Source organism: Streptomyces sp. NPDC014656 (genome assembly GCF_043084305.1).
In the GTDB taxonomy this organism is placed as follows: domain Bacteria; phylum Actinomycetota; class Actinomycetes; order Streptomycetales; family Streptomycetaceae; genus Streptomyces.
The window spans coordinates 220816-333744 of sequence record NZ_JBIBZN010000001.1 but is presented as its reverse complement, the minus strand read 5'-3'; the positions used below and the strand labels follow the sequence as shown (position 1 = coordinate 333744).

Annotated in this window: 99 protein-coding genes, 2 pseudogenes and 1 riboswitch (2 of these 102 cut by a window edge); of the genes and pseudogenes, 39 read left to right on the top strand and 62 right to left on the bottom strand. The window is 74.4% G+C overall.

All coding sequences use genetic code 11. The annotated features are described in order from the left end of the window. On the top strand, positions 1–3332 hold the 3' portion of the coding sequence (locus ACF1ED_RS01595; protein WP_391756363.1) for a putative T7SS-secreted protein. 1465 nt of this gene lie to the left of the window's left edge; the window shows 3332 of its 4797 coding nt (coding positions 1466–4797); its start codon lies beyond the left edge, outside the window; the stop codon is at positions 3330–3332. Between the two features lies 1 nt (position 3333). Continuing rightward, positions 3334–3735, top strand: a complete 402-nt coding sequence (locus tag ACF1ED_RS01590) for a hypothetical protein (RefSeq protein WP_391756362.1) — start codon at positions 3334–3336, stop codon at positions 3733–3735. A 150-nt stretch (positions 3736–3885) separates the two neighbouring features. On the opposite strand, the gene ACF1ED_RS01585 is transcribed toward ACF1ED_RS01590, so the two are convergent. Genes ACF1ED_RS01585 through ACF1ED_RS01560 form a run of 6 tightly spaced genes read right to left on the bottom strand, consistent with a single transcriptional unit; the run spans position 3886 to position 18063 of the window. After that, positions 3886–4704 (bottom strand): pyrroline-5-carboxylate reductase family protein, encoded by an 819-nt coding sequence (locus ACF1ED_RS01585; RefSeq protein WP_391756361.1) that lies wholly within the window; start codon positions 4702–4704, stop codon positions 3886–3888. Beyond that, on the bottom strand, positions 4701–5873 hold the full coding sequence (locus ACF1ED_RS01580; protein ID WP_391756360.1) for a pyridoxal phosphate-dependent aminotransferase: 1173 nt from the start codon (positions 5871–5873) through the stop codon (positions 4701–4703). The genes ACF1ED_RS01585 and ACF1ED_RS01580 overlap by 4 nt, the downstream gene beginning before the upstream one ends. After that, a complete protein-coding gene (locus ACF1ED_RS01575) occupies positions 5863–7122 on the bottom strand; it encodes a glutamate-5-semialdehyde dehydrogenase (RefSeq protein ID WP_391756359.1) in 1260 nt (419 codons plus the stop codon). Before ACF1ED_RS01575 ends, ACF1ED_RS01580 begins: the two co-directional genes overlap by 11 nt. 1 nt (position 7123) lies before the next feature. Further along, positions 7124–8194, bottom strand: a complete 1071-nt coding sequence (gene proB, locus ACF1ED_RS01570) for a glutamate 5-kinase (RefSeq protein ID WP_391756358.1) — start codon at positions 8192–8194, stop codon at positions 7124–7126. A 60-nt stretch (positions 8195–8254) separates the two neighbouring features. Next, on the bottom strand, positions 8255–13297 hold the full coding sequence (locus tag ACF1ED_RS01565) for an amino acid adenylation domain-containing protein (protein WP_391756357.1): 5043 nt from the start codon (positions 13295–13297) through the stop codon (positions 8255–8257). After that, positions 13294–18063, bottom strand: a complete 4770-nt coding sequence (locus ACF1ED_RS01560; protein ID WP_391756356.1) for an amino acid adenylation domain-containing protein — start codon at positions 18061–18063, stop codon at positions 13294–13296. Before ACF1ED_RS01560 ends, ACF1ED_RS01565 begins: the two co-directional genes overlap by 4 nt. 301 nt (positions 18064–18364) lie before the next feature. Here ACF1ED_RS01560 and ACF1ED_RS01555 point away from each other — a divergent pair, with 301 nt between their 5' ends. After that, the gene (locus tag ACF1ED_RS01555) at positions 18365–19711 is read left to right on the top strand and encodes an MFS transporter (protein WP_391756355.1); all 1347 of its coding nucleotides are present in this window, start codon (positions 18365–18367) and stop codon (positions 19709–19711) included. A gap of 129 nt (positions 19712–19840) precedes the next feature. On the opposite strand, the gene ACF1ED_RS01550 is transcribed toward ACF1ED_RS01555, so the two are convergent. From ACF1ED_RS01550 to ACF1ED_RS01530, 5 genes are all read right to left on the bottom strand, one after another. Further along, positions 19841–23788, bottom strand: a complete 3948-nt coding sequence (locus tag ACF1ED_RS01550; RefSeq protein WP_391756354.1) for an amino acid adenylation domain-containing protein — start codon at positions 23786–23788, stop codon at positions 19841–19843. After that, positions 23785–25077, bottom strand: coding sequence for a methylaspartate mutase (locus tag ACF1ED_RS01545; RefSeq protein ID WP_391756353.1), 1293 nt, complete (start codon positions 25075–25077; stop codon positions 23785–23787). The genes ACF1ED_RS01550 and ACF1ED_RS01545 overlap by 4 nt, the downstream gene beginning before the upstream one ends. Further along, complete coding sequence (locus ACF1ED_RS01540; RefSeq protein WP_391756352.1) at positions 25074–25493, bottom strand: cobalamin B12-binding domain-containing protein; 420 nt, start codon at positions 25491–25493, stop codon at positions 25074–25076. Before ACF1ED_RS01540 ends, ACF1ED_RS01545 begins: the two co-directional genes overlap by 4 nt. 119 nt (positions 25494–25612) lie before the next feature. Continuing rightward, positions 25613–26239 carry an LmbU family transcriptional regulator gene (locus ACF1ED_RS01535; protein ID WP_391756351.1) on the bottom strand — a complete coding sequence of 209 codons (627 nt, stop codon included), beginning with the start codon at positions 26237–26239 and terminating at the stop codon, positions 25613–25615. A 39-nt stretch (positions 26240–26278) separates the two neighbouring features. Continuing rightward, positions 26279–26488 (bottom strand): MbtH family protein, encoded by a 210-nt coding sequence (locus ACF1ED_RS01530; RefSeq protein WP_391756350.1) that lies wholly within the window; start codon positions 26486–26488, stop codon positions 26279–26281. 1108 nt (positions 26489–27596) lie between these two features. Between ACF1ED_RS01530 and ACF1ED_RS01525 the strand changes: the two genes are divergently transcribed. The 5 genes from ACF1ED_RS01525 (at position 27597) to ACF1ED_RS01505 (ending at position 32785) form a co-directional block, all read left to right on the top strand. Then, positions 27597–28109, top strand: coding sequence for an SMI1/KNR4 family protein (locus ACF1ED_RS01525; protein ID WP_391756349.1), 513 nt, complete (start codon positions 27597–27599; stop codon positions 28107–28109). Positions 28110–28394: 285 nt separating this feature from the next. After that, positions 28395–29486, top strand: a complete 1092-nt coding sequence (locus ACF1ED_RS01520; protein ID WP_391756348.1) for a PIG-L family deacetylase — start codon at positions 28395–28397, stop codon at positions 29484–29486. Further along, a complete protein-coding gene (locus tag ACF1ED_RS01515; RefSeq protein WP_391756347.1) occupies positions 29461–30534 on the top strand; it encodes an ATP-grasp domain-containing protein in 1074 nt (357 codons plus the stop codon). The genes ACF1ED_RS01520 and ACF1ED_RS01515 overlap by 26 nt, the downstream gene beginning before the upstream one ends. After that, entirely contained in the window at positions 30531–31304 is a 774-nt protein-coding gene (locus tag ACF1ED_RS01510; RefSeq protein WP_391756346.1) for a PHP domain-containing protein, read from the top strand. Before ACF1ED_RS01515 ends, ACF1ED_RS01510 begins: the two co-directional genes overlap by 4 nt. After that, entirely contained in the window at positions 31292–32785 is a 1494-nt protein-coding gene (locus ACF1ED_RS01505; RefSeq protein WP_391756345.1) for a glycosyltransferase, read from the top strand. Before ACF1ED_RS01510 ends, ACF1ED_RS01505 begins: the two co-directional genes overlap by 13 nt. Positions 32786–32995: 210 nt before the next feature. Here ACF1ED_RS01505 and ACF1ED_RS01500 read toward each other — a convergent pair whose 3' ends face one another. The 4 genes from ACF1ED_RS01500 to ACF1ED_RS01485 form a co-directional block, all read right to left on the bottom strand. After that, a complete protein-coding gene (locus ACF1ED_RS01500; RefSeq protein ID WP_391756344.1) occupies positions 32996–34210 on the bottom strand; it encodes a Tat pathway signal sequence domain protein in 1215 nt (404 codons plus the stop codon). A 155-nt stretch (positions 34211–34365) separates the two neighbouring features. Beyond that, on the bottom strand, positions 34366–35619 hold the full coding sequence (locus tag ACF1ED_RS01495) for a mannosyltransferase family protein (RefSeq protein WP_391756343.1): 1254 nt from the start codon (positions 35617–35619) through the stop codon (positions 34366–34368). Positions 35620–35765: 146 nt separating this feature from the next. Next, on the bottom strand, positions 35766–36131 hold the full coding sequence (locus ACF1ED_RS01490; protein ID WP_391756342.1) for a hypothetical protein: 366 nt from the start codon (positions 36129–36131) through the stop codon (positions 35766–35768). Continuing rightward, entirely contained in the window at positions 36124–36651 is a 528-nt protein-coding gene (locus tag ACF1ED_RS01485; RefSeq protein WP_391756341.1) for a SigE family RNA polymerase sigma factor, read from the bottom strand. Before ACF1ED_RS01485 ends, ACF1ED_RS01490 begins: the two co-directional genes overlap by 8 nt. 227 nt (positions 36652–36878) lie before the next feature. Between ACF1ED_RS01485 and ACF1ED_RS01480 the strand changes: the two genes are divergently transcribed. Further along, a complete protein-coding gene (locus ACF1ED_RS01480) occupies positions 36879–37742 on the top strand; it encodes a hypothetical protein (protein ID WP_391756340.1) in 864 nt (287 codons plus the stop codon). 181 nt (positions 37743–37923) lie between these two features. Beyond that, positions 37924–39198 carry an MFS transporter gene (locus tag ACF1ED_RS01475; RefSeq protein WP_391756339.1) on the top strand — a complete coding sequence of 425 codons (1275 nt, stop codon included), beginning with the start codon at positions 37924–37926 and terminating at the stop codon, positions 39196–39198. A gap of 47 nt (positions 39199–39245) precedes the next feature. Here the strand turns inward: ACF1ED_RS01475 and ACF1ED_RS01470 are convergent, their stop codons facing one another. Continuing rightward, entirely contained in the window at positions 39246–40451 is a 1206-nt protein-coding gene (locus ACF1ED_RS01470; RefSeq protein ID WP_391756338.1) for an MBL fold metallo-hydrolase, read from the bottom strand. Between the two features lie 280 nt (positions 40452–40731). Here ACF1ED_RS01470 and ACF1ED_RS01465 point away from each other — a divergent pair, with 280 nt between their 5' ends. Continuing rightward, the gene (locus tag ACF1ED_RS01465) at positions 40732–41910 is read left to right on the top strand and encodes a Glu/Leu/Phe/Val dehydrogenase dimerization domain-containing protein (RefSeq protein WP_391756336.1); all 1179 of its coding nucleotides are present in this window, start codon (positions 40732–40734) and stop codon (positions 41908–41910) included. Between the two features lie 181 nt (positions 41911–42091). Next, the gene (locus ACF1ED_RS01460; RefSeq protein ID WP_391756334.1) at positions 42092–42697 is read left to right on the top strand and encodes a TetR/AcrR family transcriptional regulator; all 606 of its coding nucleotides are present in this window, start codon (positions 42092–42094) and stop codon (positions 42695–42697) included. 67 nt (positions 42698–42764) lie between these two features. Here ACF1ED_RS01460 and ACF1ED_RS01455 read toward each other — a convergent pair whose 3' ends face one another. The 3 genes from ACF1ED_RS01455 to ACF1ED_RS01445 all read right to left on the bottom strand — a co-directional run bounded on the left by ACF1ED_RS01455 (position 42765) and on the right by ACF1ED_RS01445 (position 45215). Then, entirely contained in the window at positions 42765–43550 is a 786-nt protein-coding gene (locus tag ACF1ED_RS01455; RefSeq protein WP_391756332.1) for an SIMPL domain-containing protein, read from the bottom strand. 168 nt (positions 43551–43718) lie between these two features. After that, on the bottom strand, positions 43719–44861 hold the full coding sequence (locus tag ACF1ED_RS01450) for a DUF6745 domain-containing protein (RefSeq protein ID WP_391756331.1): 1143 nt from the start codon (positions 44859–44861) through the stop codon (positions 43719–43721). A 27-nt stretch (positions 44862–44888) separates the two neighbouring features. Then, the gene (locus ACF1ED_RS01445) at positions 44889–45215 is read right to left on the bottom strand and encodes a hypothetical protein (RefSeq protein ID WP_391756329.1); all 327 of its coding nucleotides are present in this window, start codon (positions 45213–45215) and stop codon (positions 44889–44891) included. Positions 45216–45461: 246 nt separating this feature from the next. On the opposite strand from ACF1ED_RS01445, the gene ACF1ED_RS01440 reads away from it, so the two are divergent. The 5 genes from ACF1ED_RS01440 (at position 45462) to ACF1ED_RS01420 (ending at position 50707) form a co-directional block, all read left to right on the top strand. Beyond that, positions 45462–46421: an STM4015 family protein gene (locus tag ACF1ED_RS01440; RefSeq protein WP_391756328.1), complete on the top strand. Its 960-nt coding sequence runs from the start codon at positions 45462–45464 to the stop codon at positions 46419–46421. Next, the gene (locus ACF1ED_RS01435) at positions 46418–47605 is read left to right on the top strand and encodes an STM4014 family protein (protein WP_391756326.1); all 1188 of its coding nucleotides are present in this window, start codon (positions 46418–46420) and stop codon (positions 47603–47605) included. The genes ACF1ED_RS01440 and ACF1ED_RS01435 overlap by 4 nt, the downstream gene beginning before the upstream one ends. A 73-nt stretch (positions 47606–47678) precedes the next feature. Beyond that, complete coding sequence (locus ACF1ED_RS01430) at positions 47679–48500, top strand: STM4013/SEN3800 family hydrolase (RefSeq protein WP_391756793.1); 822 nt, start codon at positions 47679–47681, stop codon at positions 48498–48500. Then, complete coding sequence (locus ACF1ED_RS01425; RefSeq protein ID WP_391756325.1) at positions 48497–49834, top strand: STM4012 family radical SAM protein; 1338 nt, start codon at positions 48497–48499, stop codon at positions 49832–49834. The genes ACF1ED_RS01430 and ACF1ED_RS01425 overlap by 4 nt, the downstream gene beginning before the upstream one ends. Before the next feature lie 9 nt (positions 49835–49843). Next, positions 49844–50707 carry an STM4011 family radical SAM protein gene (locus tag ACF1ED_RS01420; RefSeq protein WP_391756324.1) on the top strand — a complete coding sequence of 288 codons (864 nt, stop codon included), beginning with the start codon at positions 49844–49846 and terminating at the stop codon, positions 50705–50707. On the opposite strand, the gene ACF1ED_RS01415 is transcribed toward ACF1ED_RS01420, so the two are convergent. Both ACF1ED_RS01415 and ACF1ED_RS01410 read right to left on the bottom strand, forming a co-directional pair. After that, entirely contained in the window at positions 50694–51506 is an 813-nt protein-coding gene (locus ACF1ED_RS01415; protein WP_391756323.1) for an SGNH/GDSL hydrolase family protein, read from the bottom strand. The two genes, ACF1ED_RS01420 and ACF1ED_RS01415, sit on opposite strands and share 14 nt — an antisense overlap. Before the next feature lie 159 nt (positions 51507–51665). Further along, on the bottom strand, positions 51666–52640 hold the full coding sequence (locus ACF1ED_RS01410; RefSeq protein WP_391756321.1) for a peptidoglycan DD-metalloendopeptidase family protein: 975 nt from the start codon (positions 52638–52640) through the stop codon (positions 51666–51668). A 4-nt stretch (positions 52641–52644) separates the two neighbouring features. Then, a riboswitch (cyclic di-AMP (ydaO/yuaA leader) is annotated at positions 52645–52802 on the bottom strand. Positions 52803–53193: 391 nt separating this feature from the next. Here ACF1ED_RS01410 and ACF1ED_RS01405 point away from each other — a divergent pair. Beyond that, positions 53194–54015 carry a tyrosine-protein phosphatase gene (locus ACF1ED_RS01405; RefSeq protein WP_391756320.1) on the top strand — a complete coding sequence of 274 codons (822 nt, stop codon included), beginning with the start codon at positions 53194–53196 and terminating at the stop codon, positions 54013–54015. Between the two features lie 40 nt (positions 54016–54055). Here the strand turns inward: ACF1ED_RS01405 and ACF1ED_RS01400 are convergent, their stop codons facing one another. From ACF1ED_RS01400 to ACF1ED_RS01320, 17 genes are all read right to left on the bottom strand, one after another. After that, positions 54056–54229, bottom strand: a complete 174-nt coding sequence (locus ACF1ED_RS01400) for a DUF6126 family protein (protein ID WP_190225428.1) — start codon at positions 54227–54229, stop codon at positions 54056–54058. 20 nt (positions 54230–54249) lie between these two features. Beyond that, positions 54250–54879 (bottom strand): helix-turn-helix domain-containing protein, encoded by a 630-nt coding sequence (locus ACF1ED_RS01395; RefSeq protein ID WP_391756319.1) that lies wholly within the window; start codon positions 54877–54879, stop codon positions 54250–54252. A gap of 75 nt (positions 54880–54954) precedes the next feature. Then, the gene (locus ACF1ED_RS01390) at positions 54955–56340 is read right to left on the bottom strand and encodes an aspartate aminotransferase family protein (RefSeq protein WP_391756318.1); all 1386 of its coding nucleotides are present in this window, start codon (positions 56338–56340) and stop codon (positions 54955–54957) included. Positions 56341–56350: 10 nt separating this feature from the next. Continuing rightward, positions 56351–57367, bottom strand: coding sequence for an adenosyl-hopene transferase HpnH (hpnH, locus tag ACF1ED_RS01385; protein WP_391756317.1), 1017 nt, complete (start codon positions 57365–57367; stop codon positions 56351–56353). 7 nt (positions 57368–57374) lie between these two features. Beyond that, positions 57375–58028, bottom strand: coding sequence for a 1-hydroxy-2-methyl-2-butenyl 4-diphosphate reductase (locus ACF1ED_RS01380; protein WP_391756316.1), 654 nt, complete (start codon positions 58026–58028; stop codon positions 57375–57377). After that, positions 58028–60025, bottom strand: coding sequence for a squalene--hopene cyclase (gene shc / locus ACF1ED_RS01375; RefSeq protein WP_391756315.1), 1998 nt, complete (start codon positions 60023–60025; stop codon positions 58028–58030). Before shc ends, ACF1ED_RS01380 begins: the two co-directional genes overlap by 1 nt. Positions 60026–60133: 108 nt before the next feature. Then, positions 60134–61234 (bottom strand): polyprenyl synthetase family protein, encoded by a 1101-nt coding sequence (locus ACF1ED_RS01370; protein ID WP_391756314.1) that lies wholly within the window; start codon positions 61232–61234, stop codon positions 60134–60136. Further along, complete coding sequence (gene hpnE, locus ACF1ED_RS01365; RefSeq protein ID WP_391756313.1) at positions 61231–62637, bottom strand: hydroxysqualene dehydroxylase HpnE; 1407 nt, start codon at positions 62635–62637, stop codon at positions 61231–61233. The genes ACF1ED_RS01370 and hpnE overlap by 4 nt, the downstream gene beginning before the upstream one ends. Beyond that, positions 62637–63581 carry a presqualene diphosphate synthase HpnD gene (hpnD, locus tag ACF1ED_RS01360; RefSeq protein ID WP_391756312.1) on the bottom strand — a complete coding sequence of 315 codons (945 nt, stop codon included), beginning with the start codon at positions 63579–63581 and terminating at the stop codon, positions 62637–62639. The genes hpnE and hpnD overlap by 1 nt, the downstream gene beginning before the upstream one ends. Beyond that, on the bottom strand, positions 63578–64465 hold the full coding sequence (hpnC, locus tag ACF1ED_RS01355) for a squalene synthase HpnC (protein ID WP_391756311.1): 888 nt from the start codon (positions 64463–64465) through the stop codon (positions 63578–63580). The genes hpnD and hpnC overlap by 4 nt, the downstream gene beginning before the upstream one ends. A 306-nt stretch (positions 64466–64771) precedes the next feature. Further along, the gene (locus ACF1ED_RS01350) at positions 64772–65407 is read right to left on the bottom strand and encodes a TetR/AcrR family transcriptional regulator (protein ID WP_391756310.1); all 636 of its coding nucleotides are present in this window, start codon (positions 65405–65407) and stop codon (positions 64772–64774) included. Between the two features lie 119 nt (positions 65408–65526). Next, on the bottom strand, positions 65527–66315 hold the full coding sequence (locus tag ACF1ED_RS01345; protein ID WP_200427364.1) for an ABC transporter ATP-binding protein: 789 nt from the start codon (positions 66313–66315) through the stop codon (positions 65527–65529). Then, positions 66308–67207 carry an ABC transporter permease gene (locus ACF1ED_RS01340; RefSeq protein ID WP_391756792.1) on the bottom strand — a complete coding sequence of 300 codons (900 nt, stop codon included), beginning with the start codon at positions 67205–67207 and terminating at the stop codon, positions 66308–66310. The genes ACF1ED_RS01345 and ACF1ED_RS01340 overlap by 8 nt, the downstream gene beginning before the upstream one ends. A gap of 174 nt (positions 67208–67381) precedes the next feature. After that, complete coding sequence (locus ACF1ED_RS01335; RefSeq protein WP_391756309.1) at positions 67382–68161, bottom strand: CDP-alcohol phosphatidyltransferase family protein; 780 nt, start codon at positions 68159–68161, stop codon at positions 67382–67384. Beyond that, complete coding sequence (locus ACF1ED_RS01330) at positions 68139–69200, bottom strand: iron-containing alcohol dehydrogenase family protein (protein ID WP_391756308.1); 1062 nt, start codon at positions 69198–69200, stop codon at positions 68139–68141. The genes ACF1ED_RS01335 and ACF1ED_RS01330 overlap by 23 nt, the downstream gene beginning before the upstream one ends. Next, on the bottom strand, positions 69188–69925 hold the full coding sequence (locus tag ACF1ED_RS01325) for a sugar phosphate nucleotidyltransferase (RefSeq protein ID WP_391756306.1): 738 nt from the start codon (positions 69923–69925) through the stop codon (positions 69188–69190). Before ACF1ED_RS01325 ends, ACF1ED_RS01330 begins: the two co-directional genes overlap by 13 nt. After that, positions 69922–71721, bottom strand: a complete 1800-nt coding sequence (locus ACF1ED_RS01320) for a DUF5941 domain-containing protein (protein WP_391756791.1) — start codon at positions 71719–71721, stop codon at positions 69922–69924. Before ACF1ED_RS01320 ends, ACF1ED_RS01325 begins: the two co-directional genes overlap by 4 nt. A 411-nt stretch (positions 71722–72132) precedes the next feature. On the opposite strand from ACF1ED_RS01320, the gene ACF1ED_RS01315 reads away from it, so the two are divergent. The 3 genes from ACF1ED_RS01315 to idi all read left to right on the top strand — a co-directional run bounded on the left by ACF1ED_RS01315 (position 72133) and on the right by idi (position 75349). Next, positions 72133–73074, top strand: a complete 942-nt coding sequence (locus ACF1ED_RS01315) for a cation diffusion facilitator family transporter (protein WP_391756305.1) — start codon at positions 72133–72135, stop codon at positions 73072–73074. A 220-nt stretch (positions 73075–73294) separates the two neighbouring features. Then, entirely contained in the window at positions 73295–74554 is a 1260-nt protein-coding gene (locus tag ACF1ED_RS01310) for a GNAT family N-acetyltransferase (RefSeq protein ID WP_391756303.1), read from the top strand. A gap of 162 nt (positions 74555–74716) precedes the next feature. After that, positions 74717–75349 carry an isopentenyl-diphosphate Delta-isomerase gene (idi, locus tag ACF1ED_RS01305; protein ID WP_391756302.1) on the top strand — a complete coding sequence of 211 codons (633 nt, stop codon included), beginning with the start codon at positions 74717–74719 and terminating at the stop codon, positions 75347–75349. Here the strand turns inward: idi and ACF1ED_RS01300 are convergent. Both ACF1ED_RS01300 and ACF1ED_RS01295 read right to left on the bottom strand, forming a co-directional pair. Beyond that, a complete protein-coding gene (locus ACF1ED_RS01300; RefSeq protein WP_351105471.1) occupies positions 75315–75830 on the bottom strand; it encodes an ATP-binding protein in 516 nt (171 codons plus the stop codon). The genes idi and ACF1ED_RS01300 overlap by 35 nt on opposite strands. Before the next feature lie 130 nt (positions 75831–75960). Continuing rightward, positions 75961–76638 carry an HdeD family acid-resistance protein gene (locus ACF1ED_RS01295; protein ID WP_391756301.1) on the bottom strand — a complete coding sequence of 226 codons (678 nt, stop codon included), beginning with the start codon at positions 76636–76638 and terminating at the stop codon, positions 75961–75963. Between the two features lie 72 nt (positions 76639–76710). On the opposite strand from ACF1ED_RS01295, the gene ACF1ED_RS01290 reads away from it, so the two are divergent. Beyond that, on the top strand, positions 76711–77463 hold the full coding sequence (locus ACF1ED_RS01290; protein ID WP_391756300.1) for an enoyl-CoA hydratase/isomerase family protein: 753 nt from the start codon (positions 76711–76713) through the stop codon (positions 77461–77463). Positions 77464–77466: 3 nt separating this feature from the next. Here ACF1ED_RS01290 and ACF1ED_RS01285 read toward each other — a convergent pair whose 3' ends face one another. Then, entirely contained in the window at positions 77467–78108 is a 642-nt protein-coding gene (locus tag ACF1ED_RS01285) for a DJ-1/PfpI family protein (protein WP_391756299.1), read from the bottom strand. A gap of 14 nt (positions 78109–78122) precedes the next feature. Then, positions 78123–79121 (bottom strand): GlxA family transcriptional regulator, encoded by a 999-nt coding sequence (locus ACF1ED_RS01280; RefSeq protein WP_391756298.1) that lies wholly within the window; start codon positions 79119–79121, stop codon positions 78123–78125. A 118-nt stretch (positions 79122–79239) separates the two neighbouring features. On the opposite strand from ACF1ED_RS01280, the gene ACF1ED_RS01275 reads away from it, so the two are divergent. Both ACF1ED_RS01275 and ACF1ED_RS01270 read left to right on the top strand, forming a co-directional pair. After that, complete coding sequence (locus ACF1ED_RS01275; RefSeq protein WP_391756296.1) at positions 79240–80106, top strand: hypothetical protein; 867 nt, start codon at positions 79240–79242, stop codon at positions 80104–80106. Between the two features lie 163 nt (positions 80107–80269). Continuing rightward, the gene (locus ACF1ED_RS01270) at positions 80270–82681 is read left to right on the top strand and encodes a Tex family protein (RefSeq protein ID WP_391756295.1); all 2412 of its coding nucleotides are present in this window, start codon (positions 80270–80272) and stop codon (positions 82679–82681) included. Positions 82682–82807: 126 nt separating this feature from the next. On the opposite strand, the gene ACF1ED_RS01265 is transcribed toward ACF1ED_RS01270, so the two are convergent. Genes ACF1ED_RS01265 through ACF1ED_RS01255 form a run of 3 tightly spaced genes read right to left on the bottom strand, consistent with a single transcriptional unit; the run spans position 82808 to position 85589 of the window. Further along, entirely contained in the window at positions 82808–83212 is a 405-nt protein-coding gene (locus ACF1ED_RS01265; protein ID WP_391756294.1) for a hypothetical protein, read from the bottom strand. Further along, positions 83209–83952, bottom strand: a complete 744-nt coding sequence (locus ACF1ED_RS01260) for a 2-phosphosulfolactate phosphatase (protein ID WP_391756293.1) — start codon at positions 83950–83952, stop codon at positions 83209–83211. The genes ACF1ED_RS01265 and ACF1ED_RS01260 overlap by 4 nt, the downstream gene beginning before the upstream one ends. Continuing rightward, positions 83952–85589, bottom strand: coding sequence for an ABC-F family ATP-binding cassette domain-containing protein (locus ACF1ED_RS01255; RefSeq protein WP_391756292.1), 1638 nt, complete (start codon positions 85587–85589; stop codon positions 83952–83954). Before ACF1ED_RS01255 ends, ACF1ED_RS01260 begins: the two co-directional genes overlap by 1 nt. Before the next feature lie 53 nt (positions 85590–85642). On the opposite strand from ACF1ED_RS01255, the gene ACF1ED_RS01250 reads away from it, so the two are divergent. After that, on the top strand, positions 85643–86599 hold the full coding sequence (locus ACF1ED_RS01250; protein WP_391756291.1) for an FAD-dependent oxidoreductase: 957 nt from the start codon (positions 85643–85645) through the stop codon (positions 86597–86599). Between the two features lie 120 nt (positions 86600–86719). On the opposite strand, the gene ACF1ED_RS01245 is transcribed toward ACF1ED_RS01250, so the two are convergent. Next, positions 86720–88021, bottom strand: coding sequence for a M14 family metallocarboxypeptidase (locus tag ACF1ED_RS01245; protein ID WP_391756790.1), 1302 nt, complete (start codon positions 88019–88021; stop codon positions 86720–86722). 219 nt (positions 88022–88240) lie between these two features. Between ACF1ED_RS01245 and ACF1ED_RS01240 the strand changes: the two genes are divergently transcribed. After that, positions 88241–89767 carry a M1 family metallopeptidase gene (locus ACF1ED_RS01240; protein ID WP_391756290.1) on the top strand — a complete coding sequence of 509 codons (1527 nt, stop codon included), beginning with the start codon at positions 88241–88243 and terminating at the stop codon, positions 89765–89767. Between the two features lie 24 nt (positions 89768–89791). On the opposite strand, the gene ACF1ED_RS01235 is transcribed toward ACF1ED_RS01240, so the two are convergent. Continuing rightward, positions 89792–90709 carry an oxygenase MpaB family protein gene (locus tag ACF1ED_RS01235; protein ID WP_391756289.1) on the bottom strand — a complete coding sequence of 306 codons (918 nt, stop codon included), beginning with the start codon at positions 90707–90709 and terminating at the stop codon, positions 89792–89794. Between the two features lie 142 nt (positions 90710–90851). After that, complete coding sequence (locus ACF1ED_RS01230; RefSeq protein ID WP_391756288.1) at positions 90852–91343, bottom strand: hypothetical protein; 492 nt, start codon at positions 91341–91343, stop codon at positions 90852–90854. 172 nt (positions 91344–91515) lie between these two features. On the opposite strand from ACF1ED_RS01230, the gene sph reads away from it, so the two are divergent. Continuing rightward, entirely contained in the window at positions 91516–92499 is a 984-nt protein-coding gene (sph, locus tag ACF1ED_RS01225; protein WP_391756287.1) for a sphingomyelin phosphodiesterase, read from the top strand. Positions 92500–92516: 17 nt separating this feature from the next. On the opposite strand, the gene ACF1ED_RS01220 is transcribed toward sph, so the two are convergent. Both ACF1ED_RS01220 and ACF1ED_RS01215 read right to left on the bottom strand, forming a co-directional pair. After that, a complete protein-coding gene (locus tag ACF1ED_RS01220) occupies positions 92517–93023 on the bottom strand; it encodes a hypothetical protein (RefSeq protein WP_391756286.1) in 507 nt (168 codons plus the stop codon). A gap of 93 nt (positions 93024–93116) precedes the next feature. Next, positions 93117–93272, bottom strand: a pseudogene (locus ACF1ED_RS01215) (Appr-1-p processing protein); the annotation flags it as partial. A 101-nt stretch (positions 93273–93373) separates the two neighbouring features. On the opposite strand from ACF1ED_RS01215, the gene ACF1ED_RS01210 reads away from it, so the two are divergent. From ACF1ED_RS01210 to ACF1ED_RS01200, 3 genes are read left to right on the top strand one after another with little or no spacing between them, the layout of a single operon-like run. Further along, a complete protein-coding gene (locus ACF1ED_RS01210) occupies positions 93374–93583 on the top strand; it encodes a helix-turn-helix domain-containing protein (RefSeq protein ID WP_391756285.1) in 210 nt (69 codons plus the stop codon). Beyond that, positions 93583–94107: a Clp protease N-terminal domain-containing protein gene (locus tag ACF1ED_RS01205; protein ID WP_391756284.1), complete on the top strand. Its 525-nt coding sequence runs from the start codon at positions 93583–93585 to the stop codon at positions 94105–94107. The genes ACF1ED_RS01210 and ACF1ED_RS01205 overlap by 1 nt, the downstream gene beginning before the upstream one ends. A 50-nt stretch (positions 94108–94157) precedes the next feature. Further along, positions 94158–94895, top strand: a complete 738-nt coding sequence (locus ACF1ED_RS01200; protein WP_391756283.1) for a MerR family transcriptional regulator — start codon at positions 94158–94160, stop codon at positions 94893–94895. Positions 94896–94898: 3 nt separating this feature from the next. Here ACF1ED_RS01200 and ACF1ED_RS01195 read toward each other — a convergent pair whose 3' ends face one another. Genes ACF1ED_RS01195 through ACF1ED_RS01180 form a run of 4 tightly spaced genes read right to left on the bottom strand, consistent with a single transcriptional unit; the run spans position 94899 to position 100702 of the window. Beyond that, complete coding sequence (locus tag ACF1ED_RS01195; RefSeq protein ID WP_391756282.1) at positions 94899–97070, bottom strand: 3-hydroxyacyl-CoA dehydrogenase NAD-binding domain-containing protein; 2172 nt, start codon at positions 97068–97070, stop codon at positions 94899–94901. Positions 97071–97120: 50 nt separating this feature from the next. Next, the gene (locus ACF1ED_RS01190; protein WP_391756281.1) at positions 97121–98335 is read right to left on the bottom strand and encodes an acetyl-CoA C-acetyltransferase; all 1215 of its coding nucleotides are present in this window, start codon (positions 98333–98335) and stop codon (positions 97121–97123) included. 49 nt (positions 98336–98384) lie between these two features. Continuing rightward, positions 98385–99536 carry an acyl-CoA dehydrogenase family protein gene (locus tag ACF1ED_RS01185; RefSeq protein WP_391756280.1) on the bottom strand — a complete coding sequence of 384 codons (1152 nt, stop codon included), beginning with the start codon at positions 99534–99536 and terminating at the stop codon, positions 98385–98387. Further along, positions 99533–100702, bottom strand: coding sequence for a CaiB/BaiF CoA transferase family protein (locus tag ACF1ED_RS01180; RefSeq protein ID WP_391756279.1), 1170 nt, complete (start codon positions 100700–100702; stop codon positions 99533–99535). Before ACF1ED_RS01180 ends, ACF1ED_RS01185 begins: the two co-directional genes overlap by 4 nt. A gap of 167 nt (positions 100703–100869) precedes the next feature. Here ACF1ED_RS01180 and ACF1ED_RS01175 point away from each other — a divergent pair, with 167 nt between their 5' ends. After that, positions 100870–102087, top strand: coding sequence for a saccharopine dehydrogenase family protein (locus ACF1ED_RS01175; protein WP_391756278.1), 1218 nt, complete (start codon positions 100870–100872; stop codon positions 102085–102087). Positions 102088–102182: 95 nt separating this feature from the next. Here ACF1ED_RS01175 and ACF1ED_RS01170 read toward each other — a convergent pair whose 3' ends face one another. The 4 genes from ACF1ED_RS01170 to ACF1ED_RS01155 are packed head-to-tail and all read right to left on the bottom strand — an operon-like array spanning position 102183 to position 103938. After that, complete coding sequence (locus tag ACF1ED_RS01170; RefSeq protein ID WP_391756277.1) at positions 102183–102617, bottom strand: RidA family protein; 435 nt, start codon at positions 102615–102617, stop codon at positions 102183–102185. Positions 102618–102670: 53 nt separating this feature from the next. Further along, a complete protein-coding gene (locus ACF1ED_RS01165; RefSeq protein WP_391756276.1) occupies positions 102671–103051 on the bottom strand; it encodes a VOC family protein in 381 nt (126 codons plus the stop codon). Beyond that, entirely contained in the window at positions 103048–103188 is a 141-nt protein-coding gene (gene mmpA, locus ACF1ED_RS01160) for a morphogenic membrane protein MmpA (RefSeq protein ID WP_391756275.1), read from the bottom strand. The genes ACF1ED_RS01165 and mmpA overlap by 4 nt, the downstream gene beginning before the upstream one ends. Positions 103189–103248: 60 nt before the next feature. Continuing rightward, positions 103249–103938, bottom strand: a complete 690-nt coding sequence (locus tag ACF1ED_RS01155) for an endonuclease V (protein WP_391756274.1) — start codon at positions 103936–103938, stop codon at positions 103249–103251. 42 nt (positions 103939–103980) lie between these two features. Here ACF1ED_RS01155 and ACF1ED_RS01150 point away from each other — a divergent pair, with 42 nt between their 5' ends. Next, positions 103981–104541: an SMI1/KNR4 family protein gene (locus tag ACF1ED_RS01150; protein WP_391756273.1), complete on the top strand. Its 561-nt coding sequence runs from the start codon at positions 103981–103983 to the stop codon at positions 104539–104541. A gap of 35 nt (positions 104542–104576) precedes the next feature. Continuing rightward, positions 104577–104876, top strand: a complete 300-nt coding sequence (locus ACF1ED_RS01145; protein ID WP_391756272.1) for a YciI family protein — start codon at positions 104577–104579, stop codon at positions 104874–104876. Between the two features lie 12 nt (positions 104877–104888). Here ACF1ED_RS01145 and ACF1ED_RS01140 read toward each other — a convergent pair whose 3' ends face one another. Next, complete coding sequence (locus tag ACF1ED_RS01140) at positions 104889–106073, bottom strand: WD40/YVTN/BNR-like repeat-containing protein (RefSeq protein WP_391756271.1); 1185 nt, start codon at positions 106071–106073, stop codon at positions 104889–104891. 139 nt (positions 106074–106212) lie between these two features. Between ACF1ED_RS01140 and ACF1ED_RS01135 the strand changes: the two are divergent. From ACF1ED_RS01135 to ACF1ED_RS01125, 3 genes and pseudogenes are all read left to right on the top strand, one after another. Beyond that, a pseudogene (locus ACF1ED_RS01135) lies at positions 106213–106703 on the top strand ((4Fe-4S)-binding protein). Between the two features lie 161 nt (positions 106704–106864). Then, positions 106865–107281 carry an SsgA family sporulation/cell division regulator gene (locus ACF1ED_RS01130; protein WP_391756270.1) on the top strand — a complete coding sequence of 139 codons (417 nt, stop codon included), beginning with the start codon at positions 106865–106867 and terminating at the stop codon, positions 107279–107281. Between the two features lie 276 nt (positions 107282–107557). Next, on the top strand, positions 107558–109204 hold the full coding sequence (locus ACF1ED_RS01125) for an ABC-F family ATP-binding cassette domain-containing protein (RefSeq protein ID WP_391756269.1): 1647 nt from the start codon (positions 107558–107560) through the stop codon (positions 109202–109204). On the opposite strand, the gene ACF1ED_RS01120 is transcribed toward ACF1ED_RS01125, so the two are convergent. Further along, complete coding sequence (locus ACF1ED_RS01120; RefSeq protein WP_391756268.1) at positions 109190–109666, bottom strand: ATP-binding protein; 477 nt, start codon at positions 109664–109666, stop codon at positions 109190–109192. The genes ACF1ED_RS01125 and ACF1ED_RS01120 overlap by 15 nt on opposite strands. A 191-nt stretch (positions 109667–109857) precedes the next feature. Here ACF1ED_RS01120 and ACF1ED_RS01115 point away from each other — a divergent pair, with 191 nt between their 5' ends. From ACF1ED_RS01115 to ACF1ED_RS01105, 3 genes are all read left to right on the top strand, one after another. Continuing rightward, on the top strand, positions 109858–110703 hold the full coding sequence (locus tag ACF1ED_RS01115; protein WP_391756267.1) for a helix-turn-helix domain-containing protein: 846 nt from the start codon (positions 109858–109860) through the stop codon (positions 110701–110703). Positions 110704–110715: 12 nt separating this feature from the next. Beyond that, positions 110716–110946 carry a hypothetical protein gene (locus ACF1ED_RS01110; protein ID WP_391756266.1) on the top strand — a complete coding sequence of 77 codons (231 nt, stop codon included), beginning with the start codon at positions 110716–110718 and terminating at the stop codon, positions 110944–110946. 206 nt (positions 110947–111152) lie between these two features. Further along, positions 111153–112127, top strand: coding sequence for an acyl-ACP desaturase (locus ACF1ED_RS01105; RefSeq protein ID WP_391756265.1), 975 nt, complete (start codon positions 111153–111155; stop codon positions 112125–112127). A 44-nt stretch (positions 112128–112171) separates the two neighbouring features. Here ACF1ED_RS01105 and ACF1ED_RS01100 read toward each other — a convergent pair whose 3' ends face one another. Beyond that, the gene (locus ACF1ED_RS01100; RefSeq protein WP_391756264.1) at positions 112172–112444 is read right to left on the bottom strand and encodes a WhiB family transcriptional regulator; all 273 of its coding nucleotides are present in this window, start codon (positions 112442–112444) and stop codon (positions 112172–112174) included. Between the two features lie 45 nt (positions 112445–112489). Next, positions 112490–112929, bottom strand: partial view of a non-homologous end-joining DNA ligase gene (gene ligD / locus ACF1ED_RS01095; RefSeq protein ID WP_391756263.1) — the final stretch only. It continues 613 nt past the right edge of the window; only the last 440 of its 1053 coding nucleotides appear in the window; its start codon lies off the right edge, out of view; the stop codon is at positions 112490–112492.

Here is a 112929-nt window from a genome sequence, read left to right as displayed (position 1 = left end):
CCGTCCCCGGCGCCCCCACCCGCGCCGGGTCCGGCCGGTCCCGCGCCCTCCTGGCCCGCGACGCCGACGGCGACTACACCGTCACCGACCCCGACACCGGTCTGACCCGCCGCTTCACCGCCCCGCCCGGCGGCGACGGGCCCGGTGGCGACGGCACCGCCTGGCTGGCCTCGCTCACCGACCGCAACGGCCACGCCGTCACCGTCGACCGCGCCGACGACGGCCTGCCCCTGGCCCTCGTCCACTCCGCCGGCCACCAGGTGAGGCTGACCACCGCCGACGGCCGGATCACCGCGCTCGCCCTGGCCGGAGCGGGCGAGGCGGGCACCGACCTGCCGCTGATGCGCTACGGCTACCGGGACGGCGACCTCACCACCGTCACCAAACCCTCCGGAGCCACCACCACCTTCCTCTACGACGACCGCCACCGCGTCACCGCCTGGATCGACTCCAACGGCAGCCGCTACGACTACGCCTACGACGACCTCGACCGCGTCGTCGCCGAAGGCGGCGAAGCCGGCCACCTCCAGATCACCCTCGCCTACACCGGACCCGACCCCGAGACCGGCCACCGCACCACCGCCCTCACCACGGCCGACGGCCGCACCACCCGCCACCTCGTCGACCGCCACTGCCGGATCGTCGCCACCACCGACCCGCTCGGCCACACCACCCGCTCCGCCTACGACGCCGCCGGCAACCTCCTGTCCCGCACCGACCCGCTCGGGCGCACCACCGCCTTCACCCACGACGAGAACGGCCGGATGGTCTCCGTGACCCACCCGGACGGCAGCGTCCTGCGCACCGAGCGGGACCCGGCGGGGCGGCCGGCCGTGATCCACGGCCAGGACGGCGCCCGCTGGTCGCTGGAGCACGACGAGCGCGGCAACCGGACGGCGACCACCGACCCGGCGGGACGCACCACCCGCCACGCCTACGACGCGTGGGGCCGCCCGGTCTCCGTCACCGACGCGCTCGGCGCCGTCACCCGGATCCGGTGCGACGCGGCCGGCCTCCCGGTGGAGGTCACCGACCCGGCCGGGGCCACGACCCGGCTGGAGCGCGACGCCCTGGGCCGGCCGGTGCGGATCACCGGCCCGCTGGGCACGTCCACGCTCCTCGCCTGGACCGCCGACGGCTACCTCGCCTCCCGTACGGGCCCCGACGGGGCGACCGAGTCGTGGACGTACGACGGCGAGGGCAACCGCCTCGCCCACACCGACCCGGCCGGGGGCGTGACCCGCTTCGAGTACACCCACTTCGACCTGCTCGCCGCCCGCACCGGGCCCGACGGCTCCCGCCACGAGTTCCGGCACGACGCGAACCTGCGCCTCACCCGGGTGACCGACCCCCAGGGCCTGGAGTGGAGCTACGCCTACGACGCGGCGGGGCGGCTGAGCTCCGAGACCGACTTCGACGGCCGCGTCCAGACGTACCGCCACGACGCCGCCGGGCAGCTCACGGCCCGCACCGATCCGCTCGGCACCACCATCGGGTACGCCTACGACGAACTCGGCAGGGTCACCTCCAAGGGCACGGCGGACCACGTCACCACCTACCGCTACGACCCCGCCGGCCGCCTGGTCCACGCGGCGGGGCCCGACGGCGAGCTGCTGCGCGGCTACGACCGGCGCGGACTGCTCAAGTCCGAGCTGGTCGACGGCCGCACCGTCGACTACCGCTACGACGCGGCGGGCCGCCGCGTACGCCGCACCACCCCGACCGGCCAGGTCACGACCTACGCCTACGACGAGGCGGGCCGCCCCTCGCGCCTGACCGCGGGCGGCCACGAGGTCGCCTTCACCCACGACGCCGCCGGCCGGGAGGTCGAGCGCACCGTCGACGGCACGCTCACCCTCGCCTCGGCCTGGAACGCCGCGGGCCGGCTGACCGAGCAGCACCTGCTGGCCGGCGGCCGGACGCTCAACCGCCGCGCCTACTCCTACCGCGCCGACGGCCACCTCGCCTCCGTCACCGACCTGTCGGCGGGCACCCGCGCCTTCGACCTGGACGCGGCCGGGCGGGTGACGGGGGTGACCGCCGAAGGGTGGAGCGAGCGGTACGCCTACGACGCCGCGGGCAACCAGACCTCCGCCTCCTGGCCCGGCTCGCACCCCGGGCACGAGGCCACCGGTGCCCGCGCGTACCGGGGCACCGCCCTCACCCGCGCCGGGTCGGTGCGGTACGAGCACGACGCCCGGGGGCGCGTCACCCTGCGCCAGAAGACCCGGCTGTCCCGCAAGCCCGACACCTGGCGGTACACGTGGGACGCCGAGGACCGCCTCAAGGAGGTGACCACCCCGGACGGCACCCGCTGGCGCTACGCCTACGACCCCCTGGGCCGCCGCACCGCCAAGCGGCGCCTCGCCGACGACGGCCTGACCGTCGTGGAGGAGACCCGCTTCACCTGGGACGGCTCGACCCTCTGCGAAGAGACCACGGTCTCAACCGGACTGCCCCGGCCGGTCGCCCTCACCTGGGACCACCGCGGCCTCACCCCGCTGGCGCAGACGGAGCGCGTCCTCACCCCGGACGGCCGGGGGCAGGAGGTCGACCGCCGCTTCTTCGCCATCGTCTCCGACCTCGTCGGCACCCCCACGGAACTCGTCGACGAGAGCGGGGACATCGCCTGGCGCACCCGCGCCAGCCTCTGGGGCACGACGGCCTGGGCCCGGTCCAGCACCGCCTACACCCCGCTGCGGTTCCCGGGCCAGTACTACGACCCGGAGACCGGGCTCCACTACAACCTGTACCGCCACTACGACCCCGAGACGGCCCGCTACCTCTCCGCGGACCCCCTCGGCCTCGCCGCCGCCCCGAATCCCGCGACCTACGTGGGCAATCCGTTCACCTGGACCGACCCGCTGGGGCTGGCACCGTGCGGCGGCCGGGACGGCATGGACTACATGAGCGACAACGCCATCCCGTCGGGGGCGCCGGTGACGCACGGTCCCACGGGCACCCTCGTCGGCGAGGACGGGCCGAGCGTGCGGAACTTCCGCAACGTCCTGAACGAGGGACAGCACGACGTGGTCGCCCACGGTTCGCGGGACGGCTTCCTGGAGATGCCGGACGGGCCGGTCAACGGAGGCCAGCTCGTGGACGCCATCCGCAACAATCCGAACTACGATGGCGGTCCGCTCCGGCTCATGGTGTGCCATTCCGGGGCGGACACCTCCGGGATCGCCCAGCGCATCGCCAACGAGATGGGCGTCACCGTGAGAGCCCCCACGGACCGGGTGGGCACCAACCCCCTGCTCGGCACCGGCCAGGTCCCGCAGATCGACAACGGCGGGTACTGGCGAACCTTCCTACCCATCATCGGAGGCTGACGTGAAGCTGATCGGCTTCTACCGGGAACTGGACCCGCACTACGACACGGCCTGGGGCGGGCCCCTCCCCGCGCCCGAATCGGGCAAGGGGAAGTACCCGGTCGCGGAACTGGCGGGGTACCTCGCCTCCGGCCACCCCCTGTTCGACGTCACCGAGCTCACGACCGACGCCATCGGCGGCGCCTTCCGCGTCCCGGGCGGCTCGTCCCTGCTCTCCGACGGCACGTTCGTCTGGCGCGCGGACCTCGTGAAGTACGTCGAGCACTACCGGATCGACCTCCCCGAGGACTTCCTGCGCGCCGCCCGCGAGAACGGTTTCCGCGTCCCCCCGGCCGACTACGAGGCCCTCCTCCCCCTCTCGGTCGAGGCGAGCGGGCTGCTGGGCTTCCGGCCGGGGCCCTGAGGCGCCTCACGGAGCCTCGGGTCGTCGTGGGGGTCGGGCGAGTGCCCCCGCGCCAGGGCGGCCACGCACGAGGCACAGCACACGGTGGCGGTGAGCGACACGCCCAGCCGGCGCACGAGGGACACCGCACGCCCCGGCGGCGTCCCCCGCTCAGGCACGGGCCAGCCGTCCCATCGACAGGTCCACCGCCGCGTCCACGGCCCGCCGCACCGCGTCCGGCACCCCGTCCTCGTCGAGCGTCCGCAGCGCGGCCTCCGTCATGCCGCCCGGCGAGGCGACGGAGTCCATGACCGCGTCCACGGTCACGGACTCCCGCGCCAGGAGCGCGCCGGTGCCCCGGACCGCGTGAGCGGCGAGCACCGCGGCCGTCCGGGCGTCGAGGCCCCCGGCGCGGCCCGCCTCCGCGAGCGACCGCGCGAAGTGCGCGACCAGCGCCGGACCCGCCCCGGAGACCGCGCTCACCACCTCCAGGAGGTCCTCGTCGACGACGAAGGTCTCCCCCAGCGGCGCGAACAGGCGCTCCACGGCCGCCAGCCGGGACGCGTCGGCGCGGGGGCCGGCCGACAGGACGGTCGCTCCGGCGCGCACCGCCACCCCCACGTTCGGCACGGCCCGCACCACCGGCACCCCGGGCAGCGCCGCCGCCACCGCCTCCGTCCGCCACGAGGCCACCAGCGACAGCAGGGTCTGCTCCGGGCCGAGCAGACCGGACAGGGCGGCCAGCGCCTCCCGGGTCTCGTGCGGGTGCACGGCGAGCACCACGAGGTCGGCGCCCCGCACCGCGGCGGCGTTCCCGTCCGCCGCGGTGAGGCCGAACCGGCGGCTCAGCTCCAGGGCGCCGGCCCCACTGCGGGACACCCCGCGCATCGCGGACGCGCTGTGCCCGGCGGCGACCAGCCCCCGTACCAGGGCGCCGGTGATCCGGCCGCAGCCGATGAACGCGAGCGCGGGGCGGTCCGTCCCGCTCACCGGGTCTCCTCGATCAGGGTGGCGACCGCCGAGACCCCGCGGACCAGCCGCTCCTCGCTCTCCGCGCCGACCGCGATCCGGACGAACCGGTCGCAGGAGGCGCCGTAGCCCGTGCCGGGGACCACGCCGACGCCGTGCCGTACCAGCAGTTCGCGGGCGAACTCCTCGGAGTCCAGCCGCGATTCGCCGAGGGAGGCGAACAGGTAGAAGGTGGCGTCCCCTTCGAGGCACTCGACGCCCCGGTCCGCGAGGATCCGGGCCATGCGGTTGCGGGTCTCCACCACGCGCCGGATCTGCGGCCTGGTGTGCTCCAGGACGGCCTCGAAGTGCTTCGCCAGCCAGTGGCTCAGGATGGTCGGCGCGCAGGTCACCAGGTGCTGCTGGACCTTGATGACCTGGTCGAGCAGCGGCGCTCCGGCCACCAGGTAGCCGATCCGCCAGCCCGAGATCCCGTAGTTCTTCGACATCGAGTTGCACACGACGGTGTGGCGCTTGTCCGGGTCGTGTTCGAGGGCCGAGACGAACCGCTCGCCTGCGGGCACGAACTCGTGGTACGCCTCGTCGGCGATGAGGAACAGGCCGTGCCGGTCGGCCAGCCGGTGCAGGACCCGCAGCTGCTCGGCGCCGAGGCGGCGGCCGGTCGGGTTGTGCGGGTTGTTGACGATGATCGCCTTGGTGCGCGGGGTGACGCGGGCGCCGAGCTCCTCCACGGACTCGAACCAGGGCGTCATCACCGGCACGCCCCGGGCGAGCCGCACCTGGTCGGGGTAGCTCACCCACAGCGGCTCCGGGATGATCACCTCGTCGCCCGGTTCGAGCAGGGCGGTGAGCACCATGAAGATGGCCGCCTTGGAGCCGGCCGTCACCAGGATCTCCTCGGCCGGGTCGACCGGCGCGGCGGAGATCTCCCCCTGGTAGCGGGCCAGCTTCTCGCGCAGCAGCGGCACCCCGCGGGAGTGCGAGTAGTGGTGGATCTGCTGGGCTGGCAGCCCCTCGAAGGACGGGAGCGGGATGTCGAAGAACGCCTCGCCCAGGGAGAGGGTGACGATGTCCCGGCCGGCCTCCTTGAGTTCGTAGATCTGGTTGTTGAGCCGGATCGACGACGCCTCCGAGATCCCGTCGAGGAGGCTGGAGTGGCGGGGCGGGCGCAGCGGGGTCTCAGAGAACACGGACCTGCCCGTTTCCCCAGACGACGTTCTTGACGCAGGTCAGCGACTCCAGGCCCATGGGGCCGCGGGCGTGCAGCTTCTGCGTGGAGACGCCGATCTCGACGCCGTAGCCGAACTCGCCGCCGTCGGAGTACCGGGTGGAGGTGTTGACGAAGACGCTGCCGGAGTCGATCGCCCGGGCGAAGCGCCGCGCCACCGTGATGTCCTGCGCCACGATGCCCTCGGCGTTCCGGGTGCCGTAGCGGTTGATGTGCGCCAGGGCCTCGTCGAGGCCGTCGACGACCTTCACCGCGAGCACCAGGTCCAGGTACTCCGTCTCCCAGTCGGCGTCCCGCGCCTCGGCGGCGGCGGGCCACGCCTCGCGGGTGCGGGCGTCGCCGCGGATCTCGACGCCGAGGGCCTGGAGCTCGTCGAGGGTCTTGGGCAGCCAGTCCGCCGCCAGGTCGGCGTGGACGAGGAGGGTCTCCACGGCGTTGCAGACGCTGGGACGGGACGTCTTGCCGTTGATCACGATGTCGGTCGCCATGGCCGGGTCGGCCGTCGCGTCCACGTAGACGTGGCAGTTGCCGTCGCCGTCGATGACGGTCGGCACCGTCGCGTTCTCCTGGACGGTCCTGATCAGGCCGGGGCCGCCGCGGGGCACCAGCAGGTCGACGTACTCGTCGGCGCGCAGCAGCTCCAGGGCCGCCTCGCGCGAGGTGTCGCGGATGAGCTGCACCGCGTCGTCGGGGACGTCCTCCTGGCGCCGCAGGACCTCGGTGAGGACGTCGGCGATGGCGGCGTTGGTGTGCTGGGCGATCGAGGAGCCGCGCAGCACCGCCGCGTTGCCCGTCTTGAGGCAGAGGGCGGCGACGTCGGCGGTGACGTTGGGCCGCGCCTCGTAGATGACGGCGACGACGCCGAGGGGCTCGCGGACCTGCTGGATCTGGAGGCCGTTGGGGCGGGTCCAGCCCTGCACCACCGAGCCGACCGGGTCGGGCAGGTCGACGATCGTGCGGATCGCCTTCGTCATGCCGGCGATGCGCTTGTCGGTGAGGGTGAGGCGGTCGATCAGGGTCGCCGAGGTGCCGGCTTCGCGGGCGGCGGCGACGTCGAGCGCGTTGGCCTCCTGCAGCCGGGCCGCGGCGGCGTCGATGGCGTCGGCCATCTCCACGAGCACCCGGTCCTTGACCTCGGTCGTCAGCTCCTTCACGACGAGCGAGGCCTCGTAGGCACGACGGCAGATCTCACGCACGGGTACGACGGACATTTCATGCCTCCAGGAAGCTGACGTAGTCGGAGTGGGGGATGACGGGCGTCCCGGCGGGGTGGTGCCCGCCCGAGACGGCGGTGTGGTCCGCGCGGGTGCGGCCGCGGGCGATGACGCCGTGACCGGGCACGGTCACGTCGACCACGGCGTCCGCCGCGAAGCCGCCCTCGCCGGCGAGGCAGTGACCGGCCGTCAGCGGGCCTCCGTCGCGGACGGCGGCGACCGCCTCGGGCCGGCACACGAGCCGGCCGGCGGGCGGCGTGCCCAGGGACCGCCACAGCCGGCCGAGGTCGGGCTCCTTGCCCGGTGCGCGCGGGTGCACGAGGGTGCCGACGGGCTCTCCGGCCGTCGCGCGCTCCACGACGTCCGGGCCGTCGGCGCCCGCGATGACGGTGGGCACTCCGGCCAGGGAGGCGATCCACGCCGCGCACAGCTTCGCGGACATCCCTCCGGTGCCGAGGCCTCGGGCGGTCAGCCCGGCGAGGCGCTCGACCTCCGGGGTCATGGCCGGCACCTCGGGGACGAGCCGGGCGTCGGCGTCGTGCCGGGGGTCGCTGCCGAACAGGCCGGGGACGTCGGTCAGCAGGAGCAGCCGGTCGGCGCCGAGCGACGCGGCGAGGAGCGCCGCGAGGACGTCGTTGTTGCGGACCATGACGGCGTCGTTCTCGTTGACGACCGGTACGAGTCCGTGGGCGAGGCTCTCCTCGACGACGGCCCGGGCGCTGTCGCGGTGCTCGGGGAGCGTCAGGTCGAGGGGCGTCAGGAGGATCTGCGCCGCGACGAGCCCACGGGCGGACAGGGCCCGGCGGAAGCCGTCGAAGAGCACGCCCTGGCCGACGGCCGCGGCCAGTTGGCGTCCGTGCGCGGACGGCCCCCCGGCGCCCTTGAGCAGCGCTTCACCGGCGGCGATGGCCCCGGAGCCGAGGAGCACCGGCCGCACGCCGCCGGCGCGCAGCCGCACCACCGCGTCGGCGAGGGCGTCCAGTTTGGCCGGGTCGGGCAGCCCTTCCGACATGAGGGAGGACGTGCCGATCTTGATGACGACGCGTCCGGGAGGAGCGCCAGACGACATGCTGAACCTGCTTCCGGTGGGGGACGTGGGCGTGCGGGTCTGCGCGGAGGGGCGAGGGGGTCACGGGGCGGGGGCGGTGCCGTCCGGTCCGGTGCCGGTCGCGGTGTGGCGCGCCAGTTCCTGCTCGGTCATGCCCAGCACCTCCGCCGTGATCACCTCCTCGACCTTCCGTGCGAGCAGGGCGACGGTGGGGTTCTCGAAGAGGGCGCGGACGGGCAGCGCGATGCCGAAGGCCTCCCGCACCCGGGAGACGACCTGGGTGGCGAAGAGCGAGTGGCCGCCCAGGTCGAAGAAGTTCTCGTGCGGTCCGACCGCGCTCCGGGCGAGGACCTCGGCCCAGATCCCCGCGACGACCTCCTCCTGCGGGGAGCCGAAGGCCTCCGGCCCGGCGCTCCCGCCGTGTTCCTCGCCGGGTTCGGGCAGGGCCCTGCGGTCCACCTTGCCGTTGGGGTTCAGGGGCAGCTCGGCCAGGGGCACGTACGACACCGGGATCATGTAGTCCGGCAGCAGCCGCCGCAGGAAGTCCCTGAGCTCCTTCGGTTCCGGGGCTGCGGCGCCCGCCACCGGCACGACGTACGCGGTGAGCCGGAGCCCGCCGCCGGGGGCCGGGTGGACGAGGACGGCCGCGTTCTGCACCCGCGGGTGGGTGCTGACGACGACCTCCACCTCGGCCGGCTCGATGCGGAAGCCGCGGATCTTCACCTGGTCGTCGGTGCGGCCGGCGAACTCGAGCTGTCCGTCCGCCGTCCACCGCGCCACGTCACCGGTGCGGTACATCCGGCCGCCCGGCTCGCCGCCGAACGGGTCGGCGACGTAGCGGGAGGCGGTCAGGCCGGGGCGCCCGACGTAGCCCCGGGCCAGCGCGGCGCTGCGCAGGTAGACCTCGCCGCGGACCCCGGCCGGGACGGGGCGCAGCCGGTCGTCCAGGACGTACACCGCCACGTTGGGCAGCGGTGTGCCGATCCCGGGGCGGGCCGGCCACGACTCGGGGTCGCCGCGCAGCGTGAGGCGGGTGACGGCGTGGGTCTCGGCGGGGCCGTACTGGTTCTCCAGGACCGCCCCGTCGAGCGCCGCCAGGAACGCGCGGATCTCCTCGGTCAGCCGGAGCGCCTCGCCGCCGACGATCACCTCGGTCAGGGCCAGCGGCAGCGTCTCCCGGTCCGCCCGGCGCGCCCAGGTCGCGGCGAGCTGCTGGAGCATGGACGGGGAGGAGTACATGCGCTGGATCCGGTGCGCGGCGAGCGCGTCGAGCAGCAGGTCGAGGTCCTCCCGGACGGAGTCCTCGATCACGGTGAGCGTGCCGCCCGCCGCGAGCGCCACGTAGAACTCCTGGAGGGCGACGTCGAAGCCGAGGGAGGACAGCTGGGCGACCCGCCGGGGGCCGAGTCCGTCCGCCAGCTTCCAGCCGACCAGGTTCTCCAGCGTGCTGTCGCACAGGCCGATGCCCTTGGGGCGGCCGGTGGAGCCGGAGGTGAACAGCACGTGCGACAGGTGGTCGGGCAGGGCCCGCCGTTCGGGCCGGTCCGTCGGCGCCCCGCCGGCCCGGGCCAGCAGCTCCCCGGCCTCGACGAGCTCGGCGGGCCCGCCGGCGACGCGCTCCGCCAGGCTCGCCGCGTGCACGACGAGGCCCGCGCCGGCGTCCTCCAGCATGTGGCGGAGCCGCTCGGCGGGGTGGATCGGGTCGAGCGGCAGGTAGACGCAGCCCGCCTTCATGATGCCGAGCATGACCACGAACACGTCCACGCCGCGGGGCATGCAGACGCCGATCACCTGCTCGGGGACGCATCCCCCGGCCCGCAGGGCGTGCGCGACCTGGTTGGCCCGGGCCTCCAGTCCGGCGTAGGTCAGGGAGCCGGCGCTGTCCGCCAGGGCGGTGCGGTGGGGGGTGCGGGCCAGCTGGTCGGTGAAGACGTCGACGACGCTGCCGCCGGTGCGCACCGCGGCGGTGTCCCGGTTCCACTCCACCAGCAGCGTCTCGCGCTCGCGGTCGTCCGGGGCCGACAGTTCCGACAGCGGCCGGCCGGCGTCCTCGGCGACGCGGGCGAGCAGCCGCAGGAACTGCCGTACGAGGCCCTCGGCGGTCTCCCGGGTGTACAGGTCCGTGCTGTGCACGAGCCGTCCCGACAGCAGGCCGTCGCGGTCCTCCAGGTACATCTCCAGGTCGAAGCGGGCCTCCCGCGCCGGTATCGGCACGGGGGCGCACTCCAGCCGGCCGGGGAGCGTCGGCTCGGCGACGCTGTCGACGTCGAACCACACCTGGAAGACCGGGTTGCGGCTGAGGTCGCGCTCGCCGGTCAGCTCCGCCACGACGTGCTCGAAGGGGTACGCCTCGTGGGCGTAGGCGTCCAGGGTGACCTCGCGGGCCTGCCGCAGCAGCTCGGTGAAGCGCGGGTCGCCGGACCAGCGCAGCCGCAGCGGGACCGTGTTCACGAAGAAGCCGATGAGCGAGTCGAGTTCGGGGCGCACGCGGCCCGAGATGGGCGAGCCCGTCACGATGTCGCTGCTCGCGGCGTGCTTGCCGAGGAGCGTGTCGAACCCGGCGAGCAGCACCATGAACAGGCTCGCTCCGTGGGCGCGTCCCAGCGCGCGCAGTCCGTCGGCCACGGCGACCGGGACGGTGAAGTCCACCTGCGCGCCCCGCCCGGAGAGGGACTTGGGCCGGGGCCGGTCGGTGGGCAGGTCGAGCGAGTCCGGTGCCCCGTCCAGCCGGCCGCGCCAGTAGGCGAGGTGCCGGGCGCTCTCGGCCTCGTCCAGCCAGGCGTGCTGCCAGGCGGCGTAGTCGCCGTACTGGACGGGCAGTTCGGGCAGCGTGACCGGGCGTCCCCCGGTCAGGCCGTCGTAGAGGGCGGAGACCTCCGCCCAGAACACGTTCATGGACCAGCCGTCCACGACGATGTGGTGGAAGGTCACGACCAGATGGTGCGTCGTGGCGTCCGTGCGGATCAGCCGGGCGCGCAGCAGCGGGCCGCGGGCGAGGTCGAACGGTTCCTCCGCGCAGCGCCGGGCGATCGCCCGCACCTCGGCCCCGGCCCGCCCGGGAGCGGCGTCCGACAGGTCCGTGCGCGTCAGCGGCAGGTCGCCGGGGGCGCCGATGACCACGCGCGGCAGGCCGCCCTCGTTCACGAAGGTGCTGCGCAGCACGTCGTGGCGGCGCCACACCTCGTCGATGGCGCGCTCCAGGGCGGTGGCGTCCAGGTCCCCGCCGATGCGCCACAGCGCCTGCACGTTGTAGAGCGCGGGGTCGGTGACGACCTGGTCCAGGAACCACAGGCGCCGCTGCGCGAAGGAGAGGACGGGCTCGCCGGCGGCGGGGGCGAGGTCGGGGACGGTGGTGCCGCCCGCGCCCGCGACGTACTCCGTGAAGGCGCGTACGGTCGGGTGGTCGAACAGGCCCCGGACCGGCACGTCCACGCCGTACGCCTCGCGGGTGCGGGAGACGATCTGCGCGGCCTGCAGCGAGTGGCCGCCGAGTTCGAGGAAGTCGTCGTCGACGCCGAGCTCGATGCCGCCGAGCACCTCCGTCCACAGCGCGGCCATCCGCTTCTCGGCGTCGTCGCGCGGCGGCACGGGCGGCGCGGTCCGGCGGGCGGCGGGCTCCGGCAGCGCGGCGCGGTCCACCTTGCCGTTGGGGGTCAGCGGGAAGGCGGGCAGCTCCACGAAGGCGCCCGGCACCATGGCGGCGGGCAGCCGGTCGCGCAGGAACTCCCGCAGCCCGGCCGCGGGGGGACCGTCCGGGCCGGCCGGTACCGTGTAGGCGACCAGCTGCCGCTGCCCGGGGGCCGTCGCGCGGGCCACCACGCACGCCTGGCGCACCGCCGGGTGCGCGGCGAGGGCCGCCTCCACCTCGGCGGGCTCGACGCGGTGGCCGCGGATCTTGACCTGGTCGTCGGTCCTTCCCATGAACTGGAGCGTGGCCCCGTCCGGCAGGGTCCGCACCAGGTCGCCCGAGCGGTACATGCGGGCTCCGGCGGGGCCGAAGGGGTCCGCGACGAACCGTTCGGCGGTGGCCGCGGCGGCGCCGAGGTAGCCCCGGGCCAGGCAGGGGCCGGAGAGGTACAGCTCGCCGGTGGCGCCGTCCGCGACGGGGCGCAGCGCGGCGTCGAGCACATGGGCGCGGACGCCGTCGCCGGGGCGGCCCAGGGAGGGGACGGGCTCGTCGCCCGCGGTGCTCAGGGTGACCTGGACCGTCGCCTCGGTGGGCCCGTACGCCATGAGGACCCGGTGGTGGGCCGACCACTGGGCGAGCAGCTCGACGGAGAGCGCCTCCCCGCCGATGGTCAGGGTGAGGGGGCCGGGCACCCGGGTGGCCGCGAGCGTGCCGAGGACGCCGGGCGTGGTGGCCAGGTGGGTGACGGCGTGGTCCCGGAGCAGGCCGAGGAGTTCGGCCCCGACGGGCTGGCCGCCGGACTCGGGGAGGACGAGGGTGGCGCCGCTGAGCAGGGCCGTGACGAGGTCGCCGAGGCTGACGTCGAAGTGGGGCGAGACGCCCTGCAGCACCCGGCTTCCCGGTCCGATGCCCGCGCGTCCGGTCGCGGTGGACAGCAGCGCGGCGAGGCCCGTGTGCGTGACCTGGACCCCCTTGGGGGTGCCCGTGGAGCCCGAGGTGTGGATGACGTACGCGGGGTGCTCGGGCAGCAGCGGGGCGCGCCGCTCCGCGTCGGTGGGCGCGGTCTCGGGGAGGCCGGGGGCGATGTCGGCGTCGTCCGCGTCGAGGTCGATCACGAGCACGTCCGGCGCCGTTCCCGCCGAGCCCGCTGTCGCCGCTGTCGCCGCTGTCGCCGCCCGGACGGTCAGGGCGGGACGGGCGGTCGAGCGGATGGCCGCGATCCGCTCCGGGGGGTGCGCGGGGTCCACCGGCAGGTAGCAGGCGCCGGCCTTGAGGACGGCGAGCACCGTCTGCACCCACCGTACGGAGCGCGGGAGTTCGACGGCGACCACCGTCTCGGGTCCCGCGCCGCACGCGATCAGCCGGTGGGCCAGCCGGCTGGACACGCGGTCGAGCTCCGCGTAGCCGACGGAGGTGCCGGCGACGCGTACGGCCGCGGTGTCGGGACGGGCCGCCGCGACGGCCGCGAAGAGGGAGGGAAAGGTCTGCGTGGTCACGGCTGCGTCGCCTTCGGGGTGCTCTGGGGGGCGCTCTCGGGGGCGCTCTCGGGGCGGGGGGAGGCGGTGTCCGGGCGCCGTACGGGCCGGAGGGCCGGCCGGGACGGCCTGGCCCGGCCGAGCCGCTCGGCCAGCTCGGCGACCGTGGGCGCGTCGAACACGTCGGGGATGCGCAGGTCGAGGCCGAGGCGGGCGCGCACCCGGCTGACGAGCCGGGTGGCGAGCAGCGAATGGCCGCCGAGCGCGAAGAAGTCGTCGTCCACCGACACCTTCGGCCGCCCGAGGATCTCGGCGAACATCTCGCACAGCGCCGTCTCGCGCGGGGTGCGCGGCCCGCGTCCGGTGCCGGAGTCCGGCAGGGCGGGGTCGGGCAGCGCGTCGAGGTCGAGCTTGCCGTTCGGGGTGAGCGGCAGGGCGTCGAGCACCTCGATGCCCGCGGGGACCATGTAGGGGGGCAGGGCGGCGGCGAGGGCCGCCCGGACGGAGGCGGCGAACTCCGTGGCGCGCTGCCTCCGTCCGGGGTCGTTGGTGAGCCCGTCGAGCCCGTCGAGCCCGTCGAGCCGGTCGGATCGGTCGGGTCCGTCGGATCGGTCGGGTCGGTTGGATCCGACGAGTCGGTCGGGTCGGTCGGGTCCGTCGAGTCGGTCGGGTCCGTCGAGTCCGTCGGATCGGTCGGATCGGTCGGGTCCGTCGGGTCCGTCGGGTCCGTCGGGTCCGTCGGATCGCTCGGATCCGCCGAGCCCGTCCACGCCGTCCGGTGCTTCGGCGCGGGGCGGCCGGGGCCGGTACGCGCCGGTCACCCGGCGGGCGTCGGAGGGGACGAGGACCACGTCGAAGCGGTGCTCGTCACCGGTCCCCGACCAGGTGACGGCGGCGCGGAGGCCGAGGCCCTCGGCGAGGGCGTGTACGTCCTCCGGGTCGACGGCGGCACCGGCGGGGACCGGCGCGCCCCGGTCCGGGCGCACCGCGCGCAGGGCGGCCGCCTCCTGTGCCAGCCGGGCGTTGGGGACGCCGGTCACGCGCAGCTCGCCGGGGAGGCGGGCCGTGAGCCGTTCGCGCAGGGCCGCGAGCGAGCCGAGCGAGTCCCAGGCGACGTCCTCGGCGCCGGCCAGGTCCCGGGCGCCCGCGCCCTCGGTGTACAGGATCGCGTCGTAGCGGTGGCGGGTCAGCTCGTTGTGCGCCCGGCCGCGGCGCAGCTGGACGTCGACGCCGCCGACCCCGGGCAGCGCGGGGGCCAGGGAGGCGAAGTAGTCCGGGTCGACGAGGAGTTCGCGCTCCTGCTCCAGGTCCTGGGCCACTTGGGCCGCGATCGTCCCCGGGTCGCCGCCCCGGCGGGTCCGGACGGCGGCGCGCAGGGTGGGCAGCAGCCGGACGTTGCGCACGTCGCCGACGAAGACGGCGCCGCCGGGGGCGAGGAGCGGTACGAGGGCCTCCAGGACGCCGGTGAGGTACCGGGCGCTGGGGAAGTACTGCACCACGGAGTTGAGGACGATGGTGTCGAAGTGGCCCTCGGGGAACCCGTCGAGCTCGTGCGCGGCCCGCCGGCTCACCCGGACCCGGTCCGTGAGGTCCGGGCGCTCGGCGACGAGCCGCCGCAGCCGCTCCACCACGTCGGCCGAGACGTCGGTGGCGCGGTACTCCTCGCAGTGCGGCGCGATCCTGGACAGCAGCAGGCCGTTGCCCGCGCCGATTTCCAGGACCCTGCGCGGGGCGAGGGCGCGGATCCGGTCCACGGTGGAATCGCGCCACTCGGCCATCTCCGGCTCCGGGATGGGGGCGCCGTCGTACACGCTGGTCCAGATCGCGAAGCTGTCCTCCACCGCCGTCCCGTGCGCCGGCAGGGCGTCCCGGTAGAGGCCGTCGTACACCGTCCGCCAGGCGTCGAGCTGCTGCTCCTCGACGGTGTCCCGGCCGGTGCCGTCCGCCCGCGGCACGACGTACGCGACGAGCGCCGGGTCGCCGGCGGGGGTGGTGCGCAGCCGTACGGCCGCCCGCTCCACGCCCGGGTGGGCCGCCGCCGCGGCCTCGATCTCGCCCAGCTCGATCCGGTGGCCGCGCAGCTTCACCTGGTGGTCGGTGCGGCCCAGGCACTCCAGTTCGCCGCCGTCGGTCCAGCGCGCGAGGTCCCCGGTGCGGTACATCCGGGTGCCCGGCGCTCCGTGCGGGTCGGCGACGAAGCGCGTCGCGGTGAGGCCGGGGCGTCCCAGGTAGCCGCGGGCCAGGCCGAGGCCCGCGATGTACAGCTCGCCGGTGACTCCGGGCGGGACGGGCCGCAGGTGCCGGTCGAGCACGTACACGCGGTTGTTCCACAGCGGCGTGCCCACGGTCGGGGCGCCGGGGGTGCCGTCCAGGACCTTCGCCGTGGAGTAGACGGTGGTCTCGGTGGGGCCGTAGAAGTTGGTCGCCTCGGCGGACAACTCGTGCATGGCCGCGCCGAGTCCGGCCGGGAGGACCTCGCCGACCGTGAGCATCCGCACGCCGCGCAGGCTCTCCGGGTCCGCCTCCACGAGGGCGTGCCAGAGCGAGGGCGTGGCCTGCAGCAGGGTCGCGCCGCGTTCCCGGACGGCGCGCGCGATCGCCCCGGCGTCCTTCGTCAGCTCCGGTTCGGCCAGGAGGAGCTGTCCTCCGCTGACGAGCGGGAGGAGGAGTTCCACGGCCGCGATGTCGAAGGCGGTGGTGGTGATCGCGAGGAAGCGGTCCCGGGGGCCCGGCCGCAGCCGGTCGGCCACGCAGGCCAGCAGGTTCGACAGGGCGTCGCGCGGGATGACGACGCCCTTGGGGCGGCCGGTCGATCCGGAGGTGTAGATGACGTAGGCGGGGTGCCGCGGGTCGGCCGCGGGCGGCGGGACGGGGCGGGGCGCGGTCGGGGCGGGGGCGGGGGTCGGGGCGGGGATCGGGGTCTCCGCGTCGTCGAGCAGCAGTGTCGGCGTGCCGGTTCCGGGGAGCCCCGTCACCGCGTCGGCGGTCGTGAGGATCAGCGTCGCCCGGCAGTCCGTCAGGATGTGGGCCACCCGGGCGGCCGGCTGGTCCAGGTCCAGCGGCACGTAGGCCGCCCCGGCCTTGAGGACGCCGAGCAGTCCGGCCACCGTCGTCGCCGAGCGCGGCACGGCGAGCACCACGACGTCCTCGGGGCCGATCCCCTTGGAGCGGAGGATGTGGGCCAGGTCGTCGGCCCGCTCCCGGAGTTCGCGGTACGTGAGGGTCTCCGCGCCGCAGCGGACCGCCACGGCGTCCGGGGCGCGGTCCGCGTGGGCGTCGAAGGCCGCGACGGGGTCGGCGCCGGCCGGCACGGCGACGTCGGTGGCGTTCCAGTCCTCGATCAGGGTGGCCGTCTCGTCGTCGGAGAGGGGCGACAGGCGGGACAGCGGGAGCTCGGGGTGCGCGGCGACGGCGCCCAGCAGCGTCCGCAGGTGGCGTGCGAGGCGTTCCACGGTCCCGGGCAGGAACAGGTCGGTGCTGTAGAGGAAGTGCCCGGAGAGCTCGCCCTCGCCGGTGGCGATGCGCAGTTCCAGGTCCATGCGGGCGCTGTGCCGGTCGCGGGCCAGGTCCGCCACGTCGAGGCCGGCGGGCTGCTCGAAGCCGTGGTCGCGCCCGCCGTCGAACCAGATCTGGCACAGCGGGGTGCGGCTGAGGTCGCGGGCCGGCGCCACCTCCTCCACGATGCGCTCGAAGGGCACGCCGTCGTTGGCGTAGGCGTCGAGCGAGACGTCCCTGACCTTCCGGAGCAGGTCGAGGAAGGTCGGGTCGCCGGTCCAGGAGACGCGCAGCGGGAGCAGGTTGACGAAGAAGCCGATCAGGCCTTCCAGTTCGGGACGGTCGCGGCCCGAGGACGGGGTGCCCGTGACGATGTCGGTGCTGCCGGTGTACCGCGACAGGAGGGCGTCGAAGGCGGCGAGCAGCACCATGAAGAGGGAGGCGCCGTGGTCGCGACCCAGCCGGCGGAGCCCTTCCGCCACCTCCGCGTCGACGGTGAACTCCACCTTCCCCGCCCGGCCGCTGAGCGTGCGCGGGCGCGGCAGGTCGGTGCGCAGGTCGAGCGCGCCGGGAGCGCCGTCGAGCAGCTCCTTCCAGAAGCGCAGCCGGCCGGCCGCCTCCGGGCCGCTCATCCACTCCTTCTCCCGCTCGGCGAACCGCGCGTGCTGGAGGGGCAGCGGGGCCAGTGGCGAGGGGGCTCCGGCGGTGAACGCCTCGTACAAGGAGCTGAGTTCGTGCCAGAGCACGCTCATCGACCAGCCGTCGACCACGATGTGGTGGAAGGTCAGCATGAGGGCGTGCCGGTCCGGCGCGAGCGTGAACAGGACGGCGCGCATCAGGGGGCCGGCCGACAGGTCGAAGCCCTCGGCCGCGTCGGCGCCCGCGAGCCGGACCGCCTCGGCGCGGGCCGCGTCCGGGCCCAGCGCGGAGAGGTCGACGGTCCTGAGCGGCAGCGGACGGGGCTCGTCGACGACCTGCCGGAGGGTCTCGCCCTCCTCCTCGAACCGTGCGCGCAGCGCGTCGTGCCGCTGCCAGACGGCGTCGAGGGCGGCGCGCAGGGCCGCCGCGTCGAGGGGGCCGTCGATCGACCACAGCGTGTCGACGACGTGCATGGGGGATTTCGGCATCAATTGTTCGAGGAACCACAACTGCCGTTGCGCGAAGGACGCGATGCCCGTGCCGCCCGGGGCGGGGACGGCGGCCGGCGGGGCCGCCTTACCGAAGGTTCCCGCCGCGTTTCCCTGCAGGCGCTGCCTGATGAGGTTCTGCTGTTCTGGAGTGAGTTGGCTCATTTCTTTCCCCCCATCGCAGGACACACATCCGCCGTGAACAGCGGTATGGGAAACATATCCAAAGGCAATTTTCAGCAGGCCCCCGAAGGCCATTATGTGAAGCCGGATCCGTATGGTATGCGGCTGATGGAGCCGGTCACGGAGGGCGCGGTCCGCCCGGTGTCCGCTGTCTCGCCGGCGGGACAGAAACGGCTCCGACGAAAGGAATGCAGTGACTCGAAAAGAGCGGTGGGTCGAGCGGTACGTCCCCTTTGCTCCGGTTATTTCGCACCTGAAACTGCGGCGGGTATGGCCGGGATTCGTGGTTTCTTTCCTCGGGGACGGCATGAGCGCCGTCGCGGTGAGCTGGCTGGCCCTGGAGCTGGCCCCGCGACAGCACCAGGGGCTGTGGGTCGCCCTCGCCGTCGGCGCCTACACCCTGCCCGGGGCCGCCGGGGCCGTCCTGCTCGGGCCGTTCATGCGCGGCCGCGGCGGCGCGCAGCTCGTCACCTGGAACGCGACGCTGCGGGCGGCCGGGCTCGGCCTCGTACCCGTCGCGGCCTTCTTCGACGTCCTGTCCATCGGCGTGTACGCGGGACTGCTGGCGGTCTCCTCGCTGCTGCAGTCCTGGGGTTCGGCCGGCTACTACACGCTGGTCGCGGAGACGCTGCCCAGGTCCAGGCACCTCTCGGCGAACGCGCTCATCTCGACGCTCAGCCAGACCGGCATCCTGCTCGGACCCGTCGTCGCGGGTCTGCTCATCGCGTGGACCGGTGCCCTGTGGGCGCTCGCGGTCGACGCCCTCACCTTCGCGGTGCTCGCCGTCTCCTGCCGGCTCGCGCTGCCCCCCTCGGCCCGCGGCGCACGGGCGGAGCCGAAGGAGGGGGAGGACGAAGAGGGCGAGAAGGACGAGGAGGACGGCCGGAAGGAGGAAGAGGAGAAGGACCGGGCGTCCGGGTTCCGCGTCATCGCCCGGACTCCGGCGCTGCTCGGCGTGATGGCACTGTCCTTCGGCTTCTACCTGCTGTACGGACCCGTCGAGGTCGGCCTCCCGATCCACGTCGCCAACGACCTGGGGGCGCCCGCGTCGGTCCTCGCCTGGCACTTCGCCGCCTTCGGCGCGGGGGCCGTCTGCGGCGGTCTGCTCGCCTCGCACCTGGGACGGCTGCCGCACTGGGTGGTCCTCAACGGGAGCGTGCTCGGGGCGGGCCTCGGCCTCCTGCCGCTGGGCCTGGGCGCGCCCGTCGCCGTGACCGTGCCCTGCTTCGGTGCGGTCGGCCTGCTCTACGCGCCCTTCGGCGCCACCGCGACCGCCCTCGTCCAGCGCACGGTGAGCGGCGACCGGCTCGCCCAGGTGCTCGCGGCCAGGAGCGCGCTCCTGGTGACCTCGGGCCCGGCCGGGATCGGGATCGGCGGGCTGATCGTCGCCGGGTGGGGCGCGGGCCGCGCCATCCTCGCGGCCACCCTGGCCACGCTCGGACTCGGCGTGGCCGGCGCCGTGCTGAGCGGGCTGCACCGACTGCGGCGCCCCGGGCCCTCCGCTGCTCCCGGGGCCGAGACGGAGACGGGGACGAAAGCGGAAGCGGAAGCGAAGACGGGGGTGGGGGCGGAGGCCGAGACGGGGGCCGGAGCGGAGACCGAGGCCGAGCCGAGCGGCACCGCGCGCTGACCGCGCGCGGCACCGCGGGCCCGGCCCGGCCCCCGCCCCTCGCCCCGGGGCCCGAGCCCGGACGCGGGCTCAGGGCGGGGGCCGGGCCGGAGCGGTGCCGGGGCTGGGGCCGGTGCCGGGGCCGTGGTCTCAGCGGGAGCCCAGCGCCTCCTGGACGACCGGTGCGACGTCGTCCAGGACCGAGGGGCCCATCATCTCGCCGTGCAGGCAGTCCAGCGGCACGTCCCTGACGCGGCCGGTGACGAAGGGCTCCCAGCACCGGGCGGTCGGCGCGTCGGAGGGCCGCTCGCGTCCGGCGGTGAAGTAGAGCAGGTCGCCCCGGAAGCGCGGCGGCACGTGCTCCTCGCGCAGCTCCTGGTGGTGCAGGATCGTCTCGATCACCCGGGGCAGCTCGTCCCCGTCGATGCCGTCGAGACCGCCGATCGCGGCGGCCAGCGCGTCGACCCGCCGCCGGACGGCCGCGGGCTCCGCACCCTCCTCGCGGGCCTGCCGGAGGTCCGCGAGCAGCTGGCGGAGGGTGTCCGCCGACGCGGGGTCGGGGCCCTCCGGGCCGCTCTCGCCGGTGATCCGCGAGGACGGGAACGTGTCCAGCATCGCGAGGAGCCCGACCTCCTCGCCCGCCTCCTGGAGCAGGGCGGCGACGGCGTGGGCGACGAGCCCGCCGAAGGACCAGCCGAGCAGCCGGTACGGCCCGTGCGGCTGGACCGCGCGCACCCGCTCCGCGTAGTCCCGCGCCATCGCCTCCAGCGAGTCCGGCCGCGCGGAGGGGTCGGTGAGCCCTCGCGCCTGCAGCCCGTACACCGGCACCTCCCGGTCGATCCGGCCGAGGAGCCCGCTGTAGCACCAGGCGACGCCGCCCCCGGGGTGGAAGCAGAACAGCGGCGGCTCGCCGCCCGGGGCGCGCAGGGGCAGCAGCACGTCGAAGGCGTCCCGCCGCGGCCCGGCGGCGATCCGGCGGGCCAGTCCGGCGGCCGTCGGCTCCTCGAACAGGTCGCGGATCCGCAGGCTCGCCCCGAGCCGCTCGCCGATCCCGCGCATCAGCCGGATGCCGAGCAGCGAATGCCCGCCGAGCGCGAAGAAGTCCTCGTCGGGGCCGACCCCGCCGGTGCCGAGCACCTCGGCGAAGAGCGCGCACAGCTCGGCCTCGACCGGGGTGCGCGGCGCCGCGCGCACCCCGGAGGGCGCGGGGCCGGGCTGCGGCAGGGCCTTGCGGTCCAGCTTCCCGTTGGGCGTGAGCGGCAGTTCGGGCACGATCACCACGGCCGCCGGCACCATGTGCGCGGGCAGCGCCCGCGCCGCGTGCTCCCGGAGGCCGGCCGGGTCGGGCGCGGTGCCGGGCTCGGCGGGGACCGCGTACGCCACCAGGCGGCGGGTCTCCCCCGCCTCCTGGAGGACGACGGCGGCGGCGCCGACGCCGGGGTGGCCCGCGACCACGGCCTCGATCTCGCCGAGTTCGACCCGGAAACCGTTGATCTTCACCTGCTGGTCGGCCCGCCCCGCGAATTCGAGGTCGCCGTCCTTGTTCCAGCGCCCCAGGTCCCCGGTGCGGTACATCCGCCCGCCGGGTGCGCCGAAAGGATCGGCGACGAAGCGCTCGGCGGTCAGACCGGGCCGGTTCAGATATCCGTGCGCGAGCCCGGCCCCCGTCACGTGGATTTCGCCGACGACGCCCGGCGGAACGAGTTCCAGCGCGGAATTCAGCACGTACACGCCCTGCCGTGCCTGGGGGCGTCCCACCGGAAGAACTCCGGGCGGTGTCTTCCGGCCGGGTTCGATCCGGTACTCGGTGCAGTTCACCGTCGTCTCGGTCTGTCCGTAGACATTGAAGACGGTGGATTTAGGATTTCGGGCCCGCCAGAGCTCCAGCATTTCGGTGCTCAGCGACTCGCCGCCCAGCAGGAGTTCTCCCGAGGGGGAGAATCCGGCCTCCGCCTCGTCGAGGATCGCGACGTGGCTGGGGGTCGCCTTGAGGAAGGTGGCCGGGAAGGCCGCCACACCGGAGAGCTCGTCGTCGGTCGGCGCGGTGACCGAGGACAGGCACACGCAGCCGCCGACGGTCAGCGGCGTGCACAGACCGGTGACGGTCAGGTCGAACGACAGCGGCGAGGGGACCACCGCCACGCCGGACATCCCCGGGTACGCCCGCGCGCACCAGCTCACGTAGTCGGCGAGCGCGCCGCACGGGATCACCACGCCCTTCGGGCGGCCGGTCGAACCCGAGGTGTAGATCACGTAGGCCGGGTTCCGGGGGTCCTGCGCGACCCCCTCGGGCGGCCCGGCCGGCTGCTCGGCCAGCAGGCCCCGGACCTCCTCGTCGTCCAGCCGCAGCACGGGCACCGGGACGGCCGGCAGACCGGTCACGGCGGACGAGGTGAGCAGCAGGGCGGGCCGGGAGTCGTCCAGCATGTACGCGATGCGGTCCGCCGGGTACTCCGGGTCGACGGGGACGTACGCGGCCCCGGCCTTGAGCACGCCGAGCAGCGCCGCCACGGCGTCCACGCCCCGGGGCAGCGCCAGCGCCACGAACCGCCCTCCGGTCACGCCCCGGGCGGCGAGCAGCCGGGCCAGCCGGTCGGCCCGCTCGTCCAGTTCCGCGTAGCTCAGCCGGTCGCGGCCGTGGACCACCGCCAGGGCGGTCGGCGTGCGGCGCGCCTGTGCCTCGAACAGGCCGAGGAAGCCGCGGCGGTCCGGCTCGGGGGCGTCCGGGCCGCGCCCCCAGCCGAGGACGCGCTCCCTGTCCTCGGGGCCGAGGACAGGGATCCGCCCGACGGGCAGGTCCGGTTCGGCCGTCGCCCGGTCCAGGATCCGCACCAGCGCGCCGGCCATGCGCTCGGCCGTGGACCGGTCGAACAGGTCGGTGGAGTAGCGGAGTTCGCCGTCGACACCGTTCTCCCCGCCCGCGCCGTCCGAGTGCTCCATCAGCGAGAGCGCCAGGTCGAACTTGGCCACCGGCACGTCCACCGGCTCGATCCGCCCGGTGAGCGGTCCGAGCGGGAACTCCAGGCCGGTGTCCTGATGGACCGACAGCATCACCTGGAACAGCGGGTGCAGCCCCAGTGTCCGGGGCGGGTTGACGATCTCGACGAGCCGCTCGAAGGGGAGGTCCGCGTGCGCGTACGCCTCCAGGTCGGTCTCCCGCACCCGGCCGAGGAGTTCGCGGAAGGTGGGTTCGCCGGACAGGTCCGCGCGCAGGACGAGGGTGTTGACGAAGAACCCGACCAGATCGTGCAGCGCCTCGTCGGTGCGGCCCGAGGTGACCGTGCCCACCGGCACGTCGCCGCCCGCGCCGAACTCGCGCAGCAGCACCGCCAGCGCCGCGTGCAGCACCATGAAGGAGGTCGACCGGGTCTCCCGGGCGAGGCGGGCCGTACGGCGGTGCAGCTCCGCGTCGATCCGCACCGGCACCCCGGCTCCCCGCCCGCTGCCCTCCGCCGGGCGCGGGCGGTCCGTGACGGGGACCGCCTCCTGGGGCAGCCCGGCGAGCCGGGCGGTCCAGTACGCCGACTGGCGGGCCAGTTCGCTCTCCGGGTCGTCCTCCGTGCCGAGCACGTCGCGCTGCCAGCTCGCGTAGTCCGCGTACTGGACCGGCAGTTCCTCCCACACGGGCGCGGTTCCCGCGCGGCGGGCGGCGTACGCGCGGCCGAGGTCCCGTACCAGCGGTCCGGTCGACCAGCCGTCGCTCGCGATGTGGTGGACGACCACGGACAGGACGGACTCGTCCGGCCCCAGCCGGAACAGGCGGGCGCGCAGGGGGATTTCCGTGCCCAGGTCGAAGGGGACGGCGGCCTCCCGGACGAGCAGGCCGTGCACCGCGTCCCCGTCCGCTTCCTCGACGGGGAGGGGGACGAGGACGGTCGCGGCGTCCAGGATCCGCTGGTGCGGCGCTCCGTCCGTCTCGGCGAAGACGGTCCGCAGGCTCTCGTGGCGCCGGACCAGGTCGGTGAGGGCGTCCCGCAGGGCCTCCGGGGCGACGCTCCCCCGCAGGCGCATCGCCAGCGGGATGTTGTAGGCGGCCGTCGGTCCGTCGACCTGGTCGATGAACCACAGGCGCTGCTGTGCGAAAGACAGGGGGATCATGAGGACTTTCCGGATCGGCTGTAGAAGGTCTCGGCGCGGTTCCAGTGCGACAGCTGCCGCTCGAACTGCTCGGCGCGCCGCCCCGGGGCGGCGGCCGCGGACGCGCCGGGATGCGGGCGGACCGCCATGTTGCCGGTGCTGCGCCATTGCAGCCGGCCGGCCGGGTCGAGGAAGCTGCGGGCGCGGTTGCGGTTGTCCGGGTGGATGCAGTACGGCACGTCGAGCAGCCCGGAGCGGAACGCCCGCAGCAGCGCCGTGCCGACGAGTTCGTCCAGCGACAGCACGGACTCGACGAGGGCGAGGGCCTCGGCCAGGACGCCGGCGGGCGCGTCCCGCCCGGCGGGCGGTGACGCCGGGGGGTCCGCGCGCACCCGCCGCGCGTGCTCCGCGGCGGTCCGCAGCGCGCCCACGTTCTCGGCGACGGTCGGGATCCTGGAGTGTTCGGCCGGGGTCTTCACGATCAGCCGCTCGGCGCCGGTCAGCACGGCCAGTTCGGCGCTGCCCCGCAGCAGGTGTCCGGCCTTCGCGGGATCGTGCGGGTACAGCCCCATGTAGGTGTAGACGACGACGTGCCAGTCGACGTCGGGGAGGAACCGCGCGGCGAGGGCGCGCAGGGCGAGGACGGCCTCGACGTCCTGTTCCAGGGACGTCTGCTGGGCGTAGCTGAGCGACACGCTGCGCACTCCGTGCTGCCGGAAGAACACCGCCTCCAGCAGGGAGAGCGCGACGAGGAGGCTCGGCGGGCACAGCTGCCCGAGCATGCAGCCGCCGAAGGTCTCCATGTGGACGCCGCCCGCCCCGGCGAGGAGTTCGCAGGCGCGCTGCCATTCGGCGACGGCCGTCGCCAGGGGCACCCGGCCGTACGGCAGGCAGTAGGAGACCGGGCCGCCCTCGCTCGCCCGGACGCCCGAGGCGAGCATCACCTCGAAGAGGTCGAAGGGGGCGGCGGAGCCGTGCCGGATCTGGACGGGGAAGTCGTCTCCGGCGAGGCCGGCCAGGACGGCCCGGGTGCTCCGCGCCCCGTGCGCCACGATCGGATAGCCGTTCAGGGGGGTGCCGTCGGCGCAGGCCGCGCGGGCGGCCCCGTGGTCGCCCACCCTCGTGTAGCTGTCCAGGGTGACGGTCCCGCAGGTGGGGAACCCCAGGGCCCGGACGGCGGCGAGGCCCCGCCGCATGGCGCGGGGATCGGAGAAGCCCATGCGGGGCTGGACGACCGGAACGCCGCCGGCCCGCGCGGAGTCCCGCACGTACCGGGAGAAGGTGCTGACCGCGGGCTGTGGGCTGTTCACATGACCTCGGTCGGGGTCGGGGCCGGTGTGGGGGCCCGCGTGGGGGCCGGGGCCGGCGTGGGGCGGGGGGCGGTACGGGCGAGGGCCGCCACGCGCGCCCGGAAGCGCGCCAACTCGGCTTCTCCGGGGCCGAAGACGCCGTCGAACCCGGCGGCGAGGAGCGCGTCGGCGTACTGCCCGCCCGCTCCGTCGACGCCCAGTTTTCCGCCGATCACCATGGTGATGCCGTCCCGGCCGGGCAGGGAGCCGATCGCTCCCGCGTAGGCGGGGCCCTCGATGTGACCGTGCCCGTTGACCGTGCTGAGCACGACGAGCGCCGGCGGTTCGGTGCGGCAGACCTCCACGAGGTCGGCCACGTCGGTGCAGGCTCCCAGGTTCCGCACCTCGAACCCGAGGTCTTCCAGGAGCAGCTGCAAGTAGACGAGATTCCAGGTGTGTGCATCGGACGAGATGGAACACACGACTGCCTTGGCGTCGAGTTCTGTGCGCACTTACGCCGGCCTCTCAGGTAAGGGAATCGGCGAGAATCGTTCGTCTAACACGCCGCTCTGTCCACGGCGTCCGCGATCCAGTCCTCCAGATCGATGTTCTGCTTGCGGGCCGCTTCCCGCCAACGCCTAATGCGGTCCTGACTCAGGACCAGGCGCAATTGATACGGCTGGGGTTCCGGCTGTGATTCCGCGCCTTCCGACGACTCGCCGGCGGCCTTGATCTGCTTTCTGAGTTCATTTCTCGACCAGCCGAATTTAACGGCGAATTCCAGCCAGTGGTCCTGCTCCGCAGGGGGGAGCGCCGCCACTTCCATATGGTGCTGGAAGGTCAGTTCCGCACGACGTCGCGCGAGATCGAATTTCCGGGCGACCCAGGCGTAGTTGCGCAGGGTCTGGTAGTCGAGCTGGGTGCTCGCGACCGCCTCCCGGTAGCGGGTGCGGTAGCACCGCTGGCCGAAGACGAGCCAGTCGCCGATCCACCATGCCGACGCCTCGCTGACGTCGATGATCTGGCGTCCTACCGAGTGCCATGCCTCGAAGGGCAGGTCGTCGCGGAGCCGCAGGCCGATCCGGTCCGCCGCCGGGGCGTCCGTCTCGGGGTGCCGGCCGGTCAGGCCGGCGATGTCCGGGAATCGAAGGTGAGAATGCTGCCCGCCATGTCGTTCGTGCATCGAAGGATTCTTCCCGAGCGGTCCCTCTGTTTCTCGTGGTCAGCGAGTGGTGGCCTCTATCAGGCTCTTCGGCCGCAGGTCGGTCCAGTGCTCCTCCACGTAGGAGAGGCATTCCTCCCGGCTGGTCTCGGGAAGCACGATCTCCCAGCCGGCGGGCACTTCGATGGCGGTGGGCCAGAGCGAGTGCTGCCCCTCCGAATTCACGAGTACCGAATACGTGGCGTCGTCGTCCTCGAACGGGTTGGGCATGTGATTCCCCTCAAGTTCGTATGCGATGCCGGGTCGGCGTCATCCTCCGTGATCTTACTGTCACATTGGTTCATCGGCAATGGATTTCATGGATTCGCAATTCACATTCTATTGGGGACTATAGGCGGATTCAGTCACCCTGATGCAGAAAAGGTAATGGCCCCCGCGAGGGGGCGGAGCGGGGCTACGGCCACCGCCCGCACGCACGCGGCCGGCACGAGCGCGGACGCCTTCACGCGGACGCCCGGCGCCCCCGGACGGCACGTACACCGCGTACGCGAAGCACCCGAAGGCGACGGGTGCCGCGACCCCGGCGAAGTACACGCTGTCGCCGGGTGTCGCCACGGATCCCGCGCCGACCGAGGACCGGAACGCCGCGACCGGCAGCCGGGTCCGGCTCGGCACGTACGCCCTTGAGCGGAAGAGCGGCGGGCTCGTGGTCGCCGACGGCGTGAAGCCGGTGCGTGACGGGTCCGGCGGGACGGGCCGCCGGAAAGAAGTCCTTCGCCTACGACCCGCCCGACCGCACGGCGTCCAGGACGGCCGACGGCAAGACCGCCGACGGCCCGGCCGAGGAGACCTGCCACCCCGGCCTCGACCGGTTCACCGGCCGGGACATGCACAACGTCGCCCTCGCGGACACGGGGCCCGCTTCCGACCCGTACGCCGGAAACCGTTACGCCTTCACCGGCGGAAACCCCCGAGTTTCGCCGAGCTGGACGGCCGCACGTGCGGCGGTGACTGGTGCAGGGAATTCGGCCGGGTGGTGGCGGTACCGAGATGCGGAACCTCGTCACCTTGTACGTCGGACCCCATCAGAGGGTGATGGCGGCGCACGGGAACCAGGTCTCCGACATGGCGGCCAAGGGGCGGACGGCCCACTACGAGGTGACCTCCCACCACACGGGCGAGAACGTCGTTCCCGACAGTTCGGCCATCAAGTGGCTGAACCTGGACGCGGGAGAGATGCCACCCGGTCCCCTCGCCGTCCGGCACGCCGACGGGGCTCGAACCGCAGGTCGCTACGGTGGATCACCAAGGGTGCGGGCGGGCATCGGTGCCGGTGTCCGCCCGCGCCCGCCCTTCTGCGAAAGGTCCTTGCATGTGGGTGCGACGCATCCTCGAGTTCACCGGCCGGGAGCCGTCGGCGCACTCCGTCGACTGGGCGGCGGTCGAGGAGGAGCTTCGCGTTCCCCTGCCGGCGGACTTCAAGCAGCTGTGCGAAGTCCTCGGCGGCGGAACCTTCTGTGACTCCGTCTCTTTCCTCGGCCGCGCGGAAGGGTCTCATTTCAATTTTCTCCTGCGGTGGCGAGCGCCCCTTTCCCTTCGCCTTCCCGCGGACAGCGGCCAGTACCAGGAGTACACGCCGGGCGGCAAGGGGTACATCACATGGGCCTCGACCGAATGGGGCACCGAATACTGCTGGCTCGTCGACGCGCAGCAGCCCGGCGCCTGTCCCGTCCTCGCGCGGGGCGAGGCCGGCGAGTGGTGCGAGTACGACATGTCGACGTCGGAGTTCCTCTACAGGGTCCTGGCGGACAAGGACTTCCGGCCGTTCGGCATCGCCCGGTACGACCTCGACCCGACGTTCCGGCCGGGCCCCGGGGCCCACGGCGGCTGACCGGATGCGAGGAGGGTGCCGGCCCGGCGGCGAAGCACGGGCCGCGGCACCGTGGTGCCGCCCCGCGCCCCCGTGGCGGACCGCCGTTCCCCGGCGATCCCGCACGGGGGGGCTTCTCCCTCGCCACCCGGCCCGCGCGCGAAGGGTGGAACCGAGGGAGCCCGCCGGGGCACCGAAGGCCGGTGGGCGCGAGGCCGACGAGCGCGGGCAGGCACCCTCCCGGCCGGGGTTCCCGCCCCGGTGGAGAGATCGGCACCGCACGGTAATGTGCACGATATGTCCGAAATGTTCGATGCCGCGGATGTGGGTGGCCACAGCGGCGCCGGGCCCTCCCCCCTCGCCGGAACGCACATCCTCCTCGGCGAACGGGACGCGGAGACCGCCGCTCGCCTCGCCCGGAGCCTGCGCGAGCACGGCGCCTCCTCGGTGCACGCCGTCGACTCCCCGGAGGCGTTCCTGCGCGCCGGCGCCGACCCGCCCGCGCCCGTGCGGTTCTGGGACGCCGCCGTGTGGCACACCGGCTTCGGCGGGGACGACGGCTCGCTGGGCCGGTTCCTGAAGGACTGGCGGGCCCTGCACCCCGGGATCCCCGTGGTCGTGACCGACGACGCCCCCAGCGCCCGGCTGGCGGTCGCCGCGCTGCGCGGCCGGGCCGCCGACCTGGTCGAGCGCTCCGATCCGGAGGGGCTGGCGGCGGCTGTCGCCCGGGCCGTCGCGGAACGGGCGGACCCGCTCGGCGTCGAGGGCTCCGGGCAGGGTTCGCTGCGCATGCTGGTGGTCGGCGCCCACCCCGACGACGTCGAGATCGGCCTGGGCGGCACCATCCACCGCCGCGCGCACAGCGGCTGGGCCGTCACCGTACTCACCATGTCCGGCGGCGGAAACGGCGGCGACCCCGCACGGCGCCGGAAGGAGGCGCACCGCGCCGCCGAGGTGCTGGGCGCCCGCCTCCTCATGGAGGACCTGCCGGACGGGTCCATGGCGGACGACCGCGTCACCGTGGAAGCCGTCGAACGGGCGGTCGCCGAGACCGCGCCCGACGTCGTCATCGTCCACTCCGAGAGCGACACCCACCAGGACCACCGGGCCGTGCACCGCGCCACGCTCGTGGCCTGCCGCAAGGTGGCCCGGCTCGCCTGCTACCAGTCCCCCTCCGCCACCGTGGCCTACCGGCCGAACCGCTTCATCGAACTGAGCGAGGTCGACGTGGAGGCCAAGCTCGCCGCGATCGCCGCGCACCACTCACAGGCCGCGAGCCGCTGGTACCTCGACGAGGACCTGCTGCGCTCCACCGCCCGCTACTGGGGCCGCTTCTCCCAGACCCGCTACGCCGAACCCCTGGAGCTCGTCCATGAGCGCACCCCCCTCCTCTTCTGAGCCCGACCTCTCGCTGCCCCTCGGCCGGCCGCCCCGGGTCCTCGTCACGGGCGCCGGCGGGCCCTCCGGCGTGTGCTTCCTGCGCGCCCTGGACGGGGCGGCCGAGCGGTACGCGGCGGACCTCGACCCCAACGGCGCCGGCCTCTACCTCGTCCCGCGCGCCTACCGGACGCTGGTGCCGCCCGGCGCCGCCCCCGGCTACGCCGAGGCGCTGCTGCGGCTGTGCGCGCGGCACGAGATCGACGTCCTGGTGCCGACCGTCGACGCCGAACTGGTGGCCCTCGCCCGCGCCGCCGACGCCTTCGCCGACGCGGGCGTCCGGGTGCTGGTCTCCCCCGCCGGGGCCCTGGAGACCTGCCTGGACAAGTGGCGGCTCGCCGAGGCCTGCCAGGGCGCGGTACGGCTGCCGGACACCCGGCTCGTCGGCTCCCCCGGCGCGGCGGAGCCCGGCGGCGGCTTCCCGGCCATCGCCAAGCCGCGCACCGGCTCCGGCTCCCGGGGCATCGTCCTCGTCCGCTCCGCCGGGGAGCTGGCCGGGCTGCCGCAGGACGGCTCCTACCTGCTCCAGGAGTTCCTGCCGGGCACCGAGTACTCGGTCGACGTGCTCACGGACGCCTCGGGGCGGGTCGTGGCCGCCGTGCCCCGCGCCCGGGACAAGACGGACTCGGGCATCGTCGTGGCCGGCCGGGTGCTGGACCTGCCGGAGCTGTCCGGGATCGCCGAGGACACCGTCCGCACCCTCGGGCTGCGCGGCGTCCTCAACGTCCAGGTCCGCGAGGACCGGGCCGGGAAGGCCGCCCTCCTGGAGGTCAACCCCCGCCCGCCGGGCGGCATGTCGCTGACGGTGGCCGCCGGGGTGGACATGCCGAAGTGGGCGGTCGCCTCGCTGCTCGGCACGGAGCCGCCGGAGCGGATCGCCCACCGCGAGACCGCGGTCGTCCGCCACTGGCAGGACGTCGTCCTCGCGCCGCGCGAGCTCGGCGACATGGGCGACGTCACCGAGGCCGCCCCGCCGGACGCCGGAGGGGACCGGGAGGCGGCGGCGTGACCGGCGAGGCGGCCCGGGCCCGGCCGCTCCCGGGCCGCGATCCGCTGCGTACCGACCTGCACGCCCACACCGACTTCTCGTCCGACGGGCACGACCCCCTCGCCGCCGTCGTCGCGGCGGCGGCGGACGCCGGGCTCCGTACGCTCGTGCTCACCGACCACGTGCGCGCGGACACCTCCTACCTCCCGGGGTACGCCGGGGCCGTCCGCGCGGCGCGCGCCACGGCGCCCCTGGAGCTGGTGTGCGGGGTGGAGGCGAAGGTCCTCGACACCGAGGGCCGGATCGACCTCCCGGCGGACCTGACGGGCATCGAGCACGTCGCCCTGGCCGACCACCGCTTCCCGCTGCCCGACGGGCCCGCCCACCCCGAGGCCGTACGGGCCCTGCTCGACGGGGGCCGGCTCGCGCCGGACGAGGCGCTGCGGCTGCTCGTCCTCGCGACGGCGCGCGCGGTGGAGCGGGTCCCCGAGGGACTCACCACCCATGTGGCGCACCTGTTCAGCGTGCTGCCCAAGGCCGGGCTCGACGAGGAGGGCGTCGACGCGGCGCTGCTGGAGCCGCTGGCGCGGGCCTGCCGGGAGCGGGACGCGGCGGTCGAGCTGAACGAGAAGTGGCGCTGCCCCTCCGTCCGCACGGCCCGGCTGCTGCACCGCGCCGGGGTCCGGCTCGGGGCCGGCAGCGACGCCCACCGGGCGGCGGACGTGGGCCGCTTCCCCTGGGTCACGGAGGCCCTGGCCGGCGCGACGACGGAGGAACGGTGCACGTCCTGAGCCAGACCGCGCACGCCGTGGCGACGGTGACCGTCTTCCTCGGGGCGGTGCCGCTGGTGGTCGCCGTGCTCCAGTTCCTGCTGGTCGGCCTCCAGCGCTTCCGGCACCTGTACGAGGACCGGCCGCCGTGCGTGCCCCGCACCGCCGTCCTCGTCCCGGCCTGGAACGAGGCGCCGGTGCTCGCCTCGTCCGTCGAGGGGCTGCTCGCCCTGCGCTACCCGCCGGACCGCCTCCGGGTCGTGGTCGTCGACGACGCCAGCACCGACGCGACGCCGGAGGTGATGCGGGAGCTGACGGCCCGTCACCCCGGACGGGTGGTGCACCTGCGCCGGGAGGACGGCGGCCAGGGCAAGGCCCACACCCTCAACCACGGCCTCGCCCACGTCCTCGGCGACGACTGGGCCGAGGCCGTGCTCGTCATGGACGCCGACGTCGTCTTCGACCCCGACGCCCTGCTGCGGATGACCCGTCACCTCGCCGACCCCGGGGTCGGCGCCGTCACCGCGTACATCAAGGAGGGCAGCGGGAAGCAGGGCAACTACCTGACCCGCTACATCGCCTTCGAGTACATCACCGCCCAGGCCGCCGCCCGGCGCGCGCAGAACGTCCTCGGCGTCGTCGCCTGCCTGGCCGGCGGGGCGCAGCTGCACACCCGGGCGAGCCTGGAGGCGATCGGCGGCCGGATCGACACCTCCACGCTGGCCGAGGACACCGTCACCACCTTCGAGACCCAGCTGGCCGGCCGCCGGGTCGTCTTCGACGGGTACGCCACCGTGCTCGCCGAGGAACCGGGCGACCTGGCCGGACTGTGGAAGCAGCGGCTGCGTTGGGCGCGGGGCAACCTCCAGGTGACCCGCCGCTACCGGCACCTGTGGTTCCGGCCGTGGAAGCGGCGGGAGGGACACCGGCTCGGCTCGGTCCTCTTCGGCCTGATCTGGTACTCGCTGCTCGCGACCCCGGTGCTGCTGACGGCCTGTTCGGCCTCGCTGCTCTACCTCTACCTCACCGACTCGGACCGCTCCTGGCAGCTGTTCCACCGGCTGTGGGTGATCAACCTCGTCTGCTACCTGCTGATCATCCTGATGGCGGCGGCCGTGGACCCGGGAACCTTCCGGCGGTGCGGGCGGGAGGCGCTGCTCTACCCGGGGATCGTCTCCACCTGCGTCCTCGTGGTCACCGGGCTCCCTTCGGTCTTCCTGCCGCTCCTGGAACGGGCCGGGCTGTTCACGGACGACGGCTCGCCCCAGCTCCTGATGGTCGTGGTCTACGCCTGGATGGGCCTCGCCCTGCCCCTCGCGTGGCTCGCGAAGCTGCTCACCGGAACCCGGGCGCGGTTCCTCGCGCCGGTGCTGCTGCACCTGGTGGGGTACGGCTCGCTGCTCGCGGCCTGCCTGGTGGCGGCCTGGGTGCAGGAGCGGCGGAACGCGGAACTGAAGTGGGACAAGACCGAGAAGACCGGGAAGGTGGCGGCGGGACGATGAGGGCGGCGGACCCCGGGAAGCCGGGAGCGGGCCCCGGGGAGCCGGCGGCGGGCCAGGCGCCGGGGGCGGACGAGGATACGGCGCGGCACGTGGCGGAGCTGACCGCGGAGGACCGCCGGCACGACCGGCGGCTGCTGTGGCGGGAACTGCTGGCGGTGCTGCTCGTCGCCGCCCTGCTGACGGCCCGCGCCCTCTGGCTGACCTGAGCCCTCACTCCAGGAGGAACGGGTCCGCGCCCTGCGCGGCGAGCGCGAACCACGCCGTCGTACCGGTGTGGAGACTGGCGTACAGGGTGTCCCCGTCACCCGTCCTCAGCCCGTCCGAGGAGGCGGCGACGATGCCGTACCCGTCGGCGTTCGGGGCGTGGGCCTGGGCCGCGCGGAGGGTGGCGAGGAGCCGGCCGGCCCGCTCCCCGTCCCCGTCGCCGCCCCGGCGGCGGAGCGCCGCCGCCATGTGCGCGGTGCCCTCGAACCAGACCTTGGAGGTGTCGGCGTCGCTGACCGACACCCCGCGGAACCCGCCGTCCTCGGCGGCCAGACGGCTGAGCGCCCAGTCCAGCGACCCGGCGTGCCGGGCGTCACCGGTCGCCAGGAAGGACCAGCTCTGCGGGTCCTCCGGGACCGGCGAGCGGTTGACGGTGACGCCGTCCGTGCCGGTACCGGTCCAGAAGGCGCCGCCCTCCGCGTCCCACAGGGCGTCGAGGAAGCCGGCCGCGACGGCCGACCGGTCGGCCCACGAGCTGTCCCCGGTGGCGGCGGCGAGGGCCCGGAAGAAGGCGGCGACGTCGATGTTGTGCTCGGTGGACTTCCAGGTGAGGGGGGAACCGGAGGCGGGCACGCCACCGGTGTAACCCGGCGTACCGGTGGCGGAGGCCGTGTGGTCCTGGATCCACTCGGCGAGCCGCAGCGCGCCGGTACGGTACGCGGCGCCGCCCGTCGCCCGGTGGACGTGGAGGAGGGCCAGGCCCGTCCACGCCTGCGCGCCGGTGAAGGAGTCGGCGGCGGCGACGGCCGGCAGCCCGTCGGCGGCGGTGACCTTCCCGGAGGCGTACGACTGGCGGATCCGGCCGTCCCCGGCGGGGTCGCCGTCCTGGAGGGCGAGCAGGGTCCCGGCGAGGGCGCCGGCCCGCTCCAGGCCGGCGTCCGTCCCGCGCGCGCAGGAGGCGATCACGGTGAGCGCGACGTCGTAGGTGAAGGCCACGGTGGAGTGGTGGGTCTCCATCCAGCCGCCGGTGTAGCTGCGCGGCAGTCCCTGCCGGGCACCGCCCGCCGCCTCGTCGACCCGGCGGTCGAGGAAGGAGCGGGCCCGCGCGAGCGCCTCCTCCTCATCCACGCCGTCGCTCCCCGCCGCGCCCGGCGAGCAGCCGCCGAGGACCACCGCCGCCGTTCCGCCCATGACCGCCGCCGTGAACGCGCGACGGCTCACCGCTCCGCGCCGATTCTCCGAAATGCCCATGGATCACCACATAGGACATTCTTTCCCTGCCCACGCACGGACACGCGGGAGACGGAGACGGGTGACGGGCCACGAACTGCGTGAGGCGGCCGAGGAGAGCGAGCCGGCGCCGGTCCCGACGGCGTTCAGCCCGCCCAGCGCCCCGAGAAGTAGGTCACGGCGAGGACGGCGGAGAGGGGTGCCGAGAGGCAGAGCCAGACGGCGAGCCACCGGGGCCTGTTCAGCGTCCAGGAGGCCAGTCCGATCCACAGGGGCCACCACAGGAGGGTGGCGCGGGGGATGGACATGTACCAGTACGAGGTGCCCAGGGCCCACAGGCTGAGCGCGATGTAGACGGCCTCGGGCCAGCGGCGGGCACGCGCGAGCAGGGCCACCGCGACCAGTCCGACGCCCATGGCGACGAGTTCGGCCTGCCACATGAGGGCGTACGGGGTGGTGTAGCCGTGCCCGAAGGCGGCCTCCCAGGTGGTGCTCCAGGACTCCCAGGGGGCGTGGAAGCGGCGGTACCAGCCGCGTTCCTGCGCGTGCTTCCAGGCCATCCAGTCGCCGGTGTGCGCGTGCAGGTACCAGGAGTAGAGGAGCGGCGGGAGCGCGGGCAGCGCCAGCCACGCCCACCGGCGCGGCCCGCCGTGCTCACGGGCCGTCAGGACGAAGTGGACGACGAGCGCCGCGACGAGGAAGAGCCCGGTGACGCGCACGGTGGTGGCGCAGGTCGCCAGGAGTGCGGCGAGCCGCCAGTCGTGTCGCCGGGCGGCGAGCCAGGCGGGAAGGGCGAAGGCCAGGAAGAGGGACTCGGTGTAGCCGACGGCGAGGAAGACGGCGCACGGCGACACCAGGAGGAGTACGACGGCGTGACGGGCACCGGCCGCCGCGGGCAGGTGGAGCCGGGCGACGCGGCCGAGCGCGAGGACCGCGACGGCTCCGGCGACGAGGGAGATGAGGAGGCCGGCGGCGGTCCAGTCGCCGACGAGGAGGTGGAGCGCGCGCAGGGCGAGCGGGAAGCCGGGGAAGAACGCCTCCCGGTTGTCCCGTTCCGCGGGGCGGGCGGCGGGGTCTTCGGGGAAGTAGCCGTCGCGGGCGATGTTCAGGAAGTGGCCCCAGTCCCACTGTCCGACGACGGCGGCGAAGCCTTCCGGCCGGTGGGCCCCGGGGTCGCGGGGAAAGAGCCAGGCGGTGCAGTAGGCGACGAGGAGAAGGGCGACTCGGGTGAGCAGGTAGAGCGTCAGGACGTCCCGGTCGACGGCGTCGAGGCGGAGACGAAGGCGGAGGGGCCACGTCGCCGGACCGGCGCCGCGGACGGCGCCCCCGACCGGAGCCGTACCTGCCGGCGCCCCGTCTCGCGGGCCTCGCAGGTCTCGCAGGTCTCCCACGTCTCTCATGTCTCGTACATCTCGTATATCTCGTATATCTCGTATGTCTCGTTCCGCGAGGGTCATCGGGGACATTCCGCTCTCTCGAAGGGCGTGACGGGGCGCGGGACGGCCAGTGGGCGGGTGGCGGTCCCGGGGGGCGGGCAGGGCGGTTCCTAGGGAGTGCCGGGCGGAGTGGTCGTCGTGGCGGTGGCGGGGGATCCCATGGTGGTGGCGGGAGCGGAGGAGGGGGACGTCGTCGCCGGGAGGGGGGCGGTCGTGTCCGCCGGGGCGGGGCCGCTCACCGAGGGACTGGTCGCGGGTACGACGGGCTCGGAGGGGCCGGGCAGCAGGGAGGCGAGCGTCGCTCCCCCGGCACCCACGACGAGGCAGGCGCCCGCGGCGAGCACCGCGAGGCGGCGCCGGCGGACGCGCCGACCGCGGGCGCTGATCTCGCCGACCGGCGGACAGGAGGCACGGGCCCGGCCGGAGGCCGCCGCCTCCTCGAAGAGCGACTTGAGCGGGTCGTGGGACTCATTCACCGGATGCCTCCTCGCGGGACGGGTGGTCGATGCCGGGGCGGGTGCCCCGCGGGTCCTCGATCCGGTGGGCGAGTGCCGCCCGGCCGCGGGACAGATGGGTCTTGACTGTGCCGGCCGACAGGCCGGTCTCGGCGGCGACCTGGTCGACGCTCAGATCGCACAGGTAGTGCAGGGCGAGGGCGCGCCGCTGCTGCGGCGGGAGCCCCCGCAGCGCCTCGACGAGCACGAGGTGGTCCGGCTCGGGGCCCGCCACCACCGGCGGGACCCCGCCCCGCCGCCACGCCTCGCCCGTGCGCCGCCGGAACCGCCACCGGCTCACCGCGAGCCGCCACGCCACCGTGCGGATCCACGCCTCCGGCTGTCCGTCGCGGTCGAGCTGCCGACGGCGGTTCCAGCCCTTGACGAAGGCCTCCTGCACGACGTCCTGCGCCTCGTGCAGATCACCGAGCATCACGTACAGCTGTCCCGTGAGCCGCGCCACCGCATGGGCGTAGAACTCTTCGAACTCCTCGACGGTCAACGAACACTCCCGGATCTTCGGTTACATCCCGCATACGCCTGTCGCGGGTCCTCCGGTTGACACGGGCCCCGGGGAGAACGGGTGATCGTGGTCACAGGACCCCGGGGCACCGACAGCCTCCTCGCGGGATTCCCCTCTCCACCCGGAATACCCCCTGGGGGTATATGGTTATGATCGTCGTCCTGAACGGACGACGCCAGGAACCGCACCACACCAGGGGAGACGTCATGAAGAACCACGCCGGTCACGACCACGGCGCTCACGCGGAGCACGGCGGCCACGGCGGCCACGGCGGAGGCCGGCCCGGCGGCCTGTCGGTCTCGGAGGACGGGTACACCCTCGAACTCGACGCGACGGTCCTCGCCGCCGGCGTGCGGCGGATCGACTTCAGGGTGACCGGCCCGGACGGGCGGGCGGTGACCGAGTTCGTCCCCGAGCACGAGAAGGAACTGCACTTCATCGCCGTCCGACGGGACACCGCCGGATTCCAGCACGTGCACCCGGTGCGGGACGAGAAGGGCACCTGGAGCACCGAACTGACCCTGGAGCCCGGGGACTGGAGGCTCTTCGCCGACATCCACCCGGCCGGCCACGACGGGACCCTGACCCTGGGGATCGACGTCGCGGTCGCCGGACCGTACGACCCCCGGCCGCTCCCCCGGGCCACCGGGACCGCGCGGACCGGCGAGTACACCGTCACGCTCGACGGCGCGCTGGTGCCCGGCGAGGCGAGCGAGCTGACCCTCACCGTCAGCCGGGGCGGGCGTCCCGTCACCGACCTCCAGCCCTACCTGGCCGCGTACGGACACCTCGTGGCGCTGCGGGTCGGCGACCTGGGCTACCTCCACGTCCACCCGGAGGGCGCACCCGGCGACGGCGTCACCGCACCGGGACCCGACATCGTCTTCATGGCGGTCGCGCCCTCGGCCGGCACCTACCGCCTGTACCTGGACTTCCAGCACGACGGCGTCGTCCGCACGGCCGAGTTCACGGCCCACACCACCGAGGCCCCGCACGCGACCGCCCACGGGAACCACGACGAACACCACGGGCACCACGGGAACCACGACGAACACCACGCCCACCACTGACCGCCCGTGCGCGCGGGGCCGGAATCGAGCGTCCGTCACGACCGGGGGGCGCTCACCCCGCCGACACCCGACATCCAGGAGAACGACACCCATGCCCGAGAACCCACCCGCCTGTACCCGCGGGGCGCGGCCTCCGCCCCGAGGCCGCGCCCCGCCGCACGGACACGGAAGGAACCCCGCCATGCGCCTCTTCGCCATCCGCGACTACCGCCGTCTGTTCGGCGCCCAGGTCATCGCCCTGTTCGGGACCGGGCTGACCACGGTGGCCCTCGGTCTCCTCGCCTACGAACTCGCCGGTCCGCGCGCCGGCGTGGTGCTCAGCACCGCCCTGACCGTCAAGATGGTCCTGTACGTGGTCATCGCTCCGCTGGCCGCCGCCTACGTCGACCGGCTCCCCAGGAGAACGTTCCTGTTCCTCCTCGACGCGGCCCGCGCCATGGTGGTCCTGGCACTGCCGCTGGTCACCGAGGTCTGGCAGATCTACGTGCTGATCGGCCTCCTCCAGGCCGCCTCCGCGGCGTTCACCCCGACGTTCCAGGCCGTCATCCCCGACATCGTGCCCGACGAGGCCGACTACACGCGCGCCCTGTCCGCCTCGCAGGTCGCCTCCACCATGGAGAGCCTGCTCAGTCCGGTGCTGGCGGCCGTCGCCCTGTCGTTCCTGAGCTTCGACCGGCTGTTCCTCGGCACCTCCGCCGGATTTCTCGCCTCCGCCCTGCTCGTCCTGTCGACGCGCGTCCCCGACGCCCGCCCGGGCGACCGCGCCACGGCGTGGGAGAGGGCGACGGCCGGAATCGGGACCTTCCTCGGGACGCCACGGCTGCGCGGCGTCCTGGCGCTCGACCTCGTGGTCGCGGCGGCAGGATCGATCGTCGTCGTCAACACCGTCAACCACGTCCGCGACGGGCTCGGCGGCTCGCGGTCGGACGTCGCCTGGATGCTCGCCGCCTCCGGCACCGGAACCCTCCTGGCCGCACTGGTCCTCCCCCGCGTCCTCGACCGGGTCGCCGCCCGGACCGTCATGACGACAGGCGCCGGAGTCCTCGTCGGCGGCACGGCCGCCGCGGCCGCGCTCGCCGCCGCAGGCCTCCTCACGTGGACCGGGACGGCGATCGTCTGGACCGCGATCGGCATCGGCACGGCCCTGGTCATCACGCCGACCGGCAAGGTCATCCGGTCCTCCGTCGGGCGGAACGCGGTCCCCGGGGCGTTCGCGGCCCAGTTCTCCCTCTCCCACCTGGCCTGGCTGATCACCTATCCCGTCGCGGGACGGCTCGGCACGGACACCGGCTTCACCCTCGCCTGGTCCGTCCTCGCGGCCCTCGCCGCGGCGGGAGCGGCCGGCGCCCTCCTCCTCTGGCCCCGCCACGACGGACAGGACCTCACGACCGGCCTCACGACACCCGCCCGGCACGGGCACGACACGAACCGGTCCGCCCTGACCAGAGCCGCCTGAAACACCGCCCCGCCCGCCCCGTCACCGCACCGGACCCCAACCCGACGTCACCGATCGCCCGCCAGGTCGAGGTCGCGCCCGGACGCCTCGACAGGAGTCCGCACCGGCTCCGGGCCGCGCCACGGACGGGCGAGGGGCTGGGACACCCCGCGCCACCAGGCGTCCACGGGCAGCTTCCCCGCCGGCTCGAACGGCTCGCCGGGACGCGGGAACGCCACCGCCTGCCCCGCCTCCTCCGCCGCGTCCTTCGTCCACTCCCCCGGCTCCGCCCAGGCGTGCGGGGCGAGGTTGAACGTGCCCCAGTGGATCGGCAGCAGCACCCCGGCGGGCCCGCCGCCCTGGAGGTCGAGGTGGGCACGGACGCCCTCGGCGGGGGTCATGTGGATGTCGGGCCAGAACTCGGAGTAGGCGCCGATCTGGATCATGGTCACGTCGAAGGGCCCGTGGGCGGCGCCGATGGACGCGAAGCCCTGGAAGTAGCCGGTGTCGCCGCTGTGGAAGATCCGGTGGCGGGGGCCCCGGACCGACCAGGAGGCCCAGAGGGTGTGCTGCTGGTTGCGGATGGCGCGGCCGCAGAAGTGGCGGGCCGGGGTGGCGGTGAGGGTGAGGTCGCCGATCTCGGTGGACTCGTGCCAGTCCAGCTCGCGCAGCCGGGAGGCCGGGACGCCCCAGTGTTCCAGGTGGGCGCCGACGCCGAGCGGGACGGCGAAGAGGGTATCGGTGGAGGCCAGCGCCTTGACGGTCGGCAGGTCGAGGTGGTCGTAGTGGTCGTGGGAGATCACGACGACGTCGACCGGGCCGAGCGCGGCGAGCGGCGCGGGCGCCGGGTGCAGCCGCTTGGGGCCGACGAAGGAGAAGGGCGAGCAGCGCTCCCCCCAGACCGGGTCGAAGAGGATCCGTACGCCGTCGACCTCGGCGAGCACGCTGGAGTGGCCCAGCCAGGTGATGCGCAGTCCGGTGGTGGCGGGGCGGGCGAGGTCGGCCACGGTCGTCGGGTGGACGGGGATCAGCCCGGCCGGGGCCCGGCGGGCACGCGCCTCCCGCTCGAAGTAGATCTTCATCAGGTCGGCGGTGGAGCCGGAGGGGCCCCGGCGAGCCTCCTCCGGGTTCTGGAAGACGCCGTCGGCGAAGTGCGGCGAGCGGCGGATGCGGGCCAGCCGCTCCCCCGTGGGCTCGGCGCCGAAGGACTCGGGCCGCAGGGCGCGCAGCCGGGACCGCAGGGAACGGTCGGAGTCGGAGCCGGTACCGGTCACAGGGGCCTCCTGGTCTGTGGGGGTCGTTCCATTATGGGCGGCCGGCCGGGGGACCGTTCTCCCCTCGCCTCTCCCGGGCCTCTCCCGGGCCTCTCCCGGGCCTCTCCCGTGCCTCTCCCGTGCCGCCCCCGGGCCTCTCCCGCACCTCCCCTGGACCTCTCCCGTCTCCCTCCCGGTCCCCGCCCCGCTCCCGCTCCCGCTTCCCGCCCCCGTCACGGTCCCGTCCCGTCCGGTCGGCCATACTGAACCGACGTTCAGTAACCCGCCCCCGAGGAGTCCCGTGACCGCCGCCCCGCTGCTCTCCCTCGCCTGGACCGACCACGTCACCGGCCGCCGCGGCCATCTGGTCGTCGACCGGCTGGTCAGGGGCGTGGCGAGCGGCGGACTGCGGATGCGCGAGGGGTGCACCGCCGAGGAGGTCGCCGGACTCGCCCGCGGGATGACCATGAAGGAGGCCCTGCACTACGACCCGTCCGCGCGGTACGTGCCGCTGGGAGGCGCCAAGGGCGGCATCGACTGCGATCCGCGCTCCCCCGAGGCGTACGGCGTCCTCGTCCGCTACCTGCGGGCGATGCGGCCCTACGTGGAGCGGTTCTGGACCACCGGGGAGGACCTGGGGCTCAGCCAGGAGACGGTGGACCGGGCGGTGGCCGAGGCCGGGCTCGACTCCTCGGTGCAGGCCGTCTTCCCGCTCCTGGAGGACGAGGCGGCGGCCCGGAAGCGGCTCGCGGACGCCTTCGCCGTCCGGGTCGACGGCATCGGCCTGGACGCCCTGGTCGGCGGGCTCGGCGTGGCCGAGTCGGTGCTGGTCGCGCTGGACCGCGCCGGGCGGCCCCACGCGGGCACCCGGGTCTCCGTGCAGGGCTTCGGCACCATGGGCGCGGCCACCGCCCGCTTCCTCGCCCGGGCCGGGCTGACGGTGGTGGCGGTGGCCGACGTGCGCGGCACGGTCGTGAACCCGGACGGGCTCGACGTGGAGGCCCTGATCGCCGCCCGGGACGGGCACGGCACGGTGGACCGGGCGGCCCTGCGCCCCGGCGACCGGGAGGCGCCGGGGGACGCCTGGCTCTCCGCCGACGCGGAGGTGCTCGTGCCGGCCGCCGTCTCGTACGCGGTCGACGCCTCGAACCAGGAGCGGATCGCGGCCCGCTGGATCGCCGAGGCCGCGAACATGCCGGTGCTCCCCGAGGCCGAGGCGGCCCTCGCGGCGCGCGGGGTGACGGTGCTGCCGGACGTGGTGGTCAACTCCTGCACCAATGCCTGGTGGTGGTGGACCCTCTTCGGCGACGTCGAGGCCGACGCCGGCCAGGCCTTCGCGCGGGTGCGCCGCGCGATGCGGGACCTCGTGGGGACGGTGCTCGACCGGGCGGAGGCCGACGGCGTCCTCCCCCGCGCGGCGGCGCACGCCCTGGTGGCGGAGCGGCTGCCGGTGATCGCCGAGCGGTACGGCTGGTACTGACCGGTACGGCTGGTACTGACCGGTACCGGCGGGTGCTGACCGGTACTGGCGGGCTCCCCGGGGACGGCCGACCTCCCGGGGCCCGGCGGGCTCCCCGGGCCCGGCGGGCTCCCCGGGCCCAGTAGCCCCCAGGGCCCGTTGACGATCATGACCGCGCCCCGTGCTGTGTAGGCTGCACGGCGTGGCGAGAGTGCGGTTGAGCGTGGCCGAGCGGCGCGAGGAGCTGCTGCGGGCCGCCGTCGGGCAGATCGAGGCCCGGGGTGCCACCGCCGTCCGGATCGCCGACGTGGCCGCCGCCCTCGGCGTGAGCAACGCACTGGTGCTCTACCACTTCTCCACCAAGGAACAGCTGGTCGCGGCGGCCTTCGCGCACGCCGCCGAGGGCGACCTCGCGCAGCTGCGCCGGATCCTCGGGCGCCGTTCGACGGCGGTGCGGCGGCTGCGCGCCGCCGTCCGCTGGTACGCCCCCACCGGTCAGGCCAAGGGCTGGCGGCTGTGGATCGAGGCGTGGGCGGCCGGGCTGCGCGACCCCGAGCTTCGCCGGGTCGCCGCCTCGCTCGACCGCGAGTGGAAGGCGGCGCTCACCGCCGTGATCGACGAGGGGGTCGCCGCCGGCGAGTTCCCCTGCCCCGACCCGGCCGGCGCCGCCTGGCGGCTCACCGCCTATCTGGACGGCCTCGCCGTCCAGACCACGGTGTACGCCGGCGGCCTCTCCCGGACGGCGATGCTCCGGTGGGCGGACGCGGCCCTCGACCGCGAACTGGGCCTCCCGCCGACCGGTCCCTGAGCCCGGGGACGCTCCGGCCCCGTGCCGCTCCGGCCCCGGGGCCGGAGCGGTTCGAGGAGCGCCCGGGTCAGAGCAGTTCGAAGACCGCCGAGACGGTGACCTGCTCCTCGATCTCGCCCGGGGCGAGCGGCACGTTCGGCTCGTCGGCCTGCATGGACGGCAGCGCGCCGTGGCCGGGCCGCAGCGAGTCGCCCTCGCTGAGGGAGACCAGCCGGCCGAGGCGGTGGCCGCTCAGCCGGGCGTGCTGGGACGCCTTCTCGTACGCGTCCTCGTAGGCGGCCTCGCGGGCCTTGGCGCGAAGCTCCTTCGGGTCGGCCACGTCGAAGACGACGCCGTTGACGCGGCCGGCGTCCCCGGTGGCGCCGTTGACGGCCCCGATGACCTGCCCGGTGCGGTCGATGTCGCGGACCTTCACGGAGAAGGTCTGGCTCGCCTGGTAGCCGGTGACCTTGGACTCGCCCCCGGTCGTCTGGGTGTAGACGGGGTTGAGGGAGAGGCTGTCGGTGCGGATGTCCCGGTCCTCGACGCGCTCCTTGCGCAGGACGGCGAGCAGCGCCTCGGCGGCGGTGTTCTGCGCCGCCATCGCCTCCTTCGCCGTCGCCCTGGTGGCTTCCACGCCCACCGTCAGGATCGCCAGGTCGGGTGTGGCGCTGGCGCTTCCGCTGCCCGTGACGGTGACCGTCGCGGGGGCCTCGGCCCTGGCGGCGGCGCGGGGGGCGGAGCGCTCCGGCGCGGCGGCCGACGCGGGGGCGGCCGTGGCGAGGAGCAGCCCGCCGAGGACGGCGGTGGCGGCGAGCAGCCGGGCGGCGCGGGCGCCGCGCTTCGGGAGGACGGACGCGGGGCGGTGCGGCACGGGCGGTCCCTTCGACGGTGGGTGCCGGTGGCTCCGGCGGGCACATCCCAGCACCCGGGAGCGCCGCCTCCCGGGTGCCACTCCTGTCCCGGCGCCGCCCTTCACCTCTCCGTACCAGCGGTTCCGCGCCCACGGCTCCGTCGCGGGCGGCGGCGGCCTGAGGGCGGTTCAGGTCTGGACGAGGGGCCGGTACGCCTCCGCGTCCAGGCCGAAGGTCCAGGCGACGCCCTCGCGGGCGGTCCGGGTGGCGGGCGGCACGCGGAGCCAGTAGGTGCGGTGGCTGCCGTCCGGCTCCGGCGTCGAGTTGACCACCTCGACCATGACGACGTCCTCGTCGTCGGCGAGCTCGATCCGCCACAGCACACCCGCCTCGTCGCGGCCCTCGGGGCGGGCCCCGGAGGCTTCGAGGTAGCGCTCGTAGCCGTAGTACTCCAGCATCACTCGCCGGAGTTCGGCGTTCCGCTCCGCGCGGATCCGCTCCGGCGTGAGGTACGCGAGGCCGGCCAGGAAGCGGCGCGTGACCGGCATGCCCCGCCAGGCGTGGAGGGCGAAGCCGTCCCGGTGGGCGAGCGCGGGGCCGTCGCCCCGGTCGAGCCGGCCGGCCTCGTCCCGGTGCAGTTCGACGGGACGCTCGCAGACGACGACGGCCTTCTCGTACGGCCACCACCAGCCGGCCTGCTCCGCGACGGCGGCGAGCCCGGCGAGCCCGGCGAGCCGGTCCCCCTGCCCGTCGAAGGCGGCGAGCCAGGCGGCGTCCTGCTGGCCGAGCACGGCGTCGTACAACAGCTCGCGCCCGGCGCGTTCGGTGAGGGCGCCCGGCTTCTCCCGGTCCAGCAGCTCGTCCAGGATCCCGGTCCTGATCCGCTCGGCGAGCGCCCGCGCCGGCTCCCAGAGCCGGGCGCCGGTGGCCTGCCAGTGCGCCGTCCACCCGGCCGGGCCGAGCGCGTCGTGGAGCCGGCGGCGCTCCTCCGCCCAGGGCAGGGTCCGCACCTCCTCCCGCACCGAACGCCCCCGGTCGGCCAGCCCCGCGACCAGCTCGACCCCGGCGAGCGGCGAGTCCGCCCACACCACCCGGTCCGGGGCGGGCAGCCCGGCCGCCCTGTAGGCCCGCCGGATACCTGCCTCGACGGCGGTCCGGTCGGCCGGCCCGGTGGCGGCCGCGACGCGCCGCCACTTCTCGTACGCGTCGCCGTCCTTCCCAGCACCTCCCGGCACACCACCGCTGCCGCCGCCATCGTCGACGCCCTCGCCGCCGCCGCGCACGTCGCCCTCGTCCATCGCCCCGCCCCCCACGTCCGTCCGCTCCTTCATCCTCGTCCGCGTCCCGTCCCGGTCCGCTCAGTCCGCCACGATCCGGTACGCGCCCGGCACGTACTCCCGCTGCCGCACCACCCGGTACCAGCCCCTGGGCAGGACGATCGGCGCGTGCTCCTCGTGCACGAGCCGCCCGCCCTCGGGGAGTTCGAGCAGGAAGGGGCCGTACGCCCCCGGCTCCCGCACCAGCCGGCCGGGGCCGGGGACCGCGTGGGCGTGTCCGGTGACCTCGCCGGAGGCGAGCACGAGCCGTCCCCGTCCGTCCCTCGGCTCCCCCCGCGCGGCCTTCGCCCGGGCGGGCACGGCCCGCTCGTCGACGGGCACGATCAGCACGTCCCCCTGCCGGTACATGGCTCTCCCCTTTCCCGGTCCGGAACCGGTGCCCGAACACGGGAACGACGCTAGAGGCCGCCACTGACAACGCGTCCGGACCGGCACCCGCCGCACCCGGGTGTCGGTGGGACTTGGTAGAACTCTTGCCGTCGGTCCGTACACCGGCCGTACGGCCGCCCGCCGTCCGTCGCCTGTCGTCCGCCGACCGCCGTCCGTCGTCCTGTTGTCTTGTCGTCTTGTCGTCTTGTCGTCTGGAGCACCGTCATGACCATTGGGGCCCACCTGGAGGAGTTCCACGGCCTCCCCGTCTTCGACCTCCCGGACGCCGAGTCGCGCACCGGACTGCCCGACGCGGCGGCCGTGGCCTGGCGGCTGTCCAGCCCGACGTACCGCGACGCCGACGAGGAGAGCTGGGCGGCCGTCTTCGAGCGCTTCCTGAAGACCGTGGACACCGCCAGGGTCCGCGCGATCGTCGTGGGCGGCTGGGAGGACGCGTACGACACCTCCTCGGCCCCGGTCGTGACCGCGCTCATGGGGGCGAACAACCGGCTGACCTCCCTGGAGGCCGTCTTCCTCGGCGACATGACCTTCGAGGACTGCGAGATCTCCTGGATCGTCCAGTCCGACGTGACGCCGCTGCTCGCCGCCTACCCGGCGCTGCGGGAGCTCGGCGTGCGCGGCGGCACCGGACTCGCCTTCCCTTCGGTGCGCCACACCGGCCTTGAGACCCTGGTCGTGGAGGCCGGCGGGCTCGGCGCCGAGGTCGTGCGCGGCATCGCCGGCAGCGAGCTGCCCGCCCTGGAGCACCTCGAACTGTGGCTCGGGACGGACGAGTACGGCGGCGACTCCTCGCCCGAGGACCTGGCGCCGCTGCTCTCCGGCGAGGCCTTCCCCGCCCTGCGCAGCCTCGGCCTGTGCAACAGCGTGATCGAGGACCGGGTGGCCGCCGCCGTGGCGGGCGCCCCGGTCGTCGCCCGCCTCGACCGGCTCGACCTCAGCATGGGGGTGCTCACCGACGAGGGCGCCGCCGCGCTGCTCGACGGCCAGCCGCTGACCCACCTGCGGGAGCTGGACCTGGAGCACCACTACCTCTCGGGGGCCATGCGGGACCGGCTCACCGCCGCCCTCGCCCCGCACGGGGTGCGGGTCGTCCTGGACGACCCGCAGACCCCGGAGGACGACGGCGACGGGGACGTCTGGCGCTACGTCGCCATCGCCGAATGACCCCCGGCCCGCGCCTCGTCGTCGTCGGCGATCCGGCGGGGCGGCGCGTCGCGTTCTTCCAGGACGCGCTGCGCGCCGCCGGGCTGCCCGGGGCGCGGGCCGTCTCCTGGGCGGACGTCCTGCACGGCCGGGCCCGCTTCGCGGCGGGCGAGACCGTGCGGGTCGACTCGCCCGGGGAGGTGCCGGAGGTCGACCTGCTGCTGCGCGGCACCACCGATCCGGCCCGCGTGGAGGGCGGCCGGGTCTGGTACGAGCGGTTCACCGCCGCCCTGGCCGGGCTCGCCGCCGGGGCGGCGCGGGCCGGTGCCGTGCTGGTGGACGACCCCGGGGAGACGGCGGTCCTCTTCGACAAGCGGCTCACCCACGGCCGGCTCGCGGCCGCGGGTGTGCCGGTCCCGGCGTCGCCGACCTCGGGCCCCGGCGGGGCGCCGGTGCGGGGCTGGGACGACCTGGTGGCGCTGATGGCGGGGACCGGGCTGCGCCGGGTCTTCGTCAAGCCGGCCCACGGCTCCTCCGCCTCGGGGGTGCTCGCCGTGGAGACGGCCGGCGCGGGCCGGGTGCAGGCGGCCACCTCGGTCGAGCGGGACGGCGCCGGACGGCTCTTCAACTCGCTGCGGGTGCGCCGCTACACGGGCGAGCGGGAGGTCGGCGCCCTGGTCGACGCGCTCGCGCCGGACGGGCTGCACGTGGAGCGCTGGCTGCCGAAGGCGGTCCAGGGCGGCCGGGCGGCCGACCTGCGGGTGGTGGTGACCGGCGGGCGCGCCACGCACGCGGTCGTCCGCACCAGCCGCTCGCCGCTGACCAATCTGCACCTCGGCGGCGCCCGGGGCGACCTCGCCGCCGCGCGGACCGCGATCGCCGCCGCCGGGAGCCGCTGGGAGGACGCCCTCGCCGTGTGCGAGCGGGCGGCGGCGGCCTTCCCCGGCACCCGCTGCGTCGGGGTGGACCTGCTGCCGGGCGCCGGCTGGCGCCGCTTCGCGGTCGGCGAGGTCAACGCCTTCGGGGACCTGCTGCCCGGACTCACCGGCCTGGCGGGCAGCGGCGCCGAGGGCCTGGACACGTACGGCGCCCAGGTCGCCGACCTGCTGCGCGCCCCGCCCGCACCCGCTCCCCTCCCGGCGGGAACAGCCGCCCCGGTGACCGGCGCCACCGGAACGCGCACCACGGGAACAGCCGGCCGGTGACCCGCGCCACCGGAACCCGCACCACAGGAACACGCACCACAGGAACGAGCACCCCTCCGTGAACCAGCCCGACATGAACACGGTCGTCGGCAGCCACGACCTGCTCCTGGTCACCCTCGACACCCTCCGGTACGACGTGGCCGCCGAGCTGGCCGCCGCCGGCCGCATACCGAACCTGGCCCGCCACCTCCCGGACGGCCGCTGGGAGCGGCGGCACGCCCCCGGCAGCTTCACCTACGCCTCCCACCAGGCGATCTTCGCGGGCTTCCTGCCGACGCCGGCCGCGCCGGGGCCGCACCCGCGGCTGTTCGCCGCCCGGTTCGCGGGCAGCGAGACCACCGCGGACGGCACCTACGTGTACGACGCCCCCGACCTGGTGTCGGCGCTCGCCGCCGACGGCTACCGGACGGTGTGCGTGGGCGGTGTCGGCTTCTTCAACAAGCAGGCGCCCCTGGGGTCGGTGCTGCCCGGGCTCTTCCAGGAGAGCCACTGGGAGCCGTCGTTCGGGGTGGCCTCGCCGACCTCCTTCGAGGCACAGGTGGCGCGGGCCGAGGAGGTGGTGGCCGGGCTCCCGGCGGACCGCCGGCTCTTCCTCTTCGTGAACGTGTCCGCCCTGCACCAGCCCAACTGGTTCCACACTCCGGGCGCGAGCCGCGAGACCGGGGACACCCGCGCCACCCACGCGGCGGCCCTGGAGTACGTGGACCGGCACATCGGGCGCCTCTTCGCGGCGATGAGCAGCCGCCGGCGCTGCTTCGCGATCGTCTGCTCGGACCACGGCACGGCGTACGGCGACGACGGCTTCACGGGCCACCGGCTCGGCCACGAGGTGGTGTGGACGGTGCCGTACGCGCAGTTCACCCTGGCCGGCCCCGCCGAAGGAGCCGTCGCGTGACCGGCGCCCCGCTCCCCCGCCCGTACGGCTCGTACGTATACGCCTACCCGCACAAGACGGCCTACCGCCCGCTGCCGGACCGGCCGGAGCTGGCCGCGCTCTGGGCGGACGAGCCGAGGGACGCCCTCTCGCTCTACGCCCACATCCCGTTCTGCGAGGTCCGCTGCGGCTTCTGCAACCTCTTCACCCGGATCGGCGCCCCGGACGAGCTGACGACCCGCTACCTCGACGCGCTCGACCGGCAGGCCGTGGCCGTCCGGGAGGCGCTGGGCGACGCGGCGCCGGTGCGGTTCGCGGCGGCGGCCTTCGGCGGCGGCACCCCGACCTTCCTCACCGCCGCCGAACTGGAGCGGCTCTGCGACATCGCGGAGCACCGCATGGGCGCGGACCTGCGGGCGGTGCCGCTGTCCGTCGAGACCTCGCCGTCCACTGCCACCGCCGACCGCCTCGCGGTGCTGGCCGGGCGGGGCGCGACCCGGCTCAGCATCGGGGTGCAGAGCTTCGTGGACGCCGAGGCGCGGGCGGCGGTCCGGCCGCAGCGCCGGGCGGACGTGGAGGCGGCCCTCGGCCGGATCCGGGACGCGGGCGTGCCGGTGCTCAACATCGACCTCATCTACGGCATCGACGGGCAGACCGAGGAGTCCTGGCGGTACTCGCTGGACGCGGCGCTCGCCTGGCGACCCGAGGAGCTGTACCTGTACCCGCTGTACGTGCGGCCGCTGACCGGGCTCGGCCGCTCGGGCCCCGCCGAGTCGGACCGGGAGTGGGACGCGCGGCGGCTGCGGCTCTACCGGCTCGGCCGGGACCACCTCCTCGCGGCGGGGTACGAGCAGGTGTCGATGCGGATGTTCCGGCGGCCCGGCGCGGCGCCGGCCGGTCCGGACGACCACGCCTGCCAGACGGACGGCATGATCGGCCTGGGCTGCGGCGCCCGCTCCTACACGGCCGCGCTGCACTACTCCTTCGACTACGCGGTCGACATGCGGGAGATCCGGTCGATCATCGACGCCTACACGGAGACCCGGGACTTCTCCCGGGCCGAGGTGGGCCGGTGGGTGGACGGGGCGGAGGCGCGCCGCCGTCACCTCCTCCAGTCGCTGCTCCAGGCGGGGGGCATGGAGCTCGCCGGGTACGAGAAGCGGTTCGGGTCCTCGGTCCACGAGGACTTCGGGACGGAGCTCGACCGGTTCGCGGAGCGGGGCTGGCTGGACGGGGCCGCGCCGGACGGGCTGCTCAGGCTGTCGGCGGAGGGGCTCGCGCACTCGGACGGGCTCGGCCCCGAGCTGTTCTCCCCGGACGTGCGGGCCGCGATGGCCGCGTACGAGCCGAAGTAGGGGCGGACCGTGGACCTGACGCTGCTGTACCGGGGGCCGCTCGCCTCCTGCGACTACGACTGCCCGTACTGCCCCTTCGCCAAGCGCCGGGACTCCCCGGAGACGCTGCGCGCGGACCGGGCGGCGCTGGAGCGGTTCACCGGCTGGGCGGCCGGGCAGACCGGGGACCGGCTGCGGATCCTCTTCACCCCCTGGGGCGAGGGCCTGGTCCGCTCCTGGTACCGGCGGGCCATGGTGGAGCTGTCGCGGCTGCCGCACGTGGAGCGGGTGGCGATCCAGACCAACCTGAGCTGCCGGACCTCGTGGCTGGACGGGGCGGACCTCGGGTCGCTGGCCCTGTGGTGCACGTACCACCCGGGCCAGACTCCGTACGACCGCTTCCTCGGCAAGGCGCTCGACCTGGCGGCCCGGGGCGTCCGGTTCAGCGTGGGCGTGGTGGGGCTCCCCGAACACCACGGGGAGGCGCTGCGGCTGCGGGCCGCGCTGCCGGACCACGTCTACCTGTGGGTGAACGCCGCCGAGGGGCACGCGTACACCGACGCGGAGGCGGCGGCGTGGACCGGCCTCGATCCGCTCTTCCCCTACAGCCGCCGGCCGCACCGGTCGGCGGGGCTGCCCTGCCGGACCGGCGAGTCGGTGGTGTCGGTGGACGGCGAGGGGACGGTGCGGCGCTGCCACTTCGTCCGGGCCGAGCTGGGCAACCTGTACGACGGCTCGTACCGTGCCGCGCTGCGGCCCCGGGCCTGCCCCCTCGCCGTCTGCGACTGCCACATCGGCTACGTCCACCTGGAGTCGCTGCCGCTGTACGACGTCTTCGCCGGCGGGGTCCTGGAGCGGATCCCCGCCGGCCGGACGGACGCTACAGGGGCATGAGGTCGGGGCGCTTGGCCTCGACGTGGTCGCCGGAGCTCTCGCCGCGCAGCCGCCGCCCGATCCACGGCACCAGGTACTCGCGCGCCCAGTGGATGTCGTCGCGGCGGACCTCCAGCGGGCCCCGGGCGGGCAGCGGGGGCCACGCCTGGTCCGGGTCGGCCGGCACCGGCAGGCCGAGGACCTGGGCGGCGCGCAGCGCGACCCGGGTGTGGCCCTCGGGCGAGAGGTGCAGCCGGTCGTCGTCCCAGGCGCGCCGGTCCTGGACCGACCGCAGCGACCACAGGTCGAGGACCGGGCAGTCGTAGCGGTCGGCGATGGCGCGGACGTGGGCCGTGTAGGTGGCGATCTTGCCGCGCAGGTGCTTGAGCACGGGCACGTCACGGGTGTCGAAGCCGGTGGTCACCATGACGGTGCCGACGGCGGAGGTGAGGTCCCGCACGGCCCGCTCGAAGCGCTCGGCGACGTCGTCGGGGTCGGTGCCGGGGCGGATGATGTCGTTGCCGCCCGCGCAGAAGGTGACCAGGTCGGGGGCGAGCTCCTTCGCCCGGGGGACCTGCTCGGCCACGATCTGGTCGAGGAGGCGGCCGCGGACCGCCAGGTTGGCGTAGCGGAACTCCTCGGGGTCCGGCAGCTGGTCGGCGAGGAGCACCGCGAAGCGGTCCGCCCAGCCGACGTAGGTCCCGTCGGGTCCCGGGTCTCCGACGCCCTCGGTGAAGCTGTCACCGATCGCCGCGTACGACCCGAATCCCCCGACCGCCCCGAACACGTTCTCGTCTGTTGCTCTCGAATCGTCTGCCACGAAAGCACATCCTTCCTTTTCGGATGTGACCTACGCGACCGTAAGGAAGGGTTGACGGCAGGTGACATATGCCACCGATAAAGAATTTGCCAAGCCGGAATAGGGCGAAGGCCCGGCACCAGGGTGCCGGGCCTTCGGACGGCCGTGGGGCCGGACGGGTCAGATCGAGACGCCGTGCTGGCGCAGGTAGGCCAGCGGGTCGATGTCCGCGCCGTAGCTCGGCGAGGTGCGGATCTCGAAGTGCAGGTGCGGGCCGGTCGAGTTGCCGGTGGAGCCGGAGAGGCCGATCTGCTGGCCGCCGCTCACCGACTGGCCGGCGGAGACGGCCAGGGAGGAGAGGTGGGCGTACTGCGAGTAGTTGCCGTCGGCGTGCTTGATGACGACCTCGTTGCCGTAGGCGCCGCTCCAGCCGGCGGAGACGACCGTGCCGGCGCCGACGGCGCGGACGGTGGTGCCGGAGGAGGCGATGAAGTCGGCACCGGTGTGGTAGCCGGAGGACCACATGGAGCCGGAGGCGCGGTACGGCGTGGAGACGCCGCCGGAGACCGGGGCGACCCAGCCGGAGGAGGCGGCCTGCGCGGAGGAGCCGGAGGACTGGGCGGCGGCCGGGGCGGCGGCGCGCTCGGTGGAGCGCGAGGCGCGGGTCTGCTCGCCGGCGGGCGCGGCCTTCTTCGTGACCTTCGCCTTGGCCTTGGGAGCGGCCTGCGCGGGGGCGGCGGCCTTGGGGGCGGCGGCCTTGGCGGTGTTCTTGCCGCCGAGGGTGAGCTTCATGCCCGGGAGGATGAGCGAGGGGTCCTCGCCCACGACCCTGCGGTTGTCGGCGTAGAGCTTCTGCCAGCCGCCGTCGACGCCGTGGTCGGCGGCGATCTTGGACAGGTAGTCGCCGGCGACGACGGAGTACGTCGTCGGGGTGGCGGCCCGCGCGGCCGGCGCGGCGGCGGCCTGGGCCCGGACCTGCGCGGCGGCGGTCACCACGGCGCCGGAGGCGGCGGCCGGGGCGGCCTGCTCGGCGGCGTGGGCGCCGGTGGCGCCGATGAGCGGCAGGGCGACGACCGCGCCGCCGGTGCCGGCGGCGACGAGGCCACGGGTGAGGAGGGTGGACTTCTTGCGGCGGTGCTTACCGTTCGCGGGCATGGCGAATTCCTCTCCGGCGCCTGCGAGGTGAGCTGTCGGGTTCGGACTGGAGATGTCCGGCCGCGCGTCCACGCGGCTTCACCCCTAGCCGTCCTGCGTCGCGGGACCGGCGTACTTCCCTGGGTCCCCCGCTCCTGCCACGTCGGGATGGGATCGAATTCCGGGCGGTGGCAGGACTAGGCGGTCCGACCGGATTGACGGCGACGCTAGACGAGCGGGGTCGGCGCGAACAAGCCGCGGAATTCCCCGGGCATTCCGGGGCGATCTTCGGGCCCGGAATTCCGGTCACCCTCCGTCGATGACGATCCCTCGAATCCCTTTTCAGGGAGGGTGGTTGGACCGGGCGGTCGGGCACGATCCGTCACCTCTATGACCCTGCTCACGCACGGAATCCCATCTCCCCCTCAACCAGGGCGCCTTACGCCAAGTCACACGAATACGGACAGATCGCCCATTACCGGCCAGGGGGGTGCGCCGCGCCCCGCGCGCCGGGATGATTGCGGGGGGAACCGACCTCGTCCCGGTCCCCCGACACCTACCCCCAGGAGCATCCGTGACGCAGCAGTTGCCGCAGGTCCAGCCCCTCGAACCCGGCGAGCCCGAGCTCGCGGAGGTCCGCAACTTCCGGGACGTGGGCGGCCTGCCGACCACCGACGGGCGGACCGTCCGGCCCGGCGCCCTCTTCCGCAGCGGCCACCTCGCCGACGCCACCGAGTCCGACGCGGCCTTCCTCGCCGGCCTCGGCCTGCACACCATCTTCGACTTCCGCAACGCCGCGGACGCCAAGGTGGAGGGGCCGGACGTCGAGCTCCCGGGCGTACGGAACGTGAACATACCCCTGAGCGACCCGGCCGACGGCAAGGAGTTCTGGCGGATGGTCCGCGAGGGCGACCTCGACACGCTGCGGGGCCTGCTGGGCGACGGCAGGGCGGCGGAGCGGATGACCTCCTCGTACCGCCGGATGGTCGTGGAGCGGACCGCCGAGCACAGCCGGGTCCTGCACTCGCTGGCCGGGGAGTCCGTCCCCGCCCTGATGCACTGCGCGGCCGGCAAGGACCGCGCCGGGCTCTCGATCGCGATCACCCTGCTCGCGCTGGGCGTGGAGCGCGCGGCCATCGAGGCGGACTACGTGAAGTCCGACGCCCCCCACCGCCGCTACAAGGTGCGCCGCAGCCCCACCGCCCGGGACGCGATGACGCCCGAGGTGATGGAGCTGCTGAGCCCGCTCTTCGACGCGCGGGTGGAGTACCTGCGGGCCGCCTTCGAGACGATCGACGCGACCTGGGGCTCCGTCGACGCCTACCTCTCGGAGGGGCTGAAGCTGGCGCCCGGGACCCGCGAGCGGCTGCGGGAGCGGTTCCTCACCGAGGCGTGAGCCCGCGCGCCCCGGCCGCCGCCGGTCCCGGCCGCGGCGGCTACTGGTTCTGGCCGCCGAGCATGAAGAGCAGGTAGAGGAAACCGGCGAAGAGGTGACCGGCGATCAGGTAGGCGAAGAGGCGGAGCACCAGCCCCTTGGGGAACTTCCCCTCGCCGCGCTCTTCGCCGGTGACCGCTGCGGACTTCACGGACTTGACTGACTTCTCGGACATCTCGGCCAACCCTTCGGGGCTCAGCGGGGGTGCGGGGCGCCGCCGCCCAGGCACAGTTCGGCGGCGGGGCTCTGCAGGAGCGTGTGGACGAACAGCACCTCGGCGCCGGCGCGGCCGGCCGCGCCGATCCGGTGCGGGGTGAGCGAGTCGAAGTGCGCGCTGTCGCCGGGGTCGAGGAGGTGCACGGTCTCGCCGAGGGCGAGCCGGACCTGTCCTTCGAGGACGTGCAGCCACTCCTCGCCGGGGTGGACGCGCACGATGTCGGCCCGGGTGGCGTACGGCACGTGGACGCGCAGGCACTGCATGGCCCGGCCGGCGCCGCCGGCCTGCCGGTAGACCCAGCCGTCGGCCTCGACCGGATCGGAGCGGCCGGCCCGGATCACCGGGTCGCGTTCGGGCGGGGCCTCCCCGAGCAGCTCGGCGACCGTCGTACCGTAGATACGGGCGAGGGCCAGCAGCATCGGCAGCGAGGGCTGCCGGTTGCCGGTCTCCAGGCGCGAGAGGTGCGCCGGGGAGAGTCCGGCCCGCTGGGCGGCCGCCTCCAGGGTGAGCCCCCGGCGCCGGCGCAGGGCCCGCAGCTGCGGGGCGACGTCCGGCATGGCGTCGGGAGCGGCGGTTTCCGGGGCGGAGCCCCGGGGGACGTGGTCCATGGGTCCATTCCGCCAGGAACGTGCCTCTGGGGCAAGTTTCTTGCCCCAGAGGCAAAAACCGCGGCGGGCGGCGGCTCAGCGCTGCGCGACCGCCTGCTTGACCAGCGTCTTCCCGAAGTCCCAGAGCAGCCCGCCCCCGCCGTGGGCGTCCTCCATGACCGCCGTGAAGGCGGTGACGAAGCGGTCCACGTCCGCCTCGTCGATCACCAGCGGCGGGATCAGCTTGATCACCTCCAGGTGGTCCCCGGAGACCTGGGTGAGGATCCGGTGCCGCTGGAGCAGCGGGACCACCACCATCTGGGCGAAGAGCCCCTTGCGGGCCGTCTGGAGCATCGCCCACCGCCCGCGCAGCCCCAGCGAGCTCGGCCGGCCGAACTCGATGCCGATCATCAGCCCCCGGCCGCGGACCGCGTGCAGCAGCTCGTAGCGGGGCACCAGCTCCTCCAGGCGCCCCTTCAGGAGCCCGCCGACCCGCCGCACGTGCGCGACGGTCCCCTCGGACTCCATCACCGACAGCACCGCGAGCCCCGCCGCCATCGCCTGGGCGTTGGCGCCGAAGCTGGCCGAGTGGACCAGGACCCGGTCCATGGACGAGTAGACCTTCTTGAAGATCCAGTCCTTGCCGAGGGTGGCGCCGACCGGCACGTAGCCGCCGGAGAGCGCCTTCGCCACGCACACCAGGTCCGGCTCGACGCCCTCCTCGTGCTGGTGGGCGTAGAAGTCGCCGGTCCGGCCGAGGCCGGTCTGCACCTCGTCGGCGATCAGCAGCGCCCCGTGCCGGTGCAGCAGCTCCTGCGCGGCGGCGAGGAAGCCGGGCGGCGCCTCCTGCACGCCCTTGCCCTGGATCGGTTCGACCACGAAGGCGGCCACGTCGCCCTTGCGGAGCTCGCGCTCCAGGGCGTCGAGGTCGCCGAGCGCGATCGGCGTGTCCGGCAGCAGCGGGTCGAAGCCCGCCCGGAAGCCCTGCTCGCCGTTGACGGAGAGGGCGCCGGTGGTGAGCCCGTGGAAGGCGTGGTCGCAGTAGACGACCCTGGGCCGGCCGGTGGCGTACCGGGCGAACTTCAGGGCGGTCTCGACGGCCTCGGTGCCGCTGTTGCCGAAGAAGACCCGGTCGAGGTGGGGGCTGTGGGCCAGCAGCCGCTCGGCGAGGAGTCCGGGCAGCGGCGGGCAGTCGAAGCGGGTGAGGTCGGGGAGGTCCGCGTCGAGGACGTCGTGCAGGGCCCGGCGGACGACGGGGTGGTGCCGGCCGAGGCCCATGACGCCGAAGCCGGCGAGCATGTCGAGGTGGTCGTTGCCCTCGGCGTCCCAGAAGTGGGCGCCCTCGGCCCGCTCGTAGAGCTTGTCGAAGCCGATGGTGTGCAGCATCCGCGGCAGCTGCGGGTTGAGGTACCGGGCGTGCAGCCCGTACCGCTCCCCGCCGCGCTCGGCGAGCAGCGCCCGCAGGTCGAAGCCCTCGGTCATGGCCCGCCCCTCAGCTCCCCGAGACGGTCTCGCGGACCGCCCGCAGCGACTCCTTGAGCGAGCCCATGGTGGCGAGCACGGCGGTGGGTTCGTAGCCGCAGTGCGCCATGCAGTTGGCGCAGCGCGGGTCCTTGCCGCGGCCGTACTTGTCCCAGTCGGTCTCCTCGACGAGTTCGCGGTAGGTGGGGACGTAGCCGTCGCTCATCAGATAGCAGGGGCGCTGCCACCCGAAGAGGGAGTAGTTGGGGATCGCCCAGGCGGTGCAGGGGAAGTCGGCCTTCCCTTCGAGGAAGTCGAGGAAGAGCGGCGAGTGGTTGAGCCGCCAGCGGCGCCGGTTGCCGCCCGCGAATGCCTTCCTGAAGAGTTCCCTGGTCTGTTCGACGCCCAGGAAGTGTTCCTGGTCGGGGGCCTTCTCGTAGGCGTAGGCGGGCGAGATCATCATCTCGTCGACCTGGAGGTCGTCGTTGAGGAAATTGAGCACCTCGATGATGGTCTGCGGGGTGTCGGTGTTGAAGAAGGTCGAATTGGTGGTGACCCGGAATCCGCGCCGCTTGGCCTCCTTGATCGCCGCCACGGCCTCGTCGAACACGCCCTCCTTCGCCACCGATTCGTCGTGGCGTTCGCGCAGTCCGTCGATGTGGACGGCGAAGGCGAAATAGGGGGACGGGGTGAAATCCGCGAGCTTCTTGCGGAGCAGCATCGCGTTGGTGCAGAGGAAGACGTATTTCCGGCGGGCGACCAGCTGGCGCACGATCTCGTGGATCTGGGGGTGCATCAGGGGTTCGCCGCCCGCGATGGAGACCATCGGGGCGCCGGACTCCAGGACGGCGCCGACCGCCTGGGCGACCGGCATGCGCTGCTTGAGGACGCCGGCGGGGTGCTGGATCTTGCCGCAGCCCTCGCACTTGAGGTTGCAGGCGTAGAGCGGCTCCAGCTCGACGATGAGGGGGAACTTGTCCCGCTTGCGGAGCTTCTGTTCGAAGAGATAGGTCCCGACCCGGACGGACTGACGGAGCGGCATGGCCATGACCGGCTCACCTCCTGGGGAGCAGCAGAGAACGGTGCCATTCGAAGAAAGCGGGAAGGACGGCACGAAGGACGCGGAAGGCCGATATTCCCCCGCGTACGGTGCCGATGCGGACGAGTTCGTGTTCGGGGGCGTCCACGACCACCCGTACGGCCGCAAGCGGGCGGGGTCCGGCCGCCCGTGCGGTACGGAGGGTGGCGGCGGACTCCATGTCGACGGCGATCGCCCCGCCGGCGGCCAGCGCGGCCCGCTCGGGGCCCCGCACCACGTGGTCGGAGCCGGTCAGCGGGCCGGTGTGCACGGTCCGGCCGGGCACCGCCCTGGCCAGCGCCTCGACGAGGAGCCCGGCTCCGTCGCAGGCGGTCGCGCCGTCGGGACCACGGGTCTCCTCGGCGACGACCAGGTCGCCGGGGTGCATGCCGGGGGCGAGTCCGGCGCAGAAGCCGGAGGCGATGACGGCGGCGCCGCCCCAGCCCTCGCGGGCCAGCGCCCGGGCCACCCCGCGGGTCGCGTGGGCGGGCCCCATGCCGGTGCGGACCACCCGGACCGGTCCCGGGGCCGCGCCGCGCTCGCCGCCGCGCAGGGCGAGGCGTTCGATGCCGAGGGCGCAGGCGACGAGGAGCGGGGGCGCGGACTCCCCCGGCGGGCGGTCGCGGTCCATCACGGTCTCCGGCCGGGGACGGGCTCGCCGTGCACGTACCGGCCGAGCGCGGTGAGCGGGAAGACCTGCCGGTAGAGGTGGTAGTTGATGGAGAAGTCCCAGGGGAAGCCGGTGCCGGTGAAGTACGGCTCGTCCCAGGAGCCGTCCTCGCGCTGGGTCTCCACCAGCCAGGCCACGCCCCGCCGGGCGGTCTCGGAGTCGCGTTCCCCGGCGGCGATGAGCGCGATGAGGGCCCAGGCGGTCTGCGAGGCGGTGGAGGTGCCCCGGCCGATCCAGGAGCGGTCGTCGTAGGAGCGGAGGTCCTCGCCCCAGCCGCCGTCCGGGTTCTGCGCGGCGGCGAGCCAGGCGACGGCGCGGCGGATCGCCGGGTGGGCGGTGGGGAGCCCGGCGGCGGTGAGGGCGGGGACCACCGACCCGGTGCCGTAGACGTAGTTGACGCCCCAGCGGCCGAACCAGGCGCCGTTCGGGTCCTGTTCGGCGAGGAGCCAGTCGATGCCGCGCAGGGTGCGCGGATCGCGGGCCCTGCCCTCGTGGGCGAGCATCTCGACGACGTGGGCGGTGACGTCGGCGGAGGGCGGGTCGATGACCTCACCGAAGTCACAGAAGGGCAGTTTGTTGGGCAAAACGCCCGTGTTGTCGGCGTCGAAGGCGGCCCAGGCGCCGTTGCCGGACTGCATGCCGACGGTCCAGCGGGCGGCGCGGGCGACGGCCGCCTCGACCCGGGCGGGGTCGGGGTGGCGGACCCGGCGCAGGGCGAGGATCACCTCGGCGGTGTCGTCGATGTCCGGGTAGTTGTCGTTGTGGAACTCGAAGGCCCAGCCGCCGGGCGGGAGTCCGGGCCGGCGGACCGCCCAGTCGCCGGCCTTGGTGATCTCCTCGTCGAGCATCCAGTCCACGGCCCTCACCAGCGCCGGGTGGTCGGCGGGCAGGCCGCCGTCGGCCAGGGCGATGGTGGCGAGGCAGGTGTCCCAGACGGGCGACTGGCAGGCCTCGACCATGCGGACCGGGCCCTCGGGCTCCTCGCGCCAGACGGCGAAGCGGTCCAGGGACTCCAGGCCGGCCCGCATGACCGGGTGCTCCAGGTCGTAGCCGAGGAGGTGGAGGGCGATGACCGAGTAGACGGCGGGCGGCTGGATGCCGCCCCAGCAGCCGTCGTTCTCCTGGCGTTCGACGATCCAGCGGGCGGCGCTGTTCATGGCCGCCCGGCGCAGCCCGCGCGGGGCGAAGCGGTGGTAGACGTGCAGCGCCTGGTCGAGGCGCTGGAAGACGCCGTCCCAGCCGGTGAGCGGGGCGAGCGGGCGCTTGGGCGCCGGGCGGTCGGGGTCGGTGTGCAGCTCGTCGAGGGGGAAGGGCGCGGGGCGCACCGGGCGCTTCGCGGAGACGACGGTGAGCGGCACGATGGTCTGCCGGGCCCAGCAGCCGAAGTCGTAGATGTTCAGCGGGAACCACTTCGGCAGGAAGATCAGCTCGGGCGGCAGCTCGGGCAGGTCCTCCCAGCGCCACCAGCCGAAGAGGGCCAGCCAGATGCGGGTGAAGACCCGGGCGGAGGCGATCCCGCCGCCGGCCCGGACCCAGGCGGCGGCCCGGGCCATGTGCGGGGCCTCGGGCCGGTCCCCGGCGAGCCGGAGCGCGACGTAGGCCTCGACGGTGGCGGAGAGGTCGCCGGGGCCGCCGTAGAAGGTGGGCCAGGTGCCGTCCTCGTACTGCCGGCTCCGGATGTGCCGGGCGGCGGCGGCGAGGGTGTCCGGGTCGAGGATGCCGAGGAACTGGCGGAGCAGGAGGTCCTCGGCGTCCATGGTGACGTTGGTCTCCAGGTCGCCCTTCCACCAGCCCTCGGGGGCCTGGCGGGCGAGGAGGTGGTCGGCGGCCCGGCGGGTGGCGCGGGCGGCGGCCTCGTCGAGGCGGGTGGGGACGGTCGTGGTGTGCTGCGGAGTGGTGCTGGCCGCGGGCGCGAGGGGGCCGAGAGCCCCGGCGTTTCCGTCGGTCGTCGCTGTCATGGCTTCCCCTTCGTGGCAGTCGGTTCCTTCTGCTCCTGCGGGTCTGCCGTCGGCCGGTGCCGGGTGGCACCGGCCGGCGACTGCGCACTCATATCTGGCTGTGGATGATCATTTCTTCCGTACGACGACGAAGTCGGCGAGGGCGATCAGCTGGTCGCGCACCCGGGCGGGCATGTCGACCTCGTGCAGGGCACGGAGTGCTTTTCCGTGCTGGCGACGGGCCTCCTCGGCGGTCCACTCACGGCCGCCGGCCTCCTCGATGAGGGCGGCGCGGTAGGCGAAGTCCTCCTCGGAGAAGGAGTCGAAGGCGGTGGACTTGGCGTCCTCGGCGAGCAGCCGGCCGAGCCGCTCGGAGGCCTCCCCGCCGGCCGCGAGGGCGGCGACGACCGGCAGCGACTTCTTCCGCTGCCGCAGGTCGCTCCAGGTCTGCTTGCCGGTGGCGTCCGGGTCGCCCCAGATGCCGAGGAGGTCGTCGACGGCCTGGAAGGCGAGGCCGAGGTGGTAGCCGTACTCCTCCAGCTTGTCGGCGGTGCGGTCGTCGGCGCCGCCGAGGACGGCGCCGATGGAGACGGCGCAGGCGAGGAGGGCGCCGGTCTTGTTGCCCTCCATCTCCAGGCACTCCTCGACGGTGACCCGCTCGCGGTGCTCGTAGGAGATGTCCTGGGCCTGGCCGTCGATCAGCTTGCGGTTGGCGGTCGTCAGCCGGCGGGTGGCCCGGCCGGCCTCGACGGTGCCGAGCTCCAGGAGGAGTTCGTTGGCGAGGGCGGAGAGCGCGTCGCCGACCAGGATCGCCTGGGCGGGTCCGAACACCTTCCACACGGTGTCCCGGTGGCGGCGCTGCTCGTCGCCGTCCATCAGGTCGTCGTGGAGCAGCGAGAAGTTGTGCACGAGCTCGACGGCGACGGCGCCGGGGACGCCGACCTCGGGCGGGGCGCCGGCGGCCTCGGCGGAGAGCAGGGCGAGCGCGGGACGCACGGCCTTTCCGCTGTCGGCGTCGGTGGGGTTGCCCTCGGCGTCGATCCAGCCGAAGTGGTAGGCGGCGACGGTGTCCATGGGCGGTGCGAGCCGGCCGACGGCCGCCCGCATGACAGGGGTGGACAGGGTCCGGCCCCTCTCCAGCAGGGCGGTCACGTCCGCGGTGTCGACGGCCGGGGTCCCCGGGGGCACGGTCGGCACGGTCTCTCCTCTGGTTCCTGTGATCACACTCATGCCGCCTCCTGCAGCGGATGGTCGTGGCGGCGGCCGAAGGCGGAGAGCGCCGCGCCGGCGGCGCTGAAGCCGCTTCGGACGGCACCCTCCATGGTCGCGGGCCAGCCGGTGGCGGTCCAGGCGCCGGCCAGATAGAGGCCGGGCGCACGGGTGCGGGCGCCGGGGCGCAGGCGCCCCACTCCCGGTGTGGGGGCGAAGGTGGCGGTCCGCTCGCGGGTGACGAAGAAGTCGCGGACCACGGCGCCTCGGGCGGCGGGCAACAGCCGCTCCAGCTCCGGGAGGTAGCGCTCGCGGAGCGCGGCGACGGGTTCGTCGATCTCGTCCTGGGCGGCGGACTGCGAGACGGCCAGGTACTGTCCGCCGCCGGTGAGCCCGGAGGAGGCGGTGCGGTCGAAGACCCACTGGACCGGGGAGCCGAGGGCGGTGAAGAAGGGCCGCCTGAGCACCTTGCGGTCGTAGACGACGTGCAGGTCGAGGATGGGCGCGGTGCCGATGTCGAGGAGCCGGTCGGCGTCGTCGAGCGCGCCCTCGGGGAGCAGGCCGTGGGTCTCGGTCTGCGGCACGGCGAGGACGACGGCGTCGGCGTCGAGGGTCTCGCCGGGCACCTCGACGGTCCAGCGGCCGTCGTCGGCGCGGGAGATCCGCTCGGCCTTGGTGCGCAGCAGGGTCCGTACGCCGAGCCCGTCGAGGACCTTGCCGGCGAGGGTGTCGTGGAGGTGGCCGAGCGGCACGTGGGCCCAGCCGATGTCGGCGGCGCCGGGGTCGGTGAGCAGCCCGGTCTTGAAGACCATGGCGGCGAGCCCCATGGAGGCGTCCGGGGCGGGGGCGTTGAGGGTGGGGATGCCGACCAGGTCCCACAGGGCCTCGATGGCGCGGGGGGACTGGCCGTGCCGGCCGAGCCAGGTGGCGAAGTCGACGCCGTCGAGGGCCGGGTCGGCGGGGTCGAGCTTCTTGAGGGCGAGGGCGGCGCGGCCGACGGAGGCCCGCTCGGCGAGGGAGAGGTGGGGGTACGTGGCGAGGCTGCGGGCCAGGTGGAAGGGGACCGGCAGCGGGTCGCGGCGGATCCGGCCGAGGCGGGGGCCGCGGGGGTGGGCGACGTCGAGGACGGGCACGTCGAGCCGGTCCTGGAGGGGGGCGAGGCGGGCGCCGTCGACGCGGTCGAGGAACCAGCGGTAGGCGGTGCAGCAGCGCAGGTAGACGTGCTGGCCGTTGTCGACGGTGAGGTCGCCGCGCCGGAAGGAGAAGGCGAGGCCGCCGAGCCGGGGCCGTCCTTCGAGGAGCGTGACGGCGACACCGGCGTCGGCGAGCTGGAGCGCGGCGGTGATCCCGGCGAGCCCGCCCCCGACGACGACGGCGCTCGGGCGCGCCCCGCCGGGGCCCTCGTGGGTGCCGGCGGGGGGCATCAGCCCTGCCTCCTGACGGTGTGGCGGGCGATGTGGCGGGCGTCGAGGCCGGAGAGGCCGCGGACGGCGACGTACGCCTTCTCGGGGCCGGGGAGCGAGACCCGGCCGCGGAGCACGGCCCCGGGGTCGCGCTCGATGCGGTCGAGGAGCCTGCGGTAGATGCCGGCCATGGCGGCGACGCAGGCGCCGCTGCGCCGGTCGAGCATCGGCAGCAGGCGGTAGCCCTCGGCGAAGAGGGCGCGGGCCCGGCGGACCTCGAAGTGGACGAGGCCGGCGAAGTCGGCGCCGGGCGCGGGGACGGCCGAGCCGAAGCCGTCCTGGCAGCCGAAGCGGGCGAGGTCCTCGGCGGGCAGGTAGGTGCGGCCGTTGCCGGCGTCCTCGCGGACGTCCCGGAGGATGTTGGTGAGCTGGAGCGCGAGGCCGAGGGTGTCGGCGTACTCGGCGGCCCGGTCGGCCCCGGCCGCGCCGGGCTGGGTGCCGAAGACGCCGAGGGAGAGCCGGCCGATGGCGCCGGCGACGCAGCGGCAGTAGACCTTGAGGTCGTCCCAGGTGCGGTAGGTGGCGCCGCGGACGTCCATGAGGACGCCGTCGATCAGCTCGTCGAGCCCTTCGAGGGGGATCGGGAAGCGGCGGGCGGAGTCGGCGAGGGCGACCGCGACGGGGTCGGTGTCGTCCTCGGCGACGTCGCCCTTGCGCACCCGGTCGAGCAGGGCCCGGGTGGTCTCCAGGCGCTCGTGCTTCTCCTCGGGGGCGAGGGTGCCGTCGCCGATGTCGTCGACCCGCCGGGAGAAGGCGTACAGGGCCGACATGGCCTGCCGCTTGTCGGCGGGCAGGAGGCGGATCCCGTAGGCGAAGTTGCGGGCCTGCTGTCCGGTGACGGCCTCGCAGTAGCTGTACGCGGCCTGGACCGGCGCGGACGGCCGGGTCAGTTCCTCCACGGTCACGTTCCCCCCTCTCGGCGCGCTCGGAGCAGGACCGCTCCCGCCTGGCGCGTCAGGCTCGGCTTGGTGGGCTTCGGCGGTCCGGCGAGGACGTCGAAGCCGGCGGCGGCGATGGCGTCGAGCGCCGCGAGTCCGCCGGCGGTGAAGCCGGCGAGGAGCAGGCGCAGGCGGCCGTGGACGCTGCCGACGAGCGGCAGGCCGGCGTGCAGCAGGGCGCGGGCGCGCTCGGCCTGGAAGGCGACGAGGGAGCGCACGGCGGCGCCGGCGGTGGGCCGGGCGAGCTCCTCCTCGGTGACGTGGAAGCGCTTGAGGTCCTCGGCGGGGAGGTAGATCCGGTCGCGGCCGAGGTCCTCGGCGACGTCCTGGAGGTGCTCGACGATCTGGAGGGCGGTGCAGATCTCGTCGGAGCGGCGGATCCGCTCGGGGGTGGCGGTGCCGGTGATGCCGAGGACGAGCCGGCCGACGGGGTTGGCGGAGAGCTCGCAGTAGGCGAGGAGGTCGTCGTACGTCTCGTACCGGCTGACCAGCTGGTCCTGGCGGTTGGCCTGGATCAGGCCGAGGAACGGGCCGGGGGTGAGGGCGCGGCGCCGGACGGTGGGCTGGAGGGCGCGCAGCAGCGGGTGGCGGGGGGTGCCGTCGAAGACCCGGTGGAGGTCCTCCTCCAGGGCGTCGAGGAGGGGGAGCGGGCCGGCGCCGGTGCCGAGGCCGAGGGCGTCGGCGCCGCCGGGGGCGAGGTCGCCGTCGCCGATGTCGTCGACGAGGCGGGCGTATCCGTAGACGGCCATGAGGTCGTCGCGCCAGTCACGGGGCAGGAAGAAGGGGGCCACGGGGAAGTTCTCGTCCGCGGCCTTGCCGAGTGTGGTGCGCGAGGGATCGTCGGCGCGCACGTGCCGGGGAGCCGTCACCGGGCGGCGCCCGGCGCGGGGACGGCGACACCCACGTGAAGCTGGAGATTCTGCGTCATGGCCGTCATATCTCCCGTTCTACACTGCCGATCCAATCCATCCTATTTCGGACACGCCGCCGCGCACGGAGCACGCGCCCGCCGGGCACTTCCGGGGGCGCTGTGGGCGGTGTTGATCAGACCGGTACAGCTTACGTTGTACGAGGGATGTCGCCATTCGGGGGGTCTGCTGCTGGGGCGCGCCGCCCGGGCGGGGCTGACCAGTGGCGATGCGGGGACCGGCGGAGGGTCACCGGGGGCGGGCTCCGGAGACGACCATGGCGAGGGTGGTCTCGACGACGTCGTCGCGCCGCCGGGCGGGGAGCCGGCGCAGCGGGCCTTCGAGGAGGAGCAGCGAGAGGCCGTGCACGGCCGACCAGGCGGCGGCGCCGGCGGCGGACCGCCGGCCGCCGGTCCGGTCCAGCGCCTCCAGGCTCTCCCTCAGGAGGGTGAAGGCCCGGATCTCGGGCTCCGGGGGCACCGGGGCGCCGGCGGGCGGCTCCCCGGCGGCGGGGCGGACGGTGCCGAAGGCGGCGCGGTAGAGGCCGGGGTGGTCGACGGCGAAGCCGACGTAGCCGCGGCAGAGGGCGGCGAGCCGGCGCTCGGCGGCGAGCGCCGGGTCGTCGGCGCCGGGCTCGCGGGCGGCGGCCCGCTCCATGGCCTCGGCGAGCCGGGTCCGGGCGTGGGCGCGGACGGTGCGGAGCAGCTCGCCGCGTCCGTCGAAGTGCCGGTAGGCGGCGGTGGGCGAGACGCCCACGCGGCGGGCCGCCTCGCGCAGGACGACCCTCTCGGGGCCGCCTTCGGTGGCGAGGTCGACGGCCGCGCAGATCAGGGCGTTGCGCAGGTCGCCGTGGTGGTAGTTCTTTCCGCCCGAGATCCCTGCCATGGGCTCATCCTGCCCGATGTTGACCGCATGAACATTCCAGGCGGGGGACCGACCGGCGAAAACCGGAAGCGCCCCCGCCGGAACGGCGGGGGCGCTTCGCGCGGGGTGCGGCGCGGAACTCAGCGGGCGGTCTCGCGCTCGTACGCCTTGAGGACCTCGTCGGTCGGGCCGTCCATCAGGAGCTGGCCCTTCTCCAGCCAGAGCACCCGGTCGCAGGTGTCCCGGATGGACTTGTTGCTGTGGCTGACCAGGAAGACCGTGCCGGCCTCCTTGCGCAGCTCGCGGATGCGCGCCTCGGAGCGGATCTGGAACTTGCGGTCACCGGTGGCGAGCGCCTCGTCGATGAGGAGCACGTCGTGGTTCTTGGCGGCGGCGATGGCGAAGCGGAGCCGGGCGCCCATGCCGGAGGAGTAGGTCCGCATGGGCAGGCTGATGAAGTCGCCCTTGTCGTTGATCCCGGAGAAGTCGACGATGTCCTGATACCGCGTCTGGACCTCCTCGCGGCTCATGCCCATGGCGAGGCCGCCGAGGATGACGTTGCGCTCGCCGGTGAGGTCGTTCATCAGGGCCGCGTTGACGCCGAGGAGCGAGGGCTGGCCGTCGGTGTAGACCTTGCCGCTCTCGGTGGGGAGCAGGCCCGCGATGGCGCGCAGCAGGGTGGACTTGCCCGAGCCGTTGGTGCCGATCAGGCCGATGGCCTCGCCGCGGTAGGCGGTGAAGGTGACGCCGCGGACGGCGTGCACCTTGCGCACGCCCCGGGTGACCTCGGCCTTGCCCTTGCCGACGATCCGGCTGAGGGCCGCCGTGGCGCTGCCCTTGCCGCCGCCGCCGGCGTTGACCCGGTAGACGATGTGGACGTCGTCGCAGATGACGGTGGGCGCCAGCGGGTTCTGGGAGGTGTCAGCCACGTCCGTACCTCTCCTCGGCCTTCCAGAAGTAGACGAAGCCGCCGATGCCGAAGAGCAGCGCCCAGCCGAGGGCGGTGGCCCAGACGTGGGAGGGCAGGTTCGAGGCGGCGTAGTCGTCGATGAGCGCGAAGCGGACGAGGTCCATGTAGACCGCCGCCGGGTTGTACATGAGGATGTCCGCGATCCAGGCCGGCTTGTCCTCCAGCATCACCGGGATCGAGAACATGACGCCCGAGGCGTACAGCCAGGTCCGCATGACGAAGGGCATCAGCTGGGCGAGGTCGGGGGTCTTGGAGCCCATCCGGGCCATGATCATCGCCAGGCCGACGTTGAACACGAACTGGAGGAAGAGCGCCGGGACCACCAGCAGCCAGCTGAGCGAGGGGTAGCTGCCGAAGGCGATCGCGACCGCGGCGAGCACGATCATCGAGAAGAGCAGCTGCTGGAGCTGCTGGAGCGAGAAGCTGATCGGGAGGGTGGCGCGCGGGAAGTGCAGGGCCCGGACGAGGCCGAGGTTCCCGGAGATCGCGCGGACGCCCGCCATGACCGAGTTCTGGGTGAAGGTGAAGACGAAGATGCCGGTCACGAGGAAGGGGATGTAGACCTCCTTGCTCATGCCGCGGCCCGCGCCCAGGATCAGCCCGAAGATCAGGTAGTAGACCAGGGCGTTGAGCAGCGGGGTCGCCACCTGCCAGACCTGGCCGAGCTTGGCCTGGCTGTACTGGGCGGTCAGCTTCGCCGAGGAGAACGCCAGGATGAAGTGGCGTCGGCTCCACAGCTCGCGGACGTACTCGAACAGTCCGGGCCGGGCGCCGCTGACCGACAGGCCGTACTTGGCGGCGAGGTCGCCCGGGGCCAGGCCCTCGTCGACGGAGGACGGGGGCGCGCTCATCGCGACCGCCCCGCCCTGGTGAATGTCACTCACAGTCGAAACTTTCGTGTTCAAGATGTGCGGCACGTCGGATTACCACGATGTCGGACGGCCGGCGGGCGACCGATCGGGTCGCCACACCGTACGCCATCCCGGTGACCGGCCGGTGACGCGGGAGTCCCGGCCGGCCCTTCCTCACTTCAGTCTGCTGGACGCCAGGATCGAGACGAGGTGCAGGACGGTCTGGAGCAGGGCGATGCCCGCCAGGACCGCGACGCCGAGCCGGGAGGCGAAGAGGTCGCCGCGCGCCTGGTCGACGAAGGCGAGGACCAGGATCAGCAGGGAGGCCTCGATGCCGAGGATCAGCCGGTGGAACTTGAGCGCCCCGGCGGCCCGGCGGGCCAGTGCCATGCCGGAGGAGCGGGGCTCCGAGGCCGCCTCCTTGACCGGGGGCATCCCGTTCTGGTGGCGGGCGACGCCGACCAGGTCGGTCTCGGCCTTGATCAGGATGGCGCCGAGCGCGGCCAGGGTGCCGAGGAAGGCCCACAGCCAGTCGATCCGGCCCTGGCCCCACGGGTCGGCGGCGCGCAGGCCGAAGCCGACGAGCACGGCCGCGTCGCACAGGTAGGCGCCGACCCGGTCCAGGTAGACGCCGGCCAGCGAGTACTGCTTCTTCCAGCGGGCCAGCTCGCCGTCGACGCAGTCGAGCAGCAGGTACATCTGCACGGCGACGACGCCGAGGACCGCGCCCCAGATCCCCGGCACGAGGAGCGCCGGGGCGGCGAGCACGCCGAAGAGCGTCATCAGGTAGGTCAGCTGGTTGGGCGTGACCCCGGTGTTCGCCAGCTGGCGGGTGATGCGGAGCGAGATCTCCCGCATGTAGAGGCGGCCGCCCCAGTGCTCGCCGCTCCGCCGGTCCTTGACGCCCGGCGGGTGGACGACGGGGCGGAGTTCAGCTACCGATGGCTTGGGCATAGTCGGCGTACGCGTCCCTGATCTGGTCGGTGGAGAGGTCGAGGTGTTCCAGGATGGTGAAGCGGCCGGGCCGGGTCTGCGGGGCGAAGTCGACCGCCCGCACGAACTCGTCGACCGTGAAGCCCATCTCCTCCGGCCGCACGGGCAGGCCGTGCCGGCGCAGGGTCTCCACGATCGCGCCGGACTCCTCGCGGGCACCGCGCAGGTGCATCGCGAAGGCCGCGCCGAGGCCGCACTGCTCGCCGTGGCTGGCGGCGCGGGCCGGGTAGAGCAGGTCGAAGGCGTGGCTGATCTCGTGGCAGGCGCCCGAGGAGGGCCGGGTGTCGCCGCTGATCGACATGGCGATGCCGGACATCACGAGGCCCTCGGAGAGGGTGACGAGGAAGTCGTCGTCGCCGACGCCGCCGGGGTGCCGGAGCACCGCCTCGCCCGCGCTGCGGGCCATGGCGGCGGCGAGCCCGTCGATCTTCTCGCCGGTCTCGCGGTGGGAGAGCTCCCAGTCCGCGAGGGCGGAGAGGTTGGAGACCGCGTCGCCGATGCCGGAGCGGACGAAGCGGACGGGGGCGTCCCGGATCACGTCGAGGTCGATGACGAGCGCGATCGGGGTGGGCACCCCGTAGGAGCCGCGCCCGTTGTCGTTGTCCAGGGTGGACACCGGCGAGCACAGGCCGTCGTGCGACAGGTTGGTGGCGATGGCCACCAGCGGCAGGCCGACCCGGGCCGCCGCGTACTTCGTCACGTCGATGATCTTGCCGCCGCCGAGCGCGACCACGGCGTCGTACCGCTTGCCGCGCATGGCGTCGGCCAGCCGCACGGCGGCGTCGATGGTGCCGCCGTCGACGGTGTACCAGTCGGCGCCCGGCAGCTCGGCGGCGAACCGGTCGCGCAGTCTGAGCCCGGACCCGCCGCTGATGGCGACGGCGATCTTGCCGTTGCTGGAGATCCTCTCGTCCGCCATGAGCGCGGAGAGTCCCTCCAGCGCGCCCCGGCGGATGTCGACGACGACCGGCGACGGGATCAGTCGGGTCAGTACCGGCACGCGATCTCCCGGCCCTTGGCGAGGTCGTCGTGGTTGTCGATCTCGACCCAGGAGACCTCGCCGATGGGCTCGACGTCGATGGTGAAGCCGCGGTTCACGAGCTCCTGGTAGCCGTCCTCGTAGTAGAGGTCGGGGTCGCGCTCGAAGGTGGCCTTCAGGGCGTCGGCGAGCTCCTCGGCGGCCTCGGGCTCGATGAGGGTGACGCCGATGTACTCGCCGGTCGCGTCGGCCGGGTCCATCAGCTTGGTGATCCTCCGGACGCCGGCGCCCTCGGCGGCGACGACCTTCATCTCCTCGTCGGCGAGCGACTTCACCGTGTCGAGGGCGAGGATGATCCGCTTGCCCTCGCCGCGGGCGGCGAGCAGCGTCTTCTCGACGGAGACCGGGTGCACGGTGTCGCCGTTGGCGAGGATGACCCCGCGCTTCAGGACCTCACGGGCGCACCACAGGGAGTAGGCGTTGTTCCACTCCTCGGCCTTGTCGTTGTCGATCAGGGTGAGGGCGATGCCGTACGCCGCCTCCAGCTCGGCCTTGCGGGCGTAGACGGCCTCCTTGCGGTAGCCGACGACGATCGCGGCCTCGGTGAGGCCGACCTCCGCGAAGTTCTTCAGCGTGAGGTCGAGGACGGTGGTGTCGCCGTCCACGGGCACGAGGGCCTTCGGGAGGGTGTCGGTGTACGGGCGCAGTCGCCGTCCGGCACCGGCTGCCAGAACGAGGCCGATCATGCTGTTTCTCCTTCGTCATGAACAGCGGGCGCTCCGGAGGAGACCCAGAAGCGGATGGACTCCACGAGCACCACGAGGGCGAGCGCGCCGGCCAGGGCCGTCAGCGCCAGGGTGAAGTCGTCGCCGCGGTCCGCCAGGAGGGCGGCGAGGACGGCCACCAGGAGCGTGCGCCCCTCGTGTCCGCCGGTGATCCGCACCAGCCAGGCGGGCGGCGCGCCGGTGCCGCCGCGGATGCGGTACACCGTGTCGTAGTGATGGTAGGCGACCGCCGCGACCAGGCCGAACGCCGCGGGGACGGCCTGCGGCACGTCCGACCGGGCGGCCAGCAGCAGCACGGTGGTGTACTCGGCGGCGCGGAAGAGCGGCGGGACGAACCAGTCGAGGGGGCCCTTGAGGGGGCGGGCGACGGCGGTCCCGGCGAGGAGCGCGTACCCGGCGGCGGCGCCCACGACGGTCCAGTCGCCGACCGGGGCGGTGGCCGCGACGGAGATCATCAGGGCGGCGCCGAGGAGGGCCGCGAGCGGGGCGGGCGCGGGGAGCCGGCGGGCGGTCCGGGCGACCAGGAGCGCGAGCGGGCCGGAGTCCGCGAGCTCGGCCAGGGCCCGGGCGGCGCGGTCGGTGCGCGGGCCGCGCCGCTTCACCGAGCGCAGCACCCGGCCGGCGGTGGTGTAGCAGGCGGCGAAGGAGCAGCCGATGATCAGCGCCCAGAAGACGATCCGGGGGCTGGTCGCGGCGGTGAGGACGGCGATCATCGCCCAGCGCTCGCCGATCGGCAGGATGATCATGCGCCGGGCCCAGACGGTCCAGCCGACGCCGTCGAGCCGGCTGGAGAGGGCGAGGCTGGTCCTGGCGGTGGAGCCCGCCGCCGCCGTGTCGGCGACGTTCGACTCGTTGAACGAGAAGTCCACGACGTGCCGGCAGATCATGACGACCATGGCGGCGAGCGCGAGCGTCCAGACGTCGTCGCCGTTCCGGGCCGCGCCGAGGGCGAGACCGGCGTAGAAGGCGTACTCCTTGGCCCGGTCGAAGGTGGCGTCGAGCCAGGCGCCCATCGTCGAGTACTTGAGCGCGTACCGGGCGAGCTGCCCGTCGGTGCAGTCCAGGACGAAGGAGACGAGCAGCAGGACGCCGGCGGCGACGTAGCCGCCGCGCTCGCCGGTGGCCGCGCAGCCGGCCGCGATCAGGGCGGTGAGCAGCGAGGCGGTGGTGACCTGGTTGGGGGTCAGACCCCGGCGGGCGCACCAGCGGGCGATGTACCGCGAGTAGGGGCTGATGAAGAAGGTGGTGAAGAAGCCGTCGTGGGCCTTCACGGCGGAGCGGAGGCGGACGGCCTCGTCGTCGACGGCGGCGACGGCGGCACGGGCCTCGTGGGCGGCCGCGGCGTCGGCGGGGACGGCGGCGACGAGGGTGCCGAGCGCGGGCCGGTGCACGGCGACGCCGTCGGCGTCGAGGGCGTCGGCGAGGGTCGCGGCGAGGCCGTCGGCGGACCCGGGGGCGCCCTGCGCGGTGGTCAGCGCGCGGGCGAGGGCCGGGCGGGCCTCGGGCTGCGCGGTGAGCGCGCCGGGCACGGCCGCGGCCGGGAAGCGGGGGTCGGTCAGCGCGAGCCGCAGGGCGTGGCGGTGCCCGACGAAGCGGGAGTCGACGAGGGCGACGCGCTCGCCCGCGGGGACCGCGTCCAGGAGGGTGCGGGCCTCTTCGGCGCCGGTGGCCCATCGGACGTGGAAGCCGAGCGACCGCAGATCACCGTCGAGCGAGGATCCGGGTGCCGGCGGGCCGGTGAGGATGGCGGTCGACAGACGAACTCACTCCTTGGAACGGGCAGGGGGGCCGGCGGGGCCTGACGGTCCCGGGCGCGACGGTGCGCCCCGGCACCGGGCGGCGGCACGTCGGCTGAGGCTATCGGATGGGACGGAGCGCGAGTTCACCGAGGCTTCGCGCACCGGACTCCCCCCGGCCCGCCCCTCGCCGCCGGGGTGGGCGGGGCTCCGCGTGATCATCATCGGTGATCGGCGGCCCGCCCTCCAAACCGGTCTCCCGGGGCCCTCGGACGGCATTCCGGCAGGTGATCGCACGAATGGCGCAGCGAGGGACATCGTCGCAGGTCAGAGCAATGACAACGGTGTTCAGTACCGTGTTGCGCATACCCCCCACCCGTAGTTCACTGACGACCCGGGGCACCGACGGAACAGGACTTGGGAGGCCATGTCATGGGGGCTGGACACGACCACGGGCACAGCCACGGGGGGACGCCGCCGACCGGCACCGCGGGCGCCGCGTACCGGAGCCGGTTGCGCATCGCGCTCGGGATCACGCTCTCCGTGATGGTGATCGAGATCGTCGGCGGTCTCGTCGCCGACTCGCTCGCGCTGATCGCCGACGCGGCGCACATGGCGACCGACGCGATCGGTCTGGCGATGGCCCTGCTCGCGATCCACTTCGCCAACCGGCCGCCGTCCGGGAACCGCACCTTCGGCTTCGCCCGGGCGGAGATCCTGGCGGCGCTCGCCAACTGTCTGCTGCTCCTCGGCGTCGGCGGGTACGTGCTGTACGAGGCGGTCCAGCGGTTCATGGAGCCGGCCGAGACCAAGGGCGGGCTCGCCATCGCCTTCGCCGCGGTCGGCCTGGTGGCGAACGTCGTCTCGCTGTCGCTGCTGATGCGGGGCCAGAAGGAGAGCCTGAACGTGCGCGGCGCCTATCTGGAGGTGCTCGCCGACGCGCTCGGCTCGGTGACGGTGATCATCTCGGCGGCGGTCATCCTGGCGACCGGCTGGCAGTACGCCGACCCGATCGCCTCCCTGGTCATCGGCCTGATGATCGTGCCGCGCACGGTGAAGCTGCTGCGCGAGACGCTGGACGTGCTCCTGGAGGCGGCGCCGAAGGGCGTGGACATGGGGGAGGTGCGGGCGCACATCCTGGCCCTGCCGGGCGTCGAGGACGTGCACGACCTGCACGCCTGGACGATCACCTCCGGGATGCCGGTGCTCTCCGCCCACGTGGTGGTGGACGCGGGGGCGCTGGACTCGGTCGGCCACGAGAAGATGCTCCACGAGCTCCAGGGCTGTCTGGGCGACCACTTCGACGTGGAGCACTGCACCTTCCAGCTGGAGCCGGCCGGGCACGCCCAGCACGAGGCGAAGCTCTGCCTGTGACCGCCGCCCGGCCGGGGCCGGCGGGCCCCGGCTGCTAGGCTCGTCGTACGAACACGTGCGTGAGAGGAGCTGAGGTTGATGACCGTCGCGATGGAGGCCGCTTCGTGCGGCCGTACCCGGTCCAGCTTCAGCTCCCGGGTCTCCGGCTGACCTGATCCCGGTTCTTCCACCGGTCCGTCACGTCGTCGGCCGGGACCCTTTCACACCAAGGGTTTCCACGTTGTCCGACAACGCTTCCTCTTCCGCGTCCCACGACGCCTTCTTCGCCCTGCACCACGGCCTTCCGCGGCAGGGTCCGGGCTCCGACGGCACCACCCGCCGTCTCCTCGCGCTCGCGGGGAGGCTGCCCGCGCGTCCGCGCGTGCTCGACCTGGGCTGCGGCCCCGGCCGTTCCGCGCTGCTCCTGGCCGCCGAGGCGGGCGCCGAGGTGACCGCCGTCGACACCCACGAGCCGTTCCTCGGCGAACTGCGCGCGGCGGCGGCCTCGCGCGGTCTCGGCGACGCGGTCCGTCCGGTCCTCGGCGACATGGGCGCGCTCCCCTTCCCCGACGGCTCCTTCGACCTGGTCTGGGCCGAGAGCTCGGTCTTCGTGATCGGCTTCGACCGGGCGCTCGCCGAGTGGCGCCGGCTGCTCGCGCCGGGAGGCACGCTGGTGCTCACCGAGTGCGTCTGGACCACCGACGCGCCCGCCGAGGGGGCCCGCGCCTTCTGGGACGAGCACTATCCGCTCCGTACGGTCCCGGAGCTGGTCGCCGCCGCGGTCGGCGCCGGGTACCACGTCCTGGGCACCTTCACCCAGCCCGACGGCGACTGGGACGAGTACTACGTCCCGCTCGCCGCGCACGCCGACGCCGCCGACACCTCGGTGCCGGGCATGGCCGAGGCGGTGGCGGCCACCCGGGCCGAGATCGCGCTGCGCCGCGAGCACGGCGGCGACTACGGCTACGCGGGCCTCGTGCTCCGGCCCGCCGACCCCCGCTGGCCCACCCGCGCCGAGCGGGAGGGCGACCACGCGGCCGTACGGGAGGTGACGGCGGCGGCCTTCGGGTCGCCGGCCGAGGCGGAACTGGTCGACGCCCTGCGCGCCGACCCCGACGCCTGGCTGCCCGGGCTCTCGGTGGTCGCCGAGGCCCCGGACGGTTCGGTCGCCGCGCACGCGCTGATCACCCGCTGCCGGGTGGCCGGAAAGCCCGCGGCGGCGCTGGCCCCGGTGTCGGTGGCGCCGGAGCACCAGCGGACGGGCGCCGGGCAGGCCGTCACCCGGGCGGCGCTCGACGCGGCCCGGCTGGCCGGCGAGCGGCTGGTCCTCGTGCTGGGCCATCCGGAGTACTATCCCCGGTTCGGCTTCGTACGGGCGTCCGAGTATGGAATCAAGCCAGGTTTCGAGGTTCCGGACGAAGCGATGATGGCCCTCGTCCTGGACGGCTCCGGGCCGGTGCCGGCGGGCACGATCGCCTATCCGGCGGCTTTCGGGGTCTGACCTGCCCCTGACGGCCCTCCCGTCGTCCCCGCCGCTCCCCCGCTCCGTGTACTCCGGTGCGGTGGGAGCGGCGGGCTCCGGCCGCCGAAGTGGGGACAAGCCGCTTTTGTACGGCAGACTGGGTTCGCCCCCAGGGGCCGAGGACCGAAGCGAAGGATGGGTATGCCGACCACACAGGGCACCACGGCCGAGATCGCGCCGGGGCTTGCGTCTCAGCTCTCGTCGGACGGCGCGGAGCCGTCCGCCGCCCCGGAGCCGATCATGCTGGAACTGGTCGACGAGGCCGGGAACACCATCGGCACGGCGGAGAAGCTCGCCGCCCACCAGGCCCCCGGGCGGCTGCACCGCGCCTTCTCGGTCTTCCTCTTCGACGAGGAGGGCCGGCTGCTGCTCCAGCGCCGGGCGCTCGGCAAGTACCACTCCCCCGGCGTCTGGTCGAACACCTGCTGCGGTCACCCCTACCCGGGCGAGGCGCCCTTCGCGGCGGCCGCCCGGCGCACCTTCGAGGAGCTGGGCGTCTCCCCCACGCTGATGGGCGAGGCCGGCACGGTCCGCTACAACCACCCGGACCCGGCGTCGGGCCTGGTGGAGCAGGAGTTCAACCACCTCTTCGTCGGGCTGGTGCAGGCCACCCCGCGGCCGGACCCGGAGGAGATCGGGGACTACGCCTTCGTCACCCCGGCCGAGCTGGCCGAGCGCCACGCGGCCGCGCCGTTCTCCGCCTGGTTCATGACGGTGCTCGACGCGGCGCGTCCGGCCATCAGGGAGCTGACGGGTCCTGCCGGGGGCTGGTGACCCGGCCGTCCGCCGTCCCCGGCCCCGGTGCCATCGGGGCCAGGGGCAGCGCCGCCCAGATGATCTTCCCGCCGCCCGCGGTGTGCTCGACGTCGCAGGCGCCGCCCGCCTCCAGGGCGATCTCCTTCACCAGGAGCAGCCCCCGGCCGCCGGTCTGGCCGTAGTCCGCCTCCAGCGCCTTGGGCCGGTAGGGGTGGTTGTCCTCGACGGACACCCGGACCCACTCCGGCCCGATGGCCACCTCGACCGCTATCTCCGGGGAGAGCAGCGCCGCGTGCCGCACGGCGTTGGTCACCAGCTCGGAGACGATCAGCAGCAGCCCGTGCCGGATGTCCTCGTGGACCGGAACCCCCTGGCGGGCCAGCAGGTCGCGTACCGCGTGCCGGGCCTGGGGGACGGAGACGTCGACCGCGGGAGCGGTGAAGCGCCAGACTCCTTCGTAGGACGGTGGCCGGGCGGGGACACCTCCGCGGGTCTCCATGGTCCGGTTCCCACCCTCGTGCTCGATTCTCGCCACACTGGGAGTCTTGGCAATCCGGAGGGGTCTCCCGACCTACTGACCAGAAGTCGACACCTATCGACCGTCTTCTGATCGATGGGGTATGCCGACGTCAGTTGTTCGACTGATCCTGTGCGTTTTCTATGGGGCTCGTCGGATTCGGCTCCTTGGCCGGTTCCGGCCGCGCGGGCGGCTGCGGGGCGACCAGGCCGACGATCCGCCGGCCGCCGACGCCGATCGCGACCAGCCCGAGGCCGTCGAAGAGCAGCGCGAGCGAGAAGAAGCAGCCGATGACGTACCGACTGCTGTCCGGCCAGTCGAAGAGCACCAACAGGCCCAGGAGCACCCCGAAGGCGCCCTGGATCAGGGTCCAGCCGAACTGCGGGCCGCGCACCACCACGCTGCCGACCAGCCGGAAGGCCCCGCCGGTGAGGAAGAGCAGGGCGGCGAACATCGTCAGCGCCTCGGCGGATCCCTCCGGGTGACGGAGGACCACGCAGCCGGCCGCGAGGTTCACCGCCGCGACCACCGCCGCCAGCCAGAAGTAGCTGGTGCCCCGCGACTGGAAGGCCTGCAGGAGGCCCACCAGGCCGCCGACCAGCAGCAGCCAGCCGAAGAGCCACATGGACGTCAGGGTGGCGAGCCCCGTGTAGACGAGACCGACCACGCCGCAGATCACGAGGATCACGCCGAGCGCGGCCAGCCAGCCGAAGCTCCGCCCGAGCCGCTTCCCCTCGCGGGCCGCCTCCTGCACGGGATCGCGCTCGTCGTCCCGGGTCTTCCTGGCCATCGTGCCTCCTCGCGGCTGCCTGACGACCCCTTCCTGATCGTACGTTCGGCCCCGGTGGATAGCATCCGGCCCATGGAGACCGTGGAGCCCCGGCTCGTCGACAGCGTCACGGACGGGGTCGCGACCCTCGTCATCAGCAACCCCGCCAAGCGCAACGCCATGACCGCGGGGATGTGGCGCGCGCTGCCCGGCGTCCTCGGCCGCCTCGCCGCCGACCCCGCCGTCCGGGTGCTCGTGCTGACCGGCGCGGGCGACACCTTCTGCGCCGGCGCCGACATCTCGACGCTGCGCGAACCGGGCGACGAGCAGCAGACGCTGGCGGTCCGCGCCGAGGAGGCGCTCGCCGCCTTCCCCAAGCCGACCCTCGCCGCCGTCCGCGGCTACTGCGTCGGCGGCGGCAGCCAGCTCGCCGGCGCCTGCGACCTGCGCTTCGCCGCGGAGGGCGCCCGCTTCGGGATCACCCCGGCGAAGCTCGGCATCGTCTACCCCTCCTCCTCCACCCGGCGGCTGACCGCCCTGGTCGGCCCGGCCACCGCCAAGTACCTGCTCTTCTCGGGCGAGTTGATCGACACCGAGCGGGCGCTGCGGACCGGCTTCGTGGACGAGGTGCACCCGGCCGAGGGCCTGGCGAAGCGCGTCGAGGAGTTCTGCCGGGTCCTCGTCTCCCGCTCGCTGCTCACCCAGGCGGCGGCCAAGGAGTTCGCCGACGGGCACCTCGGCCGGGACGCCCACTGGGCCGCCCAGGCGCGCGGCAGCGGCGACACCGCGGAGGGGGTCGCCGCCTTCCTGGAGCGCCGGGCGCCCCGCTTCACGTACGGGCTCTGAGGCTCAGCCCTGCGGGAGGTCCTCGGTCCGCGTGCCGCGCCACCGCTCCACCAGGTGGGCGGGGGCCTTGAGCGGGGAGCCCGCGTCGTACGGCGGCTGGGGGTCGTACTCGGTGAGGAGCTGGACGGTCATGGCGGCGTCGTCGCCGGCGATCCGGCCGAACAGGTGCAGGCCCATGTCGATGCCGGAGGAGACCCCGGCGGCCGTCACGTACTTGCCGTCGAAGACGACCCGCTCGCCGGTGGGTTCGACGCCCAGCTCGCGCAGCTCGTCGAAGGCCAGCCAGTGGGTGGTCGCGCGGCGGCCGTCGAGCAGCCCGGCGGCGGCGAGGAGCAGCGAGCCGGTGCAGACCGAGGTGGTCCAGGTGCTGGTGGAGTCGGCGGTGCGCAGCCACTCCTGGATCTCCGGGTCGTGCATGGCCTGCCGGGTCTCGGGGCCGCCGGGGACGAGCACGACGTCCGGGTGCGGGACCTCGGCGAGGGACTTGTCGGCGACGAGCGCGAGGCTGCCCTGGTCGTTGCGGACCGGGCCGGGCTCCTTGGCGACCAGGACGGTCTCCGCCCCGGGCAGCCGGGAGAGGATCTCGTAGGGGCCGACGGCGTCGAGCGTGGTGAAGCCCTCGAAGAGCAGGACGGCGATCCGCATGGGTGTGATCCCTCTCAGCTGACGGGTCCGGTGACGGGCCCGGTGACGGGTGCGTGGAAACGGCGGCGGTAGTCGGCGGGGGCGGTGCCGAGCGCCTTCGTGAAGGCGCGGCGCATCGCCTCGGGGGTGCCGTAGCCGGCGGCGCGGGAGACCTCCTCGACCCCGAGGGTGGTCTCCTCCAGGAGCCTGCGGGCGTGTTCGAGGCGGATCCGGTCGACGTACCGGCCCGGGGTGACCCCGGTCTCGGCCCGGAAGGCGCGGGCGAAGTGGCGGGGCGAGAGCCGGGCGCGGGCGGCGAGCCGGTCCACCGACAGGTCCCCGTCCGGGTGCTCGGCGATCCACGCCTGTACGTCGCGCAGCGGTTCGCGGCGCGCGGTCTGGGCGGCGAGCTGGGCGCTGAACTGGGCCTGGTTGCCGGGCCTGCGGAGGAAGACCACGAGCATCCGGGCGATGGCGAGGGCCGCCTCCCGGCCCAGGTCCTCCTCCACCAGCGCGAGGGCCAGGTCGATGCCCGCGGTGACGCCGGCGGAGGTCGCGAGCCGGCCGTCCCTGACGAAGATCGGGTCGGGGTCGACGTCGACCTCCGGGTGGTGGCGGGCCAGGTGGTCGCAGGCCAGCCAGTGGGTGGTGGCCCGGTGCCCGTCGAGCAGGCCCGCCTCGGCCAGCCGCAGCGCCCCGGTGCAGACCGAGACCAGCCGGTCGGCGCGCGGGCCGTGGACGCGCAGCCACTCCACCAGGGCCGGGTCGGCGCCCCGGGTGCCCTCGCCGCCGGGGACGACGAGGGTGTGCGGCGGGCCGTCGGCGACGGCCTCGTCGAGCCTGCTGTCGGGAAGGATCCGCAGGCCGCTGCTGGTGCGGAGCGGTCCGCCGTCCAGGGAGGCGGTACGGATCGGGTACGGGTCCCGCTCCGCGCCCGAGGCCCAGGCGGCGGCGTGGAAGACCTCGACGGGGCCGGTGACGTCGAGGCTCTGCACGCCGTCGAAGAGGACGACGAGGACGGGGCGCGGGGTCATGACCCCATCCTTCGGGCCCGGCGGGCGCGTCCGCAAGGACGCGCGTCCCACCTTTCCCGCCATCCCCGGCGCACGGCGGCGGTTCCCTCCGTACCAAGCAGTCGGTTAGGTTCTGGGCATGACCACCACGCTGCCCCCGAAGGCCGGGCGCCACTGCCAGGGCGTCCTCAACCCGATCCACTCGACGCTGTACTTCTCCCCGGACCTGGACCGGGAGTTCGGCGCGCTCGGCTTCACCGACGCCGGCGCCATGCGGCTCGCCGCGCGCAGCGCGCCGCTCGGCGCCGTCGGCCCGGGCCCGGTCGCCGCGACCTTCTACAACTACAACCCCGAGCTGCTCGCCCGGCACCTGCCGGCCGTCTGGGAGACCGCCTCCCCCGCCGCCGTCCTCGACGCCCGGCTGCGGACCGCCGACGCCACCCTGCGCCGGCTGCTCGGCGAGGAGACGATCGCCTCCCCGGAGCTGGCCGAGGCCGCCGGGCTCGCGCTGGAGGCCGCCGGGGCCTGCACCCGGCACGCCCGCCCGCTGTACGCGGCCAACGCGGACCTGCCGGTGCCCGAGGAGCCGCACCTCGCCTACTGGCACGCGGCGACCCTGCTGCGCGAGCACCGCGGCGACGGACACCTGGCGGCCCTGCTCGCCGCCGGACTCGACCCGGTCGAGGCGCTGGTCTCCCACACCGCCACCGGCAAGGGCATGGCGCCGCGCTGGGTCCTGGGCTCCCGGGGCTGGAGCCGGGCCGACTGGGAGGCCGCCCGGGAGCGGCTGCGCGAGCGCGGGATCCTCGACGCGGACGGCGAGCTGACGGAGAGCGGCGTCCGGCTGCGCGCGGAGCTGGAGGAGACCACGGACCGCCTGGACACCGCCCCGTACGAACACCTCGGCGCGGCCGGCGTCGCGCGGCTGACCGAGCTGGGCCGGGGCCTGCTGATCACCGCCGCGGGCGCGGGCGCCTTCCCCGCGGACCTCCTCGGCAAGGGCTGACCCTCCCCGGTTCCGCGCGCCGGAGCCCTCCCCCGGCACCGGCTCCGGACCCGTCCCGCGCCCGGCTCCGGCGCGCGGAACCGGGCCGGTTGCCGCGTCCGGGTGACGGACGCGGCAGAATGCACGGGCAAGCCAGTGGTACGAGCAGACGGGTCGGGACACGGTGACGACGTCCATCGAAGCAAGGATCGCCGAGGAACTCGGCGTACGCGAGCGACAGGTGAAGGCGGCGGTCGAGCTGCTCGACGGCGGCTCCACCGTGCCGTTCATCGCGCGCTACCGCAAGGAAGCGACCGAGATGCTCGACGACGCGCAGCTGCGCACCCTGGAGGAGCGGCTGCGCTACCTGCGGGAGCTGGAGGACCGGCGGGCCGCCGTCCTCGACTCCGTGCGCGAGCAGGGCAAGCTCACCCCGGAGCTCCAGGCCCGCCTCCTGGCCGCCGACACCAAGGCGCGCCTGGAGGACATCTACCTGCCGTTCAAGCCGAAGCGGCGGACCAAGGCGCAGATCGCCCGCGAGGCGGGGCTCGCCCCGCTGGCGGAGGGGCTGCTGGCCGACCCGTCGGTGGAGCCGGCCGCCGCCGCGGCCGCCTTCGTCGACGCGGAGAAGGGCGTCGCGGATGCCGCGGCCGCCCTGGAGGGCGCGCGGGCGATCCTCACCGAGAAGTTCTCCGAGGACGCCGACCTCATCGGCGAGCTGCGCGAGCGGATGTGGGGCCGGGGCCGGCTCGCCGCCAGGGTCCGCGAGGGCAAGGAGCAGGAGGGCGCGAAGTTCTCCGACTACTTCGACTTCTCCGAGCCGTTCACCGCGCTGCCCTCGCACCGGATCCTCGCGATGCTGCGCGGCGAGAAGGAGGACGTGCTCAGCCTGGAGCTGGAGCCGGAGGAGGCCACGGACGGGCCCTCGTCGTACGAGCCGATGGTCGCGAGCCGCTTCGGCATCGCCGACCGGGGGCGCCCCGGCGACAAGTGGCTCCAGGACACGGTCCGCTGGGCCTGGCGCACCCGGATCCTGGTGCACCTCGGGATCGACCTGCGGCTGCGGCTGCGGACGGCCGCCGAGGACGAGGCGGTCCGGGTCTTCGCGGCGAACCTGCGGGACCTGCTGCTGGCCGCCCCGGCCGGCACCCGGGCGACGCTGGGCCTCGACCCCGGTTTCCGTACCGGCGTGAAGGTGGCGGTGGTCGACGCGACCGGCAAGGTCGTGGCCACCGACACGGTCTACCCGCACGTCCCGGCCAACAGGTGGGACGAGTCGCTGGCGAAGCTGGCGCGGCTGGCGAAGGAGCACGCGGTCGAGCTGGTCGCCATCGGCAACGGCACGGCCTCCCGCGAGACCGACAAGCTCGCCGCCGAACTCCTCGCCAAGCACCCGGAGTTGCAGCTGACCAAGGTGATGGTCTCGGAGGCCGGAGCCTCCGTGTACTCGGCCTCCGCCTTCGCCTCGCAGGAACTCCCGGAGCTGGACGTGTCGTTGCGCGGCGCGGTGTCCATCGCGCGCCGCCTCCAGGACCCGCTGGCCGAGCTGGTGAAGATCGACCCGAAGTCGATCGGCGTCGGCCAGTACCAGCACGACCTCGCCGAGACGAAGCTCTCCCGCTCGCTCGACGCGGTGGTCGAGGACTGCGTGAACGGCGTCGGCGTGGACGTCAACACCGCCTCGGCGCCGCTGCTCTCGCGGGTCTCCGGGATCAGCTCCGGCCTCGCCGAGAACATCGTGGCGCACCGCGACGCCAACGGCCCCTTCCGCTCCCGCAGGGCGCTCAAGGACGTGGCCCGGCTCGGCCCGAAGGCGTACGAGCAGTGCGCGGGCTTCCTGCGCATCCGGGGCGGCGACGACCCGCTGGACGCCTCCGCGGTGCACCCCGAGGCGTACCCGGTGGTGCGGCGGATGGCGAAGACCACCGGCGGCGAGGTCGCCTCGCTGATCGGTGACACCGGCACGCTGCGGTCGCTGCGCGCGGGCGACTTCGTGGACGACTCCTTCGGTCTGCCGACCGTCACCGACATCCTGCGCGAGCTGGAGAAGCCGGGCCGGGACCCGCGGCCCGCCTTCAGGACGGCCACCTTCAAGGAGGGCGTCGAGAAGATCGGCGACCTGGTGGCCGGGATGGTCCTGGAGGGCGTGGTGACGAACGTGGCCGCGTTCGGCGCGTTCGTGGACGTCGGTGTGCACCAGGACGGTCTGGTGCACGTGTCGGCCATGTCGAAGACCTTCGTCAAGGACCCGCGGGACGTGGTGAAGCCGGGCGACGTGGTGAAGGTGAAGGTGCTCGACGTCGACATCCCGCGCAAGCGGATCTCGCTGACGCTGCGGCTGGAGGACGAGACCGCGGCCCAGGACTCCGGCGGCGAGCGCGGGCCCCGGCGCGAGCGGGGCGGACGGCCGCCGCAGCAGCGGCAGGGCGGCCAGGGGCAGGGCCAGGGGCGTGACCGGGGCCAGGGGCGTCAGGGCGGCGGCCAGGGGCAGGGGCAGGGGCAGGGCCGCGGCCAGGCCGCGCCGGCGAACAGCGCGATGGCGGACGCCCTCCGGAAGGCGGGGCTCTTCGGCGAGGGCGGCGGCAAGCGCCGCTGACCCCGCGCCACGACGCCCCCGGTCCCGCCTTCTCGGCGGGACCGGGGGCGTCCGCGTACGACGGGGGGCGGCGTCCGGCGGGGCGGGCCGGGGGCCTCCTCACCGGCGGAGCGGGCCGCCCGGCGGCTACGGCAGGAAGCGCAGGGCCCAGTCGGCCCGGTTGGCCACGGTCAGGTCGTCGTCCCCGGTCAGCGGCCGCAGCACGGCCTCCGCGGTCTTCGGGTCGGCCTGGACCAGGTCGACGATCTCCGCCGCCAGGCCGTCCTGGTCGTCGCCGAGGTCCACCGCCGAGGCGCGGACCAGGATCGGGAGGGTGGTCGGGCCGCCGAGGGCGGCCACGAGGCCGCCGAGGAGCTCGCGGGCGTAGCCGTTGCGGTCGGCGACGGCCCGGTCCAGCTCGGACTCCAGGCGCGGCAGCAGCGCCCGGTCGCCGCCGGCCGCGATCTCGTCGGCGAGGTCGATCGTGGCGTCGACGTCCGCGTCGAGGTCGTCCAGCATCGCGAGGAGCCGGGTCACGCTGTCGTCGGTCATGGTGCCTCCTGGAATGCGCCGTCCACGAGGACGGGGACGACGGCCGACGCGTCGAGCTCGGCGGCCGCCTCCACGTCCTGCGGATGGCCGTACTCGTACAGTTCACGGCCCGAGTCGCAGCCGCGCAAGGCGGCGACCGGGTCCTCCGTGGCCGCCCACAGCGTGGCCGCCGCGGTCGCCTCCGGGGTCAGGGGGAGCCCCGGCGCGAGGGCGCGCAGGGCGTCGAGGACCGCACCGGCGCCGAGCAGGTCCTCCAGGGCGGGGCGCAGGGAGCCGTCCGGCCACCGCTCGCCGGAGGCGATCACGGCGAGCGGGCGCGCTCCGGAGCCGTAGCCGTGGCGGGCGAGCCACCCGGCGACGGCGGTGCGGTTGCGGAGCGAGGCGGCGAGCACGGTCGCGCCGCCCGTGGCGGCCTCGGCGCAGATGGCGGAGCCGTTCGGGGACGGCAGGACGAGCCGGCCGGGCCGGGGCGCGGGCGCGGCGCGCAGGGCGGCCGGCGAGAGCGACCAGGGGTGGGCCCCGGTGGCCTCGCTCCGGCCGACGGCGAGGACGGCGTCGTGTTCGCGGGCGTACGCGGCGGCCGTGGCGTCCCGCCACCGGTACGGGTACACGGCCGTGCCGCCCTCGACCGCGACGCCGACGGAGGTCGTGAACGAGAGCACGTCCACGACGACCACGCACGCCGCCGAGGGGGCGAGGGCCCGTGCCGCCACGGGCCCCCAGCCGAAGGCGACGGTCATCAGAGCTCGGTGACCTTGCCGTCGGCGACCTCGACGCGGCGGTTGACGTGGATCGCGTCGAGCATCCGGCGGTCGTGGGTCACCAGGAGCAGGGTGCCCTCGTAGGCGTCGAGGGCGGACTCCAGCTGTTCGATGGCGGGCAGGTCGAGGTGGTTCGTCGGCTCGTCGAGGACGAGCAGGTTGACGCCCCGGCCCTGCAGGAGGGCGAGGGCGGCGCGGGTCCGCTCGCCCGGGGAGAGCGTGGTGGCGGGGCGCAGCACGTGGTCGGCCTTGAGGCCGAACTTGGCGAGCAGGGTGCGGACCTCGGCCGGTTCGGTGTCCGGGACGGCGGCGCAGAAGGCGTCGAGGAGCGTCTCGGTGCCGTGGAAGAGCCTGCGGGCCTGGTCGACCTCGCCGACGACGACGCCGGAGCCGAGGGCGGCGTGGCCGGAGTCGAGCGGGAGGCGGCCGAGGAGGGCGGCGAGCAGGGTGGACTTGCCGGCGCCGTTCGCGCCGGTGACGGCGACCCGGTCGGCCCAGTCGATCTGGAGGGTGACGGGGCCGAAGGAGAAGTCGCCGCGGCGGACCTCGCCGTCGCGCAGGGTGGCGACGACGGCGCCGGAGCGGGGCGCGGCGGCGATCTCCATCCGCAGCTCCCACTCCTTGCGGGGCTCGTCGACGACGTCCAGGCGCTCGATCATGCGCTGGGTCTGGCGGGCCTTCGCGGCCTGCTTCTCGCTGGACTCGCCGCGCAGCTTGCGGCCGATCTTGTCGTTGTCGGTGGCCTTGCGGCGGGCGTTGCGGACGCCCTTGTCCATCCAGTTGCGCTGCATGAGGGCGCGGCCCTCCAGCGCGGACTTCTTGTCGGCGTACTCCTCGTACTCCTCGCGGGCGTGCCGGCGGGCGGTGGCCCGCTCCTCCAGGTAGGCGTCGTAGCCGCCGCCGTAGAGGGTGATCTGCTGCTGGGCGAGGTCGAGTTCGAGGACCTTGGTGACCGTGCGGGTGAGGAACTCGCGGTCGTGGCTGACGACGACGGTGCCGGCCCGCAGCCCCTTCACGAAGGCCTCCAGGCGCTCCAGGCCGTCGAGGTCGAGGTCGTTGGTCGGCTCGTCGAGGAGAAAGACGTCGTAGCGGGACAGGAGGAGGGAGGCGAGGCCGGCGCGGGCGGCCTGACCGCCGGAGAGACCGGTCATCGGCTGGTCGAGGCCGACGGTGAGGCCGAGGGAGGCGGCGACCTCCTCGGCGCGCTCGTCGAGGTCGGCGCCGCCGAGGTCCAGCCAGCGCTCCAGGGTGGTGGCGTACGCGTCGTCCGCGCCGGGGGTGCCGTCGACGAGGCCCTGGGTGGCCTCGTCCATCGCGGTCTGGGCGGCGGCGACGCCGGTGCGGCGGGCCAGGAACTCGCGGACGGTCTCGCCCTCGCGCCGCTCGGGCTCCTGCGGGAGGTGTCCGACGGTGGCGGTGGGCGGCGAGAGCCGGACCTCGCCCTCCTCCGGGGCGTCGAGCCCGGCGAGCAGCCGCAGCAGGCTGGACTTGCCGGCGCCGTTGACGCCGACGAGGCCGATGACGTCGCCGGGGGCGACGACGAGGTCGAGCCCGGCGAAGAGGGTGCGTTCGCCGTGGCCGGCGGCGAGGTCCTTGGCGACGAGTGTGGCAGTCATCAGACCACGCATCCTACGTGGGCGGCGGGGGCCGCCCGGGTACGGTCCCGGCCATGGACAGCGACGTGATCGTGGTGGGTGGCGGGGTCGTCGGGCTGACGACGGCGGTGACGCTGGCGGAGCGGGGGCTGCGGGTGCGGGTGTGGTCCCGGGACCCGGCGGAGGCGACGACCTCGGCGGTGGCGGGCGCCCTGTGGTGGCCGTACCGGATCGAGCCGGAGCGGGAGGCCGGGGCCTGGGCGCTGGAGTCGCTGCGGGTGTACGGGGAGCTGGCCGGGGCGCCGGAGCGGACCGGGGTGCGGTGGGTGGCGGGCGTCCACGCGGACACGGCGCTGGACGGGCTCGGGGCGTGGGCGGCCGGGGTGGAGGGGCTGCGGCAGCTGCCGCCCGGGGAGGTGCCGGGGCCGTACGCGGCGGGGCTGGCGGCCCGGCTGCCGCTGATCGACATGGCGGTCCACCTGGCGTGGCTGCGGGCCCGGCTGGAGGCGGCCGGCGGAGCGGTCGAGCGGCGGGCGGTGGCGGGCTGGGAGGAGCCGGCCGCGGCGGCGCCCGTGGTCGTGAACTGCACCGGGCTCGCGGCGCGGGAGCTGGCCGGGGACGGCGGACTGCGGCCGGTGCGGGGGCAGTTGGTGCTGGTGGAGAACCCGGGGATCGAGGAGTGGTTCACGGCGGCGGACCCGGGCGCCGCGGAGACCACGTACTTCTTCCCGCAGCCGGGGCGGCTGGTGCTGGGCGGGACCGCCGAGGAGGGGGCGGAGGGCCTGGTGCCCGACGCGGCGACGGCGGCGGGGATCGTGGCGCGGTGCGCCCGGGTCCGGCCGGAGATCGCCGGGGCGCGGGTGCTGGGCCACCGGGTGGGGCTGCGCCCGGCCCGGGACGGCGGGGTGCGCGTCGAGGCGGAGCGGCTGCCGGGCGGCGGGCTGCTGGTGCACCACTACGGCCACGGGGGCGCCGGGGTCACGGTGGCGTGGGGGTGCGCGCGGCGGGCGGCGGAGCTGGTGACGGGCTGAGGGGCCCGCGAGAAGGGGCGCCCGTCCCGTCGCGGAGAGCGGGAAGGCCCCCGCCCCGGCAGGGGTGAGGGCCGTCGGCGCCGGACGGGCGCCAGGGGCCCCGCCGCGTCCACCCGATCGTCAGCACTCCTCCACGGGACGCCCGTCGACGAGGTGGTGGGCGGCGCGGGAGTCGAGGAGGAGCGGGACCAGGAGCCGCTGCGACTGGCGCAGCGGGACGTACGCTCCCCCGCCGGGCTCGCGGCTCACCGTCACGCCGTGCAGGGCGAGTTCGTCGCCCGTCTCGGCGTACTGGGCGGCGTCGAGGCGGTAGCCGCAGGGCGGGTCGGCGAGGACCTCGGCGGGCTCCGGGGGGTCGTTGTCGGCGCCGCCGAGGTAGACGGGGCCGCGGTCGGCGAGACCGGTGAGCCGGGCGGCGGCGGTGCTCGCGGCGAGCGGGCCGCCGCGCTCGGAGACGTACGCGAAGACGTCCTGGAGCGCGGTGAGGTGGGTGGCGACCCTGCGCCGCTGCGCCAGGGCCGGGTCGCGCTCCTCGGCCGCGCCGAGCGGGTCCTCCCGGGTCTCGGCGAGGAGGGCGGCCATGTGCTTGATCCCGGCCGTGTTGCGCAGGATCCGCTCCTGGCCGTCGCCGGCGACCTGGCGGACCGGCCGCCCGGTGAGCGGGTCGGTCCAGATGCCGTAGACGCCGTGGGTGCGGCCGGCGAGGGCGGCGCCGGGGCGGACGTACTCCTCCGCGAGGGTGCGGGACTCGGCGTGGACGCGGGCGTCGGTGTCGAGGCTGCGCGGCCAGAGCGTGAGGAGGTCCTTGTCGTAGGAGCCGGGGGTGGCGCCGTACTCGTGGAGGTCGTGGACGAGGTCGGGCCGGCGGTCGCGGAGGACGGCGGCGAGGGCGCGGGCCTCGGCGGTGCGCAGCGCGAGGTGGTCGCGGTTGACGTCGACGCCGGCGGCGTTGCCGCGGGTGCCGGCCTCGCGCCCGTCGGGGTTGGCGTTGGGCACGACGAGGACGGTGGTGCGGGCGAGCAGGCGCAGGGTGCCGGGATCACGGGTGCGGGCGAGGTCGCGGACGGCGGTCAGGCAGGCCTCGCGGCCCGCGGGTTCGTCGCCGTGCTGGCCGCAGACGAGCAGCACCGTGAGGGCGCCGCGCCGGGGGCCGAGGGCGGCGAGCCGCAGCGGCCGGCCCTGCTCGGTGGTGCCGATGGTGGTGACGGTGACCCGGTCGCCGTCCCGGTCGACGGCGGCCAGGAAGTCCCGCTCCTCCGCCTCGGTGGTCCAGCGGGTCCCGCCGCTCGTCTCGAACCCGGTCCGGGGCGGGGCGGGCCGCCCGGCGGGGGCGGCCTTCGCCGGGACGGCGGCGAGGGGCAGCCCGAGCACGGCGGTCCCGGCGACGAGGGCCAGGGCACGGCGCGCGGCGCGCAGACGCATCGGCATGGCCCGGAAGGTACTCGCCGGGTCCGGCGGGACGGAAGACCGTGTACGGGAAACGGGTGAACCGGTGCTTCGTGTCGGCCGAATGGCGATCGTGTGACGGAAGGCGCCCTTTACGTGACGCTCCGTCGCGTGGTTCATAGGGTCCGAAGAGTCCGCACTAAGGACCGACGCCCACCCACGCGTCTTACTCCGCTGACGACTTGGAGAGCATCCGTGCACCGCAGAATCATCGTTCCGAGCGCCCTCGCGGCTTCCCTGCTGCTGGCGATCCCGGCATCGGCGGCCGACTACGTCCCGGGCGCGCCGGGCATCGGCGACTCCTACTACCCCGCCAGCGGCAACGGCGGCTACGACGTCTCCCACTACGACCTGCGCCTGAAGTACCAGCCGGCGACGGACCTCCTGGAGGGGACCGCGACGATCCTGGCGACGGCCACGCAGAACCTCTCGCGCTTCAACCTGGACCTGGGGCTGAGGGCGAGCGAGGTGCGGGTCGACGGCCGGCCCGCGCGGTTCGCCGCGACCGGCGACCACGAGCTGGAGATCGCGCCGGCCGTGCCGCTGCCGAAGGGCAGGCAGGTCACGGTGGTGGTGCGCTACGCGGGCAAGCCGTCGGAGTTCGAGGTCGACGGCTGGTCGGCCTGGCACCGCACCCCGGACGGCGGCGTCGCCGCGCAGGAGCCGGACTCGGCCGCCTGGTGGTTCCCCTCCAACGACCACCCGCGCGACAAGGCCACCTTCGACGTGTCGGTGTCGGTGCCGGACGGCACCCAGGCGATCAGCAACGGCGTGCTCCAGTCGCAGTCGTCCCGGCTCGGCTGGACCCGTTTCAACTGGCGCTCGAACAAGCCGCAGGCGACGTACCTGGCCACGCTCGCGGTCGGGAGGTTCGACATCACGACGGACACGACCGCGAACGGGCTGCCCGTCCTCAACGCCTACAGCAAGGACCTCGGCGACAACGCGGGCGCGGCCCGCGCCTCGATCGAGCGGACCGCCGAGGTCGCGGAGTGGCTGGAGGGGGTCTTCGGCCCGTACCCCTTCAACGCGCTCGGCGGCTACGTGCCCAACGTGACCAGCGGCTACGCGCTGGAGACGCAGACCCGGCCGTTCTACAGCCCGCGCCAGTTCGCGAGCGGCGCGAACGTCTCGGTCGTGGTGCACGAGCTGGCCCACCAGTGGTACGGCGACAGCGTCTCGGTGCGCGACTGGAAGGACATCTGGGTCAACGAGGGCTTCGCCCGCTACAGCCAGTGGCTGTGGTCGGAGAAGGAGGGCGAGGGCACGGCCCAGGAGCTGGCGGACTACGTGTACGCCACGCGCACCGCCGAGGACCCGTTCTGGACGGTGCGGCCGGGCGACCCGGGGCCGGAGAACCAGTTCCACATCGCCGTGTACGACCGGGGCGCGCTGGCGCTCCAGGCGCTGCGCAACGAGATCGGCGACGAGGACTTCTTCGCGGTTCTCAAGGGCTGGCCGCAGCGGTTCGCGCACGGCAACGCGCGGGTCGCGGACTTCGTGCGGTACGCGGAGGAGGTCTCCGGCGAGCCGCTGGCGGCGCTCTTCGACACCTGGCTGTACGAGCCCGCCAAGCCGGCCGCCGGGCCCTCGCCGGCCACCGGGGCGGCGCTGTCGGCCCCGTCGGCCGGGACGGCCCGGTCCACGGCGGAGCCCGTCCCGCCGAAGTCCTGGAAGAAGATCGCGGCGACGAACACGGTCCACGAGCACGAGGACCACTGAGCAACCGCCCGGGGGGGCCGTCCGTCAGCGCCCGGCGCGGCGGGCGGCCTGCCGGGCGCGCCGGGCGAGCGGCAGGTAGCGCAGCCGCTCGGGGAGGACGGGGACGACGGCGCGGACGACCCGGGCGAGACGGCGCAGCCGGCGCTCCTGCTCCGGCGTCCACTCCAGGCCGATCGCGGCGCGGGCGTCCGGCGGCATCAGGCCGACGGTGAGGAAGGCGCGGATCCGCTGGAAGGGACGGCGGAGCAGCGGCCACAGGGGGCGGAGCGCGATCCGGAGGAGCAGCGGGCCCCGGTCGGGGGCGGGCACGGGCGCGTCCGGGTCGATCAGCTCGCGGACGACCGCGGTGGCCTCCAGCTCCTCGGCGAGGACCTCGCGGTAGTAGGGCCAGAACTCCTCGACGGTCTGCGGCATGTCCCGGTCGTGGATGCCGAGGATCCGGCCGACCTGGAGCCACTCGGCGTAGAGCCGGCGGTCCTGGGCCTCGGTGAGGGGCCGGTGGAGCAGGGCCAGGCCGTGGCGGTAGACGGGGTAGCCGGTGGCGTGGACCCAGGAGTAGTAGGCGGGCGTGAGGGCGTGGTAGCGGCGTCCGCGGGCGTCGGTGCCCCGGATGTCCCGGTGCAGCGCGCGCAGCCGGCGCCCCTCGGCGGCGGCGTCCTCCCCGCCGTACACCCAGAGCTGTACGGAGCGCAGCGAGCGCTCGCCCCGGCCCCAGGGGTCGGTGCGGAAGACCGAGTGCTCGTCGACGCCGGCGCCGATCGCGGGGTGGGCGACCTGCATGGTGAGGGCGGCGGGCAGCATGAGCAGCGCGCGGACGTCCCCGGCGACGCTCCACAGCACGCCGCCGACGGGCGGCGGGGCGGGATCGGCCGGACCGGGGCGGCCGGCGGGGCCGGGGCGGCCGGCCGGGGTGCCGGTGGTGGCCTCGCTGCGGGTGCTCATACGGGTGTCCCCTGCCTCTCGCGTCGGTGGCCGCTCCTCCAGGGTGCACCCCCGGGGACGGTACGACGACGCCGGGGCCGTCCCGGGGCTCTCGCCCCGGGGAACGGCCCCGGCGTGGTGTGGTCGTGCGGGTCGGTCGCGGTCAGACGCGGTCGGCGCCGACCGGCTCGCCGACGATGCGGCCGGCGAGGGCGCGGGCCCAGGCGTCGACGTCGGCGTTGAGCTCGCGCTCGGCGGCGTCGCGCTCGGCGGCGATCTTCGCGCTGCCGGCGGCGAGGATGGAGTCGCGCTCGGCCTGGCCCTCGGCGCGGGCGGCGGCGATGGCCGCGGAGCCCTCCTCGACGGCCTTGGAGCGGATCCGGGCGGCCTCGTGGCGGGCCTCGGCCAGCTCGGCCTCGTACTGGGCGCGGATCTCGGCGGCCTCGGCGCGCAGGTCGTCGGCACGGCCGGTGGCGCCCTCGGTGGCGTCCTCACGCTTGTCGAGCGTGTGCTTGATCTTCGGGAGGATGACCTTCGCCATGAAGAAGAAGGTCAGGAAGAACACGGCGAAGCCGAGGATGAGCTCGGCCCAGACCGGGTTGAGCGGGCCGAGGTCCATGTTGAAGATCTTGGCGTTGGAGGCGAGGGTCGTCATGGCGCGCATCCTACCTGGTCCCGGGAGCGGCGGATCGTACACCCCCGCGATCGTTGGCGCGCCCGTACGACGCGGGCAAGATTCCCGGCACCTGAAGGCTACCGGAAGGTAACTACGGGTGGTTGTATGGCCCGCGCCGAGTCCAACCCCCCACCCATCGTCGGGAGTTCACGTGTCCCTCAGCACGTTCCGCCGCGTCTCCGGTGCCGCCGTGTCCCTCGCGCTCGCCGCCGCGACCCTGGCGGCGACCGCGCCCGCCGCCTCCGCCGCCCCCGGGGCCGCGGAGCCGCGCCTGAAGGTGCTCACCTACAACGTCTTCCTCTTCTCGAAGACCCTGTACCCGAACTGGGGGCAGGACCACCGGGCCCGGGCGATCCCGGCCGCCCCGTACTTCCAGGGCCAGGACGTCGTGGTGATCCAGGAGGCCTTCGACAACTCCTCCTCCGACGCGCTCAGGGCGAACGCGGCGGCGGCCTACCCGCACCAGACGCCCGTCGTGGGCCGCTCGAAGACCGGCTGGGACGCCACCGGCGGGGCCTACTCGGCCACCACCCCCGAGGACGGCGGGGTGACGATCCTCAGCAAGTGGCCGATCGTCCGCAAGGAGCAGTACGTCTACAAGGACGCCTGCGGCTCCGACTGGTACTCGAACAAGGGCTTCGCCTACGCGGTGCTCGACGTGAACGGCAGCCGCGTGCACGTCGTCGGCACCCACGCCCAGTCCACCGACCCGGGCTGCTCGGCGGGCGAGGCGGCGCAGACGCGCAGCCGCCAGTTCAAGGCGATGGACGCCTTCCTCGACGCGAAGAACATCCCGGCGGACGAGCAGGTGATCGTCGCGGGCGACATGAACGTCGACTCCCGCACGCCCGAGTACGCCACGATGCTCGCCGACGCGGGCCTCGCCGGGGCGGACGCCCGCACCGGCCACCCGTACTCCTTCGACACCGAGCTGAACTCGATCGCGGCGGAGCGCTACCCGGACGACCCGCGCGAGGACCTCGACCACGTCCTCTACCGGGCCGGCAACGCCCGCCCGGCGAACTGGACGAACCACGTGGTCCTGGAGTCGACCGCGCCGTGGACGGTCTCCAGCTGGGGCACGAAGTACACGTACACCAACCTGTCGGACCACTACCCGGTGACCGCCTTCTGACCTTCCGGCCCGCCGGGTCAGAGACCGGGTCCGCCGAAGACGCTGTACGCCCAGGCGGCCACGGCGATCCCGACCAGCACCAGCACCACCCAGGAGCCGGCACCGGTGTGCCGGCTCCTGGCCTTCTTGGCCTTGGGCGCCCTCGCCTCCTTGCGGGCCCCGCGCCCCGCCCTCCCCCTGCCCGGCCGGCCGGCCCGGGACGGTCCCGCGTCCGGTCCCGGGACCGGGTCGGCCGCCGCGGCGACCTCGGCGAGCATCCGCCGGCAGACCGTGGCCAGCTCGGCGAGCGGCGCCGTCAGGTCGACGACGACCTCGGTGCGGGCCGGGGCCGTCGTCCCCCCGTCGAGGATCCGTCCGGCCCGCAGCAGCGCCCGGTCCTTGCCTCCCGTCGGCGCGAGGCTGATCCACCGCCGCACGTGCTCGCCGCGGATCACGACGCCCCCGCCCCGCTCCCGGTACACCGTGTGCTCCCGCCACAGGACCCCGGCCAATTCCGCCGCCGTCTCCCTGAGTTGCGCGTACATCCCACTCCCCTGTTCCCGCCCGCCGACGCGGACCGGCCGCCGACTCTAACCCCCGGGCCGCCGTCCGCCCGGCCCGCCCCTGGACCCTGCCCCTTACGCGCCGAAGTCGTACACGGTGACCGGTATCCCCCGCCCCACCAGCCGCTCCCGCACCAACGGCTCCACCCGCTCCCACTTCCCGCCGGCGAGCCCGCAGCCGATCCGCGGCATGTGGACCGAGGCCCCCAGCTCGACGGCCTTCTCCGCGAGATCGGTCGCATCGGTCATGGAGGGACCGTAGGCGGTCGCTCTGACAGCCGCCCCTGTCAACTGCGGTTGACAGGGGGCGGGCGTCAACCTACATTGACAGCATGACCGATGCGACCGATCTCGCCGCGCGGGCCGGTGACCGTGATCCCCGGGTGGGGCTGCGGGCCGTGTCCGCTCTGCGGCGGCTGTTGGAACAGCTGGAGGCCGTCCAGGTGCGCAGTGCGCGCGCCCGGGGGTGGTCCTGGCAGGAGATCGCCACCGAGCTGGGGGTCAGCCGGCAGGCCGTTCACAAGAAACACGGGAGGCAGTGATGTTCGAGCGGTTCACGAAGGCGGCGCGCGCCACGGTCAAGGGGGCGGCCGAGCACGCGGAGCGCGGCGGGGCGGGGGCAGTGACCGCCGAGCACCTGCTGCTGGCGCTGCTCGACCGGGAGGACACCCGCGCGGCGGCGGTGCTGGCCCGGCTGTGCCCGCCGGACCGCCGGCCGTCCCTGGTCTCCGCGCTCGCCGACGCGCGGCGGCGGGCCGGGCTGTCCCGGGCCGAGACGGAGGCCCTCGCCGGCCTGGGCATCGACGTCGACGCGATCGTCGCCCGCGTCGAGGAGGCCCACGGGACCGGCGCCCTCTCCGGCCGCCGCAGGGCCTCCGGCCGGCGCACCTTCTCCCGCGAGGCGAAGACCGTCCTGGAGAAGTCCCTCCGCGTGGCCCTGGCCCGCAAGGACCGCGAGATCGGCGACGAGCACCTGCTCCTGGCGCTCACCGCGACCGGCGGTGTCGTCGCCGAGACGCTGGCCGACCACGGGGTCACCTTCGCCTCCGTCGAAACCGCGCTCTGAGGGGACCGAGGGCTTTTACAGTCCTGGTGAGACAGCAATACTGTTGGACCATGGAGGACGAGAGCGACGAGGGACTGCTGCCCGGCTACACCGTCGACGAGCTGGCCGCCCGCGCCGGGGTCACGGTGCGGACCGTGCGGTTCTACGGGACCCGGGGACTGCTGCCGCCGCCGGTGATCGGGCCGCGGCGGGTCGGGCGGTACGGGCCCGAGCACCTGGCGCGGCTGGCGCTCATCGAGGAGCTCCAGCGGCAGGGCATGACGCTCGCCGCGATCGAGCGGTACCTGGAGCAGCTGCCGCCCGACCTGAGCGCGCAGGACCTCGCGGTGCACCGGGCGCTGGTGGCGTCGTGGGCGCCGGAGTCCGCCGAGACCATCACCCGGCGGGAGCTGGAGCGGCGGGCCGGGCGGGAGCTGGCCGACCGGGACGTCGAACGGCTCGCCGCCATGGGCGTCGTCGAGGCGGGCGAGGACCCGGCGGTGTTCCGGCTCGACGGCTCGCTGCTGCGGCTCGGGGTCGAGATGCTCGACGTGCCGATCGAGCACGACACCATCCTCGCCTCGCGGACCGTGCTGCTCGACCACGCCCGGTCGGCGGCGCAGGAGCTGGCGCGGCTCTTCCAGGAGGAGGTGTGGAGCCCGTACCGGGAGAGCGGGGAGGACCCGGACCACCTGACCGCCATGAAGTCGCTGTCCGCGCACATGCAGCCGATCGTGGTCCAGGCCCTCGTCACCGCGTTCCAGCGGTCGCTGAGCGAGGAGTTGCGCTCCGCGTTCAGGAACCGCTGACCGCTAGTCCGTGAACGTCTCGCCCCGCTCGGCCTTCTCCACCAGGAGGGCCGGCGGGGTGAAGCGCTCGCCGTACGTCTCCGCCAGCTCGCGGGCGCGGGCCACGAAGCCGGCCACGCCGCCCTCGTAGCCGTTGACGTACTGGAGGATGCCGCCGGTCCAGGCCGGGAAGCCGATGCCCATGATGGAGCCGATGTTGGCGTCGGCGACGGAGGTCAGGACGCCCTCCTCCAGGAGGCGGACGGTGTCCAGGGCCTCGGCGAAGAGCATCCGCTCCTGCATGTCGCGGAAGGGGATCTCGTACCCGGGCTTCGTGAAGTGCTCGCGCAGGCCCGGCCAGAGCCTGCCGCGCTTGCCGTCCTCGCCGTACTCGTAGAAGCCGGCGCCGCCGCTGCGGCCGGGGCGGCCGAACTCGTCGACCATGCGGTCGAGGACGGTCTCGCCGGGGTGGGTGACCCAGGTGCCGCCCTCCTCCTCGATCGCCTTCTTCGTCTCGTTGCGGATCTTGCGCGGGAGGGTGAGGGTCAGCTCGTCCATGAGGGAGAGGACCTTCGCCGGGTAGCCGGCCTGGGCGGCGGCCTGCTCGACGGAGGCGGGCTCGATGCCCTCGCCGACCATCGCCACGCCCTCGTTGATGAAGTGGCCGATGACGCGGGAGGTGAAGAAGCCGCGGGAGTCGTTGACGACGATCGGCGTCTTGTTGATCTGGCGGACCAGGTCGAAGGCGCGGGCCAGGGCCTCGTCGCCCGTCCGCTCGCCCTTGATGATCTCGACCAGGGGCATCTTGTCGACCGGGGAGAAGAAGTGCAGGCCGATGAAGTCGGCCTGGCGCTCGACGCCTTCGGCGAGGACGGTGATCGGGAGGGTGGAGGTGTTGGAGCAGAGCAGCGCGTCGGGCTCGACGACGTGCTGGATCTCCTGGAAGACCTTGTGCTTGAGGGAGGTGTCCTCGAAGACGGCCTCGATCACCGCGTCGCAGCCGGCCAGCGCCCGAGGGTCGGCGGTGGGGGTGATGCGGGCGAGGAGGGCGTCGGCCTTCTCCTGGGTGGTGCGGCCCCGGGCCACGGCCTTGGCGCACAGCTTCTCGGAGTACGCCTTGCCCTTGGCGGCGGCCTCGTCGGTGACGTCCTTGAGGACGACCTCGATGCCGGCGCGGGCGCAGGAGTAGGCGATGCCGGCGCCCATCATGCCCGCGCCGAGCACGGCGACCTTGCGGACCTGGCGCTTCTCGACGCCCTTGGGGCGGCTGGCGCCGGAGTTGACGGCCTGGAGGTCGAAGAAGAACGCCTGGATCATGTTCTTCGCGGTCTGGCCGGTGACCAGCTCGGTGAAGTACCGGGACTCGATGACCTGCGCGGTCTCGAAGTCGACCTGGGAGCCCTCGACGGCCGCGGCCATGATGTTGCGCGGGGCCGGGTAGGGGGCGCCGTTCAGCTGCTTGCGCAGGTTCGCGGGGAAGGCCGGCAGGTTGGCGGCGAACTTGGGGTTCGACGGGGTGCCGCCGGGGATGCGGTAGCCGGGGACGTCCCACGGCTGGGCGGACTCCGGGTGCGTGTCGATGAAGGCGATGGCCTTGGCCATCATCTCCTCGGGGGTGGACGCCAGTTCGTGGACGAGGCCGCTGTCGAGGGCGCGCTTCGGGGTGTACTGGGTGCCCTGGAGGAGGACCTTGAGGAGGGCGTCGGTGATGCCCATGAGGCGGACGGTGCGGGTGACGCCGCCACCGCCGGGCAGCAGGCCGAGGGTGACCTCGGGCAGGCCGATCTTGGAGCCGGGCGCGTCGAGCGCGATCCGGTGGTGGGAGGCGAGCGCGATCTCGTAACCGCCGCCCAGGGCCGCGCCGTTGAGGGCGGCGACGACCGGCTTGCCGAGGGTCTCGATGCGGCGCAGCGCGCGCTTCATGTCCATCGCGGCGTCGAAGATCGGCCGGGCGTGCTCGGGGCCCGCCTGGATCATGTCCTTGAGGTCGCCGCCGGCGAAGAAGGTCTTCTTCGCGGAGGTGTAGATGACGCCCCGGATGGAGTCCTTCTCGGCCTCCAGGCGGTCGGCGACGGCCACGATGGAGGCGCGGAACGCCTGGTTCATGGTGTTGGCGGACTGGTTGGGGTCGTCGAGGACGAGGGTGACGATCCCCGTGTCGTCCTGCTCCCAGCGGATGGTGGTGCTCTCGCTCATGCTGATGCTCTCCGGTGGCCGGTGGCCGGTATGAGGGGTGCGGACGGGGGTCAGACGCGCTCGACGACGGTGGCGATGCCCATGCCGCCGCCGACGCAGAGGGTCGCCAGGCCGTAGCGCTTGTCCTGGCGCTCCAGCTCGTCGACGAGGGTGCCGAGGATGATCGCGCCGGTGGCGCCGAGCGGGTGGCCGAGCGCGATGGCGCCGCCGTTGACGTTGACCTTGTCCAGGGAGACGCCCATGTCCTTGACGAACCGCAGGACGACCGCCGCGAAGGCCTCGTTGATCTCGATGAGGTCGATGTCGTCGATGGTCAGACCGGCCTTGGCGAGCGCCTTGCGGGCAGCCGGGGCGGGGCCGGTGAGCATGATGGTGGGCTCGGAGCCGGAGACGGCCGCCGCGACGATCCGGGCGCGGGGCGTCAGCCCGTACCGCTCGCCGGTCTCCTTCGAGCCGACGGCGACCAGGGAGGCGCCGTCGACGATGCCGGAGGAGTTGCCCGCGTGGTGGACGTGGTCGATCTCCTCGACCCAGTGGTACTTCTGGAGCGCGACCGCGTCGAAGCCGCCGAGCTCGCCGATGTCCTTGAAGGACGGCTTGAGCTTGGCGAGGGAGTCGGCGGTGGTGCCGGGGCGCATGAACTCGTCGTGGTCCAGGACGGTCAGTCCGGCCCGGTCGACGACGGGGACGACGGAGCGGGCGAAGCGGCCCTCCTTCCAGGCGGTCGCGGCGCGCTCCTGGGAGAGGGCCGCGTACTCGTCCACGTCACGGCGGGAGAAGCCCTCGATGGTGGCGATCAGGTCGGCGCCGATGCCCTGCGGGACGAAGTTGGTCTCCAGGTTGGTCATCGGGTCGGCGAACCAGGCGCCGCCGTCGGAGGCCATCGGGACGCGGGACATGGACTCCACGCCGCCGGCGAGGACCAGGTCCTCCCAGCCGGAGCGGACCTTCATGGCCGCCATGTTGACCGCTTCCAGGCCGGAGGCGCAGAAGCGGTTCTCCTGGACGCCGGCGACGGTGTCGGGGAGGCCGGCGGCGATGGCGGCGATCCGGGCGATGTCGGAGCCCTGGTCGCCGACCGGGCCGACGACGCCGAGGACGATGTCGTCGATCGCCGCCGGGTCCAGACCCGGGTTGCGGCTCTGGATCTCGCGGATCAGGCCGACGACCAGGTCGATGGGCTTGGTGCCGTGCAGGGCGCCGTTGGCCTTGCCGCGTCCGCGCGGGGTGCGGATCGCGTCGTACACGTACGCTTCGGTGCTCACGGGAAGCCTTTCGCGGTGAGGGTTTGCTACGAAGTCGGAAGCTCTGCGGTCAGCCGAGCAGGGAGCGGCCGATGATCTCCTTCATGATCTCGGTCGTCCCGCCGTAGATGGTCTGGATGCGGCCGTCGGTGAAGGCACGGGCCACCGGGAATTCGCTCATGTAGCCGTATCCGCCGTGCAGTTGCAGGCACCGGTCGGCGACCCGCTTCTGCAGCTCGGTCGCCCACCACTTCGCCATGGAGGCGTTGACGGGGTCGAGGCCGAGGCCGGTCGGGTCGGCGTGCTCGGCGATGCAGCGGTCGACGAAGGCGCGGGTGACGGCGCACTCGGTGGCCATCTCCGCGATCTCGAAGCGCACGTGCTGGAGCTTGGCCAGCGGCCGGCCGAACGCCTCGCGCTCCTTCACGTACCGGGTGGTGAGTTCCAGGAGGTGCTCGGCCCCGGCGATGCCGGCGACGGCGATGGCGAGGCGCTCCTGGGCGAGGTTGGTCATCAGGTGGACGAAGGCGCCGTTCAGCTCGCCGAGGAGGTTCTCCTTGGGGACGCGGACGTCCTCGAAGAAGAGCTCGGCGGTGTCCTGCGCCTTCTGGCCGATCTTGTCGAGGTTCCGGCCGCGCTCGAAGCCCTCCATGCCCCGCTCGACCACGAGCAGGGACAGGCCGTGGGCGCCGCCCTCCGGAGTCGTCCTCGCCACGACGACCACCAGGTCGGCCAGGATGCCGTTGGAGATGAAGGTCTTGGAGCCGTTGAGGACCCAGTGGTCGCCCCGGTCCTCCGCCGTGGTGCGGATCCCCTGGAGGTCCGAACCCGCGCCCGGCTCCGTCATCGCGATGGCGGTGACGATCTCGCCGGAACAGAAGCCCGGCAGCCACCGCCGCCGCTGCTCCTCGGTGGCGAGCTTGGTGAGGTACGGGCCGATGATGTCGTTGTGCAGGCCGATGGCGAGGCCCGGTGCGGCGGCCTTGGTGAACTCCTCGGCGAGCACGGAGGCGTACCGGAAGTCGGGGTTGCCGCCGCCGCCGTGCTCCTCCTCGACGGCGATGCCGAGGAGGCCCTGGCGGCCGGCGGCGCGCCAGGCCTCGCGGGAGACGATGCCGTCCTTCTCCCACTGCTCGTAGTGGGGCAGCACCTCCTTCTCCAGGAAGGTGCGGACGACCGCCCGGAAGGCTTCGTGGTCCTCGGTGTAGAGCGTGCGCTTCATGCGGTCTTCGACTCCTGGGTGGTCGGGGCGTCCGGCGCGGCGTGCAGGGCGGGGACGGCCCAGTCGCGGGCGACCTCGGCGGTGTCGGCGCCGGGCAGGGCGGGTCCGGTACGGAGCGTGCCGGGGGTGGCGGAGAAGCGGGGGGCGGGCGCGGGCTGGACCAGTCCGCCGTGCTCGGCGAAGGTGGCGCGGGCCGCCAGGTGCGGGTGGGCGGGGGCCTCGCGGAGGGAGAGGACGGGGGCGACGCAGGCGTCGGTGCCCTCGAAGACCTCGGTCCACTGCGCGCGGGTGCGGCTCCGGAAGCGGGCGGCGACGGCCTCGCGCAGTTCGGGCCAGCGGGCGAGGTCGCCGCGCAGGCGGTCGGCGTCGGGGAGGCCGAGGAGGCGGGCGAACTCGGCGTAGAAGCGCTGCTCCAGGGCGCCGACCGCCATGTGGCCGCCGTCGGAGGTCTCGTAGACGCCGTAGAAGGGGCAGCCGCCGTCGAGGAGGTTCGACCCGCGCCGGTCCTGCCAGCCGCCGGCCGCGAGCATGGCGTGGATCATGCTGGTGAGGTGGGCGGTGCCGTCCACGATGGCCGCGTCGACGACCTGGCCCTCGCCGTGCGTCCGCGCGTGCTGGAGGGCGGCGAGGACGCCGACGACCAGGTAGAGCGAGCCGCCCGCGTAGTCGCCGACGAGGTTGGCGGGGACGGCCGGCGGGCCGTCCGGGTCGGGGCCGATCATGCCGAGGGCGCCGGTGACGGCGATGTAGCCGATGTCGTGGCCCGCCGTGTGGGCGAGCGGTCCGTCCTGGCCCCAGCCGGTCATCCGGCCGTAGACGAGCCGGGGGTTGCGGGCCAGGCACTCCCCGGGGCCGACGCCGAGGCGTTCGGCGACGCCGGGGCGGTACCCCTCGACCAGGATGTCGGCGCGCTCGACGAGGTCGAGGACGGCGGCGGGGCCTTCGGGGGACTTGAGGTCGAGGAGGACCGAGCGCTTGTTGCGGTTGGTGAGGTCCTTGGCCGGGTCGACGCCGAGGCCCGGGCCGCCGGGGCGGTCGACGCGGACGACGTCGGCGCCGAGGTCGGCGAGGAGCATGGCGGCGAAGGGGCCGGGGCCGATGCCGGCGAGCTCCACGACCCGGACACCGGCGAGCGGGCCCGTCCGCTCGGTCTGCCTCGTCTTCATCGAGCCCCCAGAAGTGTGTGACACCAATGATGTAACACCGGAGATGCTAGGAACGTGTTCCACTCGGCACAAGCCCCCCGGCCGAGCAAGCGCTTGGAAATTCGACGGGGCGGCCGGGTCCGCTATCCTCCGCCGACGACGACGCCGAGGGACGGGAGTGGGGCTCGATGGACACAGGGGCGGACGCGGGGCGGGAGGCCGGCCGGGAGACGGCGGAGCGGCCGTACGACGTGGTCCTCTACGGGGCGACCGGGTTCGTGGGCGAGCTGACCGCGGAGTACCTGGCCGAGCACGCCCCCGCCGGGTGCCGCTGGGCCCTCGCCGGGCGCTCGCCCGCCAGGCTGGCGGCGCTGCGGGACCGGCTCTCCGCCGGCCGGCCGCACCTCGCGGACCTGCCGCTGCTGGTCGCCGACTCGGGCGACCCCGCCTCCCTGCGCGCGCTGGCCGGCGCGGCGCGGGTCGTGGCCTCCACCGTCGGCCCGTACGTCTGGTACGGCGAGGGCCTGGTCGCGGCCTGCGCGGACGCCGGCACCGACTACCTCGACCTGACCGGCGAGGCCGAGTTCGTCGACCTCGTGTACGTCCGCCACGACGCCCGCGCCCGGGAGACCGGCGCCCGGATCGTGCACGCCTGCGGCTTCGACTCGGTGCCGCACGACCTCGGCGTGCTCTTCACGGTGGAGCGGCTGCCGGAGGGCGTGCCCCTGCGGGTCGACGGCTTCGTCCGGGCCGGCGCGGTCTTCTCCGGCGGCACCTTCGCCTCCGCGCTGACCGCCTTCGGGCGGGGCCGGCAGATGCTCCGGGCGGCCCGCGAGCGCCGCCTGCACGCGCCCCGGCTGGTCGGCCGTCGGGCCCGCGCGCCGCTGGGCGCGCCCCGGTTCAGCACCGAGACGGGCACCTGGGCGCTGCCGCTGCCCACCCTGGACCCGCAGGTGGTGGCCCGTTCGGCCGCCGCCCTGGAGCGGTACGGCCCCGACTTCCGCTACCGCCACTACGCCTCGGTGAAGACGCTGCCGATGGCCCTCGGCGGCACGGCGGCGCTCGGCGCGGCCGTCGCGGCGGCGCAGGTCCCCGCCGCGCGCCGGTGGATGATGGACCGCTACGAGGCGGGCAGCGGCCCCTCGGCCGAGCGGCGCGCCCGCAGCTGGTTCACGGTCCGCTTCGTCGGCGAGGGCGGCGGACGCAGGGTCTTCACCGAGGTCGCGGGCGGCGACCCCGGCTACGACGAGACGGCGAAGATGCTGGCCGAGTCCGCGCTCTGCCTCGCCCTGGACCCGCTGCCGAAGACGGCGGGCCAGGTCACGACGGCGGTGGCGATGGGCGACGCGCTCATCGCCCGGCTGCGGGCGGCGGGGCTCCGCTTCCGGGTGGCGCACTCGGAGTAGCGGGCGGCCCGGGACGCGGCGGCCGCCGGACCGCGGGCCGTCGGCTCACCGGCTACCGGCTACCGGCTACCGGCTACCGGCTACCGGCTACCGGCTCACCAGCCGATCATGTCGGCGGGGGCGGTGCGGTCGTCCACGATCGCGTCGATCTCGATCTCGACCAGCCACGCGGGGTCGATGAACCGGGACACCTCGACGAAGGTGCAGGCGGGACGGACCCCGGCGAACCGCTCCCCGTGGGCCCTGGCGGCCTCCCGCCAGGTGGTGGCGTCGGTGAGCATGACGCGGGTGCGGACGACGTCCGCGAGGCGGGCGCCCGCCTCGCGGAGGGCGGCCTCGGCGATGTCGAGACAGCGCACGGTCTGGGCGTAGACGTCACCGGGCGCGGTGGTGGTGCCGTCGGGCGCGATCGGGGCCGTGCCGGCGACGGAGACGTACGGGCCGTGCCGTACCGCGCGGGAAAAGCCGATCTCCGGTTCGAGCGGCGAGCCGGAGGAGACGAGCCGTCGGGAAGTGGTGTGCAGGTCCATCCGCTCATCCTGCCCATCGCGCGCGCCGGTCAAAGCCGGGACGGGGACGGGCTTCAGGGCCCCATGAGCCGGAAGGGGTGCCCGGCCGGATCGGCGTAGACCCGCCACAGCGGCGCGCCGTCGGCCCCGCCCGCGTCGCTCAGCGGCACGGCTCCGAGGGCGAGCACGGCCCCGTGGGCGGCGGCCGGGTCCGGCACCCGGATGTCCAGCAGGAACTGCTGCTCGGGGGCGCCCCAGACGGGCGGCCGGTGGTCGGCCACCTCCTGGAAGGCGAGGACGGGTCCGTGCCCGTCGCGCAGCACGGCGGAGCCGGCGCCGACGGCGAGCCCCGGATCGGGGGCGTCGACCTCGCCGCCCAGCAACTCCCGGTAGAACCGGGCGAGTCCGAAGGCGTCGGGGCAGTCGAGCACGACGCAGCGCAGCCGCCCGCTCACCCGGTGGTCCAGTCGGCGAGCACGTACAGGATGCCGCAGGTCCAGGCGAGCGCACAGAGCGCGGCGACGGCGAGGGCGGCGGGCAGCGCGCGGCCGCCGGAGCGGCGGCGGGGGCCCGTGGTGACGGGGGAGGTCATGGAGGCCACTGTGCCGTGCGGGTCTGACAACCGGCATCCGTACGGCTACTCAGCCGCTACTCAGCCGCGCGCCTCGGCGAGCGCCCGCCGGCAGAGCGCGTCGGCGCGCCGGGTGGTCTCGGGGATCCGGTAGCGCGGGGTGAGCGCGAGGGTGTGCGCGCAGGCGTTGCCGAGGGAGATCCGGTGCCCGACGGAGACGAAGACGGGCTTGACGCCGGGCCGGGTGCGCAACGCCCGTCCGACCTCCCCCTCCTGGGCGAGGAGCGGCGCGAAGTCGCCGCGCTCGGGGCCGGGTTGCTCGTACGAGAAGGTGAAGGGGTTCTTGGCGACGCCGATCGAGGCGCGGCCGGTGAGCACGCCGAGGTGGGCGGCGAGACCGAACCGGCGCGGGTGGGCGAGGCCGTAGCCGTCGCAGACCAGGAGGCCCGGGTCGGCGGCGAGCGCGTCCAGGGCGGCGAGCACGGTGGGGATCTCCCGGAAGGCCAACAGCCCGGGCACGTAGGGGAAGGAGACCCGGCCCACGGCGGTGGCCTCCTCGACCACCTCCAGCGTCGCGGCGTCGAGCACCACGGCCGCGGCGGCGACCAGGTCGCGCTCGTCGTCGTAGGCCACGTCGAGTCCGGTGACGTGTCCCTCCCCCGCCGGCGGCCCGTCCTCGTCGAGCACGAGCCGTCCGCGCAGCGCGTGCTGGACGGCCAGCGCCGCCGCCTCGTCGGCGGGCCAGTCCGCCGGAACCCCGATGATCTCCATGCCGGTCACCCTACGGCGGGCGGCCTGGGGTACCGTCCCGCCGTGACCGCGATCGACGACCTCGTACGCCTCTGCCCGCCGCCCGCCGAGCCTCCGCCCGCCGTGGACTGGGCGGAGGTGGAGGGCGCCCTCGGGGTGCCGCTCCCCGCCGACTACAAACTGCTGGTGGAGACGTACGGCGCGGGGATCTTCAGCTCGACGGTGTGGCTGCTCGCCCCGGAGTCGCCGCGCGCCGACTGCGCGCTGCTCGCTCAGGCGGCCGAACGGGACGAGATCCTGGTTTCGTTGTGGGACGACGTCGGCGAGGAGCGGCCGGAGGAACTGGAGGAGCCCGGCGCGCGGGTGGTGCCGTGGGCGTTCGAGGAGGGCTCGGGGGCGTTCCTGTACTGGCTGGTGCGGCCCGGCAGCCCGCCCGAGGAGTGGCCGGTCCTCTACAACGAGGGGCGCGGCCCGCTCTGGGAGCGCCACGGCCCGGGCTGCGCGGCCTTCCTCCACGCCGTGCTCACGGGCACGGCGGAGACCTCCTACTTCGGGTACCTGTACGAGGTGCTGAAGCCCGCCGCGCACCGCTTCGAGACCGCCGCCGAGACCCTCGGGGGCTGATCGTCCCGGCGGGCCCCGCCGATAGCCTTGCACGCATGTTCGTAATGGAATTGACCTACACCGCGCCCGTCGAGCGGGCGGACGCCCTCATGGACGCGCACATCGCCTGGCTCGACGCGCAGTACGCCGCCGGGGTGTTCCTCGCGTCCGGGCGGAAGAACCCGCGGGACGGCGGGGTGATCCTGGCCGCCGGGGTCGACCGGGCCGCGATCGAGCGGATCGCCGCGGCCGACCCCTTCAGCTCCGAGGGCGTGTGCGCGTACCGGATCACCGAGTTCTACCCGTCGAAGACCGTCGAGGGCCTGGCCGGCTACCGCGAGCAGCCGCCGGCCTGACCCCGCGAGGGCTCAGCGGCGGGCGAGCCGCGCGATCCTGCCCTTCTCGCCCGAGGCCCAGCAGCCGCCGTCCGGGGCGCAGTCCACGGTGTCGTACGAGCCGGTGTCCACGGTCCGCCAGGTGCGGCCGCCGTCGCGGGTGAGGTCGGTGCCGGTCGGGCCGACGGCGAGGGCGGCGGTCCCGGCGTGCGGGAGCCAGGCGACGCCGGAGCGGTACGCGGGCGGGGGCGTCCCGGCGGGGGTCCAGTCGCGCCCGCCGTCGGCGGTGACGGCGGCGGCCCGCGGCGAGGGCTGCCCGGCGCGGTAGTCGCCGCCGACCGCGAGACCGTGGTCGCGGTCGCGGAAGGCGAGTCCGAAGACGCCCCGGGCCGGGTCGCCGCCCGGGACCGGGCTGTCGGTGACGGTCCAGGCGCGGCCCCCGTCGGCGGAGTGGAAGACCCGGGCGGTGGCGCCGCCGCCGGTCGCGAACCAGACGTCCTTCCCCGGCCCCCGGTCCGCCGTCACCAGACACTGCCCGCTCGCGGCGAAGCCGGCCTCGCCGGGCAGGGCGGCCGGCATGCCGGCGTCCGGCAGGACCTCCCAGGTCCGGCCGCCGTCGCGGGTGGACAGGATCCGGAACCTCCCGTCGACCGGGTCGCTCAGGGCGAGGCCGTGGCGGCGGTCGAGGAAGGTCACGCAGTCGTAGAAGGCCCGCGGGTCGGTGTTGCGGAAGGCCTCGGTCCAGGTGGCGCCGCCGTCCTCGGTGCGCAGCAGGCGGGACGCCTCTCCCTCGCCGATCGCGAGGACGACGGCCCGGCGGGCGTCGAGGGCCTCGACGTCGCGGAGCTCCAGGCCCTCCCCGCCGGGCGGCGAGACGTCGTGCCAGCTGCGGCCGGCGTCGGTGGTGCGCAGGACGGTTCCCCGGGAGCCGGCGGCCCAGGCGGTGCGGTGGTCCACCGCCGCCAGGCCCCGGAAGCGGACGTCGGTCCCGGTGGGGGTGAGCCGCCAGCCGGCCCCGGTCGCGGGGGCCGAAGCGGCGGCGGGGGCCGGGGCGGCGGGGCCCGTGGCGGTCGCGGAGGCCGCCGTGGCCGCGGAGGTCGTGGGGGCCGCGGGGGCCGTGGGGATCGCCCCGGCCCGCGCGGGGGCCGCGAGGGTCAGCGCCAGCGCCGCCCCCAGCAGTCCCGTCAGTCCCGCCCGCCCCGCTCTTCCCCTCGTCATCGTGCGTCGCGTCGTTCGCATCTTTCGCACAGGTGTCATGGCGCCGGAAGCTAGCGGCGGCGGCCCGGGCCCGTCCAGAGGGCGTCCCGCCCCGGCCCGCCGGGGTGCGGGACGCCCGGGGCGTTCCTAGGCTGGGCGCATGACCGAGGGAACGGACCGGACGGGCGCGGAGTCCCCGCTCGCCGGGAAGCCGCGGCTCAAGGAGTACGACGGCGAGGGCATCACCGTGACGTTCGAGCCGCGCCGCTGTCTGCACGCGGCCGAGTGCGTCCACGGTCTGCCCGAGGTCTTCGACCTGTCCCGCCGTCCGTGGGTGCTGCCGGACGGCGCCGCGCCGGAGCGGGTCGCCGAGGTGATCCGGCGCTGTCCCTCGGGCGCGCTCCGGTACCGCCCGGCGGAGGGCGGCGCGGCCGAGGAGCCGGACGTCCCCACCACCGTGCGCCGCTCGCCCTCCGGGCAGCTGGTGGTCCGCGGCGACCTGCTGGTCCCGGAGAGCGGGGGGTCAGGCGCGAGACGCGGGCCGTGCTCTGCGGCTGCGGCGCCTCGGGAAACCAGCCGTACTGCGACCACTCGGGGCCCTGCGCGCGGCCGGACGAGGACGCCGACGACGTGGCCGGGGACCGCCGGTGAGGCCCGCGGCAGCCCGTTCGGCCGTCCCTTTCGTCCTGCGGTGACGCACCTCACGTAGGAAGTGAGTGCACGTTCCGGCGGTTCCGCTCGTCTTCACGGGTGTCAGGTGCCCTGGTGTCGGGGAGACGCTCAGGATCGCAACCGCGCGAGAGGAGTTTGCCGTGTCCGCCGTGATCGAGCAGCCCGTCCAGGCCCGTATGGTCGCTTCCGCCCCCCGGATGGAGACCGTCCCCGCCACCCTTCGCTACGACCGCGAGGATCCGTACGCGGTCAGCATGGCCTTCCCGCCGCCGGCGACCCTGGAGGGCGTCGAGGTCTCCTGGGCCTTCGCCCGGGAGCTGCTGGTGCAGGGGGTCGAGCGGCCCGCGGGCGACGGGGACGTACGGCTCCGGCCGTACGGCTACGACCGCACGGTCGTCGAGTTCCACGCCCCCGAGGGCGTGGCCGTGGTCCATGTGCGCACCTCGGAGCTGCGCCGCTTCCTGGAGCGCTCGCAGCACCTGGTGCCGGCCGGGCGCGAGCACCAGTACCTCGACTGGGACCGGGACCTGGCCGAACTGCTGGGCGGCCTGCCGTAGGACCGGCCGGCCCCTCGGCGGCCCCCGGGCCGCCGTAAACCGTTTGCCTCCCCTCCGGGCGGGCCCTACGGTCGACGGGACCGGATCGCCTCCCGATCGGAGAAGGAACGTTGTTCATCTGAGGTCCCGAGACACCGTGCCGCGCGTGGCCCCCGTGCCGTGCGCGCCGTTCTCGACCTCGGTGGACGAGCCGTTCCCCACGCTGCCCGCGCCCCGGTGTCTCACGCGTCGCACCCCACCCACGCTCACACCGTGCTCGCGGCACCGGAGGCACTCGTGTCACATCAGCCCGTCTTTCTCTCCGCCACCTCGCTCTCCTTCTCCTGGCCCGACGGCACCGGGGTCTTCGACGACCTCGGGGTGACGGTCGGGCCGGGCCGCACCGGCCTGGTCGGCACGAACGGTTCGGGGAAGTCCACCCTGCTCCGGCTCCTCGCCGGGGAACTCACGCCCGCCGCCGGCTCGGTGACGGCCTCCGGCGAGATCGGACACCTGCCGCAGAACCTGGTCCTGGACACCGCCCTGCGGGTCGACGCGGTCCTCGGGATCGACCGGAAACGGGCGGCGCTGCACGCCGTCGAGGCGGGCGACGCGGCCGAGGAGCACTTCGCCGTGATCGGCGACGACTGGGACGTGGAGGAGCGGGCCCGGGCCGCGCTCGACCAGCTCGGCCTCGGCTCCGTCGGCCTGGACCGCACGGTCGGCGAGTTGTCCGGCGGCGAGTCGGTGCTGCTGCGGCTCGCCGCGCTGCTGCTGGCCCGGCCGGACGTGCTGCTGCTCGACGAGCCCACCAACAACCTTGATCTGTACGCCCGTTCGCGCCTGTACGCGGCGGTGGAGAGCTGGTCCGGGGTGCTGGTGGTGGTCAGCCACGACCGGGAGCTCCTGGAGCGGGTCGACCGGATCGCCGACCTCCACGAGGGCGGCGTGAGCTGGTACGGCGGGCCCTACTCGGCCTACGAGGAGGCGCTCGCCGCCGAACAGGAGGCGGCGGAGCGGATGGTGCGGGTCGCCGAGGCGGACGTCCAGCGGCAGCGGCGCGAACTGTCCGACGCCCAGATGAAGTTGGCCCGCCGCAGGCGGTACGCGCAGAAGAGCTTCGAGAACAAGGCGGTGCCGAAGGTGGTGGCCCACACCCGGCGGGGCGCGGCGCAGGTGTCGGCGGGCAAGCACCGGAACCTGCACGCGGACCGGCTGGCCCGGGCGCGGGAGCGGCTGGACGGAGCGGTGGAGGCGGTGCGGGACGAGGACGAGATCCGCGTCGAACTGCCGCGCACCTCGGTGCCGCCGGGGCGGGAGGTGCTGCGGCTGCGGGACCTGGAGCTTCGGTACGGGGCGCGGGTCGAGGGCGCTTTCGAGCTGCGGGGTCCGGAGCGGATCGCGCTGGTGGGCCGCAACGGCGCGGGCAAGACGACGCTGCTGAGGACGCTCGCCGGGGAACTGGAGCCGGTGTCCGGGGAGGTGGAGACGCTGGTGCCGCTCCGCTTCCTGCCGCAGCGGCTCGACATCCTGGACGACGGGCTCAGCGTCGTGGAGAACGTGGCCCGCTTCGCGCCCGCGGCGTCGGGGAACGCGATCAGGGCCCGGCTCGCGCGGTTCCTGTTCCGCGGGGCCCGGGCGGACCGGCTCGCGGGCACCCTCTCGGGCGGGGAGCGGTTCCGGGCGGCGCTCGCGGCGCTGCTGCTGGCGGAGCCCGCTCCGCAGCTGCTGTTGCTGGACGAACCGACGAACAACCTGGACATGGCGTCGGTGCGGAGACTGACTGCGGCTCTCCACGCGTACGAGGGGGCGCTGGTCGTGGCCAGTCACGACCTGACGTTCCTGGATTCGCTGGGGCTCACCGGCCGGCTGCTCCTCGACGGCCGCCTGCGGCCGACGTCGGCGGAGGAGCTCCGGATGGCGGTGGGATCAACGGTGCAGTAACGCCCAGGACTTGGTGCCGCCTTCGGGAGTGAGGGCGGGGGCCAGGCCCCAGTCCCCGCCGCGTTCCTCGACCGCCGCGGCCAGCAGCCACATGCTGCGGCTGCGGCGGTCGCGGCAGCGCTCGGCGTCCTCCGGCGCGCGGTGGGCGGGATGCTGGTCGTAGACGACGATCCGCAGGGCGTCGTACTGCCAGCGGACGCGCAGCACCATCTCGCGGTCGGGGGTGAACCGGTAGGCGGCGGCGACGAGTTCGGAGGCGGCGAGGGAGGCGGTCTCGCGGAGTTCGGCGAGGCCGTGGCGGGAGAGGAGGCCGTGGACGGCCTGGCGGGCGAGGCCCGCGCAGTAGGCGCCGCCGGGGAACAGCATCGAGTAGCTGAGGTTCTCCGTGGCGGGGGGTATGGGCTCGGCCGCCGGAACGGCGGCCGGAAGGCAACGCAGGGCGCCCTTCATCGGATTGCTCACATTTCCTGTACATGGGGGTGCTCTGCACACGGCGTTGGTCGCCCCGTGTGAGACTTGCGCTACCGACCGTAGCGCAGAAGCGGAGCACAGTGCTACTACTTGCACGTAGTGGCGCCGTTTCCGGACAAAGGGCGATCGACGGCGCGGGAAGGGGACGGCAGGGGGCCGCCCGCAGGACGAGGGAGAACGACGTGCCACCCAGGAGCAGCCCCACCGCGCGCCAGCAGCGGCTCGGCGCGGAACTGCGCAAACTGCGCGAACAGTCGGGGATGTCGGCCCAGCAGGCCGCCGCGCTCCTGGGAGTCGACCGCACCCGGATCCCCAACGTGGAGTCCGGCCGCTTCGGCATCAGCCCCGAGCGGGTGCGCACCCTGGCCTTCAACTACGGCTGCCCCGACACCGGCCTGGTCGAGCTGCTCGCCGCCATGGCGCAGGAACGGGACCGCGGCTGGTGGGAGGAGCACCGCGGGCTCCTGCCGCCCGCCCTCCTCGACATCGCCGAACTCGAGCACCACGCCGCCGAGTTGGCCACCGCCGTGACGACCCACGTCCCGGGACTGCTACAGACCGAGGAGCAGGCCCGGGCGGTCTTCGACACCGCCGTCCCCCCGCTCCCCCGCCCCGACCTGGAGGCCCGGCTCGCCCTGCGGCTGCGCCGCCAGGAAACCCTGGACCGGCCGGTGCCGTACGAGGCGGTGATCCACGAGGCGGCGCTGCGCATGCAGTTCGGCGGCCCCGAGGTCGCCCGCGCCCAGCTGGAGCACATCCTGGACCAGTCCGAGCGGCCCACCGTCACGGTGCGGGTCATCCCGTTCGCCGCGGGGGGTTTCCCCGGAGCGGGACAGTCGTTCACCTATGTGTCCGCGCCCGTGCCCCAGCTCGACACCGTGCAGCTCGACTCCTCGCACGGCTCGACGCTCCTCGACTCCGACATGAAGCTGCGCCGGTACCAGGGGCTGCTGGAACGGCTGCGCGGACTCGCCCTGTCCCCCACCGACTCCCGCGCGTTCATCCGCTCGATAGCCCAGGACCTGTGAAGGACCCCCATCATGGACGTCACCGCCTCCCCCTCCCCCGCCACCGCCTCGCGCGCCGACATCGCCTGGGGCGACGCCTTCTGCAGCGAGGGGGCCAACTGCTTCCGCTTCGGCCTCGACGACGCCGGCCGGGCCTACATCGGCTCGACCCTCGCCCCCGGGGAGTACGTCAGCGACTCGGTGGAGGCGCTGCGCGCGCTGATCTCCGCGGTGAAGTCCGGCGCGGCCGATCATCTGCTCTGAGTAGCCGATCAGTTGTTCACGGGTGACCACCGGCGACGTGACCTGCGTCTCTTTTGCCCGGCGCGAGCTGCGCACATAACGGAACGTAGCCGGACAAGCCTCAAGAGGGACTTGGTCGCCGCCTTACGGAGCCTTAACCTACGGTCTCGTAACCTACGAGTGCGTAGGTAGTTCCGTTTGCCCTTTCTCCGTCCCCAGGAGTTCCCGTGACGCTCACCTCTCCCCACCTCGACAGCTCGGCAGGGTGGACCGACGCCCGCTTGCTGTACGCGCTGGAAGAGGTGGTGGAGAAGGAGCTCAACCGGCACCTCAAGGTCGCCAAGGACTGGATGCCGCACGAGTACGTGCCGTGGTCGGACGCCCGGAACTTCCCGGGCTTCTTCGAGGACGGGGATGCCTGGGACCCCTCGCACTCCAAGGTCACGGACATAGGGAAGACCGCGCTCGTGGTCAACCTCCTGACCGAGGACAACCTGCCGAGCTACCACCACGAGATCGCCAGCCTCTTCGGCCGCGACGGCGCCTGGGGCACCTGGGTGCACCGCTGGACCGCCGAGGAGGGCCGCCACGGCATCGTCATGCGCGACTACCTGCTCGCCTCCCGCGCCGTCGACCCGGACAAGCTGGAGCAGTTCCGGATGGCGCACATGAGCGAGGGCTTCGAGTCGGACAACCGCCACTCGATGCTGCACTCCGTGGCGTACGTCTCCTTCCAGGAGCTCGCCACCCGCATCTCGCACCGCAACACCGGCCACCAGTCCGGCGATCCCGTCTGCGACCGGATGCTCGCCCGCATCGCGCTCGACGAGAACCTGCACATGATCTTCTACCGCAACCTGCTGAAGGCCGCGCTGGAGCTCGCCCCCGACCTGGCCATGCAGGCCGTGCGGGACGTGGTCGTCGGCTTCCGGATGCCGGGCCACGGCATCCCCGGCTTCGAGCGGGCCGCCGCGCAGATGGCGATCGGCGAGATCTACAACATGCGCATCCACCACGACGACGTCCTGGAGCCGGTGCTGCGGCACCTGAAGGTCCTGGAGATCTCCGGTCTCGGCCCCGACGGGCTGCGCGCCCAGGAGGAGCTGGGCCTGTACATGAACGGGCTGGACGCGGAGGCGTCGAAGTTCGACGAGAAGCTCGCCGCCCGCAAGGCCCGGATGGCCGCCCGCGCCGCGGGCTGACCCGCACCGCCCCGGCGGATCCGCGCGTACGGCCGCCGGGGCCGTCAGCCCCGGCCGCCGCGCCGCAGCCGGAGCCGCTCCTTCTCCGAGAGCCCGCCCCACACGCCGAACCGCTCGTCGTGCGCGAGGGCGTACTCCAGGCAGGCGACGCGCCCCTCGCAGGCGCCGCAGAGCTGCTTGGCCTCGCGGGTCGAGGAGCCCGGGGCGGGGAAGAAGAACTCCGGTCCGGCCTGGGCGCACAGCGCGTCCTCGCGCCAGGCGAGGTCGGCGGCGGGACGGGGGGCCGGGAAGGTCAGGACGTCGGTGTCGGTCTGCATGGCTCCACTCTGGCGCGGGGCGCTAAACACACCGTCAACGTCCGATCAACGCGGCTCGTCGGCCGGGCCGGGACCGTTCCCGTCCGCCTTCTTCTCCCGGCTCGGCCGGACCCGCTTCGGTTCGCCGGGCATCTTCGGGTACTCCGGCGGATAGGGCAGGTCCCCGAGGCCGCGCTCGGCCTCGTCGCGCCGGGCCAGTTCGAGCAGCGGCTCCAGGCCGAAGCGCTCGTCGTCCATGTCCGCGTGCACGTCGCCCAGCTCGGCGTAGCGGGTCGGCATGGTGCGGATGTCGAAGTCCTCCGGCACGGCGTCGTCGATCTCCTCCCAGCGCAGCGGGGCGGAGACGGGGGCGTGCGGGCGCGGGCGGACCGAGTAGGCGGAGGCGATCGTGCGGTCGCGGGCCGCCTGGTTGTAGTCGACGAAGATCCGCTCGCCGCGCTCCTCCTTCCACCAGCTCGTGGTGACCCGGTCCGGCATCCGCCGCT

What these genes read in the sequence shown, in the direction of transcription:
- ACF1ED_RS01575 (WP_391756359.1), bottom strand. Translation starts at nt 7,122, where the DNA reads ATGTCCGTCGTACCCGTGCGTGAGATCTGCCGTCGTGCCTACGAGGCC.
- proB (WP_391756358.1), bottom strand. Translation starts at nt 8,194, where the DNA reads ATGTCGTCTGGCGCTCCTCCCGGACGCGTCGTCATCAAGATCGGCACG.
- ACF1ED_RS01560 (WP_391756356.1), bottom strand. Translation starts at nt 18,063, where the DNA reads ATGAGCCAACTCACTCCAGAACAGCAGAACCTCATCAGGCAGCGCCTG.
- ACF1ED_RS01550 (WP_391756354.1), bottom strand. Translation starts at nt 23,788, where the DNA reads ATGATCCCCCTGTCTTTCGCACAGCAGCGCCTGTGGTTCATCGACCAG.
- ACF1ED_RS01535 (WP_391756351.1), bottom strand. Translation starts at nt 26,239, where the DNA reads ATGCACGAACGACATGGCGGGCAGCATTCTCACCTTCGATTCCCGGAC.
- ACF1ED_RS01530 (WP_391756350.1), bottom strand. Translation starts at nt 26,488, where the DNA reads ATGCCCAACCCGTTCGAGGACGACGACGCCACGTATTCGGTACTCGTG.
- ACF1ED_RS01520 (WP_391756348.1), top strand. Translation starts at nt 28,395, where the DNA reads ATGTTCGATGCCGCGGATGTGGGTGGCCACAGCGGCGCCGGGCCCTCC.
- ACF1ED_RS01515 (WP_391756347.1), top strand. Translation starts at nt 29,461, where the DNA reads ATGAGCGCACCCCCCTCCTCTTCTGAGCCCGACCTCTCGCTGCCCCTC.
- ACF1ED_RS01495 (WP_391756343.1), bottom strand. Translation starts at nt 35,619, where the DNA reads ATGAGAGACGTGGGAGACCTGCGAGACCTGCGAGGCCCGCGAGACGGG.
- ACF1ED_RS01480 (WP_391756340.1), top strand. Translation starts at nt 36,879, where the DNA reads ATGAAGAACCACGCCGGTCACGACCACGGCGCTCACGCGGAGCACGGC.
- ACF1ED_RS01475 (WP_391756339.1), top strand. Translation starts at nt 37,924, where the DNA reads ATGCGCCTCTTCGCCATCCGCGACTACCGCCGTCTGTTCGGCGCCCAG.
- ACF1ED_RS01450 (WP_391756331.1), bottom strand. Translation starts at nt 44,861, where the DNA reads ATGAAGGAGCGGACGGACGTGGGGGGCGGGGCGATGGACGAGGGCGAC.
- ACF1ED_RS01445 (WP_391756329.1), bottom strand. Translation starts at nt 45,215, where the DNA reads ATGTACCGGCAGGGGGACGTGCTGATCGTGCCCGTCGACGAGCGGGCC.
- ACF1ED_RS01440 (WP_391756328.1), top strand. Translation starts at nt 45,462, where the DNA reads ATGACCATTGGGGCCCACCTGGAGGAGTTCCACGGCCTCCCCGTCTTC.
- ACF1ED_RS01435 (WP_391756326.1), top strand. Translation starts at nt 46,418, where the DNA reads ATGACCCCCGGCCCGCGCCTCGTCGTCGTCGGCGATCCGGCGGGGCGG.
- ACF1ED_RS01430 (WP_391756793.1), top strand. Translation starts at nt 47,679, where the DNA reads ATGAACACGGTCGTCGGCAGCCACGACCTGCTCCTGGTCACCCTCGAC.
- ACF1ED_RS01410 (WP_391756321.1), bottom strand. Translation starts at nt 52,640, where the DNA reads ATGCCCGCGAACGGTAAGCACCGCCGCAAGAAGTCCACCCTCCTCACC.
- ACF1ED_RS01400 (WP_190225428.1), bottom strand. Translation starts at nt 54,229, where the DNA reads ATGTCCGAGAAGTCAGTCAAGTCCGTGAAGTCCGCAGCGGTCACCGGC.
- ACF1ED_RS01395 (WP_391756319.1), bottom strand. Translation starts at nt 54,879, where the DNA reads ATGGACCACGTCCCCCGGGGCTCCGCCCCGGAAACCGCCGCTCCCGAC.
- ACF1ED_RS01390 (WP_391756318.1), bottom strand. Translation starts at nt 56,340, where the DNA reads ATGACCGAGGGCTTCGACCTGCGGGCGCTGCTCGCCGAGCGCGGCGGG.
- hpnH (WP_391756317.1), bottom strand. Translation starts at nt 57,367, where the DNA reads ATGGCCATGCCGCTCCGTCAGTCCGTCCGGGTCGGGACCTATCTCTTC.
- ACF1ED_RS01380 (WP_391756316.1), bottom strand. Translation starts at nt 58,028, where the DNA reads ATGGACCGCGACCGCCCGCCGGGGGAGTCCGCGCCCCCGCTCCTCGTC.
- shc (WP_391756315.1), bottom strand. Translation starts at nt 60,025, where the DNA reads ATGACAGCGACGACCGACGGAAACGCCGGGGCTCTCGGCCCCCTCGCG.
- ACF1ED_RS01370 (WP_391756314.1), bottom strand. Translation starts at nt 61,234, where the DNA reads ATGAGTGTGATCACAGGAACCAGAGGAGAGACCGTGCCGACCGTGCCC.
- hpnE (WP_391756313.1), bottom strand. Translation starts at nt 62,637, where the DNA reads ATGCCCCCCGCCGGCACCCACGAGGGCCCCGGCGGGGCGCGCCCGAGC.
- ACF1ED_RS01350 (WP_391756310.1), bottom strand. Translation starts at nt 65,407, where the DNA reads ATGGCAGGGATCTCGGGCGGAAAGAACTACCACCACGGCGACCTGCGC.
- ACF1ED_RS01340 (WP_391756792.1), bottom strand. Translation starts at nt 67,207, where the DNA reads ATGAGCGCGCCCCCGTCCTCCGTCGACGAGGGCCTGGCCCCGGGCGAC.
- ACF1ED_RS01335 (WP_391756309.1), bottom strand. Translation starts at nt 68,161, where the DNA reads ATGCCCAAGCCATCGGTAGCTGAACTCCGCCCCGTCGTCCACCCGCCG.
- ACF1ED_RS01325 (WP_391756306.1), bottom strand. Translation starts at nt 69,925, where the DNA reads ATGATCGGCCTCGTTCTGGCAGCCGGTGCCGGACGGCGACTGCGCCCG.
- ACF1ED_RS01315 (WP_391756305.1), top strand. Translation starts at nt 72,133, where the DNA reads ATGGGGGCTGGACACGACCACGGGCACAGCCACGGGGGGACGCCGCCG.
- idi (WP_391756302.1), top strand. Translation starts at nt 74,717, where the DNA reads ATGCCGACCACACAGGGCACCACGGCCGAGATCGCGCCGGGGCTTGCG.
- ACF1ED_RS01300 (WP_351105471.1), bottom strand. Translation starts at nt 75,830, where the DNA reads ATGGAGACCCGCGGAGGTGTCCCCGCCCGGCCACCGTCCTACGAAGGA.
- ACF1ED_RS01295 (WP_391756301.1), bottom strand. Translation starts at nt 76,638, where the DNA reads ATGGCCAGGAAGACCCGGGACGACGAGCGCGATCCCGTGCAGGAGGCG.
- ACF1ED_RS01290 (WP_391756300.1), top strand. Translation starts at nt 76,711, where the DNA reads ATGGAGACCGTGGAGCCCCGGCTCGTCGACAGCGTCACGGACGGGGTC.
- ACF1ED_RS01285 (WP_391756299.1), bottom strand. Translation starts at nt 78,108, where the DNA reads ATGCGGATCGCCGTCCTGCTCTTCGAGGGCTTCACCACGCTCGACGCC.
- ACF1ED_RS01280 (WP_391756298.1), bottom strand. Translation starts at nt 79,121, where the DNA reads ATGACCCCGCGCCCCGTCCTCGTCGTCCTCTTCGACGGCGTGCAGAGC.
- ACF1ED_RS01275 (WP_391756296.1), top strand. Translation starts at nt 79,240, where the DNA reads ATGACCACCACGCTGCCCCCGAAGGCCGGGCGCCACTGCCAGGGCGTC.
- ACF1ED_RS01265 (WP_391756294.1), bottom strand. Translation starts at nt 83,212, where the DNA reads ATGACCGACGACAGCGTGACCCGGCTCCTCGCGATGCTGGACGACCTC.
- ACF1ED_RS01260 (WP_391756293.1), bottom strand. Translation starts at nt 83,952, where the DNA reads ATGACCGTCGCCTTCGGCTGGGGGCCCGTGGCGGCACGGGCCCTCGCC.
- ACF1ED_RS01255 (WP_391756292.1), bottom strand. Translation starts at nt 85,589, where the DNA reads ATGACTGCCACACTCGTCGCCAAGGACCTCGCCGCCGGCCACGGCGAA.
- ACF1ED_RS01250 (WP_391756291.1), top strand. Translation starts at nt 85,643, where the DNA reads ATGGACAGCGACGTGATCGTGGTGGGTGGCGGGGTCGTCGGGCTGACG.
- ACF1ED_RS01245 (WP_391756790.1), bottom strand. Translation starts at nt 88,021, where the DNA reads ATGCGTCTGCGCGCCGCGCGCCGTGCCCTGGCCCTCGTCGCCGGGACC.
- ACF1ED_RS01235 (WP_391756289.1), bottom strand. Translation starts at nt 90,709, where the DNA reads ATGAGCACCCGCAGCGAGGCCACCACCGGCACCCCGGCCGGCCGCCCC.
- ACF1ED_RS01230 (WP_391756288.1), bottom strand. Translation starts at nt 91,343, where the DNA reads ATGACGACCCTCGCCTCCAACGCCAAGATCTTCAACATGGACCTCGGC.
- ACF1ED_RS01220 (WP_391756286.1), bottom strand. Translation starts at nt 93,023, where the DNA reads ATGTACGCGCAACTCAGGGAGACGGCGGCGGAATTGGCCGGGGTCCTG.
- ACF1ED_RS01210 (WP_391756285.1), top strand. Translation starts at nt 93,374, where the DNA reads ATGACCGATGCGACCGATCTCGCCGCGCGGGCCGGTGACCGTGATCCC.
- ACF1ED_RS01205 (WP_391756284.1), top strand. Translation starts at nt 93,583, where the DNA reads ATGTTCGAGCGGTTCACGAAGGCGGCGCGCGCCACGGTCAAGGGGGCG.
- ACF1ED_RS01200 (WP_391756283.1), top strand. Translation starts at nt 94,158, where the DNA reads ATGGAGGACGAGAGCGACGAGGGACTGCTGCCCGGCTACACCGTCGAC.
- ACF1ED_RS01195 (WP_391756282.1), bottom strand. Translation starts at nt 97,070, where the DNA reads ATGAGCGAGAGCACCACCATCCGCTGGGAGCAGGACGACACGGGGATC.
- ACF1ED_RS01185 (WP_391756280.1), bottom strand. Translation starts at nt 99,536, where the DNA reads ATGAAGCGCACGCTCTACACCGAGGACCACGAAGCCTTCCGGGCGGTC.
- ACF1ED_RS01180 (WP_391756279.1), bottom strand. Translation starts at nt 100,702, where the DNA reads ATGAAGACGAGGCAGACCGAGCGGACGGGCCCGCTCGCCGGTGTCCGG.
- ACF1ED_RS01175 (WP_391756278.1), top strand. Translation starts at nt 100,870, where the DNA reads ATGGACACAGGGGCGGACGCGGGGCGGGAGGCCGGCCGGGAGACGGCG.
- ACF1ED_RS01170 (WP_391756277.1), bottom strand. Translation starts at nt 102,617, where the DNA reads ATGGACCTGCACACCACTTCCCGACGGCTCGTCTCCTCCGGCTCGCCG.
- mmpA (WP_391756275.1), bottom strand. Translation starts at nt 103,188, where the DNA reads ATGACCTCCCCCGTCACCACGGGCCCCCGCCGCCGCTCCGGCGGCCGC.
- ACF1ED_RS01155 (WP_391756274.1), bottom strand. Translation starts at nt 103,938, where the DNA reads ATGGAGATCATCGGGGTTCCGGCGGACTGGCCCGCCGACGAGGCGGCG.
- ACF1ED_RS01145 (WP_391756272.1), top strand. Translation starts at nt 104,577, where the DNA reads ATGTTCGTAATGGAATTGACCTACACCGCGCCCGTCGAGCGGGCGGAC.
- ACF1ED_RS01140 (WP_391756271.1), bottom strand. Translation starts at nt 106,073, where the DNA reads ATGACGAGGGGAAGAGCGGGGCGGGCGGGACTGACGGGACTGCTGGGG.
- ACF1ED_RS01110 (WP_391756266.1), top strand. Translation starts at nt 110,716, where the DNA reads ATGGACGTCACCGCCTCCCCCTCCCCCGCCACCGCCTCGCGCGCCGAC.
- ACF1ED_RS01100 (WP_391756264.1), bottom strand. Translation starts at nt 112,444, where the DNA reads ATGCAGACCGACACCGACGTCCTGACCTTCCCGGCCCCCCGTCCCGCC.